The sequence below is a fragment of the Ruegeria discodermiae genome (genome assembly GCF_030758345.1).
GTDB lineage: Bacteria > Pseudomonadota > Alphaproteobacteria > Rhodobacterales > Rhodobacteraceae > Ruegeria_C.
The window spans coordinates 163,315-272,892 of the sequence record NZ_JAVAMO010000005.1 but is presented as its reverse complement, the minus strand read 5'-3'; the positions used below and the strand labels follow the sequence as shown (position 1 = coordinate 272,892).

Genomic DNA, 109,578 nt, shown 5'->3' with positions numbered 1-109,578 from the left:
TGCTAGACGGACGGCCGCAGCTGGTCTCTGTCGCACCAGAGGATTTGCTTGCCGAGAAAGGTGTCACCTCGGGGGACATGGTGGATGGAACCCAGTTTGCCCGCAACGGCTGCCCGTCGCGCGGCACAATAGATATCTTCATCGAGCCGTGCCTGCCGACGCCGCAACTTGTGGTCATTGGGGCCTCTCCCGTCGCGCAGGCTCTGAGCACACTTGCCCCTCAATTCCACTGGTCCGTTGCCGCCGCACCGCCAGCTTCGCAAGAAAACGCTGCGCACCAACAACGTTTCATCGTCGTCGCGACGCAAGGGCAAGGTGACCTTGATGCATTGAAGGCTGCGCTTGTTAGCCAACCCACCTATGTGGCTTTCGTAGGCAGTCGCCGGAAATACGCATCACTTGCCAAGAAACTCGCGACAGCGGGTATCGATCAAACCAGAATTGATGGCGTACAGGCGCCCGCAGGCCTCGATTTGGGCGCCGTCACACCCGAAGAGATCGCCCTGTCGATCCTGGCGCAATTGGTCCAGGTCCGGCGTTCAGCGGTGAGCCTGTCCAATAGATGACGTGATAACAAATATCTTGACCTTCAGGGTAAGTGCCCACTCGGCATCTTCTGTGAACGCAAGTGTCGCTCAGCGGCCAGGGATATCATCGCGCGGTGGGGCGGGTTCCCAGTTATCGATCAGCTCCATCGCCTCTTGTGCGGTATCCACGAAGCGGAACAGGTCCAGATCCTCGTCCGAGATCGTACCTGCATCGGCTAGCGCCTCCCAGTTGATAACCTTCTCCCAGAAGGCGCGCCCGAACAGCAGGAACGGCACCCGGTCCATGCGCCCGGTCTGGATCAGGGTCAGCGCCTCGAACAGTTCGTCCATAGTGCCGAACCCACCGGGAAAGATGGTGATGGCGCGGGCGCGCATCAGGAAATGCATCTTGCGGATGGCAAAATAGTGGAAGTTGAAGGCCAGTTCCGGCGTTACATGCAGGTTCGGTGCCTGTTCATGCGGCAGCACGATGTTCAACCCGATCGAACAGCCACCCGCATCCTCGGCCCCGCGATTTCCGGCCTCCATCACGCCTGGTCCGCCGCCGGTGACAATCACGTTTTCGCGGCAGCCGCTTCGCTTGGATTTCTCGGTCATCAGACGCGCAAATTCGCGGGCCTCGTCGTAAAACTCCGACAAATCCGCCAGCGTTTGCGTCCGCGCTTTGTGTTTTTGCGCAGGCTCCGGGATGCGCGCGCCGCCGAACATCACGATGGTCGATGTGATGCCATGCTCGTCCAGCATCAGCTGCGGTTTCAACAGCTCCAGTTGCAGGCGCACCGGGCGCAGCTCATCACGGCAGAGGAAATCGTCATCGGCAAAGGCCAGACGGTAGGACGGCGACCGCGTCTGTGGCGTATCCGGCACTTCGCTGGCGGTGCTGCGGTCAGTATGGGCGTCCCGGAAGGGGCTGAGGCGATGGTCTTCTTTCATGTCGGTTGTATCCCGGCTTGCGTGTTTGCCCAACAGCTATAGGGTTCGCGGCCAGAGCGCCAGTGACGGGATAGTGAGAATGGGGTGGACACAAGAGATCGAAGCGGCGGCGGATCGCATCGCAGGCCATGTGGTGGAAACGCCGGTGGTGACCTGCAGGGGGTTTGGTCTGGATTATCCGATCGAGATGAAGCTGGAACAGCTCCAGCATACCGGCAGTTTCAAAGCGCGCGGAGCGTTCAACACGTTGTTCAGCAGCGACGTGCCGCCAGCGGGGGTTGTCGCCGCGTCAGGCGGCAATCACGGCGCGGCGGCGGCTTATGCGGCGCGGGCGCTGGGGCATCCGGCGCATATCTTCGTGCCCGAAATGGCGGGCCCCTCAAAGATCACGCTGATCCAGCGGATCGGCGCTGATCTGACTGTTGTGCCGGGTCAATACGCCAATGCCTTGGCCATGGCGCAAGAGCATGAGGCGCGCTCGGGCGCGATGCAGATCCACGCCTATGACGCCCCGGCAACCGTTGCCGGGCAGGGCACGCTGATGCGCGAATGGGAGGGGCAGGGGCTGCAGGCCGACACGGTATTGATCGCGGTTGGTGGCGGCGGGCTGATCGCGGGCGCGATGGCCTGGCTGCAGGGCGCGCGCAAGGTCGTTGCGGTGGAGCCCGAAACCTCCTGCGCGCTGCATGCGGCGCTTGCGGCGGGTCAGCCGGTGGATGTCGAGGTCTCGGGCATCGCCGCCAACGCGCTTGGCGCGCGTCGGATCGGAGATATCTGTTTCGATATGGCGGGGCAGTACAAACCCATGTCGGTACTGGTCGCCGATGATGCGATCCGATCCGCTCAAGAGGCCCTCTGGCAGGAGCGGCGGCTGCTGGTGGAGCCTGCCGGGGCAGCCGCTCTGGCTGCGTTGATGTCGGGGGCCTATCAGCCTCAGCCCGGTGAACGGGTGGCGGTTCTGATCTGCGGCGCAAATATCGCACCTGATCCGCTCAACCCGGATAATTCCGCTTGAGGGGCGCGCGGCCGGGTTTTATCTATAATTCATGACTGCAACAATTGCCGACACGATATATCAGAGCCTCAGCCAACAGATCATCACCGGTGCTTTGCCAGCCGGTGAGAAACTGCGGCAGGACCACATCGCGCGCGCCCATGAGACAAGCCATGTTCCGGTGCGCGAAGCGCTGCTGCGGCTTGAGGCGCATGGCCTTGCAGTCAGCGAGCCACGCCGGGGCATGCGCGTCGCCGCCCTTGATCCGTCAGAGATGCGCGAAGTCATCGAAATGCGGGTGGTTCTGGAAACCCTGGCGCTGCAGCACGCTGTCCAAAACCTCACACCCCGGGACATAAAGCTGGCGTCAGAAGCGGTTACGCAATGTGACGCCGCTGAGGATATGCCCACATGGGAGGCGCGGAATCGCATCTTTCACCGCGTTATTCTAACACCCTGCGCTATGCCGCGCCTGCTTCACACGATTGACGATCTGCATATCGCAAGCGCGCGTCATTTCTTTGCCCATTGGCAACAGAAATGGGTGCAGCGGACCGACGCCGATCATGCAGCCATCCTCCAGGCGCTGAAGGGCCGGAACGCGACGGCGGCCAGCGCTATCCTCACACGTCACATCCGCCGTATGCTCTGATCCTTGCCGTGAGTCAGGGGTGAGGCGAGAAGTGGCTTGACTCGTTATCAATAAAACAATCAAAAATGTACCGAATGGCAAGATATTATCTATAAAAGGAAAGCCGATGAAATCGACCCACTCTTCCGCGCTTCCGGTGGCCGGCTCGATCAGCCTGCCCGGACAGGCCATACGTGTCGTTGCAGGTGTGCTTCTGCTGACCCTCAGTGCCAAGGTTCAGGTACCGTTCTGGCCGGTTCCCATGACCCTTCAGGTGGCGGCCGTTATGACGCTGGCCGCCGCCTATGGTCTGCGGCTGGGAGCGGCGACTCTGGTGGGTTACCTGATATTGGGTGCCCTAGGGGCTCCGGTCTTTGCGGGAACGCCTGAAAAGGGCATCGGGCTGGCCTATATGGTTGGTGGCACCGGGGGATATCTGCTGGGCTTTGTTGCAGCGGCCGTCGTCGTGGGCTGGGCCGCAGATCATCTGCGCAAACTTTTTCTGTGGCCCGCGATGTTGCTGGGCTTGGCGATGATCTATGTGCTGGGCCTTGGCTGGTTGGCGCAATTTGTGCCGGGTGACAAGATTCTCGCTTATGGGTTCACTCCGTTCATTGCCGGAGATCTGGTCAAGATCACGCTGGCAAGCGTTGCCGTGCTGGGCCTGCCCAGAGGGCTGCTTTCGCGCATTCGGGGAACCAAATCCGATGCTTGACGGCAACAAGGACCTGCGAAGTGACTGGACGGTCGACGAGGTGGAGGCGCTGCTGCGCCTCCCCTTGCTGGACCTGATCGGCTGGGCCAGCGCGATGCACCGGGCGCATCACGATCCCGAAGACATTCAAAAAGCGAGCCTGCTGTCGATCAAGACCGGTGGTTGCCCCGAGGATTGCGCCTATTGCCCGCAATCGGCACATCACCGTGAGGTGGAACTGACCAAAGAAAAGTTGATGAACCCGGCGCATGTGCTGTCGCTGGCAAAGCGGGCAAAGGCTGCAGGGGCCGAACGGTTCTGCATGGGCGCAGCTTGGCGGCAGGTGCGCGATGGCCAGGAATTTGACAAGGTGCTGAAGATGGTCTCGGGCGTGCGCGAGCTGGGGATGGAGGCCTGCGTCACGCTGGGCATGCTCAAGCCGCATCAGGCGCAACAACTGGCCGAGGCCGGGCTGACCGCCTATAATCACAACCTCGACACCTCGCCTGAGTTTTACGGCGAGATCATCGGAACGCGCACCTATCAGGACCGGCTGGAAACGCTGTCTTGTTGTCGGGATGCGGGTATTGATCTGTGCTGCGGCGGCATCATCGGGATGGGCGAAAGCATCCGCGACCGGGCGTCGATGCTGCAGGTACTTGCCGGGTTCGACCCGCACCCCGAAAGCGTCCCGATCAACGTGCTGATCCCGATTGAGGGCACGCCGCTGGCGCATCGCGAAAAGGTCGGTATCTTCGATCTGGTGCGGATGGTCGCCACGGCCCGGATCATCATGCCGAAGACCCGCGTCAGGCTGTCTGCTGGACGCTCGGATTTCTCGGCGGCGGAGCAGCTCCTGTGTTTTCTGGCAGGGGCAAACTCGGTCTTTTACGGCGACGTGTTGCTGACCGCCCCGAATGCCGGAACCGGGCAGGACCACGATATGTTCGAGTTGATTGGCGCCCTGAGCACTGACTGACGCAAAGCGCCGGAGTCAGGTCGCATTGCGCAATGGTTTCCATTTGCATATAGGCGACACCGACATGACCAGATATTGCAGGGAGTAAGCTGATGTCCAACACGCAACTGGAAACGGCCATCGAAGCCGCGTGGGACGCGCGCGATACTATCACGCCGGCTACCACCGGTGAACAACGCGAAGCGATCGAGGATACGCTGAACGCGCTGGACAGCGGCTCTCTGCGGGTGGCCGAGAAGCAGGGCGACGGGTCCTGGCATGTGAACCAGTGGGCCAAGAAGGCGGTTCTGCTGGGCTTCCGCATCAAGGATATGGAACAGCAGCAGGGCGGCCCGCAAAACGGCGGCTGGTGGGACAAGGTGGACAGCAAGTTTGCGGGCTGGGGCGACAACCAGTGGCGTGATGCGGGGTTCCGCGCGGTGCCCAACTGCGTGGTGCGCAAATCCGCCTTTATCGCGCCTGGCGTGGTGCTGATGCCGTCTTTCGTGAACCTCGGCGCCTATGTGGATGAGGGCACCATGGTCGACACCTGGGCCACCGTCGGGTCCTGCGCGCAGATCGGCAAGAACGTGCACCTATCCGGCGGCGTCGGCATCGGCGGCGTGCTGGAGCCGATGCAGGCTGGCCCAACCATCATCGAAGACAATTGCTTCATCGGGGCGCGCTCCGAAGTGGTCGAGGGCTGCATCGTGCGCGAAGGCTCGGTTCTGGGCATGGGCGTGTTCATCGGTAAGTCGACGAAAATCGTCGATCGCGAGACCGGCGAGGTCAGTTATGGCGAAGTGCCGCCCTATTCGGTGGTTGTGGCAGGTTCGATGCCATCCAAGAACAATATCAGCCTCTATTGCGCGGTGATCGTGAAGCGGGTGGATGAAAAGACCCGTTCGAAAACCGGCATCAACGAGTTGCTGCGGGACTGACCTGACAGGGTGCACTGACGGGCTGTGGAGTAATCTCTGCAGCCCTTGCTATGTGTCGTCCTCGGATCGGTTGTGCAGCATCCGTCCGATCGTGTTCATCAGGATCTGTGCCGCAAGGATAGCGGTGGTGCCTGAATGATCATAATCGGGGGCCACCTCGACCAGGTCCAACCCCACTATGGTACCCTGCTTGGTCAAGCCATCGAGCAATTCGAGCATCTCGTAGTAGAGAAACCCGCCATGGCTGGGTGTGCCTGTCCCCGGCGCGATGGACGGATCAAAGCCGTCGATGTCAATGGTCACATAGTACCGCGCGCCCGCCGGAATGCGGGCCAGCATACCCTCGACCCCCAGCTTGCGGAATTGCCGCACCGACAGAATGTCAGAACCCATCCTGCGGGCATCCTCATAACCTTCCTTGGCCGTGGACGAGACGTTGCGAATGCCAATCTGGCTGAGTCCAGTCACATAGCTCTTTTCCGCAGCGCGCCGCATCGGATTGCCATGGCCATAGCGGACCCCGTGGCGCTCATCGACAAAGTCCAGATGCGCGTCGATCTGGACAATATGGATTGGCCCCTGATCGTCAAAGGCGTTCACGCAGGGGATGTTGATCGAATGATCGCCGCCCAGCGTGATCGGGATCGCCCCAGCCTTGAGAATCTGCCGCACACCGTATTCGATATTGGCATGGCTTTTTAGCGTATCCGTGTGGATGATATCGGCATCGCCGATATCAACGATGCGCACGGCATCAGCGGGCAGGTAGGTGACATCATCCTCGTGGTCATAGGCACCGCCGTGACCAAAGGAAAACAGCGTCGATGCCTCGCGGATCGCCCGCGGCCCAAACCGCGCGCCTGCACGCCACTGGGTTCCGAAATCGAACGGTGCGCCAAGGATCGCCACATCGGCGTCGATGGCCTCCCAATCCTGCACATATGGCGATTTGCCGAAGGTCGATATGCCGACAAAAGGAAGATTCAGGCGACCTGCTTCATATCCGTGCTGCGTCATATGCGGTCCTTTCGGGTTCCGGGGTTCCGTCTGCCAGGCGTTAGGGCCAGACCGTGCCGTTATATGGCAGCAACCGCGCTCGCAAAGCTATAGTCAGTTGGCGCCTTGAGTTGTCGGGGTTTCTGACCCGCTGGGTACAGATGACAAAGGGCAAGAGATCAGTCGCCGGTATTGGCAGCTGTTTCTGGCACCATTTGCTTCTTTGTTCTGTCTTCTTGATTTGGGGTCAGTTGAACTGACGAGCACAGCAGGTGTGGACCGGTTTGGGCCGCAGGGTGTCTGATTGTCGGGGTTGTTAGCGTCAGGCGGCCTGAACGGGATGTGACTCAGTCAGGATTGCATGCAGCTTGGCGGGGTCCAGATTGGACCGGAGCTTGTTGCAGATTGCCTGGTCCCGCAGCGTGCGAGACACCAGCGCCAGCGCCTTGAGGTGTTCAACACCTGCGTCTTCGGGTGCAAAAAGCGCAAAGGCGATATCGACGGGTTGCCGGTCCACGGCACCGAAATCGATGGGTTTTTCCAGCAGGATGAAGACGCCCGAGACCTTGTCGAGTGTTGACAGCCGAGCATGCGGCAAGGCGACGCCATGCCCGACGCCGGTCGGCCCTAGGCTTTCGCGTTCCAACAAGGCCTCGACCGTTGTTTCCGGGTTCTGTCCATGCACGGCAAAGGCCAGATCGGCGATCTCCTGAAACAGACGCTTCTTGCTCGAAGCTGTCGAGAATACCCTCACAGCTTCGGGTTTGAGGATGCTTGAAAGCTCCATCTGTGCTTGCTCCGCATTTCGTGCCACCGCGAACGGTGACACCTTTGTCTGTTTCTTGCCTATTACGGGTCGATCCAACCGATATTGCCGTCTTCGCGGCGATACACGACGTTCAACCCGTCTTTGTTCTCGTTCCGAAAAACCAGCACCGGTGCACCAGCCAGTTCCATCTGCATCACGGCCTCGCCAACCGACAGGGACGGAATCTGCGTTTCCATTTCTGCCACGATGATGGGCTGCAGGGATGCCGGTTCTGCGGCTTCGGTCGATTCTTCAGAAGCGAGGATATAGGACGACGCGCCAAAAAGTTCAACTGGCTCTGAGCGATCCTTGTGGTGGTCCTTCAACCTGCGCTTGTACCTGCGCAACTGGGTTTCCATCTTGTCGCAGCATCCCTCAAAAGCCGCATAGATTTCAGTGGCATGGGCCTTGGCCTGGGCGGTCAACCCGGTCGAAAGATGCACGGTTGTTTCGCATACATATTCATGCGCCGAGCGCGAAAACACGACGTTGGCATCGGTGGGGCGCTGGGCATATTTCTGGATGACCTCGCCAAGTTCCGTCTGCACATGAGTCTGCAGAGATTCGCCAATATCAATCTGTTTTCCGCTGATCTGGTAACGCATGTGATCTCCTTCACAATTCACGCCCGGTGTCGCACCAAAAACCGATGCGTCTTTACTTGCGGGCGGTGGGGACAGGCATGGCGTGCGGTTCATGAGCGGGTTTCTCCCCGGAAAAGGGACACCTGGAACCCGTGATAAAGCACAGCTCTGCCATGTTCCAATTGAGGCAAGAGACAGGCGGAGAGTCAATGGCAACCGGGTCGAAAATCAGAGATTTCGCCGCATGAATCTGTCAGAACTTCGCGGATCAGGTGATGCGGAAGTTCTCGCCAAGGTAGACTCGGCGCACGTTTTCATTGTCGACAACTTCGGCAGGCGTGCCTGACATCAAGACCTGACCATCGTGCAGAATATAGGCACGGTCCACGATTTCGAGCGTTTCGCGCACATTGTGGTCGGTGATCAACACGCCGATCCCGCGTTTCTTGAGATCGGCCACCAAATGCCGGATATCTCCGACGCTGATCGGGTCGACCCCTGCAAAGGGTTCGTCCAGCAGCAGGTATTTGGGTTTGGCCGCCAGGCAACGGGCAATCTCGACCCGCCGCCGTTCCCCGCCCGACAGCGCCAGCGCGGGGGCGCGGCGCAGATGCTCGATCGAGAAATCCGACAACAACTCTTCCAGCCTTTCCTTGCGCTTGTGGCCGTGTTTCTCGGCTACGTCGAGCACGGCTGAGATATTGTCCTCGACGCTCAGCCCACGAAAGATCGACATCTCTTGCGGCAGATAGCCAATGCCAAGGCGTGCGCGGCGATACATCGGCAGGGTGGTGACATTCTGGCCATCAATGGTAACGGTCCCGGCCTCGGGAAAAACCAGGCCCGCAATGGCGTAGAATGTGGTGGTCTTACCTGATCCGTTGGGACCCAGCAGCGCGACCACCTCGGACCGGTCCAGCGACATCGACACGTCGCGGATCACCGTGCGCTTGCTATAGGACTTGCGCAGCTTGTCGATCCTGAGGCCTGACTTGCCCTCGGTCACTGTCAGATCGGCGCGGGCCATCAGTCGCCTTCCGGGTTCAGGATGGTTTTGACGCGCCCGGTCAGCTGCGCCGTGCCGGTTACCAGATTGACCACCATCTCGTTCGAGGTCACCGTGTTCTGGCCCTGGGTCAGCAGCACGTCACCGGTCATGACGATCACACCGGATTCGATCGTGTAGTCGGCCCTTTCGGCCTGCGCCGCGTCTGGTCCGCTGACCAGCACGACATCGCCGGTCGCCTCCATCCGCTGAATGCCGGATTTCTCTTTCTCGTAAATCACCAGCACCCGCTTGGCCGACAGGCGCATCTCGCCCTGTGAGATAAAGACATTGCCGGTGAACTCGGCCGAGCCGTCTTCCTGATTGACGTCGAGATTGTCGGCGGTGACCTCGACCGGCAGGCTCGGGTCGGCCTTGACCGCGCCAAAAGCGACATTGGCACCCTGCGCCGCAACGGCGGCCCCGAAGAGCGTAATCAACACACAAAGGCACAGGGTACGGAAATGGTTCACAGCTTATCTTTCGGATGTCTTAGGGTCGTATATCAGTTTAACGCCGTTTTTGAATAGAAGATGGACGGGGCCATCATTGTTTTTTGGTCCCAACTCCATGCTTCCGGCGGTAAATTCCCCGATCGGCCCGTTTCCCGCGATGTCTCCGGGGGCGCTTCCGGCCACCTCTCGCGTCGACGTATTAAGGAGGTCGGTGGTCACTTCCAGCCCGTCTGCCGTGGTGATAACGACATTCCCAACGAAGGTCGCAACCTCGTCTTCCATCGACAGATGGCCCGAATTGGCGGTCAGGTTGATATGGCCGCCATTGTTCAGTGTCAGCGACGCGCGCAGGTTGCTGGCCTCGGCGGGGCTGAAGGCGCCGCCAGGGCTCACAGCATCTGCGGTGAACTGGATCTCTTCGCCCTTTTCGGTGACGCCGCTGAAAAAGGGTTCGGTGATCTGCTGATCCCGGATGCGTTCGATCACATCCCCTTCCGCAAAGGGGATGGTGGATTCGGGGTCGACACTGTCTGACAGCAGGAAAAGAGAGGAGAGCAGACCCAACGCCGCAAGCGGCAGCAGCACCTTGAGGAACTGCACCAGTCGGGAATGGCTGTCCACCTTGCCGCCCCTTTCAGCCCAGACCGACGCGCAGGCAGTCGTGGATCTTGATCAGGCCGCGTGCGGTCTGGTCTTGCTCGGGGGCAACCACGAACAAGCAGGTGATCTTGCGCTTATCCATGATCGAGACCGCCTCTTCGGCAAGCGAGTCGGGCGAGATCGTGGTCGGGTCTTCGGTCATCACGTCACCTGCCGTGCGGGTCAGCAGGCCGTCCATATGACGCCGCAGGTCACCGTCGGTAATGATGCCCAGCAGCGCGTTATCCGTTCCCGTCACACCGGCCACGCCAAAGCCTTTCTGGCTCATTTCAAGCAGCACATCGCTCATGTCGGTATCCGCTGCGACCAGGGGCAGGTCCTCGCCGGTATGCATCAGGTCGCTGACCTTGCTCAGCCGCGCGCCCAGCTTGCCGCCGGGATGGAAGTCGCGGAAATTCTCGGGCCGGAAATCGCGGTATTTCATCAGCGCAATCGCCAGCGCATCCCCCATCGCCAGCGTCAATGTGGTCGAGATCGAGGGGACGATCCCATAGCCGCAGGCCTCGCCCAGAGACGGGATCAGCAGATGCACATCCGCTTCTTTCATCAGCGTGCTTTCCGGCTTGCTGGACAGCCCGATCAGCGGGATGCCGAAGCGGCGGGTGAAGGCCAGCAGATTGGCCAGCTCGGGCGCTTCGCCCGAGTTCGAGATTGCCAGAACCACATCGCCCTTGGACAGCATGCCCAGATCGCCATGGCTGGCCTCGGCAGGGTGCACGAAATAGGCCGGTGTGCCTGTGCTGGCCAGCGTGGCCGCGATCTTGTGCCCGATATGGCCCGATTTGCCGATGCCGCTGACGATCACCCGCCCGGTGGCGTCGAGGATCATCTGCACCGCCTGTTCAAATCGCGCGTCCAGCCCATCGCGAAGCACCTCAAGCGCTTTCGCTTCATCGGTGATGACTTGTCGGGCCGTGCTCAGAAGGGTGTTTGTTTCGGTCATGAATGTGCAAAAATGTCCGTTTCCGGCCAGCCGGCCAGATCCAGCCGGGCGCGGGTGGGAAGAAAGTCGAAGCAAGCCTGCGCGATGTCGCTCCGGCCCTCACGCTCAAGCCGTGCGTTCAGCCTGTCGCGCAGTTGATGCAGATAAAGGACATCCGAGGCCGCATAATCCAGCTGCGCATCGCTCAGCGTCTCGGCCCCCCAATCGCTCATCTGCTGCTGTTTCGAGATGTCGATGCTGAGCAGTTCCTGACACAGATTCTTGAGCCCATGCCGGTCGGTATAGGTGCGCACCAGACGGCTGGCGATCTTGGTGCAATAGACAGGCGCGGCCAGCGCCCCAAAGGCGTGATACATTGCAGCAACATCGAACCGTCCGAAATGAAACAGTTTCAGCACATTCGGGTCGGTGAGCATGGCGCAGAGATTGGGGGCCTCGGTCTGGCCTTTCTCGACCTGGACGATATGTGCGTCGCCGTCGCCGCCTGACATCTGGATCACGCAGAGCCTGTCGCGATGCGGGTTCAGCCCCATGGTTTCGCAGTCGATCGCCACCACTGGCCCAAGGTCCAGCCCGTCGGGCAGATCGTTTTTGTAGAGATGATTTGCCACCGGCAGGTCCTTCGTTACATACGCGGCCCGAGATAGGGTGTTTTGGCCCCGAACTCAACCGGGCCGATCCGGCGTGGGCGGGTCCAGCTCCGGCAGGTGGCGGCCATGATCCGAGATGATCACAAAGACATCCGACCGATCCAGCACCGGTGCCAGCGCGCGCGTGGCCTGATGAGTCAGGCGGTCGACCTCGGTCCCGGTCAAGGCGCGGGCTGGTGTCAGGTAGATCGCCACCTGATAAGAGCGGCCCAGCTTGCTGAGCGCCAGATCAACCACCTTGCCGGGCCAGTCCGCGAAAACCTCACGTAAGGCCCGGCGCGCCTTGATCAGTTCGGAGGGCGGGGCGGTGGCCCCAGCCAGTTCGGCCAGCCCGCTGGTGAAGCTGCTCCAGTAGGTGCTGATGGCAAAACCGCATAACAGAATGACGATCAGCGAGTCCCCGATCGGCGTGATGGGCGCGAGCACGCTGTCGCGCAAATAGTAGACACCGATCAGGCCGATCCCGGCCACCATGGTGACCGCCCCGTCAAAGGCGGCGGAACTGGCCTCGATCCGCAGCATGCCGCTGACCTTTCCGCCCTTGCGCCATGCCATGTAGTGAAACGCCCAGAGCGCCAGACATGTGGCACTAATCAGCAGGAAGTAGACAATAACCGGCCCCATCTGGACTTCGGGAATGGGCTTGCCGATCAGGTACGCATAGATCCGTGTTGCGGCGCCGAGGATGGCGAAGATCACCACGCCCAGCAGGGACAGGGCGCGGAAGGTGGTAAAGATCGCCTCATCCGCCGCATAGCCCCAGGGGCGGTGACGGTCGGGGATAGCATTGACGCGTTTGCGGATGCGCAGGGCAAAATAGCCCGCAACAAAACCCACCAGTGAGAAGAGCCCATCCACCAGAATGGCTTGCGAGTTTGACAGCACCGCCGCGACGACCCCGGCAGCACCCATCAACAGGTTCGCAACCATACTCAGGCGGAAGGCGCGGGCCTCGCTCTGCGCGGCGCTCTTGGCATGTGACATCGTTGCGTCTCCCTTGCTGATCTCGACTGTATCAATCCGCGAAACCAGCGCCCGGTCAATCTGATCGGAGTTGGGGTTTGTCCGGCGATCACGCAAGAATGAAGTTGAATTGCGCGGCTATCTGCCGATGATTGCGCCATTGCGCTTGAGCCGATATCGGTTCGGCGTGATATAACATGGCAGAAACATAGTCCCGCGCCGACAAGCGGCGCACCGAGCAGAAAGTGACCGTTCCCATGAAAAGCGTAAAGATTACCGCAGCTGTCGCCCTTGTCGCACTGAGTGCCTGTACCGATCCGGCAACGCTGGCCTCGCAGACCGATCCGAACAAGAACACCAAACAGGGCGCCCTGATCGGCGGGCTGGTTGGTGCGGGTGTTGGCGCGATCGCCAATGATTCCGATCCGGGTCTTGGCGCATTGGCCGGGGCAGCGATTGGCGCCGCAGCCGGTGGCATCGCCGGTAACCAACTGGACAAGCAGGCCGCCGAGCTGCGCCAGCAATTGGCCAATGACGGCATCACAATCGTCAACCAGGGCGACCGCCTGCTGGTCTCGCTGCCCAGCGACATCACCTTCGACACCGACAGCGCCACCGTGCGTCCTGCCTTGCGGAGCGAGGTGAGCAAAGTGGCGCAGAACCTGCTGCGCTACCCGAATTCCACCATTCAGGTCGTCGGCCATACCGACAGCGATGGCGATGCCGGGTATAACCTGAACCTGTCCGAGCGGCGCGCCAACTCGGTGGCCGACATCCTGCAGGCCGGTGGCGTGACCTATGACCGGATCACCATTATCGGCCGGGGCGAAGAGGTGCCCATCGCCTCCAACCTGACCGCAGCAGGGAAAGCGCAGAACCGGCGCGTCGAGATCTATATCATTCCACGCAATTCCTAATCGCGGCTCTGCAATTCTCAACACCTGATGCGCGCGGGCAGGGCTTTGGCCTTGCCCGTTCTCGCGCTAGATCAGGGCAAACGCATCTGATGGAGAAATTGCATGTCGGCCCCTGTTCTTGTTGGTATTTCCGGATCGCTGCGACGCGAGGCCACCAATCGCAAGCTCATGCGCGAGGCGGCGCGGTTGTTTGGCCCCTCCGAGTTCATCGAAGCTGACCTGAACCTGCCGCTTTATGATGGCGATGTGGAAGCCGAGGCCGGCATCCCCGAAGCGGTGCAGGTGCTGACCGATCAGATTGCGCGGGCCCATGCCATCGTCATCTCGTCCCCGGAATACAACAAGGGCCCCTCCGGCGTTCTGAAAAATGCGCTGGACTGGGTGAGCCGCACCAAGGGCAATCCCTGGGCCGACAAGCCCGTCGCCGTGATGTCCGCCGCCGCAGGCCGCGCAGGCGGCGAGCGGTCGCAGATGATCCTGCGGACCTTTCTGGTGCCCTTTCAGCCCCGCCTGATCACCGGTCCCGAGATCCACGTGGCCAGCAGCTCGGCCGAGTTTCATGATGATGGCCGGTTGAAGAATGAGCGCTATGAACAGTCATTGCAGGCACTGATGGAGAAGCTGCGTGCTCAGATCGCCTAAGTCGCCTTATTAGGCTCGGAAAGTGCAGCATACCGAGACCCACAGCGATCCACTGGACCCCGCCCGCGCCGCGGCGGGGCTTATTACGCTTGGCCGGGCTGAGACGGTTGCGCAGGGCGGTCCCTTGCCGCTGTTCTTTCACCATCTCTATTTCTGGTCTCCTCAGCCGCCGGAGGCTTTGGGCCGCGACGGGCACCCGCGCGTAGGGCAGGGCGGGTTGATCCCGGATATGGGGCTGCCACGCCGGATGTGGGCTGGTGGTCGGCTGACCTTCCACCAGCCGCTTCTGGCTGGACAAGATGCAGAGCGGCGCTCGGTTCTTGAAGTGTCGAACACGAAACAGGGCCGCTCCGGCCCGTTAGGGTTCGTCACCTTGCGGCACGATTATCATCAGGGCGGGCGAATCTGCGTGACGGAATGGCAGGATCTGGTCTATCGCGAAGACCCCGCGCCGGGCGTGCCGCCCCCGGTGCCGCTCGTCGCGCGCACCGACGAGACCGAAAGGCGCATTGTCCGGTTCGACAGTACGCTCTTGTTTCGATACTCAGCGCTGACCTTCAACGGTCACCGCATCCACTATGATCTGGACTACGCCCGCGAGGTCGAGGGTTATGCCGGGCTGGTGGTGCATGGGCCGCTGCTGGCGCAGTTGCTGATGCTGTTCGCGCAGGATCTTTGCGGGCCGGTGGTGCGTTTCAGCTTTCGCGCCACCGCACCGCTGACCCATACGGAAACCGCCGAATTGTGTCTCAAGGATCAGGCCCTATGGGTGCGCGGCCCGGATGGGCGCCAGTGTATGGAGGCCCAGTTCAGAGCGATTTCTCAGGCCTGAAATCCTCGGGGATGTCGTCTTTGCGGTCCAGCATCAGATCGGCCATCACCTGGGCGATCTTCGGGGCCATGCCAAAGCCGATCTTGAAGCCGCCATTGGCGATGAATTGACCGGGATGTAGCGGGTGGTCGCCCAGCATTGGTGCGCGGCTGCGCGCGCGGGGCCGCAAACCAGCCCAACGCTCGATCACCTCAGCGCCATGCAGTACCGGCAGAGCGCGCGTGGCCCGGTCTAAAACATCGTCCAGCGCAGAATCGATCTTGTTAGGGTCACTAAAGTCCCGTTCCGAAGTGGAGCCGATCGCGACCGTGCCATCCGCATGGGGCACGATATGCACCGCATCCGCAAAGATCTGCGGTACCTCGCCCGCGTTGAACCGCAGCAGAGCAGCCTGACCTTTGACGCCATTGCCCACAGTCTTGCCGAACGCCCGGCTGAGCTCTGCCAGATCATACACACCGGTGGCGTGCAGAACCTGTCCGGCATCCGCTGCCTCACTCACAATCTGCGCCCCCAATGCCGTCAGCGCCGCACTCAGCGCGGCGCAGGCACGACGTGGATGCATGCGAGCAGTGAGCGTGTCGTGGATCACATAGCCGGCGGGCGAAGCCGGGGCCCAGTTTCCAACCTCGGCGACCGGACGCACCGACCAGTCCGCCGCGCCTTGCCAAAGCGAGCGGACCGAAACCTCACGCGCGCGTGCCAATTGCAGTGCCTTGTCGTCGAGGATCGGCTGCAACCGCCCCAGCCGCGCATAGCCGGGAGAGACGCCGCCCGTGGCCTCGACATCGCGCCAGAACGGTTCGGCCAGCATCAGGCTATCGAATTGAAACGCCTTCTTGGCATTCCAGTTCTCGGGCACATGCGGGGCCAGGGCACCGACCAGCCCGCCGGACGATCCCGCACCGGGGCCGTTCGGGTCCACCACCTGCACCTTCGCGCCGCGCCGAGCGCAAACCCAGGCGATCGAGAGCCCGAAGATGCCCGCCCCGCGAATGGTGATATCGATGCTTGCCAAGATCGCCGCCTTTCTCCAGTGTCGCGCCGTTGCGGATATCTCTAGAGCGCAATCCGACAAGTGTGAAACGGTTTCGGATCAAGCGGCGCTTCGGAAAACGGGTGGATCAAGGCATGAGCGACCAACGCGCCGAACTCAGTTGGACCGAGGCCGGAGTTCCAGTGTCCGACCGGTTCGACGATCCCTATTTCTCGCTCCAGAACGGGCTGGAAGAGACACGCCACGTGTTTCTGGCGGGTAATGACCTGCCGGGACGGTTCGCTAAGGGCTTTCACATTGCCGAATTGGGTTTTGGGACCGGTCTGAACATGCTGACCGCCTGGGCCGAGTGGGAGCGTAGCGGGCAGACCGCTCCGCTAGGCTTCACCAGTTTTGAGGCATTTCCGATGGCGCAGGATGAAATGGCCCGCGCCTTGGCCGCCTTTCCCGAGCTTGCGCCCTGGGCGGATCGGTTCCTGAGCGGTTGGAACGGACAGTCCTGCGATCTAGAAAGTCTTCATCTGCGCGTCATTCACGGCGATGCTCGCGAGACGCTTGGCACTTGGGATGGGCGGGCGGATGCCTGGTTCCTCGACGGCTTCTCACCCGCGCGCAATCCCGAGCTTTGGCAGCCTGACTTGATGGCAGAGGTGGCTGCCCATACGCGGCAAGGCGGAACTGCAGCGACCTATACGGCGGCCGGTTTCGTGCGGCGGGGGCTGGAGGCGGCAGGCTTCTCCGTCACTCGCAGCCCCGGCTATGGCCGCAAGCGGCACATGACCCGCGCGGTGAAACTGTGAGCCAGCAGAACAACATCCCCGCAGGTGTCGCGCTGATGCTTGCGGCGACGGTGATCTTTGCCCTGCAGGACGGTATCTCGCGCCACCTGGCGGGGACCTATAACACCTACATGGTGGTGATGATCCGCTACTGGTTCTTCGCAGCCTTTGTGGTGGCACTTGCCGCGCGCCGGTCTGGTGGTATTCGGCAAGCGGCGCGCACCGATCAGCCCGGCTTGCAAATCCTGCGCGGGTTGCTTTTGGCCACCGAGGTTTGTGTCGCAGTTTATGGCTTCACCATTCTGGGCCTGATCGACAGCATGGCCGTCTTCATCTGCTATCCGCTGATTATTGCGGCTCTAAGTGGGCCTATTTTGGGTGAACAGGTCGGTTGGCGGCGCTGGATGGCGATTGTTGTCGGTTGCATCGGCGTGCTGATCATCCTGCAACCGGGTCGGGGTGTTTTTAACATCTGGGCGGTGATCCCATTGATCTCGGCCCTTTTGTTTGCGCTTTACGGGTTGCTGACCCGCTATGCCGCCCGCCGCGACACTGCCGAGACCAGCTTTTTCTGGACCGGCCTGGCCGGGGCTGTCGCGATGACCTGTATCGGGCTCTGGTTCTGGCAACCGATGAGTCCGCCGGACTGGGGTTGGATGGCCGCGCTGTGCGTCAGCGGCGCCCTGGGCCACTGGGTGCTAATCAAATGCTATGAAATGGCCGAGGCCAGCGCGGTGCAGCCCTTCGCCTATTTCCACCTGCTGTGGAGCGCGATCCTCGGCATCGTGGTGTTCAATGAGCACCTCAGAACATCCGTCGTGGTCGGTGCAGCGCTGATCGTTGCCGCGGGGTTGTTCACCTTATGGCGCGAACGCGCTCAGGGTCGATCCCGATAGCTCTGTCGAAAACGGCACCGGCAGCGGGTCTTTCCCCAACCGTGCCCGGTAAACTGGCAGGCTTTCGGTGACGCGCATGACGTAGTTTCGGGTTTCCTTGAACGGGATGTGCTCGATCCAATCGATCATATCCACCGAACTGCGGCGCGGATCGCCGAAGCGCTGCATCCACGAAATCGGGCGGCGCGGACCGGCATTATATCCGGCGGCCATCATGACCACATTGCCGTTGAAATCGCCCGCCAGACCCGCAAGGTAGTTTGCGCCCAGCTTGGCATTGTACTTCCAGTCCGAGGTCAGTCGGTCGGTCCTGTGCCCGCCCAGAACGCCCAAATCCTTGGCCACCAGTTTCGCCGTCGCAGGCATCACCTGCATCAGCCCGCGCGCGCCTGCGCCGCTGATCACCACCGGATCGAACTCGCTTTCGCGCCGGGCGATGGCCAGAGTCATCTCTTTTGCCATCGGCAGGTTCAGCTTGGCAACCGGGTGCACCGGGTAATACGCCGCATGCAGCACCTGACCGGTGCGCGCGGCGCGTTTCGAGATCATCACCGCCAGATGCGACTCGCCCTTGTCGATGGCCATCTCGCCCAACTGCGCGGCTTGCACAGAATCCAGGCTCTCAGCCAGATGAGTCAGAAATCGTTCCGACAGATCCCGTTCGCCGATCTGTTGCAGCAGCAGACCCGCCTCCAGCACGCTGGAATTGGTGAATGCAGCATCCTGCCAGGGCGGATGATCGGGTGGGCTGGCTAGGTTCGCATCGAAGGGCCGCCCGATCTGCTCGGCGGCCAGGAGCCCATAGAACGAAGTCTGGTATTCGGCACCCATCGCATAGGCCTCATGCGCCTTGTCGGCATCACCTGCCGCTGCATAGGCCCGTCCCTTCCAGTAGCCCGCGCGCCCTTTCGAGATCGGGGACTGGATCGCTGCATCGAAACGCTCGAAATGCTGCGCAGCGGTGTTGGGATCGTTCAAGCGACGCAGCGCGATATAGCCCGCAAGCCATTCAAGATCGGCATAGGCATAGCCCATATCCGGCGTCATGTGATGGCGCGCGGCCATGCGATAGGCCTTATCAGGGTCTCCATTGCGCATTTCCAGCCGGGTCAGTCGGCGGCGGCGCTCGGCCCATTGGTCGGGCTCTCCCAACGCCTCCGCGCTGGAAGAGCGTTCCAGCATCAGATCGATGGCGCTGTCGTCCAACTCCTTGCGGTCCCGCCACACGAAGCGTTCATAGGCGAGCCCAGGAGAATCCATCAGCGACGCGGGGATCGCCTTGATCTTGCTATCCACGCCCGGCGCCATACCACGCAAGGCGATCCGCGCCTCAGCCAGCTTCTGCTGGCCAGAACTGACCAGCGGCAACATCTGTTTGGCGCTGACCATATGCCCGTGCCACAACATCCTGTCGAGCCGGGCGGCATGATGCGGCTTCAGCAATCGGCTGAAATTCTCCAGATAATCCTTCTGCAACCCGCTGCCCATCGGCATGGTGCGCCAGGCTTTGACCAGTTCCGCCTCGGCATCGCCCTGATGTCCCGTCGATTTCAGCGCCACGGCATAGTTCAACGCGCCTTCCGCGGACTGGGGCGGTTTTCCCGCATAGAAATTCAGCACACGTTCGGGATCAGCATTGGTGAAGCTGGGCTCGCTCTTGCGGCGCAGCCAATCCAGCCCCGGCCAATCGGCGCGGCGGTCCAGAAACACCAGCACATCGCCCGAACTGCCGAACCCGTTGCGCAGCCAGTGCCAGACGATGACGTCGCGGGACACAGAGCCGCGCCGGCCCGAAACCCTAAGGGCTTCGTTCCAGTCGCCTTTGCGCATTTGCGCCAAACCGGCACGCAAATCCCCGGCCGGATCGGCCCCCGCGGGGGCGGATGCCCAAAAACCAACACCAATTAGGACGACAAGAGCGGATAGAACGCGTGAGATCACTTGCATTTCCCGGCAAACCAAGGCTAGAGCCTTTCACGATAAGCCGTGCGCCGCCGGGATCAACTCACATTTGTGCCGGTGCGCTTGATTGGCGCGCATTCCGTGCGTCGTGGCCGAATTCTAGGGAGCGTTCCATGTTCAAAGGCTCAATGCCTGCCCTCGTCACCCCGTTCCGCAACGGCGAGCTCGATCTGGAAACGCTCAAACGTCTGGTTGAGTGGCATATCAGCGAGGGATCGACCGGTTTGGTGCCGGTTGGAACCACCGGTGAAAGCCCCACCCTGAGCCACGACGAGCATGAATCCGTGATCGAAGAGGTTGTTAAAACCGCTGCAGGTCGGGTGCCGGTGATTGCGGGGGCGGGATCGAACAACACGATCGAAGCGATCCGCTTTGTCGAATTTGCCGCCCGCGTCGGCGCGGATGCGGCGCTTGTGGTCACGCCCTATTATAACAAGCCGACTCAGCGGGGCATGGTCGCGCATTTCACGGCGCTGCATGATTGCGCTGATGTGCCGATCATCATCTACAATATTCCCGGCCGCTCAATCGTTGACATGACGCCCGAAACCATGGGTGAGCTGGCGCAATTGCCCCGCATCGTCGGCGTCAAGGACGCGACCGGTGATCTGGCCCGCGTCAGCCAGCAGCGGGCAAGTTGCGGCAAGGATTTCATACAGCTCTCGGGCGAGGATGCGACCGCGCTGGGCTTCAATGCCCATGGCGGTGTCGGCTGCATCTCGGTCACTGCAAATGTCGCGCCACGCCTCTGCGCCGAATTCCAGCAGGCAACCTTGCGCGGCGATTACGCCGCCGCGCTCGACTATCAGGACAAGCTGATGCCGCTGCATGAGGCGATCTTTATGGAGCCCGGACTGGTCGGGGCGAAATACGCCATGAGCAAGCTGGATCTTTGTTCAGAAGAGGTGCGGCTGCCGCTCACCTGCCTCGAAGACAGCACCAAGGCCGCCATCGACGCTGCCATGCAACATGCGGGCCTGATCTAAGACCCGCAGGCCAAGAGGGGGCTGGCCCCCTCTTGGCAACCTTTATCAGCGCTTTCCGTAATACAGACCGACCACATGTTCGGCCTGGGCAAAGAACAGCCAGCGCGAGGTGGCGACGCCTGCCAGATGGGACAGGACTGCAATCAGCGCGAAGAGGTGGCCGAAGGGCAGCAGCAGCAGTATCCCAGGTACGACGAAGGCCAAGCCAAAGGCGATGATCCGCAGCTTGTCGCTATGCTTGCGCCCCACCACATGCACGAATTCACGCAGCAGATAGTTGGTACCTGTATGGGGCGGCTCGAACGCGCGCACGCTGCCGCGTGTGCCCAGGCCGGTCGCAGTGCCCAGATCCGTGCCCGAATGCGCAAGGGCCCGATCACCCATCTGCCAATAGCCCAACTGCACCAAGGCCGCGACCAGCAGCAAGGGCAGCGCGGCCCCGACCTGCCCGGCCAGCAAGGCGCCGCCCGCCAGGCTGAAGGACAGAAACATGGCCGGTGTCAGCTTCATATTCCAGCGCGGGATCGTCCTGAGCTGGGTATAGATCATCGAGGTGGTGAAGACGGTCAGAATGGAAAAAACAGAGCCTAACAGACCCAGAAGCCCCCATCTCTGGCCCAGAAACACCACTCCCAGCGCGTAGAGTCCCATCAGGACCAGCGCGATCACCGCGCACCAGCCTTCGCGGCTGAGCCAGCTGGACTTCCATTGCGTGAACGCTTTCAGCGCGCGCTCGGGATGACCAAGATGGAAGGTCGAGGCCATCAGCCCGCCAACCGCCAGCGCATAAGCGATGGCAAAGAAGGTAAAGGCGACCCAGCCGGTGACATCGGGCAGGCCAAGGCCCAGAAAGAATAGCAGGCCAAATCCGAGGCCGGACAGAGTGGTGAAGACGATGACGGATGGTGCGGGATGCATCAGCGAGATCCTCCGGGCATTTTGTCGAGCGCCTTGTCCAGCCAGCCAAGAAACCCGCCAGCTTCTTCGGCGACCGGTGCCAGCAGCGGTGCAAGAATGTCGATCTGTTCGTCGATCTGGTCCTTGGGGCGCGGGGGCAGGTATTTGTTCACCGGCTTGGTGTCCATTTCGGGCATCAGGTCCATGCCGCCGCGCTCTGCGGTCAATTTGCTGACATGGCTGTCGGGATCGGCGAAGTCGCCGAAATGGCGCGCGCCCGCCGGGCAGGTGCGCACGCAGGACGGCACGCGGTCTTCCTCGGGCAGGTTTTCGTTGTAGATCCGGTCTACGCAGAGCGTGCATTTCTTCATCACGCCCTCGGCCTGGTCCAGCTCGCGTGCGCCATATGGGCAGGACCAGGCGCAGAGACCGCAGCCGATGCAATCGCTTTCATTGACCAGAACGATCCCGTCCTCGACCCGCTTGTAGCTGGCCCCGGTGGGGCAGACGGTGACGCAGGGCGCATCCTCGCAATGCAGGCACGATTTCGGGAAGTGGATCAGCTGCGCGGGGCCTGTCTCGGGCTGCACCTCATAGGAATGCACCCTGTTCAGGAAAGTGCCCGAAGGATCTGCGCCATAGGGGTTCTGATCGCTGAGCGGCGCGCCGTAATTCTCGGTGTTCCAGCCTTTGCAGGAAATCACGCAGGCATGGCAGCCGACGCAGGTGTCCAGGTCGATGACCAGGCCCATCTTGCGCTCGGTCGTGGTGGGTAGCTCGGTCATGGGCCTGGCTCCATCTCAAAACAGTGTCGGGCGAAGTGTCGAATATCGGCGTTGAAGCGGTCGGGTTCTTCCCAGAACGGGCTGTGGCCGCACTCCTCATAGATCAGCACCCTGGCCGTGGGGATCGCCGCGGCTGCTTCTTCTCCGACCATCGGCGGCGCGGGGCGGTCATGCGCGCCCCACAGGATCAGCGCCGGGACGCGCATCTTGGCCAGATAGGGGCGGTAATCCTCGTCGCGTTGCCGCGCGGCCTTTCGGATATGCGGTGGGCAGAGCATGTTGAACCCGACCATGCGGGCCAGGTCATCCGGGTTGGGTTGTTGATGAAAACAGGCTCTGACAAAGGCCAAAGTGGCCGAAAGGTTTGCGGCTTGATCGGATGTCGTCATTCCGGCGGCGACAACGGCGTCATCCGCTGCGCGGGCATCGCGCGCCGCTGTCGCCATATGTGAGCCGGTTGTGGCAAAGGAATCCACCAGGCAGAACCCGGAAATGCCCTGATCGCCGAAATGTTTGACATAATCCCCGGCCACCGCGCCGCCCATCGACCAGCCAGCCAGCACGGGACGATCCAGCGACAGCGCATCGATGATGGCAGCCACATCCGAGGCCCAGGGCAGGGAATTGTCATAAGCCCCGGCGTCATCGGGTTTGTCCGAGGCGCCATGCCCACGCAAATCCGGCATGATAAGCCGAAACTCTTCTGCCAGCGGATATTGTCGTTCCCAGCTCAGATGGTGTTGCGACCAGCCATGAATCAACAGGATGGGTGGCGCCTCTTCGGGGCCGAGATCGAAGACCTCCAGTCTGACGCCATCATGCCCGGTGATCCGGTGCTGTCTCATTTCCCGACCTTCCAGGCCAGAGCGTCCGGCCCTTGACCAACCGGAGACTTGATCGGCGCAAATTCGGGCTGGCTCTGTGCTTCGCCTGGGGCGGCAGCCTTTTCGATTTTCACCTTCAGGTCGAACCAGGCCGCCTGACCGGTGACCGGGTCAGAATTGGCCCAGCGCAGCCCATCGCCCTTGGGCGGCAACAATTCGTGGATCAGATGGTTAAGCAAGAAGCCTTTGGTGGCTTCCGGCGCGTCATCGCTCAGCGCCCAGGCCCCCTTGCGCTTGCCAATGGCGTTCCAGGTCCAGACGGTGTTTTCGTTGAGCGAGGCCATCTCCATCACCGGTACGGTGATGGCGCCATGCGGGGACGAGACGCGCGCCCAGTCGCCATCACTCAGCCCGTGTTTGTGCATCAGCTTGGTCGGCACATAAAGCGGGTTGCGTCCGTGCAACTGGCGCAGCCAGGCGTTCTGCGTGCCCCAGGAGTGATACATCGCCATCGGGCGCTGGGTCAGCGCGTTGACGGTATAGCCTTCATTGCCGGTCTGATCGGTCTCATACCAGATTGGCAGCGGATCCAGCTGTTCCTTGATGCGGTCGCGCAGGTGATCGGGGGGTTGCCGGTCGCCATGCCCCTCGGCGGCCAGTTGGAACTTGCGCATGGGCTCTACATAAAGCTGGAACAGGTAAGGCTGCGGGCTGTCATAGATGCCCAATTCGACTGCCCAGTCCTGATAGGCGGTGTTCCACGGCTTGTAGTAATCCGCACCATCGGGGATATGCGCGATATAAAAGCTGCCATTTTCGATATAGCGATTCATCTGATCCGGATTGACCGCGCCGCGCCCTTCCTGATCGCCGTTCTCTCCCCGGAACCCGGCCAGCGGGCCAATGCCAGGGCGGCGCTCGTGGTTGACGATATAGTCGGCATAATCGGTGTATTTTGCCGACCCATCCTCATTGGTGAAACCGGGCAGCCCCATCTTGTTGGCCAACTGGACCAGAGCGGTCTGGAAGCCGCGCACATCACGATCAGGCTCAATCACCGGCCAACGGATCGCGTCTGCGGCTGCATCCGCTTCGCAAATCGGGCGGTCCAGCAACGAGATGCAGTCATGGCGCTCCAGATAGGTGGTGTCCGGCAGAATCAGGTCGGCATAGGCCACCATTTCCGATGAATAGGCATCAGAGTAGATGATCCGGGGGATCACATAGTCGCCATTCTCATCCTTGTCGGTCAGCATCTCCATGACACCTTTGGTGTTCATGGTCGAGTTCCACGACATGTTGGCCATATACATGAACAGCGTGTCGATCTTGTAGGGATCGCCCGCATGGGCGTTCGAGATCACCATATGCATCAGCCCGTGGCTGGACATCGGGTTTTCCCAGGTGAACGCCTTATCGATCCTTGCCGCGCTGCCATCCTCTTTCAGCGCCAGATGCTCGGGGCCGCGCACAAAACCCAGGTGAGGGCCATTGAGGGGGCCGCCGGGGGTGACGCCCACATGGGGCGCGGGGTGCGCCTCGACCGGCTTGGGATAGGGCGGCTTGAAGCGGAAGCCGCCGGGCACCTCGACCGTACCGAGCAAAATCTGCAGCACGTGCAAGGCGCGGCAGGTCTGGAACCCGTTGGCATGGGCCGAGATGCCGCGCATCGAATGCATCGAGACGGGTCGACCGATCATCTTGGAATGGGTTTCACCCCGGAAATCGGTCCATTCCTTGTCCAGCTCAAACGCCTCGTCAAAGGCGACACGTGCCAGTTCGGAGGCAATCGCGCGAATCTTGCCCACCGGAATGCCGCAGCGCTCTGCAACCGCCTCGGGCGCGTATTCGTCGCTGAGATAGCGTTCCGCCATCTGGTGGAAGACCGGGCGATGGGTCACGCCGTCTTTCTCATATGTCGCGGACAGATCGGGGCGTACGCCCTTCTGGTCGAATGGCGTGGGCTTTCCGGTGTTGCGGTCGATGACCAGTGGTTTGCCATCGTCGTCGCGCAAAAATAGACCCTGTTCCGGTCCTTCTGCGGCGTTTACCAGCACCGGCGCGTTGGTATAGCGGCTTAGATAGTCCAGATCGATCTTGCCCGCTTTCATCAGCACATGGATCATCGACAGGATGAACAACCCATCTGTACCAGGAGTGATTCCCACCCAGTCATCGGCAACCGCGTTATAGCCCGAGCGGATCGGGTTCACGCCGATCACCCGCGCGCCGCGCGCCTTGATCTTGCCCAGACCGATTTTGATCGGGTTGCTGTCATGGTCCTCGGCCACGCCGAATAGCATGAACAGCTTGGTGTGGTCCCAATCAGGCTGGCCAAACTCCCAGAATGCGCCGCCCATCGTGTAGATGCCGGCCGCCGCCATGTTGACCGAGCAAAACCCGCCATGCGCGGCATAGTTCGGGGTGCCGAAATTCTGCGCCCAGAAGCTGGTGAAGCTTTGCGATTGATCGCGGCCAGTGAAAAAGGCCAGCTTTGAGGGGTCGTCCTTGCGGATCGGCTCCAGCCAACCGGCGGCGATGTCCAGCGCCTCGTCCCAGCTGATCTCTTCGAACTCGCCAGACCCGCGCGGGCCGACCCGTTTAAGCGGCGCTTTCAGACGCGAAGGCGCATTGACCTGCATGATCCCCGCCGATCCCTTGGCGCACAAAACGCCCTTGTTCACCGGGTGATCCCGATTGCCTTCGATATAGGCAACCTTGCCATCCTTCATGTGGACATTGATGCCGCACCGGCAGGCGCACATATAACACGTCGTTTTGCGCACCTCGTCGGACACGGCGGGCGAGGTATCGATTATCGGCTGGTTCATATCGGCCCCTGTCGGTTTTCAGTTCGATCCTTCCCACATCCGTGCGAATTCAGGAACATTTTTTTCGTTTTGCCGTTCAGAATTTGCTTTTGTTCTAGGTCTAGGCGTTCTCCGCCTGAACCGCCGTAACGGCGATCATATGGAGGACATCCTCGGCTGAGCAGCCCCGCGAAAGGTCGTTCGCCGGTTTCGCAAGCCCCTGCAAAACAGGTCCGATGGCTTCTACGCCACCAATGCGCTGGGCGATCTTGTAGCCGAGGTTTCCGGCGTCCAGATTGGGGAACACAAAAACATTCGCCTGCCCCTCCAACGGAGAGTTTGCGGCTTTCTTGGCGGCAACTTCGGGTACGAAGGCGGCGTCGAATTGCAGCTCACCGTCAATCAGCAAATCCGGCTCGGCTGCTTTGACCAGGTTGGTTGCCTCGACCACTTTGGAAACGCGAGGATGATCCGCGCTGCCTGCTGTCGAGAAGGACAGCATCGCAACCCGCGGCACCTCACCGGTCAGGGCGTGGTAAGACGCGGCTGAACTACGCGCGATTTCAGCCATTTGAGCGGCATCCGGGTCGACGACCAAACCGCAATCAGAGAAGATATGCGCGCCTTTGACCTCGTGATGATCCTTGCAATAGAGCATCAGGAAGAAGCTGGAAACCATCGCGGCCTCTGGCGCCTTTCCGATGATCTGCAAAGCGGCCCGCACGGTGTTCGACGTGGTTTCGACTGCACCGCCAACCGTGCCGTCAGCCAGTCCCTGACGCACCAGCATCGCAGCGTAAACAAGCCTTTGCGTGACCTGCACCCGCGCCTGATCCAGTGTCATGCCCTTGTGCTGGCGCAGCTCAAAAAGCGCCTGCGCAAAATCTTCGCCATGAGAGGAGGTTGCGGGATCGTGGATCTCGATACCGTCCAGATCGGCCCCACCATGTGCAGCTAGCAGGTCCGAAACCTTGTCCCGCTCTCCCACCAGGATGATCTGGGCGATACCCTCGGCGCGGGCTTTTACCGCCCCTTCCACCACACGCGGATCATCGCCCTCAGCGAGGGCGATGATCTTGTCGGAGCTGGTCGCAGCCCCGAGTATTGTGCGTAAAGGTTTCACGCCCTTACGATCCGGCTTGCGGCTGCATGTCTGCGGCGTCGATCCCGGCCACACGTACCGGTTTCTTCATCGCGTCGCGGCGGAACGGATCGCCCAGTTCCTGGTTGATCATCGCTTCGATCAGGGTGGTGATACCGTTTTTCTGATCGATGATCGCCTGGTTCAGGGCGGCGGTCAGTTCGTCCATGGTCCGGGCCGCAACACCTTTCAGGCCACAAGCCTGCGCGATACCGGCATAAGACACTTCGGTGTCCAGCTCGGTGCCGACGAAGTTATCGTCGAACCACAGAGTCGAGTTACGCTTTTCCGCACCCCATTGGTAGTTGCGGAACACGATCTGAGTGATCGCAGGCCAGTCACCGCGGCCGATTGCGGTCAACTCGTTGACCGCAATCCCGAAGGCACCGTCGCCTGCGAAGCCCACAACCGGAACATCTGGCTGGCCGATTTTGGCACCAACGATGGCGGGCAGACCATAGCCGCAAGGACCGAACAGGCCGGGGGCGAGGTATTTGCGGCCTTCCTCAAACGCGGGGTATGCGTTGCCGATGGCGCAGTTGTTGCCGATGTCGGACGAGATGATCGCCTCTTTCGGCAGTGCGGCCTGAATGGCGCGCCATGCCATGCGGGGGCTCATCCAATCGGGCTTGGCTTCGCGTGCACGTACGTTCCAGTTGGTGCCCGGATCGTCCTGCTCATGTGTCAGCGAGGTCAGTTCCTGTGCCCATGCGGATTTCTTCTGGGCGATGTTGGCCTTGCGCTCTTCGCGGCCCGCGTCGCCTGCCGTGTCGGACAGTTGTGCCAGAATGCCGTTGGCCACTTTCGCGGCGTCGCCAACGATGCCTACAGACACTTTCTTGGTCAGGCCAATCCGGTCGGGGTTGATGTCGACCTGAATGATCTTCGCATCGGCGGGCCAGTATTCAATGCCATAGCCCGGCAGGGTCGAGAACGGGTTCAGGCGGGTGCCGAGGCACAAAACCACGTCTGCTTCCTTGATCAGCTCCATACCGGCTTTCGAACCGTTATAGCCCAGAGGACCAGCAAACAGCGGGTGGTTGCCAGGGAAGGCGTCGTTGTGCTGATAACCAACGCAGACCGGTGCGGTCAGACGCTCGGCTAGTGCTTTAGAGGCCTCGATACCGCCCTGAGCCAGAACAACACCGGCACCGTTCAGGATGACCGGCTTCTTGGCTTCGCTGAGAAGCGCGGCCGCCTGAGCGACCGAGTTTTCGCCACCCGGCGAACGCTCGAATTCGATCGGCTGCGGGATTTCGACGTCGATGACCTGGGTCCAGAAGTCGCGCGGGATATTCAGCTGCGCAGGTGCGGACAGGCGCTTGGCCTGCGCGATCACGCGAGCAAGAACCTCAGCGACGCGGGTGGGGTCGCGGACTTCTTCCTGATAGGCGACCATGTCTTCGAACAGTTTCATCTGTTCGACTTCCTGGAAGCCGCCCTGACCGATGGTCTTGTTGGCGGCCTGCGGGGTCACCAGCAGCAGTGGCGTGTGGTTCCAATAGGCAGTTTTGACGGCGGTTACGAAGTTGGTGATGCCGGGGCCGTTCTGGGCGATCATCATCGACACCTTGCCGGTGGCGCGGGTATAGCCATCGGCCATCATGCCGCCTGAACCTTCATGCGCGCAATCCCAGAACTTGATGCCAGCGGCAGGAAAGATGTCAGAGATTGGCATCATGGCAGAGCCGATGATCCCGAAAGCGTGCTCAATCCCGTGGGACTGCAGTGTTTTCACGAAGGCTTCTTCGGTAGTCATTTTCATGGGATGCGCTCCTGATGGCATAGAAATTAAACGGCATTGCGCCGCGAATTGACGTTGGGTCTAAGCCCTCTCGAACAACCTCAATAGGGCCAGAATTTGTCGCCGGTTAGGTCCAGGGACGTAATCTTTTGCAAATTAATGATATAAATGGTCTCAAAAATCAACATTTTTTGTGGCTTCGGCAATATATCTGATGCCAGTGGCCACTTTGGTGCTCGCGATTGAGGAATATCCTAGCCGGTAATACCCGGTTGGCTCATCAGGGCCGCTGAAAAACACCTTGCCGGGTTCGATCAGCACGCTGCGTGCGATCAGGCGGCGCGACAGTTCATAACTGTCCACGCCCTCCGGTGCCTTCATCCACAAGGACGACCCGCCATAAACACCGCGCCCCGCAATGGTCAGACCATGTTCGGCAATGGCCTTCTCCATCGCCTCGCGCCGCTGCTTGAGCGCGGCAGAGACCCGGCGAATCTGGGTGTCATAATGTCCGAGCGACAGGAAATAGGCCGCAGTGCGTTGAATATGCCCCGGTGGGTGGCGCAGGGTCAGCATCCGCAAAGCGCGAACCTCGCGGATGAAGGGCTCGGACCCAACGATGTAACCGATCCGCAGTCCCGGTGACAGAGATTTGGAGAAGCTGCCGACATAGATCACGCGCCCATCGGTATCCAGCGATTTGAGCGAGGGGGATGGCGCGCCGGCAAAGGCCATCTCGAAATCATAATCATCCTCGACGATCATCGCGTCGATCTCATGTGCTCGCGCCAGCAATGCCCGCCGACGCTCCAGCGGCATGGTGGCTGTGGTGGGGCTTTGATGGCTGGGTGTAGTGAAGATCACATCGGCGTCGTCGGGCACCGCATCGGGCGGCAACCCGTCCGCATCGACATCCAGTGGAGTGATTTGACAGGGCAGACGCCGGAGCATTTCAGTCAGCGCATAATAGCCGGGGTTTTCGATAGCGGCCCGGCGGCGGTGGTTCAGCAACACCTGCGCTGCCAGCCACAGCGCATTCTGAGCGCCCAGCGTGATCATTATTTCTTCGGGTCGTGCGGTGATGCCGCGCCGAGGCAGCGTGTGACGCGCAATGAACTCGATCAGCAGCGGATCGTCCTGATCCGCATAATCGGCGGTGAGCGAGGCGAAATCCTTCTGCCCCAAGGCCCGTACCGCGCAGAGCCGCCAGTTGGCATGGTCAAACAGGGTTGGGTCAGTCTGCCCGTAGATGAAGGGGTAGGAATAGCTGCGCCAGTCATGCGGTTTCAACAGCATGTCGCCGCCCGAATAGCTTCGCGCGATGGCGCGTCCCCAATCCACATTCTCCTCGGTCCGCTCGGGTGGAGCATAAGAGGGCGGGATCGGCGCATTCTCTGACACGAAATACCCCGACCGTCCTCGCGAGGTCAGGTAATCGTTCGAAAGCAGTTCGGTATAAGCCAGGGTCACCGTGATCCGGCTGACGCCCAAATGCCCGGCCAGCTTGCGCGAGGATGGCAGCTTTTCCCCCACGCGGAAACGACCCAGCAGAATGCCCTCGGCGATCATCTGCTGAATCTGGGCCTGCAAGGTGCCCTGCGCATCCGGTTTCAGGAAAAATGTATCGACGGCGATCCCCATGGCGCGACCCTAAACTGGACCGAGCGCGGGTGCAATCTGGACCTAATCGATGGCCGGCTTTCTTTTCTTCCAGATCGCAAGCGGCCCGTTCAGGCAGTCCATGTCGGGATAACAGGCCAGATCCTCGGCCAGCGGGGCGATGACATAGGCACCGGGTCTGAGCGTTTCGACCATCCGTTCCTCAAGCTGTCGCTGGATTTCGGGCACGCGGATGGGCCGGTAGGAAAAGATCACATCATAAGGGGCGTAGTCGAAGGTGAGGGCGTCCGCAACAAAGAGTTCGTCCTGCAGCCCCAGCGCCTGTTGGCCACGCCGGACCAGATTGACGTCCAGATCGAACCCCGCATGAGCCTTCGCATGCAATAGCCCCGACAGTTTTGTGATCAGCAGATTACGCCCTGTTGCACATCCGATCTCAAGGAAGGAGACCGGGCGATATGGTTCGCTAGGGGCAAAGAAATCGGGATCGTGGGTCAGCATTTGATCGACGGTGATCAATTGCCGGACAAAGCCGTCAAGTGGGTGCGGGATATAGCCGTGGGATTCCTCGGGCAGCACAAAGCTGCTTTCGTGATCCTCGTCGGGCAGGGCGCGAACGCGTTCGTCGATCAGGCTTTGCAAAGTCTTTTGCAAGGCAGCCGCCATTTGACACTGTGTACTGCGCTCGACCTCCAGCGCGGCCTCACTGCTATTGTGCGATCTCAGCAGATCCTCGAAGCCGTCCAGCCGGACCCGCAGGGTCTTGAGTCGGTCCTCAAACGAGCGCTGAAACCCGTTCAGTGTCTGCTGCAGCGAGCGAAATTTATGCCGGGTCGAGACCAGAAGGCTGTTGGAGGCAACCGCTTTCTCGCCCAGCGCTTTGGTAACCAATTCGGTGATCTGTTTTTCTTGCTTCTGTAGCTTAGTACGGGTCTTCTCCAGATCCTCTTGCGCCTCTTGCAGCTTTTCCAGCGCTTCATCCATGCGTAATGCGGAATGCAAGAGTTTGAATGGTCTTTCGCTCGGCATCTGATCCTCCGCCCCTCATCTGTCAGCGACGTTACAGGAAAACGCGCCCTTTCAAAGCCTCTCTCTGGTGAAGGGGGTTGACGACAGCCGAGGTCAAATATAACTATAAAACTAGTTTAATGGAGATTCGGAAATGTGGGAAACAGCAGCAACCGGTTTTGCGGCCATGGGGTCCGAGGCCCGGCTGAAGGTGCTTAGGACCCTCGTGCGGGCGGGTGAGGCTGGTTTGACCGTGGGCGAAATACGCAACCGTACCGGCATCGCCCCCTCGACCTTGGCCCATCACCTAAAGTTTCTGGCTGCGGGTGGTGTGGTGGAACAGAAAAAAATGGGCCGAAAGACCATAAACAGAGCCTGCTATGACCAGTTGCGAAACCTCTCCGACTTCATTCTTGCGGAATGTTGTGCGGACGATCTGAAGAAGGCAGCAAATGATGGCTGATCTGACACAAAGCCCACGCTCAGCGCGCCGGGTTCGGCTGCGACACCTGAAAACGCCCTGGGCACTGATCGCGCTGATCCTGCTGGCAGTTCTGGCTCTGGACCCCGGCAACTTCGAAACCGTAATCCGGTTTGCCACCGGTGCGCTGGCGCATACGGCGCCCTATATCCTGTTTGCGGTGCTGCTGCTGGCCTATCTCAAGGCGACCGGAGCCGAGGTGCTGGTGGCGAAGGCCTTTGAGGGGCGCGAAACCCGCATGATCCTGCTGGCGGCTCTGTTCGGTGGTCTTGCGCCCTTCTGTTCTTGCGAGGTTATTCCCTTCATCGCCGGTCTGCTGGCGCTGGGCGCGCCATTGTCCGCCGTGATGGCCTTCTGGCTCAGTTCGCCCCTGATCGACCCGCCGACCCTGTTGATCACGGCGGGGGCGCTGGGCTGGCCATTTGCAATTGGCAAGGCCGTCGCAGCGGTGGCGTTGGGCCTGTTCGGCGGGTTTGCCATCAAGACGCTGATGCGGACCGGAGCCTTTGCCCAGCCGCTGCGGGCATACACGCCACCCTGCTGCGGATGTGGCTCTAGCAAAGCTGAAACTCCTGTCTGGCAGTTCTGGCAGACTCCAGAGCGCCGGGCGCGGTTCCGTTCGGAATTCGCCACCAACGGGCTGTTCCTTCTGAAATGGTTGTCGCTGGCCTATGTGCTTGAGGCGCTTCTGGTCAGCTATGTGCCCGCCGATCTGATCGCACAGGTTGTCGGCGGCGAAGGTGTGATCCCGATTGCCACCGCAGCGCTTGTGGGCATGCCCGCCTATCTCAACTCCTACGTTGCGCCACCGCTGCTGGCGGGCCTGATGGAGCAGGGGATGAGCGCCGGGGCCGCGATGGCCTTCATGATCGCAGGCGCAGTCAGTTCCATCCCGGCTATGGCGGCGGTCTGGTCCCTGGTCAAACCAAGGGTCTTTGCGGCTTACCTGGGCCTTGGTGTCCTTGGCGCAATCATCGCGGGGATCCTGTTCCAGATGGTCTGAAACAGCAAATGGAAACAAACAGAAAGGGCGCCGCAGGGCGCCCTTTTGCATTTGATATCAGGAGGTTTCGGGTCCACAATTGGCGGGCACCTGCATCTGCCAATCCGAAAAAGGGATGATCTTCATGAGACGTTTGAGTTCACTCGCCGCAATTCTGTCTCTATGCCTCTGGTCCGGGTCGGCACAGGCACAGGCGCTGATTGACAAAGGTTTCGTGCATGGCTGGAACGTGATGGTTGACCCGGCTTTCGGCGACGGCTGTCTGATCCAGACCGTCTATCAGGACCTCTCGGTCGTGCGGCTGGGCTATGATGCGACCCAAAACCGGGGCTATTTCACCGTGATCAGCAAGGACTGGGGGCAGATCAAGAAGGGCGAGACCTATCCGATCGAATTCGATCTGGATGGCGAGAAGTTCGACGCCAATGCTATCGGCATGAAGGCCGCTGGCATTCCCGGCGCGGTGGTGTTTTTCACTGACCGCAGCTTTGTGGACGCGATCGCCAAGCGCAAGGTCATGACGGTCTATGGCGCATCCGGGCAAGAGGTGATGGCGATTGATTTGGCCGGCACGGGCAAGGCGCTGGAATATGCGCGCAAATGCCAGGATCAGCAGGGCTGAGGTCAGCGAATCGGATCGAACCGCGCATCCTTGGCACGGCAATCGCGGATCACGTCGCGACCGCAGGGCACCGGTTCCAGCGATTTCGACAGGCACAGGCGAGCCTCCTCGATAAAATCGTCGCGGCAGGTGATGGTGATCATGTCACGTTCCAATGCCGGGTTGGCTTGGAGGAAGGCCTCTTCCACCACGGCGGCGGGCAGGGTGACCGATTGGTCCAGCTTGCGAAAGACTGGCGGGCGGGTGACGGACATATAGGCTTGCCGGGACAACTCAAAATACTGCGCCGCAGTCAGGCCCGAACAGGTGCCGTGTTTCTTCCACTGATGCCAGGCCAGACCGGAACTGCCTTGAATATCTGACATTTCCCGCGTCATCCCGCGCGAGGGCGGCGCATGAGGTGTGCGGCAGTAGGAGGGCCAGCCCTGATGGAATTGCGGCCAGAGCCCGTGCAGAATCCAGCCATGATCCTGCGCGGCGTCGCATTGATCGGCCCCGCGCGCATCGCCCTCGCGCGCGCACCAGTTCGGTGACCAGCTGAGCGACAGGACGTAATAGTCGAACTCTCCCGCCTTCTCGCCCTCGGCAAACAGCGGAGCGGCGCTCAGGCACCAGACGAGAAACCAGCGCATTCGGCTCTTCCCTTATTGCAACACCGCGACTATATACGGGCCAAGTTCCCCGACAACGGAAACCTGCCCAAGGGCAACCTGGGCCGCCGAATTCCGGCGACGGGACAGATGTATTCTAAGGAGACAGGCTCATGTCGAAACCCCTGATGGCCAAGGCGACCGCCGTATGGCTGGTGGACAACACCACGATCAGCTTCAAGCAGATCGCGGATTTCGTGGGCATGCACGAGCTGGAAATTCAGGGCATCGCTGATGGCGATGTGGCTGCGGGTGTCAAAGGCTTTGACCCGATCGCCAATAATCAGCTGACCCAGGAAGAGATCGACAAGGCGCAGAACAACCCGCTGCACAAGTTGAAGCTCAAGTTCAACCCGGCAGCATCGGGTGAAGAAAAGCGCCGCGGTCCGCGTTATACCCCCCTCAGCAAACGTCAGGACCGCCCTGCTTCGATCCTGTGGCTGGTGAAGTTCCACCCCGAACTGAGCGACGGACAGATCTCCAAACTGGTCGGCACCACCAAGCCGACCATTCAGGCGATCCGCGAGCGGACCCATTGGAACATCTCCAACATTCAGCCCATCGACCCGGTTGCGCTGGGGCTTTGCAAGCAATCCGAACTGGATGCGATTGTTCAGAAAGCCGCCGCCAAGAAAGCCGCCGAAGGTGGCGTGATGAGCGATGATGAACGCCGCAAGCTGGTTTCGACCGAACAATCGCTTGAGATGGAGGCCGAGCCTCGCATCCCGACCGCGATTGAGGGGCTGGAGACCTTCACGCTGGGCAGCGCCCCGGAAGAGAAAAAAGAAGAGCCGATCGTCGATGCCGACAGCTTCTTCAACCTTCCCAATAGCGATGAGGACGAAGAGGAAGATAACGGCGACGATCCGCGCTACTGATCCCTCATTCATAAATGAACAGAAAGCCACCGGCATCCCCGGTGGCTTTTTTGTTGCCTCAAGGGCGGTTTCGACGTCTGCGGACTGACAACCAGAGCGGGTTCTGCGGGCTTGACCCATTCGGGTCTTTGCAGTTGGACTGTTGGGGCGATGTCCTGCGCGACCGGGCATCGCGGCAAACCGTTTTGAGGAGGCAGAGAATGACAAGGTCCAGAATCTATCAGGGTCTGATAACCGGATTGGCGGCGATGGTGCTGGCCACTATGCCGATCTCCGAGGCGCAGGCTGATCACAAGAAAAAGACCGACGATGCCATCAAGGGCGCGCTGATTGGGGCGGGTGTCGGCGCGTTGATCGGCAAAGGTCGAGGCGCTGCGGCAGGCGCCATCCTGGGTGCCGTGATTGGCGCGAACAAAGGATGACGGGGCCGAATATGGCTCTAACAAGGGCAAAAGAGCGAGGGAGGTTCTCTGCAATGTTCAGGAACAGCTTTTCCGGTGCGGCGCTTGTCGCGTTGCTGATGGCTCCAATCGGGGCCAGCGCCGATGAGGCGGCTGACGCGATGGTGCAGGACGCGCTGCCGGTTATGTATCACAGCTGCGCCAGTGTCGTGGAAGAAGGTCATGGCGATGAAGCCTTCGTATACGAGGTGGTCGAGAAAATGACCGCCGTGTCACTCTACAACCGACAGATCGATATCACCGCGTTTTCCGACAATGACGAGGACGCAGCGCGCCTGCACGCCGCCTTTGTCGAGGCGCTGGATGCCGGGTGCTCGGCAGATCAAAACGCCTTGCTGGCCGGGGTGGTCGACAACGCGGTGAAGGCGGCGTTGGGATTGTAAGCCCGATGCCATTGAAACAAAGAGCCCGCCAAATTGGCGGGCTTTATTCGTTTGATTGTTGGCTTCAGTGAACCACGGCATCATCCGGGCGCGGGCGGTCTGAGGTGCCCAGCCGGTCGCCGATGATCAACCCGTCCGGGCCTGCGGTCACAGGGACGGTTTCGCCATCCTTGATCTCACCGGCCAGCAGCGCTTCGGCCAGCGGGTTCTGCAATGCGCGTTGGATGACCCGTTTCAACGGCCGCGCGCCAAAGACTGGATCATAGCCTTCGCTCGCCAGCCATTCACGGGCACCGTCATCCAGCGCCAGGTCGATCTTGCGCCCTGCCAGACGTTTCCTGAGCCGCGCCATCTGGATATCGACGATCCCATCCATATCGCCGCGCTTGAGACGGTCGAAGATGATGGTTTCATCCAGACGGTTGAGGAATTCCGGCCGGAAATGCGCCCGGACCGCATCCATCACATCCCGCCGTGCCTGCGCGCTGTCCGCGCCTTCGGGTAACTGGCTGAGCGCCTGAGAGCCAAGGTTCGACGTCAGGATGATCAGCGTCTGCTTGAAGTCCACGGTGCGGCCCTGACCATCGGTCAGAACACCATCATCCAGAACCTGCAACAGCACGTTGAACACATCCGGATGCGCCTTTTCGACCTCGTCGAACAGCACGACCTGATAGGGCCTGCGCCGAACCGCTTCGGTCAGCGCACCGCCTTCGTCATAACCGACATAGCCCGGAGGAGCACCGATCAGACGGGCGACCGCGTGTTTCTCCATGAACTCGGACATGTCGATGCGCACCATCGCGTTGTCGTCATCGAACAGGAAGTTTGCCACCGCCTTGGTCAGCTCGGTCTTACCCACGCCCGTGGGTCCGAGGAACAGGAACGAGCCCAGCGGGCGGCCTTCATCATTCAGACCGGCCCGCGCGCGGCGCACGGCGTTGGCCACGGCGGTGACCGCCGCATCCTGACCGATGACACGCGCATGCAGTTCGTCTTCCATCCGCAGCAGCTTCTCACGCTCTCCTTCCAGCATTTTCGAGGTCGGAATGCCCGTCCAGCGCTCCACAACGGAGGCGATCTGTTCCGGGCGCACCGTTTCCTCGGCCATCATCTGGCTGCTTTCGGCGTTCTCGGCCTCGGTCAGCTTTTTCTCAAGCTCGGGGATGACGCCGTAGGACAGCTCACCCGCCTTGGCCAGATTGCCTTCACGCTTGGCGATCTCCAAATCGGCCCGCGCCTTGTCGAGCTGTTCCTTCAGATCGCGCGCGCTGGCCAGCTTGTCGCGTTCAGCCTGCCACTGAGCGGTCATCTCGGCGGATTGTTCCTGCAGGTCGGCCAAATCCTTTTGCAAGGTTTCCAGGCGATCCTTCGAGGCCGCGTCGTCTTCGAGCTTCAGCGCCTCTTCCTCGATCTGCATCTGCAGGATCTGGCGGTCGAGCTGGTCCAACTCCTCTGGTTTAGAGTCTACTTCCATCCGCAGACGTGACGCCGCCTCATCGACCAAATCGATGGCTTTGTCGGGCAGGAAGCGGTCGGTGATATAGCGATGCGACAGCGTCGCCGCCGACACCAGCGCCGAGTCCGAGATGCGCACGCCATGGTGCAGTTCGTATTTTTCCTTGATGCCGCGCAGGATGCTGATCGTGTCTTCGACCGTGGGTTCGGCGACAACAACAGGCTGGAAACGACGCGCAAGGGCCGCGTCTTTTTCGACGTATTTGCGGTACTCATCCAGCGTGGTCGCGCCGATACAATGCAACTCACCCCGCGCCAAGGCGGGCTTGATAAGGTTAGCGGCATCCATCGCGCCGTCAGATTTTCCGGCGCCGACCAGCGTGTGCATCTCATCAATGAACAGGATGATCTCACCCGCGGCCTCGGTCACCTCGGTCAGTACGGCCTTGAGGCGTTCTTCGAACTCGCCACGGTATTTCGCACCAGCGATCAGTGCACCCATGTCGAGCGCGAGCAGTTTCTTGTCTTTCAGCGATTCCGGCACGTCCCCATTGATGATACGCAGGGCCATGCCCTCGGCAATCGCGGTTTTACCAACGCCGGGTTCCCCGATCAGAACCGGGTTGTTCTTGGTACGACGAGACAGCACCTGCATTGAGCGACGGATTTCCTCATCCCGCCCAATAATAGGGTCGATTTTGCCCTCAGCAGCGGCCTCGGTTAGGTCGCGCGCGTATTTCTTTAGCGCGTCATAACCTTCTTCCGCTGATGCGGTATCAGCGGTGCGGCCTTTTCGGATGTCATTGATCGCCTCGTTCAGAGCCTGTGCCGACACATGACCCGCCTCCAGCGCCTCCTTGGCTTTGGATTTGACCATGCAAAGCGCCATCAGAATCCGCTCGACGGGAACAAAGCTGTCGCCCGCTTTCTGGGCAATTTTCTCGGCCTCGGCCAGCACCTTGCCGGTCTGGCCGTCCAGGTAGACCTGCGCGGCGTCTCCGCTGACTTTGGGCTGTTTCGACAGGCTAAGCTCCAGCGCCTCGGCCACGCGGCCAGGATTGCCGCCGGAGCGGGTGATCAGGTTGCTGGCAAGCCCCTGGTCATCATCCATCAGAGCCTTGAGAATATGCTCGGGTGTCAGCCTCTGGTGACCTTCGCGAATAGCAATGGTCTGAGCGGCCTGTACGAAACCTCGTGCCCGCTCGGTGAACTTGTTCAAGTCCATATTGTTCTCCTTTCAAAGCGCCCGGTTCGATCAGCGCCCGCTGGGCGGCACGCTACGGTTTGGGCCTCGGGAAATATTTGGGAAATATCGCTGCCGCTTCAAGAGGCTAGATAGCGAAATCGGCGCATGCTACGACTTTTGACCAATGCAGATGCCGGTGGCTGGCAATAGGGCGCATTTGAACCGGTTTTCACACCAGGAGTCCAAGGTCATTCAAATGGCCTTGCCGGGATGTGATGGGGTCTCTAATAGGGCCGCAGCAAGGAGTTTCCCATGTCCGATGACCGCCTGATTGTCGCCCTTGATGTCCCTGATGCGCTGGCCGGACTTAAGCTGGCCGAGCAGATCGGCGATGCGGTGTCGTTTTACAAGATCGGGCTGGGCATGTTGACCGGTGGCGGGTTGGCCTTGGCCAATGAGTTGAAGCAGGAACATGGCAAGCGCATCTTTCTGGACATGAAGCTGTTCGATATCGGTGCGACCGTTGAAAACGCCGTTCGAGGGCTGGCGCAGTTCGATCTGGATTTCCTGACGGTGCATGGCGACCCTTACGTGGTGCGCGCCGCCAAGGAAGGCGCGGCGGGCAAGGACCTGAAGATTCTCGCCGTCACGATCCTGACCTCACTGGACCGAAACGATCTGGACGCGGCACTTCTGAAACCGGGTGAGGTCAGCAACATGGTCGTCGAACGCGCCGCAAACGCGTTCGAGGCAGGAGCGGATGGCGTCATTGCCTCACCGCAGGAGGCCGCGCTGATCCGCGCGCTGCCCGAGGCCGAGGGACGGTTGATCGTGACCCCTGGTGTACGTCCCGCCGGGGCTGATCTGGGTGATCAGAAACGGGTGGCGACACCGGCCAATGCGGTGGCGGGTGGTGCCGATCATATCGTGGTCGGGCGCCCGGTCTGGCAGTCGGCAAATCCTCAACAGGCGGCGCTGGATATCCTGTCCGAACTCAACAGTCCGCAGGCCCAGACGCCTAACCGGTGAGCCATAAGCCCACTAAAGTATGATGTGCCCGGAAAGGCACATTCCTGACGCTCATTTACATCACACGCAAATTTCTGCTTGGGAATCTCGCCGGTCTGGGCGACTCTCAGCTTGAGACACTCCCCAACGGACCTTCATCTTCCTGTGGTTCGTTACCTCCCCCCGCCAATCTTCGCGGGGGGTCTTTCTTGTTAGGAAGGTCATTCGGGTGAGGCGACATACCCGCCGGAAGTCTCTGTCAGGTAATCGGACAACCGGGCCTTGAACAGCGATATGCCCTTGGGATGTGCAAGATAGGCCTCCGGGGCCATCATGCGCCAGCTTTGCCCCTCATCCCCAAGTCGTATCTTATCGATCAGGCCCTCGCCCAGCCGAGCGACAAAGAACCAGTTGCCGCCGTAACGCCGTGACCAGATCAGATCGCTTGCCGACAGGCTTAGGCCCACTTCCTCTCGCGTTTCGCGCAGCGCGCAGGCCTTGGGTGTCTCGTTGCCCTCGCGGCCTCCGCCCGGGAAATCCCAGCAGCCCGGATAGGGGATATGGGCATAATCGTCGCGCTGGATGACAACCAGGTCCCGGCCCAGAAACAGGGCCAGTTTTGCGCCGCGAAAGTTGGACATGCTGTAACACCGTGTTTTGCCGCGCCAACCTGACACGGGAAATGCCGCGCGCCAACATCTTCCACTGCTCTGCCGACAGGAGTAGGTTGCGCCCATGCCTGCCCTGTGTCGTGATTGCCTGTCCATGCTGGAAAACGCCCGGCGCTGCCCGAACTGCGGCAGCCCTAGGGTGAAGACGCATGCGGAGCTTTTCGATCTGACGATCGCGCATATGGATTGCGACGCGTTCTACGCCTCGGTCGAAAAGCGTGACAACCCCGAACTGGCCGACAAACCGGTGATCATCGGCGGTGGCAGGCGGGGCGTTGTTTCCACCGCCTGTTATGTGGCGCGCATCCGGGGTGTGCGCTCGGCGATGCCGATGTTCAAGGCGCTGGCGCTTTGTCCTGATGCGGTGGTGATCAGGCCCCGAATGTCGGTCTATGCAGAGGTTTCGAAACAGATCCGCGCAATGATGGACGAACTGACCCCGGTGGTCGAACCGCTATCGCTGGACGAGGCGTTCATGGATCTGAGCGGCACCGAACGGCTGCATGGTGCGCCACCGGCAGTGATGCTGGCGGGGCTGGTCAAACGCATTAAGGATGAGTTGGGTTTGACCGGTTCGATCGGGCTGAGCCACAACAAGTTTCTGGCCAAAGTGGCCTCCGACCTCGACAAGCCACGCGGGTTTTCAGTGATCGGCGCGGCGGAAACAGTGGCGTTTCTGCATGACAAGCCGGTGCGGCTGATCTGGGGCATCGGCCCGGCGGGGCAGGAATCGTTGGAAAAGGCCGGGATTCGCACCTTTGCCGACCTGCTGCGCTGGGAGCAGGAGGCGCTGACCGCGCGGTTCGGATCGATGGGCTACCGGCTATGGCATCTGGCGCGGGGACAGGACAAGCGGCGAGTCTCGGCTCATGATCCGATCAAATCGATCAGCAACGAGACCACGTTTTTCGAAGACACCGCCAACACGGATGTGCTGGACGGGCATTTGTGGCGCATGGCCGAAAAGGTTTCGGGCCGGGCCAAGGCGCGGGGGCTGGCCGGGCGGGTGGTGACGCTAAAGCTCAAGCAATCCAACCATAAAATCCTGACCCGCCGGGTGTCGCTGCGAGATGCCACGCAGATGGCCGACACCATCTATCGACAGGCACGGGCGCTGTTTGATCAGCTGGGTGATCGCGGCCCCTACCGTCTGCTGGGCTGTGGCTTGTCGGATTTGTGTTCCGAGGCGGAGGCGGATAAATCCGGCGACCTGCTTGATCCGGGTGCCGCGCAAAGATCGGTGGCAGAGCGCGCGACGGATGACATCCGCAAGCGTTTCGGAAGTGACGCCATCGTCAAGGGGCGCGCGCTGCGATAGCTCAATTTGCGACGGGATCATTCGTGCTGAGAACGCGATAGGCCTCGACCGGATTTGCAAACCCTTTCAGCTTCAGCCCGCCTACCGGGTCAGCCGACAGGTGATCTTCGACATCCATAAAGGCCCGCTGGCTGATCAGGATCTCATCCTGCGCTGCGGCATCGCACAATCGCGAGGCGACATTCACCACGCCACCGACGGCAGTGTAGTCCGCGCGCCCTTCACGGCCGACCAATCCCATCGTTGCATGGCCGCTGGAAATGCCCAGCCCGATCCCCAGCACATGACCCATCCGACGCCACGGCGCGCAGATTTCGGCAAACTCCCTTCTGATGTCCAACGCCAGTTTCACGGCATCCAACACCGGTGCTTCGCAGGGAATGGGATCATTAAAATAGATCATCAAGCCGTCGCCCGAGCGAAACCCGATCGTGCCACCGCTGGCCGCGGCCAGCGCGCCGCAGCGATCATGATAGCGTTGCAGGATATCGATGACGTCTTCGGGGTCCAGAGCCTCTGACAAGGCAGTGAAGTTCCGAATGTCGCAGAACAAGCAGGCGATATAGCGTCGATGCGTGCTGAGCAGGTTTTCGCGCCCGCCATCGACCACCGCTTGCGCGATCTGCGGGGCCAGAAACTCCTTGAGCCGTTCAAGCCGACCGATCTGGCCCGCCTGCCGCTCGACCTTGTTTGCCAGCTGCGCATTCAGTTCGGAAATTTCGACAGTCTGAGAGCGGACCTTGCGATTGAGAACCTGCAGCAGAAGGTTCTGATTCATCAGTGTGGCAATGATCAAAAGAACATATGCCAGGGCCTCGAACCTGTGATCATAGTGGAAATAGAGCGTCGCCAAGAGGACAATATTGGCAAGGCCAGCGATGAGAAGGGGCAAGGCGCTGCCATGCCGCTCGCGATCCCTGAACACAAAGGCAGTGGCGACAAAAGCCAGCATCCACATAAGCACGGCCTGCAAATGCGGGTTCAAGGCCATGCCCTTGATACCGAAGAACGCCTCAAGCGCCACCCCGACATAGCAAGTCAGAAGTGAGGCAAAAGCAGCGATCGTTGCGGCGGCACCCGGTGACATGCCCGTACGCGCGCGCGCTGCAGAACCCTTGCCTCGGGATTGTGTTGATCTGTCGGTCATGACCTGGCGGGATTCCAAGATTGCCCCCTGAATTCAGATCAGATTAGGCCGGAACCACGCATCGGTCAAAACAGCGCCCTGCGGATCATTCCGCCGCCAAGCGCGTTCTATCGGTTCCAATGGCCGCGATGTCGGCAATCACGTCGCGCAAGACGCGGCGAAACGTGGCGAACTGCCGATTGGGGCGGATCTGTACCTCATCCATATAGAGCGAGCGGTCGATCTCGATCTGTATGGCATGTTGGCCGCGTGACGGGCGGCCATAGGTCTGGGTGACATAGGCACCGGCAAAAGGCGTGTTACGTGACACCGTGAGCCCGACCGAGGTGAAGGCCGCTTCGATCTGATCGACCAGATCGCTTCTGGCCGAGGCACCGAACCGGTCGCCTAGAACGATTTCGGGTCTCGGCTGCCCGCGACGCGCGATCCCTTCCAGGGCTTCATGCGGCATTGAATGGCAATCGACCAGGATAGCCTGCCCGAACCGATCATGTGACTCTTCCAGCAGCGCGTGCAGTCGCGCGTGATAGGGATGCCAATGCCGGTCGATCCGATCCTGCGCCTCTTGCGCGGTCAGCTTTCCTCGATAGATCGCCCGCCCATTGGCCACGACACGGGGAATAACACCCAGGCCCGAGGTGACACGCGGGTTGTGGCCCTGCCGTCTCGCCCCGTAGATCACCGCCGGGTCCAGTTCATCCACCCCGCGATTGAGGTCGATATAGGCTCGCGGTGCCGCCGCCTTGAGGAACGGTGCGCCATGATCCGGCGCCGCGTCGAAAAGAAGATCGACAAAGGCGTCCTCGGACGACCGAATCGCATGCCGGTCCAGCACCGATTGCCGCAGAAAGTCGGGCGAGTAGTCGCTGCCGCTATGCGGTGAAGCAAAAACAACGCAGGATGAGCGGTATTCCGGCTCTGAAAGATAGTATGCTGTGTCGTGCATCGGCGCTCCTCGTTACGGAATACATAAACCGTAAAAGAGTTCTTTCAAAAGCCCTTGATCCCCCCGACGACTCCTTTTATAGACCCCGCTACCGGCGCGGGGTTCCGCGCCCCATTTCGTTTTGGGGCAGGGCACGCAAAGGTTCGTGGGCGGTTAGCTCAGCGGTAGAGCACTTCGTTGACATCGAAGGGGTCACAAGTTCGATCCTTGTACCGCCCACCATCGTTTCACTGTTTCGGGTCTGACCCGGGGCACCCGCTAACCCAGGCGCTGGCCACTCCTTGAAGAAGGCGCCGCAGATTGGAGACAGACCATGAAGGTCAAGAACTCGCTCCGCTCGCTCAAGAACCGGCACCGCGATTGCCGGGTTGTGCGTCGCAAAGGCCGCGTCTACGTGATCAACAAGACGCAGCGCAAGTTCAAAGCCCGCCAAGGCTGAGAACTGCACGTTATTTTATGAAAAAACCGCGCCTTCGAGCGCGGTTTTTTTTTGTTTGGGGACCGCTGTGTCGGGTATGCGGGACCTGGCGGTCGTTTGCAGATACACATGCCAACGCGGTTCTCTTGCATTTCTACTTGCAAATAGGCAACTTTAGGTCCGGCTGTTTCGGAAGGGATTGCCGCCACTCATTAATGATTGGTTGAAGAGTTTGCTTTGGCCAAAATTTTGGAGTTCCGATTGACCTCAGGCAAGCTGCGTTCCAGTAGAGCCCGGCTTTGGCGGGTGACTGTCCGCGCTTAACGGAGTTCGCAACCGCGTTGATGTCGCGCGATTCCGGATAAATATAGAGTGTCGTTGGTTTCTTCTCGACTAATGCAAGAATCTCTTTGGAGGCAGATCGCGACCAGGTCGTGCAGCCGTTGCTGCGACCTGAGGTATAGTCAACGAGTCTTCCGTAAGGCACATATCCTTCGTCATCGGCATAGCGGCTCTTGGGGTCCTTAAGGCGGCATTGCCATTTCAAGAACATGGCCCGATGCCCGCCGATTGCCCTTTCTCGCGCGTTGCTTGTCTCACCTTCCCCGTCAAAGAGGAGGAAAGTGCGGTGAAACGGCTTCGCCACCCCTGAAGCACTATAGTAACCCTTGAACGATGTGCGTGTTTCGGCGGTGATGTAGGAGCCGCCAGCCGTCAGTTTTGATCCCTCGGCGTTGCTGAAGTTTCGCGCGCATCGCCGACCGTTGGCAAAGTTGGCGCGTCGCAATTTGCGCCCGTTGCCGTATCCCGAAGACATGGCTTTGAAAGATTTTGTTGCCTCACAAACTACATAAAAGCGCTTGTTGGCACTTCCATCTGACAAAGTACTCGGGCGCGTTGCATCCATTGCAAGATAGCAAGGATTTCTGACAGCACCTGTTCGAACCTTGTCTTGGTGCAAGGCGCGTGCCCGCTCAAGCACGATGGGAGCGATCTGGCCGTGCCCTGTACCGACGTGTTTTTGTAGCCAGGCGGGGATGGCGGACGAGAGCGCAGATGCCTGACTTGGAGCCGTTATCACCAAAACTCCCAGTGTCGCAGCGACGGCTGCGTGACGAAGTGAATTCAAGATCAATGGAATTGTCTCCTGCCTGCCTACCTTAGCAACAGCTTAACAGAAATCGCGCCGAACGGCTCAATCATCCGACGATTTTGGTCGGATGGCGGTTTGTGGCTCTTGGGTGTGACATTGTTGAGACGCCAGCGCCACTACTACTGCGCCAGCTTAGGGCGCGAACCGGACGTGCTTAACCTCGGTAACAATGATACAAAGTCCTGCAAGTGGTCAGCCTGCAGCTTCGAGTATTTGCACGCGCGTGCCTATCCGCCGAATTTGCCGCTGGGTGACAGCGGAGGCATGACTGACTGATTTTGTCAGAATTCCTTGCATCTCACTCAGAATCGTTTAATTGACCAAATCAGTCGGGTTATAGCCCGCCACCATTTTCAATGTTGGGACACATCATGCTGAAATCTTCATCCGCCATTGCCGCCGCACTGGTTGCGGCGCTGACCTCTGCCGCTGCAGCCGAGGGCGAACTGAACCTCTACTCATCGCGCCACTACGACACCGATGAGCGCCTCTATACCGATTTCGAAGAGGCCACCGGCATCAAGATCAACCGGATCGAAGGCAAGGCTGATGAACTGATCGAGCGGATGAAGGCCGAGGGCGCCAACTCTCCCGCCGACATTCTGCTTACCGTCGACACCTCGCGTCTGGAGCGCGCCAAGGATGCGGGCGTTCTGCAATCCATCGACAGCGCGGTTCTGGAAGAGCGTATTCCGGCGAATCTGCAGGACAGCGACAATCAGTGGTACGGGTTTTCGCAACGTGCGCGCATCATCTTCTTTGACAAGAACGACGTCGCAAACCCGCCAATGACCTATGTCGATCTGGCGAAACCCGAGTACAAGGGCATGGTCTGCCATCGCTCGTCTTCGAACGTGTACAGCCAGACGCTGCTGTCGGCGGTGATCGAAAACCACGGCGCCGAGGCTGCCAAGGGCTGGGCACAGGGTATGGTCGACAACTTCGCACGTGACCCGCAGGGCGGCGATACCGACCAGCTGCGCGGCCTCGTTTCGGGTGAATGCGACATCTCTGTCGCCAACACCTATTACTTCGCGCGCGCGCTGCGCAAAGACGTGAAAGGCCTGACGCCGGAGATCGAGATGATCGGCTGGGTCTTCCCGGCACAAGAGGCCGAAGGTGCGCATATGAACCTGTCGGGCGGTGGTGTTGCGGCCCATGCGCCGAACAAGGACAACGCGGTGAAGTTCCTGGAATACCTCGCCAGCGATCAGGCGCAGCAGTATTTCTCGGCCGGCAATGACGAATTCCCCGCCGTCGAGGGCGTCGCGCTGGCCGAATCGGTGCAGAAGCTGGGTGAGTTCAAAGCCGACGACGTGGACCTGTCCGCTGTTGCCAAGAACGTTCCCGAAGCGCAGAAGATCTTTAACGAGGTTGGCTGGAACTAAGCCCCTTCTCTGCCAAGTAAACGGCGCGGGTCATTGGCCCGCGCCATTCTTTTTTGGAAAGGCCCGCTACGACGTTGCTCGCCAATGCGAAAGCCTGATAGTGTCATCGCAATACCAGCAAATTGGAGCGTCGGGTCGTCCGATATTGAACTGTCATGGCGAAGGCGTGTGTTCTGATTTCCGACATCACCGGCAGCACCAAGCTGTATGAAAGCGTCACCCAGCGCGAGGCGCTGGATCAGATCAGCCTGGTTCTGGCGCGAATGCGGTCCATCATCGAGGCCCATCAGGGCAATTGTGTGAAATCGCAGGGCGACGACACGCTCAGCTTTTTTGATCACCCCGACCACGCCTTTCTGGCCGCCAAGCAAATGGTCGAGGAAGAATGGTCGCACGGCATGTCGGTCCATGCAGGCCTGTTCTTTGGCGAGATTCTGAGCATGGACAACGACATCTATGGCGATGCGGTGAACACCTCGGCCCGGCTGGCCTCGCTTGCAAAGCCGGGTGAATTGCTGATCGGGGATGAAGGCTATGATCAGCTGTCCCCGGGGCATCAGTCGTATTTCGTGTCGATGGGCGGGCTCAAGCTGAAGGGAAAGAAGGCGGCGACGCGGGTTTATTCTTATATGGCCAGCCAGCTCGCCACGCAGACGGTCGTGTTCGGTGCCAGTGGGCCACAGATGGGGCGGCGTACCGAAAGCGCCGAGATCGCCGCAAATGGTCAAAGCTGGTCGATCAGTGAGGGGGAAAGCCTGACGATCGGTCGCTCAGAGGAGTGCGACATCACCCTCTCTCATGGCTGGATTTCGCGTCAACATGGCAAGCTGGAACTGAGGGGCGCGCAGTTGGAATATACCGATCACAGCTCCTCGGGCAGTTCGGTGCTGACGTCGGACGGGCAGGAATTTGACGTTCACCGCCGCGCCACCTTGCTGAACGGCGAGGGCAGGCTGTTGTTTGGAACACGCGACCGCGCGATCACGGATTCCGCACTGACCTATGCGACCAACGACCTGATCCCCGACTAGGCGCAATCCGAAAACTGGGCACAGCTTTTCGGGTCAAGTTGAGCGCCTTGATGCGCTACCTGCGCCCGACCTGTCGACAGATCAGGATCACGGGCAAGAGCCCCACCGCCACGATAACCAGTGACGGCACCGCCGCGCCCTCTAGCCGTTCGTCCGAGGCCAGCCGATAGGCCTGCACCGCCAGCGTGTCGAAGTTGAACGGACGCATAATCAACGTTGCGGGCAGTTCTTTCATCACGTCGACAAAGACGATCAGCAGGGCCGTCAAAAGCGAGGGTGTCAGGATCGGCAGATGCACACGGCGCAGCGTTCCCAGTGGCGATTGCCCCAGCGACCGCGCGGCGGCATCCATGTTCGAATGCACCATGCTCTGACCGCCCTCATAGGCACTGAGTGCAGCCGCCAGGAACCGCACCATATAGGCCGCGACCAGTAACCAGATCGACCCGGTGACCAGCAGCCCGGTCGAGATATCGAAGGTCGCGCGCATCCAGGCATCCAGCGCATTGTCAAAGGCGGCGAACGGCACCATCAGCCCGACCGCAATCACCCCTCCGGGCACCGCATAGCCAAGCCGCGCAAGATAGGCGGCGCTGGCGCTTTGCCGTCCCGGCTTGACCCGCATGTAGAACCCGATGCAGGTGGCGGCGGTCACGGTCACCAGCGCGGCGGCCCCGGCCAGGGTCAGCGAGTTCTGGATGAAACCGACATAGCGCTGCGATAGCAGGTTCTGTTCTGAGTCCAACCCCATCTCGACCAGCACCAGAACCGGCAGCAGGAACCCGAAAGTCACCGGAACGGCACAGAGCAGGAAGGCGAGTACCGCCTTACCGCCCCTCAGTTGCGCCGCCGGGCGGGCTGTCTGGCGTTGACCGGTCTGGTAGAATTTCGACTTGCCGCGCTGCATCCGCTCACTCATCGCCAGCAGTAGCGCGAAGCTCAGCAGACACAGGGCAAGCTGCGCTGCCGCAGCCCGGTCGCCCATCGAGAACCAACTGGTGTAGATGCCGGTGGCAAAGGTCTGCACCCCGAAATAAGACACCGTGCCGAAATCGGCGATAGTTTCCATTACCGCCAGCAGCACACCACCGGCGATGGCGGGGCGGGCCATGGGCAGCGATACGCGGTAAAAGGCACGCCACGGGCTGGACCCCAGCGCGCGCGCAGCCAGAAACGCAGCCGCGCTTTGTTGCAGAAAGGCAGCGCGCGCTAGCAGGTAGACATAAGGGTACAGCACCAGGATCAGCATGATCGCCGCGCCCTCGGTCGAGCGGATCTCGGGAAACCAATAGTCGCGCGGCCCCCAGCCGGTTACGTCGCGCAAGGTTGTCTGCACAATGCCTGGGTGATCCAGAACAAAGGTATAGGCATAAGCCAGCACATAGGCCGGAAAGGCCAGCGGCAGCACCAGCGCAATCTCAAGCAGGCGCACGCCGGGAAACCGGGTCATGGTGACCAGCCAGGCGGCCCCGACGCCAAGGCAGAAGGTGCCGACTGCCACCAGAACAACCAGCAACACCGTTGTGCCCAGATATCTGGGCATCACCGTTCCGGCCAGATGTGTGACTGTTTCGGTGCCACCGGTTATGGCAGCCAGCACAACCGCCAACATCGGCAGCAGGCAGGCCGCCGCGATTGCGAAGGACACCAGACCGAGAATCCGCGTGCCCCGCGCATTGCGGTGCCGAGAGCCATTTTCCGAATATTCGATGTCTGCCATGCGATCCGGTCAACAAAGAGGGGGCGCCCTGAAAGACGCCCCGCTTCTATTGGTCAAAACGGCGCAAAACGCCAGAGCGAATGCTCAGTCGTAGCTGCGCTGATCCTCAATCACCAGGCCGTCACGGGGCAGGGAACCGGGGGCGACCACCTCGATCGCGCCCTTGAGTTTGAGAACCTCGGCCACCGATCTCGCATAGGCGTTGCCATCGCCGCCCGCGCTTTCGATCTGCACCGTCATCGTGTCCATCTCACCCTGCCGCGCGGCAATGACCCGCGCCTTGACGATCTCGTCATGCTTTTCAACCAGTGCCGCCACCTGTTCGGGGCGCACGAACATGCCCTTGATCTTGGTGGTCTGGTCGGCACGGCCCATCCACCCTTTGATGCGCAGATTGGTGCGCCCGCAGGGGCTGATGCCGGGCATAACGGCGCTCAGGTCACCTGTCGCGAAACGGATCAGCGGATAATCCGGGTTTAGCGTTGTCACGACAACCTCGCCCACTTCGCCGGGGGCGACGGGTTTGCCGGTGCCGGGGGTCACGATCTCGACGATCACATGCTCGTCAATGATCATCCCTTCCATCGCGGCGCTTTCATAGGCGATGTTGCCCAGATCGGCGGTTGCGTAACATTGCAGGCAGGTGATGCCGCGATCCTTGTAGTCCTGCCGCAGACTCGGGAACAGCGCGCCACCCCCGACAGCCGCCTTGGTGAAGTTGAGCGTGACGCCCATCTCATCCGCCTTGTCGAGGATTATCTTCAGGTAATCCGGCGTGCCCGCATAAGCGGTACAGCCTATATCGCGCGCGGCTGTCACCTGCAGCTCGGTCTGGCCGGTGCCCGCGGGCAGCACGGCGGCCCCAACCGCCCGCGCACCGCTTTCAAAGATCATGCCTGCAGGCGTGAGGTGATAGCCAAAGCAGTTTTGGATGATATCGCCCTGTCCGATGCCCAGCGCATGCAGGAACCGTCCCATCCGCCACCAGTCATGGTCAGTGCCGCCGGGTTCATAGACCGGCCCGGGAGATTGGAAGATATGTGGGAAGCCGCTGGCGGGTTTCACGGTGAACCCGCCAAAGGGGCGCTGCGCCGCCTGCGCCTGAGTCAGATCGGATTTGCGCAGGACCGGCAGGGCTGCCAGCGCCTCGACCGATGTGATGGCCCGCGCGTCAACATCCGCAAGCAGCGCCGCATAGCCCGGTGCGCTCTGCGCATGGGCGATCTGCTGTGGCAGCGCTTGCGCCAGGTCGGCGGCGCGTTGATCGGCTGAGCGGGTTTCCAGGTCGTCGAAATGAGTCATGGTCTGATCCCTCATCAGCTCAGCCACCGCTTGCGGCGGCGATAGGAACGCACATCGCGGAAGCTCTTGCGCCCTTCCTCGGACATGCCGAGATAGAATTCCTTGACGTCAGGGTTCTCGCGCAGCTCTGCCGCAGGGCCGTCCATCACCACCCGGCCGGATTCCAGAATATAGCCGTAATGGGCAAAGCGTAGAGCCACATTTGTGTTCTGTTCGGCGAGCAGGAACGAGACGCCTTCTTTCTCGTTGAGGTCCTTCACGATGCCGAAAATCTCTTCGACCAGCTGCGGCGCAAGCCCCATCGAGGGTTCGTCCAGCAGGATGGTTTCTGGCTTGGACATCAGTGCGCGGCCAATGGCCACCATCTGCTGCTCGCCGCCCGAGGTATAGCCCGCCTGGCTTTTGCGGCGCTCTTTCAGGCGCGGGAAATAGGTATATACCAGCTCAAGGTCCTGCATCATCTGGACCTTGCCGGCTTTGCGGGTGTAATAGCCAGTCAGCAGGTTCTCCTCGACCGTCAGATGTTCGAAACAATGGCGGCCTTCCATCACCTGAATGACGCCGCGCCGCACCAGATCGGCTGGGTCCGAGCCGTGCACCTCATTGCCGCGATACTTGACCGAACCTTTGGTGACCTCGCCGCGTTCCGAATGCAGCAGGTTGGAAATCGCCTTCAGCGTGGTTGTCTTGCCTGCGCCGTTGCCGCCCAGCAACGCGGTGATCCCACCCTTGGGAACATTCAGGCTGACGCCTTTCAGGACGAGGATCACGTGATTGTAGATCACTTCGATATTGTTGACCTCAAGCAGGGTTTCGGTCTGCACCTCGGTCTGTGTCGCAGCATCCAGCATCAGAGTGTCCTTACACGGTTTGTCGGGTCTTGCGGGTGGTGGGCAAGGTGCGGCGGCGGACCGCCGCACCCGTTGGCTTAGCAGTTCGGCGAAATGTTGTTTTCGCCTGCATAGGCACTGGAATCTGCGTCGATCAGCGGACCGATCACATCGCCATCTGTCGGTTTGAAGTCAGAAATCATCGACCACGTCTTGCTCGCCGCATCCCACTGGGTCACGCCGACCAGCGCATCGCCGCCATGGTTTTGACAGTTCACAGAGAAGGTCGGGCCGAAATTGGGCAGACCCAGTTCAGCCATCTTGGCCTCGGTGATTTCCAACGCTTCCATGCCATCACGCATCTGCGCCGGGGTGATCTCGGCCGTGCCATGGATTTCCTGCGCTTTCTTGGCGGCCTCGGCGGCCAGCATCGCGGCATAGAGCCCCCGGTTATAGAGAACCGTGCCAACCTGATCGCCCGCGCCTGCGGCCTTACCAGTATCGACAACGTATTTCTGGATATCGTCGAAGACCGGGAAATCGGTGCCGACATTGTGGAAGGTCAGCGCCTTGTAGCCGTTGGCCGCATCGCCCGCCGGGGTGACGTCATGTTCCGCACCGGACCACCAAATCCCGATGAAATTCTCCATCGGAAAGCGAATATTGGCCGCTTCCTGAACCGCAACCTGGTTCATCACGCCCCAACCCCACATCAGCACATAATCGGGCTTATCGCGACGAATTTGCAGCCATTGCGACTTCTGTTCCTGACCGGGGTGATCTACCGGCAGCGCCACCAGCTCAAACCCGTGCTTTTCAGACAGCTCTTCCAGCGTGCGGATCGGTTCCTTGCCATAGGCAGAATTGTGATAGACCAGTGCAATCTTCTTGCCGTTCAGGTCGCCGCCGTTTTCATCCAGCAGATAGTTCACCGCGCCCGAGGCACCATCCCAGTAGTTCGCCGGGTAGTTGAAGACATGGCTGAACACATCGCCATTCTTGGCCGAGGTTCGGCCATACCCCATCGAGTGGATCGGAATATCGTCGGCAGTGGCCTTGGGGATGAGCTGATAGGTGATCCCGGTCGACAGAGGCTGATAGACCAGCGCGCCCTCGCCCTTGGTCGCCTCGTAGCATTCGACGCCTTTCTCGGTGTTATAGCCGGTTTCACATTCCGGCACGCTTGTCATGACACCGCCGATACCGCCATCGCGCTCATTCAGCAGGGTGAAGTAATCGGCATAGCCATCGGCGAAAGGAATGCCGCCCGCCGCATAGGGGCCGGTGCGATAGCTGAGCGACGGAAAGACAAGGTCCGCCATGGCTGGCCCGGCCGCCATCACAGCGCCAAGTGCCAATGTGGTGAGTTTGGTTTTCATCGGTTGGTTTCCTCCCTGGTGTTTTCCGATGTTTCTGCGCCCCGGTTCCGGTCGAGGCCATCCGTAGGACGGAGTCGATGCCCCGTCATCGTCTCAGTGCGGGAACGGCCAGAGCCGCAGCTTTTCTTTCGCCACGCGCCAGAGTTGGGCCAGCCCATGTGGTTCGAGGATCAGGAACAAAATGATGAGCGCGCCGACGATGACCAATTGCAGATGCGCAACGATATCAGTGGGCCAGCCCAGCATGTCCGCGCCCAAAACCTTTAGCACCACCGGCAACAGCACAAGGAAAGCTGCCCCCGCGAAAGAGCCAAAAATAGAGCCTAATCCGCCAATAATCACCATAAAGAGCACCAGGAACGATTTCTGGATGCCAAAAACCTCGCCAACTTCGACCGCGCCCAGATAGATCGCGAAGAACAGCGCGCCCGAGATGCCGACAAAGAACGAACTGACGGCAAAGGCGGTCAGCTTGGCCTTGAGCGGGTTCACCCCGATGATTTCCGCCGCAATGTCCATATCGCGGATTGCCATCCACGAGCGCCCGATCGTGCCGCGTGTCAGATTGCGGGCGATCAGCGCACAGACGCTCAGGAAGATCAGGCAGAACAAATAGGTGGCCCAGGCCGGCGCATTGGGGCCGGTGATGATGATGCCGAACACATCACGCTCAGGAGAGTTGATCTGTCCCGAGGCCGAGTAGTTGTAAAACCACGGCACCCGATTGAAGAGCCAGACAAGAAAGAACTGCGCGGCCAACGTGGCCACCGCCAGATAGAACCCCTTGATCCTGAGGGACGGCAGGCCAAACAGAACGCCCACTATGGCGGTGATGCCGCCCGCCAGGATCACATGAATGAACATGCTGACATCGGGAAAGGCGGTCATCAGCTTGTAACAGGCATAGGCCCCCACCGCCATGAACCCGCCGGTACCCAGGCTGACCTGCCCGCAATAGCCGGTCAGAATGTTCAGCCCGATGGCGGCAATCGCATAGATCAGGAAGGGCAGCAGGATCGCGTTTGCCCAATAATCGTTGATCAGAAACGGCACCACACCAAAAGCAACGGCCAGCACCACGTAATACCGGTAACGGTCAAAGCGGATGGGAAAGGTCTGGCTGTCCTGTTGGTAGGAGATTTTGAAATCGCCAGCTTCACGATAGAACATGTCTTACTTTCCCCATTCCTGCTGTGCCCGGTCGCGGGCGACAGCGTCCAATTGGTTGGATCTTTTGGCATACCCGTTCGCCTCGGTGACGCGCGCGAGTTTCACATAGGCGGCGATACCGGTCACCAGACCAGCAAAGGCGAGCAAGGCGGCGATCACCAATTGGCTATTGGTCAGATCGTCCGAGGTGATTGCGATATAGCCGAAGGCCCAGAACCCAGCCCAAGCGATCACGTTGATGATGGCGATCAGCTTTTTCATGCGCTGTCTCCATTGAACGAGGGCGCTTCTCCGGGCCAGTCCGCGCCTTGTGGGTTCACCAGGCAGAATCTGTGGCCGGTGGGCGCTTCCATCACGATCCATGTGCGCACCCGCGCAACCTCGGTTGCGCCAAGCCCCTTGAGTCGCTCACACTCGGCCTCCAGATCATCGGTTTCGATATCCAGATGCACGCGCGGTTCATGATCCACGGCCTGAAGCAGCACCTTCGGATAGCCCTGATGCCCATCAAACGAGGCGTATTTGCCCCGCTCATCCAGCTTGGCTTCTTTGCCAAGCATGGCGGACCAGAAACCGGTGGCGTCAGACAGGTCATCGGTCTTGCAGTCTATACAGATCACGCCGATACGGGATTTGTGCGCCATGCTCACACCCTCTCAATGATCTTTTCGCCAAACAAACCCTGGGGCCGGAAGACGAGGAAAACCAGCGCCAGCACATAGGCGAACCAGTTTTCAGTTGCGCCGCCAACCAGCGGCCCGATGGCAAATTCGAACAGCTTCTCGCCCACGCCGATGATCAGCCCGCCAACGATGGCTCCGGGGATCGAGGTGAAGCCGCCCAGCATCAGCACGGGAAGCGCTTTCAAAGCGATCAGCGACAGCGAGAACTGCACGCCCGACTTGGTGCCCCACATGATGCCCGCCACCAGCGCGACAAAGCCCGCGACCGACCAGACCATGACCCAGATGAAGTTCAGCGAGATACCCACCGATAGAGCCGCCTGATGGTCATCAGCCACCGCGCGCATGGCGCGGCCTTCCTTGGTGTATTGGCTGAAAGCGACCAACGCGACCACCAGCAGAGCAGCCACAGCCGTCGCGACGATGTCGAGATTATCGATGAAGAAGCCGTAGCCAAAGATGTTGAACGTGGTCTCGTCGATCCACAGGTTGATGCCCTGGGGCAGGCCAACATCTAGCGATTTGATCTCGGACCCCCACATCAGGTCGGCTACGCCTTCCAGGAAATAGGCAAGCCCGATGGTGGCCATGAACAGGATGATCGGCTCCTGATTGACCAGATGGCGCATCACAAATTGCTGGACGCACCAGGCCAGCAAAACCATTACCGCCATGGTCAGCAGAATCGCGATGATTGCGGGCACCTGCCAGCCAAAATGAGTGATATGGGCACCGAAAATCGCGTTGATCAAATGGCTGAACGGCACCTGGCCATTCATGATCCCCACAAGCGTCATCGCTGCAAAGAGCGCCATGACACCTTGGGCATAGTTGAAAATACCCGAGGCTTTGAAGATCAGCACAAAGCCGAGTGCAACCAGCGCATAAAGAACCCCGGCCATCAACCCGTTCAGGATGACCTCCATCGCAAAGACAAGTTGTTCAAGCATTGGCGGTCCTCCCCGCAAATTTCTTGGAAGAAATTTGCCAAGAATTTTCGAAAATTCTTGGTTCTCTCGATTGATCAGTCATGCGACACCCCCAGGTAAGCGTCGATAACCTCCTGATTGCTGCGCACCTCATCGGGCGTGCCATCGCCGATCTTCTTGCCGTAATCCATCACCACCACCCGGTCGCTCAGATCCATGACAACGCCCATATCGTGTTCGATCAGCGCGATTGTGGTGCCGAATTCGTCATTCACATCCAGGATGAACCGCGACATGTCTTCTTTTTCTTCGACATTCATCCCGGCCATTGGCTCATCCAGAAGCAAGAGCTTCGGCTCAGCCGCCAGTGCGCGCGCCAGTTCGACGCGCTTTTTCAACCCGTAGGGCAGGCGCGCGACCGGCGTTTTGCGGATATGCTGGATTTCCAGAAAGTCGATGATCCGCTCGACCGCGGCCCGGTTTTCGGTTTCTTCCGCCTCGGCGCGTCCCTTCCAGAGCGCCTGCTGCAAGATATTGGTTTTCATGAAGTTGAGCCGCCCGGTCATCACATTGTCGAGCACGCTCATGCCTTCGAACAGGGCGATGTTCTGAAAGGTGCGTGCAATACCCTGACGGGCAACCTCATAGGGTTTCATGGGCGGACGCTTCGCTCCGCGGAACCAGACCTCGCCCTCCTGCGGCACATAGAATCCTGAGATCACGTTCAGCATCGAGGATTTGCCAGCGCCGTTAGGGCCAATAATGGCGCGAATCTCACCCTCGCGAATGTCAAAGGAGATATCCTTGATCGCGACCACACCGCCAAAGCGCAGGGTGATGTTGCGCATCTCCATCACTACGCCGCCGATCTTGCGGCCATCTTCAGTGACATATCCGTCCGAGGCATCAAGCATGAGCCGATCCTTCGCTTCTCAAATCAATACGGGATGGCGGGCGGGGCGATGGCCGAAGGCCGAGCGGCGAACGACATCCCATCATTCGGCTGCCATCTTCTGGGCAATCGGCATGACTGCGGCGTCGCGGATATTCAGCGTCGCGCTGATCGAGCCCTTGCGACCATCTTCATAGGTCACTTCCGTCACCGTCGAGACACTGCCAGACCCGTCATAGAGTGCGCCGATGATATCGGCGAATTTCTCTTCCACGATCCGGCGGCGGACCTTGCGGGTGCGGGTCATTTCGCCGTCATCGGCATCCAACTCCTTATGCAGCACCACAAAGCGATGCACCTGGCAGCCCGACAGCATCGGATCTTCCGCTACCGAGCGGTTTACGGTCTCTACATGTTCCTGAATCGTCTCTAACACGCGCGGATGACCCGCAAGTTCCTGATAAGAGGCATAGGCGATGTTGTTGCGTTCGGCCCAATTCCCGACCGCGGTCAGATCGATATTGATAAAAGCGACACAACGGTCGCGTCCGTTGCCGAACAGCACCGCCTCAAGAATGTCGGGATAGAACTTGAGCTTGTTCTCGACATATTTTGGCGCAAACATCGCGCCATTGGCCATTTTGCCCACATCCTTGGCCCGGTCGATGATCCGCAGATGGCCGGAATCCTCTTCGATGAACCCCGCGTCTCCGGTGGCAACCCAGCCCTCGGCATCCTTGGTCGATGCGGTGGAGTCGGGGTTGTTGTAATATTCGACGAAAACACCCGGCGAGCGATAAAAGATTTCGCCGCTGTCATCGATACGGATTTCCACATCCGGTGCGGGCACGCCGACAGTATCGGCCCGGACCTCGCCATCGGGCTGTACGGTGATGAACACGGTAGCCTCGGTCTGGCCATAAAGCTGTTTCAGATTGATGCCGAGCGAGCGGTAGAACTCGAAAATTTCCGGCCCGATTGCTTCGCCTGCCGTATAGCCCACGCGCACCCGGCCCAGCCCAAGCGTGTCCTTGAGCGGCCCATAGACCAAGGCGTCGCCAATGGCATATTTCAGGCGATCCGCCAGCCCGACCGGCTTGCCATCCAGAATCAGCCCACCAACCTTTTTGGCGTGGGACATGAAGTGGTGGAACATCCGCTTTTTCAGGGCGCCCGCATCCTCCATCCGGATCATCACGCTGGTCAGCTGTGTCTCGAACACGCGGGGAGGGGCGAAGAAATAGGTCGGGCCGATCTCGCGTAGATCGGTGATCATCGTATCGGCGCTTTCAGGGCAATTCACACAGAAACCGCACCAATATGCCTGCCCAATTGAGAAGATGAAATCGCCGACCCAGGCCATCGGCAGGTAAGACAGGATGTCCTCACTGTGGGTCAGCCCATCAAATTCCGAGGCGTTTTTGGCGCTTTCGATCACGTTGCGGTTCGACAGTACCACGCCCTTGGGCTTGCCGGTGGTGCCCGAGGTATAGAGCATCACGCAGGTGCTGTCATAGGTCAGCTTGTTCCGGCGGTCGTTCAGGTCGGTGATCCATTCGTCATAGGCGGCACGGCCCTGATCCTGCACATGGCTGAACTGGTGCAATTGGTGATGGTCGTATTTCCGCATCCCGCGCGCGTCGAGATAGATCAGATGTTCGAACTGATGCAGCTGATCCTGGATCTCTATGACCTTGTCGGCCTGCTCCTGATCGCTGGCGATTACAAAACGTGCGCCGCAATGGCCCAGCACATAGGCCATCTCTTCGGCCACGGCGTCCTGGTAAAGCGGCACCGGAACCGCGCCCACGGATTGCGCAGCCACCATCGACCAGTAAAGGTAAGGGCGGTTGCGCCCGATTATGGCGATGAAGTCGCCCTCTCGCACACCCAGGTTGATCAGACCCAGCGCCAAAGCCTCGATTTCCTTTTGGGTTTCGGACCAGCTCCAGCATTGCCAGATGCCGAGTTCCTTTTCGCGATAGGCCGGCGCATCCGCGAAAGCCGTTGCATTGCGTTGAAGCAGCGCCGGAAGGGATTGCAACCCTTCGGCACCCGACTGCGTGGTAGCCAAAATTCTTCTCCTCCCAATCCGGTCATTTGCTTCGACCGGAAAGATCGCTTTGTGCGATTCTGCCCTATTAGGAACGTCGCAAAATCTTACGGTCAACTTTTTCCTGATGTTTTCTCAAATCTTACGAATTGTAACAGCGCGTCTCAGCCTTCAAATGCCCCTGTGCCGACGGGCGATCCGGTGCTAGGTCTTTGGCCGGGAGGTGACCTTTGGACCAGAGCGACCAGCGTACGAAACGCATGACAACAGCCGGGTTGAACCTGATCGCACAGGCGCTGTCGATCTATGACAGCGAGTTGCGTCTGGTGCTGTCGAACCGGCGCTTTCAGGAAATGTTCGACTTGCCCGATCATCTGGTCGCGCCCGGCGCGGGTTTTTCCGATACCATCCGGTTCATTGCCGCCAAGGGCGAATATGGCGAGGCCGATGATATCGAGGATCTGGTCAAGGATCGCGTCGATCAGGCGCTCGCCTTCGAACCGCATTATCTGGAACGCGAACGGCCCAATGGACAGGTGATTTCGATCGAGGGCTCGCCCCTGCCGCAGGGCGGTTGGGTGGCGGTCTATACCGATATCACCCGAACCAAGCGGGTCGAGGAACTGCTGCAATCGCGGTCCGAGGAATTGTCGGATCAATTGATAGCCCATGCCGAAGAGCTGTCCGCGACCAACAGGCAATTGGCAGCCAGCAACAAGGCGCTAGAGGAAACCAAACGGCAATTGACCGAGATCGAGGCGCGGACTCGTCTGACAACCGAGATGATGCCCGCACATATCGCCCATGTGGATGCAGACGGCCACTACACCTATTCAAACCGGAGACTGAGCGCGGTGATGCCGGGGCGTCCGTCCGACATCCTCGGTCTGCACATCTCTGAGGCTCTTGGGCGCGCTGCCTATGCGCGGATCGAACCCTATCTGAGTGCTGCCTATGGTGGTGAGAATACTGTTTTTGAATTCACCGAAGATCACGATTCCCGCCGTATTAGGGTCGCTTTTACTTCGGATCAGAGCGGCGGCGTCTTTATCTTGTCGATGGATATCACCGAAGAAACCCAGGCCCGCGTCGCGCTGCAACAGTCGCGGCGGCGCGCGCTGGCCGCGCAGATGACCAGCGGGCTGGCGCATGATTTCTCGAACCTGCTCACCATCATCCTCGGGATGCAGGGCAAGCTGGAAAAGATGAACCTGCCGCCTGAGGCCGCCGAGCTGGTGGCGGCCACCCAGACCGCTGCTCGCCGGGGCGGGCGGCTGCTGAACAGGCTTGCCGACATGACCGGCATCCGCACGCCGCGACCCAAAGCGGTGGAAATGGGGGGCATTCTGCAGGATCTCAAAGTGCTGGCGACGCCGTCACTGCCGCGTGGCGTAGGACTGTCGGTGCTGGACCACACCAGAGGCCAGCACTTGATGCTCGATCCCGGCATGGTGCAGGACGCGCTGCTCAATTTGGTTCTGAACGCCCGCGATGCCTGTGGGGCCACCGGCCAGATCACTGTCAGCGCCCATTGCATCGGGCAGACCTGGCTGGAATTGGCGGTCACGGATACCGGGCCCGGCTTCTCGGAGCAGGCTCTAAAAAAGGCTCTGAACCCGTTTTTTACCACTAAGGGCAGCGAGGGGTCCGGTCTTGGTCTGCCAATGGTTTACGATACGGTCAAGCTGGCCGGTGGCGATCTGCAGCTGTCGAACACGCCGGTGGGGGCCAGCGTGGTGGTGCGCCTGCCTTATCGCCTTGCCCCCGATAGGAAAGGCGGGTTGGCCCTGCTGGTCGAGGATAACGAAGATTTGCGTGCCGGGTTCCGTGACATGCTGGTTGAGCTGGGCCATTCGGTGATCGAGGCGACCTCGGCGGACGAGGCCTGCGCGCTGGCGGCGGATGTCGGCGACATTTCCGTGGTTCTGTCCGATATCCGGCTTGAGGGGGACGCGACGGGGCTGGATTTGATGGCGCGGCTGCCCGCCGATCTGCCCTGCATTCTGATGACCTCGCTGCCCACCTCCGACCCGCTTTACCGTGACGCGATCGCCCGCGCGCCGGTCTTGCGCAAACCGTTCGGAACCGATCAATTGTCGGCACTGATCGACAAAGGGGCCCGGACGTGACCGACGCATTGGTGACCATCCTCGATGATGAACCCGCGATACGTCAGATTCTGACCGAGGCGCTGGAAGAGGCGGGGTTTCGCACCCAGTGCTTTGCCCGCGCCCGCGAATTCGAAGCCTCACTGAAACGGGTGACGCCGGATCTGTGTCTGGTTGATCTTTCGCTGCCGGACACGGATGGGCTGGCCCTGGTCCATCGGCTGGCGCTGGAACAGGGCGCGGCGGTCATCATCATCTCGGGCCGCGCACAGGTGCAGGACCGGGTCACCGGGCTGGAACTGGGGGCTGACGACTATATCACCAAACCCTTCGATCCGGCCGAGGTCGTGGCACGGGTGCGGGCGCGTCTGCGTGGCCCGAAAACACCCGCGCCCGCAGGCGAGACGGCCCATTTCAACGGCTGGACCGCGCATTTCGACCGTTATCTGCTGGAGGACAGCGAAGGCCGCGAAACGCCGTTTTCCCATGCCGAGGGTGAGGTGCTACGGCTGTTTCTGGAAAGCCCCAAACGACTGATCAGCCGCGCCCAGATGCAGGAGACTTTGGGCGGAGCAGCGGGCGAGAGCTTTGATCGCGCCATGGATGTGCGCATATCGCGGTTGCGCACCAAGCTGTGTGAAGACCCAAAGAATCCCCGGCTGATCAAGACGATCTATGGCGCGGGATATATCTTTTTGGGCGACGTTGAGTGGCTCTAATAAGACCAAATCGAGCAACAAAGTCGTTCTTAAGGCTGCGTCCGTGCTGGTGCAAAGGTTCGGGCTCAGAAGTTACGCGGCGCGGCTATGGCCGCAGGAAGCACGTGGCTGCGAGAGTCGCTTGACAGACTCAGGTACCAAGGGTTAGCGGTTGGGTGATGGTTCTCACACCACATCTGTGGTTGGGATGAAAAGGGAACACGGTGCGGCCCCGCAAAGGCCAAATCCGCGACTGCCCCCGCAACTGTAAGCGGAGAGCGATGCCGAAAAGCCACTGGCCGAATGGCCGGGAAGGACGGCAAAGCGATGACCCGCAAGTCAGGAGACCTGCCATCGGAACTGAAACTCGAACGCGGGCGGGGTGTCCGGTGCGGGTCTGATGGCTGCATAAGGTCTCGGACGTCCACGGCCCCCTTCCGCCAGCGCGGAGGGCGCAATTTGATCTGGACGAAGAACAAGCAAACTTTTGCGGCGACGCAGTGTCTCAAAACCGGCAAACCCTGTCCGGCGCTGGCGCGGATGGTCGACAGGCTGGCCACTGCCATGTCATCAGCCCGTTCTGTGACAGCGGCGGATTTCGAGATTGAGGGCAGCGCGCAGCTTTTCCATTGCGGCCAAGATTGCACCGCCCTCTACCGGGCCAATCATGCCCGCATTCGGATGTATGCTGGTGTCGCGGAAACGACCGATCTGGACGTCATGGGCCGCTATGCGGACGCAATGATGGACCCCGAGGGGCGGGGTTTTCCCGCTCCGGGCATCGCGCCGCCCTGCGCCATGGTCGAGGCACGCCTGCCCCGCGCTGAGCAGGAGAACACTGCGCAAGCCGCCGTCTGAGCCGCTAGGGCACCGTGACTGTGACCTGATCGGGATGTGACGCGGCCCAGTCCTCTATGATCTGGGCCAAGCCGGGATCGCTGCTGGCCTCGATCTGGTTGCGTCCCAGCGGTGCACCCGCTTCCAGTGCCGCCCTCACACAGGCGGCGTGATCCCGGCGCGCGCGCTCGGGGTTGTTCTCCGCCCCGTGCAGGATGGTCGAGATCAGCCCGCCGCCATATCCGTTCACATGGGTCAGATCAGGGGATAGCGCCAGAAGATAGCGCATCATCTCGGGCAGCCCCTCCCACCCGGCGACCTGAAGGGCCGTTAAACCCTCGCGATCCGGTGTTTCGGGATCCAGTCCAAGGGCGACGAGGCGTTTCACGTGGTCCAGTTTGCCAGGCAGATGCAAGATCGTTCGGATCAGGGTGCGGTATTCCTCTGGCAGTTTCGCCGGGTCCAGATGCGCGCCTTGCTGCAACCGCCCCTCTGCCGCCTGCGCAAGCAACTCCTCTTCCGGTGTGAGGCGCGGAGGGGTGCCCGCCGCCTCGATTGCTTGGGCAAGCGGCGCATTCCCGTAAACCCGCGCAAATCCATAGGCAGAATAGCCTTTATAGAGCCTGTTTGGATTGGCGCCGTGGGACAGCAGCAAGTCGATCATCAGGCCGTCGCACATCCGTCGCGCCGCCTGATGCAGGGCGGGTATGACCCAGGGTTCCTCTCCGCTGACCGGCGCGTCGTTGAACTCTTCGACCTGCGCGCCATAGTCCAGCAGAAGGCCCACCGCCTCATGATCGTTGAAATCCAGCGCGCGCAGCAACGCGTTCGTGCCGCGCGGGTCGGCACCGGCGGCCAGCAGCATTTTCAGGCCTTTGTGGTGACCCAGTTCGGTTGCGTGATAGAGCGATTCCCCGTCATTGGGATCAGCCCCACGGTCCAGCAGCCACTGGGCGAGCACCATGTTATCCGCATGACCAATCGCCCCGTATAAAGCCGAAAGCTGATGCGGACTGCCCGGTTCCGAAGGGTAGCCGTCATTCACATCCGCGCCCGCCGCAAGCAGGGCGTCGGCCACGGCGATCATATCACCTTCTAGCTCGGGGTGGGATTGGAGATGTCGGGAAAAGGCCAGATGCAGGATCGGCCTGCGGGGACCTTGAAGCGTCTGGTTGACGATGCTCGGATCTCGGTTCAGCCAATCCCTGACCGCATCAATCCGATAAAGCGCGCACAGCAGGCCGAAAGCGTCATCCGCCAGATCCGGCGTTTGTGTGAGCAATTGAGTGACCCGCCAGTCGGCCCCCTGAAACAGCGCCAGTTTGAGCTGTTCCGCACGCGCCTCTCGCTGCATGTCTGCCGTCTCGATGCTGAACTTCATCTTGGGCCAGCTCTCATACCCCGCCTCGTGGGCGATCACGTGCAAGGCCGCGCTATGGAGGAGTGTTCGTGTCTGTCCCAGAACAGTCTGGACACGCTCTATTGCGCGCGCATCCCCTGCTGCGAAAGCTTTTCTGAGCGTCTTTGCCTGACGGCGAAGTTGGTCAAGAGAATGGGTCATGGGTTTTCCTCAAACAGCCCCGGTGGTCCGCTGATCGGGGAGAGAAAAAACCGCATATCGCGTTGGTCGGTGAAAGGGGCTGATACAGCTTTCCGCGGACCCGGTTGCCGCCCAGTCGGCACCACTATCATATGGCGGGACGCGGATCGGGACAAGTTCGGGGACGTGCGGCCAGGGCCCACTGCATCTGCTCTTCGGTTTCCACGGCACATGGGCGCAGGGCGCGCAGGCGACTCAGCGCGGCCTCGGGTGCTTCGCCGCATTCGATCATCAGCCGCAAGGCCACCATGCCGGACCGGCCACAGCCGCCTCGGCAATGCACCATAACCCGTCCGCCGCCGCTCAGCGCGTGACGGGCATCGGCGCTTACGTCGGGCCAAGCCTGTTGAATGGCAAAGGGCGGCGCGGTGAAATCCCTTACCGGCAGATGCGCCCACCGGCTGGCGCGGCTTTGAATATCGGGGCCAAATTGCAATGCTCCAGTCTCGAACATCTCCAACTCGGTGGTCATTGAGATCACGAGGCCCGGTTTCCACTCAGCAATCTGGGCCAGATCGCTTTCATAGTCCCCCGACCGACCAGGCAAAGGCGACAACGCCAGCGTCCCGCCGCCAACCTGCAGCCCGTGAATAATCATATGCGACATAGGCGGTCCCCCTAAAGGCCGCGTTTCAAAACCACTATTCCAATATGTCCTTTGTAAAGGCGGCCCCCAATTTTCCCAAGGGTTTAAAACACGCGCGAGGTGGACGCCGGGGGGGCGGCGCTCTAGGCTCCGGCGTCAGGAACGAATCCGCCAGAGCACACATGACCGACACGCCCAGCCCCGCCTATCAGGTTCTCGCCCGCAAATACCGCCCGGAAACCTTTGCCGACCTGGTCGGGCAGGATGCGATGGTGCGCACGCTGAAAAACGCGTTTCAAGCGGACCGGATCGCGCAGGCCTTTGTGATGACCGGCATTCGCGGCACCGGCAAAACCACCACCGCGCGGATCATCGCCAAGGGCATGAACTGCATCGGAACGGATGGCGAGGGCGGCCCGACGACCGAGCCGTGCGGCCAGTGCGAGCATTGCGTCGCGATCATGGAGGGCCGCCATGTCGACGTGATGGAGATGGACGCCGCCAGCCGCACCGGCGTGAACGACATTCGCGAGATCATCGATTCCGTGCGCTACCGCGCGGCCTCGGCTCGCTACAAGATCTACATCATCGACGAGGTTCACATGCTCTCGACCAGCGCCTTCAACGCGCTGCTCAAGACGCTCGAGGAACCGCCCGAGCATGTGAAGTTCATCTTTGCCACCACCGAGATCCGCAAAGTACCGGTGACGGTTCTGTCTCGGTGCCAGCGGTTTGACCTGCGCCGGATCGAGCCGGAAGAGATGATTGCACTGATGCGCAAGATCGCCACCGCCGAAGGTGCCGAGATTGCCGATGACGCGCTGGCGCTGATCACGCGGGCGGCGGAGGGTTCGGCGCGGGATGCGACCTCGCTCTTGGATCAATCGATCTCGCACGGGGCAGGCGAAACCACCGCAGAGCAGGTGCGCGCGATGTTGGGGCTTGCCGACCGCGGTCGGGTGCTGGACCTGATGGATATGATCCTGCGCGGCGATGCGGCGGGGGCGCTGACGGAACTGAGCGCGCAATATGCCGAAGGGGCCGACCCGCTCGCGGTGCTGCGTGATTTGGCCGAGATCACCCATTGGGTCTCGGTGGTCAAGATTACACCGGACGCTGCCGAAGACCCGACCGTGTCGCCGGACGAACGCAGCCGTGGCGCGCAGATGGCCGAGGCCCTGCCGATGCGGGTGCTGACCCGGATGTGGCAGATGTTATTGAAAGCGCTGGAGGAGGTGACTGCCGCCCCCAATGCGATGATGGCCGCCGAAATGGCCATCATCCGTCTGACCCACGTGGCCGACCTGCCCACGCCAGAGGAGCTGGTGCGCAAGCTGCAGGACACACCTCCGCCACCGCTGTCGGGCGGTCCGGGGGGCGGGCGCGCGGTGCAGCCTGCCAGCGCACCAATGGCACAGGCCGCCCCGGTCTCTGCAGCGCCTCTTGCTGGCACGGGCAATGCGCCCATGGCGATGTTGGCGCAGGATATGGAACAGGCGCTGGCGCGCTACCCGAGTTTCGAGCATGTTGTCGAACTGATCCGCGCCCATCGCGACGTGAAACTGCTGGTCGAGGTGGAAACCGGCGTGCGGCTGGTATCCTACCAGCCCGGTCGCATTGAATTCACGCCAACGGAGCAGGCCCCCACCGATCTGGCGCAGCGGCTGGGCTCGCGGCTGCAAAGCTGGACCGGCAACCGCTGGGCCGTTTCGGTGGTCTCGGATGGCATAGAGCCGACCATCGCCGAAATTCGTGACGCCGCAGACCTGGCCCTGAAGCAGGAGGCCGAAGCGCATCCGATGGTGCAGGCGGTGCTGGCGCAGTTCCCCAAGGCCCGGATCACCAATATCGAAACCCCCGAACAACGCGCGGCCAAGGTCGAGACCGAAGCGCTGCCCGAGGTCGAGGATGAATGGGACCCGTTTGAAGACGGGTAAGCGACGCCCTTGTGATGCGCCGGTGTGGTGCGTATCTAGGCGACAAATACAGTTAACGGAGGCACTCGATGCTCAAAGGACTCGGCGGGCTTGGCGATATGGCCAAGATGATGAAATCGGCGCAGGAATTGCAGACCAAGATGACCCAGATGCAGGAAGACCTGCATGACATCATGGTGGTCGGCGAATCCGGGGCCGGGCTGGTCAAGGCCACAGCCTCGGCCAAAGGTGAGCTGAAGGCCCTCGATATTGATCCGTCGATCTTCAATGGCGACGACAAGGAAGTGGTCGAGGATCTGATCCTGGCCGCCATCAAGGACGCGCAATCCAAGGCCTCTGACCGGGCTCAGGCCGAGATGGGCAAGCTGACCGAGGGTATGGGCCTGCCTGCGGATATGAAATTCCCGTTCTGACCCGCTCGTGAGCTCAACCCGCGACATCGACAACCTGATCGAGCTGATGGCCAAGCTGCCCGGGCTTGGCCCCCGTTCGGCCCGGCGCGCGGTGTTGCATTTGATTCGCAAACGGGCATTGTTGCTGACCCCACTTGCGGACCAGATCAGCGTGGTGGCAGAAACTGCGCGCGAATGTCTGAATTGCGGCAATGTCGGCACGGCCGATATCTGCGACATCTGCGAGAGCGAGAAGCGTGCGACCGGCGAGCTGTGCGTGGTCGAGGATGTGGCCGACCTCTGGGCGATGGAACGCGCGGGCGTGTTCAAGGGCCGCTACCACGTACTGGGCGGGACATTGTCGGCATTGGACGGGATCGGCCCGGACGATCTGCGCATTCCGCGGCTCAGAGACCGGGTGGCAAGCGAAGGGATCGCCGAGGTGATCCTGGCGCTGAACGCCACGGTCGACGGTCAGACCACGGCGCACTATATCGCCGAACAGCTAGAGGGGCAGGTGCGCCTGACCTCGCTGGCGCAAGGCGTGCCTATCGGGGGCGAGCTGGATTATCTCGACGACGGGACGATCACCGCAGCCTTGCGGGCGCGGAAGGAATTGTAAGACCCGCCCCACGAGTGCAGCGCATTAACACCGCTTAATGCAATCGAGACATCTTTCGAAGATTTGACCCCCACATCCCTTTCAACTGCAAAACGCCGCTCCGGTGGCCTAAGCAAGAAAGGGGAATGTCATGACCCAGCCCAAAGGGATCGAAGGGGACAAACTCAAGGCGCTGTATGAGCGCGCCTGGAGTGATGAGGAATTTGCTGCGCGTCTGAACAGCGACGCGAAATCTGCGGTCGCGGAGTATCTCGGCGACCTGCCCGAAGATCTCTCGCTCAAAGTCGTGCGGGATAGTGATCGTGTGAAATACCTGCATATTCCGGCGGCACCGACCGATGGGGAAATCTCTGAGATGGATTTGCTGCAGGTTCAAGGCGGAACCACCCCGGCTTGCGTAAGCGCGTCCGTGGTGTTCAGCGTCGTCACTGTCGCCGGGTCCATCACCACGCTGAGTTTTCTGAGTTGAACTGGCCTATTGATTTCAAAGACTGCGCCGACGGCTTTGTCAGGAAAGGGAATGTCATGACCCGATCAGAGGGGAACGAAAAGGACAAACTCAGGGCGCTTTGCGAGCGCGCATGGAACGACGACGAATTCGCCGCGCGCCTGAACAGCGATCCAAATTCGGCGGTTAGGGAGTATCTGGTCGACCTGCCTGAAGATATCTCGCTCAAAGTCGTGCGGGATAGTGATCGGGTGAAATACTTCCATATTCCAGCCGCGCCGACCGAAGGTGAGGTATCGGATATGGATTTGCTGCACGTGCAGGGCGGAACCACCCCGGTTTGTGTGGGCGCGTCGGTCGTAATCACCGCCGTCACGGTCACCGCGTCCTTTACGATGCCAGACTATCCCTGAGTGCGATCCGCGACTTCGAGGGCGGGCATTGCGGTCAACTGACCTCGCGTTCTTGCCACTGGTTGCGCTCCTGCCAGATGAGGCGCAGCGCCTCGGCCTGGCCGGTAAAGTAAGTGTCCAGCGCCTCGCATCCCCAGATGCGGTCACAGCGGAAGTGGCGAAACCCGTCGCGCAACTCGCACCACGCGGCGAGCATGGTGCAATCGAGGTGATAGATCAGGGCGACGGGGCGGATGACGCGCTCTGTCTCGCGGTCTTCGGCGTCGCGATAGGTCAGACGCAGCTTGCGTTCGTCCCGGATGGCGGCCCGCAGGTCGGCCTTTGACACGCAGCCAAGTGCCGGATCATCGGGCGGTGCGCCCCAGGGTGCGACCTGCAGCCACTCGGCAGGGTCATGTAATGCGTCAATCTTCTGGCAGATGCGCTGGGCGGCTTGTTGCAATGCGCTGTCGCCGGTGCGGGCCAGCATCGACAGGCCCACGCGCAGCGCCTCGACCTCTTCCTCGTCGAAATTCAGCGGCGGCAGATCATAGCCGCGTCGCATCACATACCCCAGACCGGGCGCGCCCTCGATCGGGGTACGCATCGCCTGCAAGGCGGCGATATCGCGGTAGATCGTGCGCTCGGACACTTCCAGACGCGCACCAAGGCTCTCTGCCGTCATGGGCTTTTCCGAGGCCCGCAGGATTTGGATCAGTTCGAACAACCGTGTCGAGCGGCGCATATCGACTCCTCATGCTCCTGACAGGTTAGCACATGATCCTGACAACGGGGTGGCAGGAGCGATGTGGTGTTCTGGGTTCAGTGTTCAAGAATGGAGCAGAGCCATGAGTAGTTATGACCATCAGATCATGATGCAGTTGAAACTGGGGCGTTGGAGCGACCAGAGACCCCTGCGCAGCTATGAGCTGGAGCGCGAGTGGCTGGAGCGCAAGAAGGGCAGCGACTACAAGATCGCCAAGCCGCCGCGCAAGCGGTTGCCCTTCTGGCGGCGGTTCGGGCGTCAAAGGCCCGATCTGGCCGCCTCGTAAGCCAGCAGCGCGCGCTTGACCGGCAGGCCCCAGTGATAGCCGCCCAGACCGCCGGACTTGCGCAAAGCGCGGTGGCAGGGGATCAGCCAACTGATCGGGTTGCGGCCCACCGCCGTGCCCACCGCCCGCACCGCGCGCGGCTGGCCGATGGCCTCGGCGATCTCGGAATAGGTCGTGACATGGCCCGAGGGGATGCGCAGCAGCGCCTCCCACACCTTGATTTGCAAAGGTGAGCCGATCAGGTAGAGCGGTGTGGGGTCGAGTTTCTCGCTTTCGGCCCCAAAGGCGCTGAGCACCCAGGGGCGCAGCCGCATCGGGTCTTCGATGAACTCTGCCTGCGGCCAGCGCGAGATCAGGTCTTCCATCGCCGCCTCTTCGCCGGTTTCGGCGGCGAAACCGATGCCGCAGATTCCCTTGTCGGTGCCCATCACCAGAGCGGGGCCAAACGGGCTTTCGAACCAACCCCAATAGATCACCAGCCCGTCGCCTTTGCGGGCATATTCGCCCGGACTCATGGATTCCCAACGCATGAAGAGGTCGTGTAATCGGCCCCCGCCGGACAACCCGACGCTATGGGCGGCATCCAGTGTGGTGAACCGGTCATGCAGCAATGCCTTGGCATGGCCCAGCGCCAGATATTGCTGGTATTTCTTGGGGGAAACACCGACCCAGCGCGAAAACAGGCGCTGGAAATGCGCCGGGCTCATGTCCATCTCGCGGGCCAGTTCCTCCAGCGACAAGGCCTGTCCGCTCTGATCGATCACATCGATCGCGCGCCGCATGACGCCGTAATGATAGCCCTCTTCTCCGGTTCGAATATTCATGACACACCTCACGTCTTGCTGGTCCCAGACTACCCGCTAGCCGGTGCGTTACGCGACCCGGAACTTGCGCTTTTCGATCTATTGTCGCGTGGCAAAGAACCGGTAGAGCGCCGCACGATGCGCCGAGCGGGTCGTGACCTCGGACACCAGGAAATCGCGGACCTCGGACAGAACGGAATGGACGTTTTCGGTGATGATATCGCCATGGGCCATCAAAATCCTGTCAAACTCCCAGGTATTGATGTGGTCAAGGCTGCGTTTTGCGGCCTCGGCATCTGTCGTATACATCCGAAACTCGGGCGAGGGCAGGGGGTGGCCAAAGATATGAAACGTCTTGGCCAACTGCCGCGCGGCACCTGATTTTACCGTTTCGTCGGCAAGGTTTTCGACAAGATCGGCGACGATAAGGGTGCGGCTTGCGATGTGCAGGAACACCGCCTCTGAAAAGAAGATATTGCCCCGCGTCAGAGCCTGTTTCAGCACCGGCGCCCAATCGGGGTGCGGATCATCATCCAATACACCGGCAAAGGTGAGTTCCGGGCAGCGTTCGGGCAGACCGGGCGCAGCCCAGATCTGCGACTCGGGATAGGCTTCGGCAAAGCTTGCCAGACCCTGATTGTGGATCTTGTTGGGTGCGGCGACATGGCGAACGGGCCCCAGCGCATCAAGCTCGTGGCGCAAATCGTCCGTCAGGATCAGCGGAGAGATCACCAGCAACCCGCCATTGGGCAGTTCCACCACGCTCATCCGTGTCTGGATACCGCAGCCATAAAATGTCACATCCGCCTCGCCATAATGCAGGCCATCCCCCATCGACACCAGCATGCGCGCGCCCTCCCTATCGCGAAATTGCCACTCCCATGGTCGCGGCTTTACGCCAAATCGCAAGTCCGGCTTGCCCGACCCGGGGACAACGGGCATATGCACCCCTATGACGCGCCAACTCGATTATCATACGATCCGTGAGATTTTCACCCGGTTTCAGGACGCGGACCCGGAACCCAAGGGTGAGCTTGAGCATGTGAATGTCTATACGCTGGTTGTCGCCGTGGCGCTGTCGGCGCAGGCGACCGATGCCGGGGTGAACAAAGCCACGCGCGCTTTGTTTCAGATCGCCGATACCCCGCAGAAGATGCTGGATCTGGGCGAAGAGGGGCTGATTGAACATATCAAGACCATCGGGCTCTATCGCAACAAAGCCAAGAACGTCATCAAGATGAGCCGGATACTTGTCGAAGAGTATGGCGGAGAGGTCCCGAATTCGCGCGCGGCGCTGCAATCCCTGCCGGGCGTAGGGCGCAAGACCGCCAATGTGGTGCTGAACATGTGGTGGCGCCAGCCCGCGCAAGCGGTCGACACCCATATCTTTCGCGTCGGCAACCGCACCGGCATCTGCCCCGGCAAGGATGTGGACGCGGTCGAACGCGCCATCGAAGACAATATTCCGGCCGATTTCCAGCTTCATGCCCATCACTGGCTGATCCTGCATGGCCGCTATCACTGCAAGGCGCGCAAGCCGCTTTGCGGGACCTGTATCATTCGTGACCTGTGTGAATTCGAGGACAAAAACCTATGAAAACCTATCAGATCGTCGGGATCGGCAATGCCGTGGTGGACGTGATCAGCCAATCCGACGACAGCTTTCTCGACCTGATGGGGATCGAAAAGGGCATCATGCAATTGGTCGAGCGCGAGCGCGGCGAGGTGCTCTATGCCGGGATGGAGAGCCGGGTGCAAACGCCGGGTGGCTCGGTTGCCAATACGATTGCAGGTGCTGGCGCGCTGGGACTTGAAGCGGCGTTCATAGGGCGCGTGCACGATGATGCGTTGGGCCGGTTTTATGCCGAGGCGATGCAGAATGATGGCGTCGACTTCGTGAACCCGCCAGTGCCGGGGGGCGAGCTGCCCACCTCCCGCTCGATGATCTTTGTCTCACCCGATGGTGAACGGTCGATGAACACCTATCTGGGGATTTCCTCGGAACTGAGTTCGCAGGATGTGTCCAAGGATATCGCGGGCAAAGCCAGTATCATGTTCCTCGAAGGGTATCTTTTCGACAAGGACAAGGGCAAAACCGCGTTTCTTGAGGCCGCGCGGGACTGCCACGAGGGCGGCGGCAAGACCGGTATCGCAATTTCAGACCCGTTCTGTGTTGAACGCCACCGCGCCGATTTCCTGTCGCTGATTGAGAACGAACTGGACTTCGTGATTGGTAACGAGGCCGAGATCTGTTCGCTCTTTGAAACCGACGATACCGAAGAGGCGCTGAAACGCACCGCCGCGATCTGCCCGCTTGTGGTCTGCACCCGCTCCGGCGACGGCGTGACAGTGGTAAACGGGTCAGAGCGGGTCGATGTTCCGGTCGAGAAAATCGTGCCGGTGGATGCCACCGGGGCCGGTGACCAGTTTGCCGCTGGCTTCCTTTACGGTCTGGCCACGTCGCGCGATCTTGAGACCTGCGCCAGAATGGGCAATGTTTGCGCCCGCGAAGTCATCAGCCATATCGGCCCGCGCCCCGAGGTCAGCGTTCTCGACTTGCTGCGCGCCGAAGGGCTGGTCTAGGAGTCCGGCACGTTCCGGCGTTCATTCAGCGCCCAATCGTATTTGTAGGCTCGAACACGGGGGTTTTCGCGCAGTCGGGCCTGCAACTCCGGCGCAGCGGCTTGTGATATCTGGGCGATTACCGCGCGTTCATTGGGGCCGAAATCCTCGCGGAACCAGATATAAATCTTGGACAGGATAAGGCGCCCGTTGTCGTCGAACCGCACGCCGCGCGGATCGTTCACATAGGCCCGTTCGGCAGCGGCCAGATCACGCTCCAGCGTGTCGGCCTGCCAAGCGCGGTCCATCAGATTCGGACAGCCAACCGCCGCGCAGTTCAAGGCGTGGTGGATGCGCGGTTCCTTATAGGTGGGCCGGATGATGCGATGCTCGATATCGTTCAGGGTCAGGGTTCGACCAGAGACAACAACCAGCGGCCGGTCCCACGGCCCGAAAGACAGGGCACCATCGGTGATATCGCGGATCGAGTCGACCGGGTAGTTTTCCAGAATCACATCGACCGTCAGCGCGTTATAGAGGTTGATCCAGTAGGCCAATTGCTGATCGCGGGTCAGGCGGGAGGGCTCGACGCCCTGCAATTGGGCGATATAGCCATCAAGACGGGCGCGGTCGCGATCCGTCACCTGCGCATAGGCCACCCGGTTCACACCGCGCTCATCTGCGGCGACATAGGTTTGCAGGAAGCTGTTCCAAGCGCCGTGATTGACACGCTGACCCGGTGGCGCCGCAGCAGGGGTCCAAGTCTGAGCCGCCAGAGGTTCGGGCGCGGGCAGCGCCACCCGTTCGATACTTGCACACGCCGCCAGCAGCGGCAGCAGCAACAGGATCAGCAGTTTTCTCATCTCGGCTTGGCCTCGTCTCTCTTGCGTCTGGCCCGGAGTTGACCTTTGAGCCGTTTCATCGGGGCACTGGCGGGGTCTTGCAGCTTTGGCAGGTCGGCCGCACCAGACAGATCGCGCACGGCGGAGTTCCACCATCTTGTGCCTTTTGGGGTGTCGATCTGATCAGGTGTGGCCAGATGCATGTCGCGCTGGGCATTGTGGACACACATCGACAGCGGGCCGTTTGCCGTCGCCACCATAAAAACGCACGAGGCGCAGCGGTCCTGCTCCAGTGCATCTGCACCCATGAAGTTGTGAACAAAGACGGCCTGCCGCCTTACCCGACCACGGGCGCGCCATAGCCCGGCTCCCAGCCGCGCGAGCCGACCGGCCAGATAGATCGCGGCCCGCAGCGCCAGCATCGGCTTGGTTCGGATCGTGCGGAATATGCTGACACGCGTATCCAAATGCCCGTCATCCGAGCGATCCGCCCGCTCCAGCTGCGCGATCACGTCTCGCACAAGGTCGTCATTGGACAGCAGCGAGATGGCTCGCCCCCCTGCACGCAGAACACTGGCATAGCGATTGCACTTGGAGTGACCGACCGCCGCTGCATCAAAGTGCAGCTCAGTTTCATAGCCCTCTTCGACGGCGCGCATGACGCTTTCTTGGGTGATGGCGTTGGGGCGGGACCGCAGCACGCCGCGTCCCGTTTCCGCCTGCAACTGAAACGAAACAAACGCCACCTCGGGCTGGTCGCGCAGAAATCGGGCGAGGTCAGGGATCTGCGCGATGTTATCGCCGAACACGGTGGTGTTGAACAGGATACGCAGCCCCAGCCCGCGCGCGGCCTCGATATAGCTTAGCCGCACGACGTTCAGTGCGACCTCATCCGCATAACCCGCCCTCTCTTGCGTCATATCGACATGAAAGGCCACGTCATCTAGCCCTGCTGCCGCCAGCCGCGCCAGAAAACCCCGCCGCGCCCGGATGCCGTTGGTCATCAGGCAGGACCGCATGCCCAGTCGCCGGACCTCGCGGCAGAGTGCCTCAAGATCCTCGAGTTTGCGAAGAGTCGGGTCGCCGCCGGAGAGCTGCACCGACACGCCGGGGCCATAATGGCTGTGGATCGTGGCGAGGCGCGCGAACAGGACCGAGAGCGGTGGATCATAGGTCATCTCGGCCCGGTCCGAGAGGTAGCAGAGCGTGCAATCCAGATTGCAGCGCTGCGTGACCTCAAGCGCGACGCAGGCAATCGGATAGAAACGCCCGGCCGTCTGCGATGCGCCGTATTCGCCGCAATTCTGCAACCCTTCTCGCAGGGGCGCACGGCGATCCTGGCCTGCAAACCTGCGCCCGGCAGGAGTAATCCGGGTCCAATCGACAATCTCGGGTGCGACAACATCTTTCATTCCGCCAGAGCTAGGCGGATGGATGCACGACCGCTACGGGACTCACGGCAAGTTGTCGAATGCTCAGTTTCTGGTGAGGTTCAGGTGATCGGCAAAGGCGGCAAGCACACGCTCATAGACGTCCCGTTTGAAAGGCACGATTTCTTCGATCAATCGCGATGGGTCCTGCCATTTCCAGTGGTTGAATTCGGGGTGCTCGGTCTGGATGTTGATCTGTTCGTCGCGCCCCTGAAACCGGATCAGGAACCATTTCTGTTCCTGCCCGCGATAGCGCCCTTTCCAGATCTTGGGGACGATGTCATGGGGCAAATCATAAGGCAGCCAGCCCTCGCTCTCGGCGATGATCTCGACCAGATCGGCAGTCACGCCGGTTTCTTCCCAGAGCTCGCGCAGGGCCGCATCACGCGGATCCTCGCCCTTGTCCACGCCACCCTGTGGCATCTGCCAGGCCTCGGTGTAACGGTCGTTGCGCTGACCGACAAAGACTTTGCCCTCGCCATTGATCAGCATCAGCCCGACGCAGGGGCGATAGGGCAGCTTTCCAATCTCGTCTGGTGTCATGGGGACCTCTGGGTGATCTTGCAGGGTCTTTAGCAATGTGGGGCGGGATCGGAAAGCAACTTACGCCCGGTTTGCAAGGGTGGCGGCAGAACCGGATGCAAAGCGCGCTTTGGTTGCGCCTAACCCCGGTCACCATCATGCAGGTCCCGACTGTCTGTCGGGGCCTGATCCCTGTCTTCCATGCCATAATCGCGCATCACATGCGCCACGCGCAGCCGGTAGCCTGCAAATATCCCGGCGCGCCCCTTGCTCTGTGCCGCGCGATGCTGCGTCAAGGCGCGCCAGTTCGCCACCGCCTCCTCGTCTTCCCAGAACGACAGCGACAGCAGCTTGTCGGGGCTGGTCAGACTGCGAAACCGTTCGACCGAGATGAAGCCCGGTACCTGATCCAGCAACGGGCGCAGGTCGGTGGCCACATCCATATAAGTGTCGAATTGCCCCTCGGCGGGTTCCACTTCGAAAATGACGGCGATCATCTGCTGGCTCCATGCGGGGTCGAGGCCAGTTTCAGCCAGGTGCGGTCCTCTCGCAACAGGAAGTTTTCGCGCTGTGCGAAGGCATAGTTTTCCTGCCCCAGCGGGTCCGCTGCCAGCCGTTCGCGATAGTCTTCATAGGCGGCAAGGCTGGGGATGTTGTAGATGCCATAGGCCAGCGAGGTTGATCCCTCATGCGGGGCGAAATAGCCGATCAGGTCGGCCCCGCAGCGCGGAATGGCCTGACCCCAGTTGCGGGCGTATTCTTCGAATTGTGCTTTCTTGGTGGGGTCTATTCTGTAGCGGATGATGCAGGTCAGCATGGCGGCCTCCGTGGATTGCGATGGGCCTGGTTTAGCAGCTTTCTTTTCATCCATGCTTCGGTTATCATCGAAATATGAAAGACGGACCTGATATCGCCCGCATTGCTGCGCTGATCGGAGATCCGGCGCGCGCCAACATGCTGGGTGCGCTGATGTCCGGCAAGGCGCTGACCGCAACCGAACTGGCGCATGAGGCCGGGATCACCCCGCAAACCGCCAGCAGCCACTTGCGAAAACTGCTGGAGGGCGGGCTGGTGCGCCTGCGAGGGCAGGGACGGCATCGCTATTATGCACTGTCGGGTCATGATGTGGCCGAGACGCTGGAAAGCCTGATGGGGCTGGCCGCGGGACGGGGGCACCTGCGCACTCGAACCGGACCGCGCGATGCGGCGCTGCGCAAGGCGCGGGTCTGCTACAACCATCTGGCCGGAGAACGCGGGGTTGCCCTCTACCGGTCGATGATTGGGGGAAAGCTGCTGGTTGAAACGGATGAGGATGTGAGCCTCACGCCAAAGGGCGAGCGGTTCGCCGCGGAGTTCGGCATCGATCTGACGGCGCTGCGCTCAAAACGCGCGCCGCTTTGCCGTCCTTGCCTGGATTGGAGCGCGCGCGAGCATCACCTTGCCGGGTCTTTCGGTCGCGCGATGCTGACCCGGATGGAGGCGTTGGGCTGGCTCACCCGCCAACCCGACAGCCGGGTCATCCGCTTCACCGAGCAGGGCGAAGCGGCGTTTGGGGCCCGGTTTCCAACCTGAGCCGCTTTATTCCACGGTGATGGTAATCACCTCGGACATGACCGGCGTTGCGTGTGGAACATGCCCGTGATCGCCCATCACCAATTGCAGCGTATGCGCTCCCGGCGCGAGATCCAGCGTCACCTCGGTCTGTCCGCTGCCGAAATGCATGTGGTTGTCATCTGCTGGCAACCCATAGGCCAGCTCGTCAGCGCCATCCTCGCCTTCACCCAGTGGCGGGCGGTCAATCAGCAGGTGGTGATGGCCGGTATTCTCGGCTTCGGTTCCTGCCGGCGCCACGCCCATGCCGCTGAGGCCAAAGACCACGGTGACCGGCGAACTGACGGTGTCACCATCGGCAATATTGACGAAATAGACCTTGGCATCCGCAGGTGCAGGTGTCTCACCACCCGCCAGTGCAGGCAGGGCGAAGAGGCTGGCGGCCAGCGCGATCGCGGTTACTCTCATGTTATCCTCCCGTGTTTCAGTCTTAATTCGGATAGTTAGATCATGGCAGCACAGGGTCGAGCGGAACAGGTTTCTTTCGCTCTGCGAGGCAATTCTGGAGGCCGGAAACCACTGTTTCCCTGTTTCCTTGTCGCAAACGATCCCTGACAAAACCGCGATATTATCCCATCCGTGCCCCGATCTCGCCCAGATTCAGCGTCATTGCTGATCGAGAGAAGGAATAAGCCGAGGGAACGGGAATGGATCGACTGACCGAAATGGAGGCCTTTGCCAACGTCGTGGATCAAGGCGGGTTCACGGATGCGGCCAAAAAGATGGGCATCTCGAAATCGGCCGTGTCCAAGCACGTCTCAAGCCTTGAGGCTCGTCTTGGCGCAAGGCTGCTGAACCGCACCACGCGCCGGGTGTCTCCGACCGAGATCGGGCTGGCCTATTATGACCGCGCGCGCCGGGTTCTGAACGATGCGGGTGAAGCGGATGCGTTGGTGACCTCGATGCAATCGGCGCCCTCGGGGCTGCTGCGGGTCAGTGTGGCAACCGATTTCGGGGTCAATCACCTGTCGCCGGTCCTGTCCGAATTCCTGTCAGATTTCCCCGATATCTCGGTCAACATGGTGCTCAACAATCGCTATGTGGAGCTGATCTCGGAAGGGTTCGACATGGCGCTGCGCATTGGCGAGCTGGATGACAGCACGCTGCGCGCCCGCAAGTTGACCGAAACCACCAAACGCATGGTCGCCTCGCCCTCCTATTTCCAGGAATATGGCCGCCCGCAAAAGATCGACGATCTGAACGAGCACAAGCTGTTGCATTATTCCAGCCAGTCCAGCGGCAATGTCTGGCGTCTGACCGCGCCGTCCGGCGAAAAACGCCAGGTGCGCACAAGCGGCTGGTTGAGTGTCAATGACGGCCAGTCCCTGCTGAACGCGGCGATCACCGGTCTGGGGATCGCGCATCTGCCTAGCTATCTTTATGCCGATGCCATGAAACAGGGCCTTGTCGAGGATGCGATGCCATCGCTGCCGGACGAGGTGCAAGGCATCTATGCGGTCTATCCGCCGGGCCGGTTCACCCAGCCCAAAGTGCGTGCTTTCATTGATTTTCTGGTCCATGCCTTTGCCGATAAAGGCCCCATGGACTGGTGAGTTTCACCGCCTCCCTCGGTGACTTTTCCTGCCCGCGCCCCGGCGCGGGCCTTTTTCGCGCGATCACCTCAGACGCACGGATCAGGGCTGTAGCAGGATCACTTCCACCCGTCGATTGGCCTCACGCCCTTCTGGTGTAAGGTTCGTAGTCCGGGGCGAAAGATAGCCCATTCCCTCGGCATCAATACGGTCCGACGCGATCCCGTAGCGGGTCAGCAACCGGTCGCGCACCGCCTCGGCCCGACGTTTGCTGAGGGAAATATTGGTATCTAGCTGGCCAACCGTATCGGTATGTCCCACAATGGCGACCCGCATGCTCGGCGCACGCTCCATCGCACCGGCCAATGCCTCCAGTGAGGCATAAGTGCCATCGCTCAGACTGTTGGCCCCGGTGGCAAATTCCAGATCCGGCAAAACCGCATGACCGGTCTGGTCGAGTTCGGATAGCAGATCGACGGGCGGGGGTGCTTCCGTTTCCGGGGTGGCTGGTTTGGTATCGGGCGCAATGTCGGGTGTCCCGGCAGGCGTCACCTCAATGACCTGCACAAAGGCGTCGGATTGGGTGCGGCTGACCAGAACGCTGATCGCGTCGCCCTCGCGCATGGCGGACAGAAATCTGAAATCGTCCAGCGTCACATACATGTCGGGCGCAGGAATCACCTCGGTCGCGAAGCGGAAGTCGAACCCGCCACAGGCCCGGGCTACGCAGTCGAGCGCGATCTCATAGCCCGCCTCGGTCAATTGCGCGCGGATCGGGTCCAGCACTTGCAGCGTAGAGCCGGTATAACCGTTCAGCCGCCAGGCGCGCCGGTCGACCCGACCCTCGAACGCCTTGACCGGCAGCACTCCATCCGAGACAACGCCCACCGGAAGGTCGTAGCTGTCCAGCAGATCGATGCGTTCGGTCACCTGGCGGGCCTGATCCGGCAGAACCGGCTCCAGTGCCTGCGCAGCGCTTGCGGCGAACAGGGCAATTAGGGTCGTGCGAACGATCATCTGTGCTGCGCGTGATAGTCTTCGTTCGGGCGCATGCCGGTGGCGCTGGCCACCCGGTTCGACATGTTGAAGAAACCGGTCACATTGATGATGTCCCAGATATCGCGGTCGGAAAAGCCAACGTCGCGCAGCGCCTGCCGGTCGGCCTCGCGGGTCTCGGAGCTGGACTTGGTGACCTTTTCGGCAAAATCCAGCATCGCGCGCTGGCGCGGCTCCAACGGGGCCACGCGGTGGTTCATCACCAGCATTTCACCCAATTGCGGGTCGCCCGACATTTGCCGCACCGCTGCGCCATGGGCCACAAGGCAATAGAAGCACTTATTGATCGAGGACACGACCACCGCGATCATCTCGCGCTCCAGCTTGCTGAGCCCGCTTTCTGCCAGCATCAAATCGTTATACAGCGCGGTAAAGGCGTTGAGCTTGTCGATATCAAAGGCGTGCGCCTTCAGGACATTCGGGACCATCCCCAGTTTTTCCTGACAGATGTCGAAGTATTTCTGCGTCTCTTCGGGCAGCGGGTCCATCATGGGCAGGTTCAGCGCGGTGGGGGATCTGGCATCGGTCAAGCGGACTCTCCTGTTTGGTCCAGAACGCGGTAGTGATAGCTGCCTGCGATCTGCATCCCAAGCGCGTGGTAGAGCGCATTGGCCCCGGTATTTGCCTTGGTGCAGATCACGCTAAGGGTTTCGGCACCATTGTCCAACGCCCAGAATGCTGCCGCGCGCATGGCCCATTTGCCCAGCCCGTTGCGCTGATGTTCGGGCAGGATTTCCAACGCATGTACCATCGCTGTTTTGTCATGAATTGCGGCGAATCCGGTACCGGCAGGCTTGTCATTGCGGCGGATCAGAAGCCCGGTCTTGGGGCCGGATGCGCGCTGCATGACCGCCCAGCGTGCTGGGCCGATCCCGGCGCGGGCCCAGATTTCGTTCATTACCGCCAGCGGTTCCCACACGGCAAAGACGGTGACCCGAGGCACCGGCGTGTCAGTTAGCATGGCTACGGGGCAGATGTAGATGTTGACCGGATCAAGGATGCGATAGCCGCGCGCGTCCAACTGGGCGTCGAGCGCTGTGTCACCCGACCGGATCATGAAGAGGCATTTCTGCCCCATCCTGCGCATGCGCTCCTCAGCCGAGGCGATCTCTCCGGTGGTGGCCTCAGCTTGCGCCGTGGTCGCCGAGACCCGGCTGCCACCGCCCTGTCCCTCGCGCAGCAGAAACGCGCCATCCTGGATGTAGCGGGCCGCAGGCCAGGTGCCGTCAACGATCGCGGGCCAGTCCGTGCTCACAGGGCAAGCTCTTCGGCAAGGCGGGTGACGGCGGCGTCGATGCGCACGCCGTTGGTGCCGCGCACCACGACGTTTGCGCCGAACACGCCATTCAGCTGGAACGGATAACAGCCGACCGTTAGATCGTCGAAATCCGAGGCCAGTTGCGACAGGGTATCGGCGATCTCACCTTCGCCCCGGTTCACCCGCAGGCTTTGCGACAAGAGCGGTTCACCACCGGTCAGGGTGGGCAGCACCGAGGCGACCATGGCCTGAAAGATGGTCGGAATGCCCGCCATCACATGAACATTGCCCAAGGTGAAGCCCGGCGCGGTCGAGACCGGGTTTTCGATCAGGCTTGCCCCGTCGGGAATGCGCGCCATCCGCAAGCGGGCGGCATTCAACTCCAGCCCGGTTCGCTCGTAATGCGCCTCAAGCAGGGCGCGGGCGTCGTCGCGGATATCGATTTGGGCACCAAAGGCGCGGGCGATGCATTCGGCGGTGATATCGTCATGGGTTGGCCCGATGCCGCCGCTGGTGAAGACATGATCATGAGTCTCGGACAGGGTCCTGGCCGCGGATTCGATGGCGTCAGCCTCGTCGCTGACAACCCGCACCTCTTTCAGATCGATACCGTGCTTGGTCAGTTCACCGGCCAGATGGTGCATGTTGGCGTCGCGCGTGCGACCTGACAGGATCTCGTCTCCTATCACGAGCATGGCGGCGGTAGGATTGGTCATGGCATCCCTCACTTGAATGGCGCCCACCGCATCTATAGGCCTGCAATCATGCGCTTTCAAACCCCTCTTGTGCCCGCAACCCTGATCAGACGCTACAAACGGTTTCTTGCCGACTGCCAATTGCAGGACGGGCAGGAGGTGACAGCCCATTGTGCCAATCCCGGTTCGATGATGGGGCTGGCCGATCCAGGCACAAAGATCTGGTTGGAACCGAACGACGATCCGAAGAAAAAGCTCAAATATGGCTGGCGGCTGGTCGATCATGGGGGCGGACATTTCACCGGTGTCGATACCTCCGTTCCCAACAAGGCGCTGAGGGCTGCTTTGCAAGCCGGAGAGATTGCGGAATTGGCCGCTTACAAAACCGTCCGCCCCGAGGTCAAATACGGGCAAAACAGCCGCATCGACTTTCTGCTGACCCAGCCCGGCCTGTCCGATGCGTATGTCGAGGTCAAAAGTGTCACGCTCTCGCGCCAACCCGGTCTCGCCGAGTTTCCCGATAGCGTAACGGCGCGGGGCACCAAGCACCTGCAGGAACTGGCCGCCATGGCCAAGATCGGGCATCGCGCGATCATGCTCTATCTGGTTCAGCGCACCGATTGCGAGCGATTTGCACTCGCGGCGGATATCGATCCGGCCTATGCGGCGGCGTTTGAGCAGGCGCAAAAAGCGGGTGTCGAGATTCTGATACGTAAAACCCGTATAACGCCTGCGGAAATCACCGTTGGGCGCGCGCTCTGAGCTCAAAACGCGCGCCCTCTGGTTCTTTCTGCGCAAGACGATTAAATAGGGGCCAAAGATGGAACTTAGGAGTGGTCTTTTGAAAAAGGACCTTCGCGGCCGCCTGACCAAGGATGGCATACGCATATACGAACAGGGCGATTTCGCCGGAATGCACGCCGCGGGCGCATTGGCCGCGCGTATCCTTGACGATGTTGCTGCCCATGTCTTTCCTGGCCAGACCACTGGCGAGATCGACCGCCTGATCACCGCCATGGTAGACGAGGCTGGCGCAACCTCGGCCACGATCGGCTATAAGGGCTATCAGCATGCCAGCTGTATTAGCGTCAACCATGTGGTCTGCCATGGCATTCCCGGAGACAAGAAGCTCAAGGATGGCGACATCCTGAATGTTGACGTGACCGTCATCGTCGATGGCTGGTACGGGGATACTTCGCGCATGTATGTGGCGGGCAAGCTACCCCGCAAGGCCGAGCGGCTGATCCAGGTGACCCATGACGCGCTGTTCAAAGGCATCGAGATGGTGAAGCCCGGCAACACCTTCGGTGATATCGGCCATGCCATTCAGGCCTATGTCGAATCCCACCGGATGAGCGTTGTGCGCGATTTCTGCGGGCATGGGCTGGGCCGGGTGTTTCATGCGCCGCCCAATGTTCTGCATTACGGGCGTCCGGGCACCGGCGCGGTTCTGGAAGAGGGCATGTTCTTTACCATCGAGCCGATGGTCAATCTGGGGCGGCCCGAGACCAAGACGCTTTCTGATGACTGGACGGCGGTGACTCGCGACAAATCCCTGTCGGCGCAGTTTGAGCACTCGGTGGGCGTGACGGCGGATGGGGTCGATATCTTTACCCTATCGCCCGGTGACAGGTTTCACCCGACTTATTCGTCCTGATCCTTCTCTGCTTGTGCGCGCAGAAGGCTCAGCAGCATGGTTTCCCCGCCCCATGGGGTGACCGCGTCATGTATGAAGATCGACCCGTGGCGCGGTTCAGGTTTTTTGCCAGCCGCGTCTTTCGCTTTTGATGCTATCGGCGCGATGCGCCCGGTCCAGACGGTATCCATGGGCAGCACAGTAGCACAGAGATGTCAGAGCGCCAAAAGCTCTGGCACGTCGTTCATGTGGTGGAACACTTCGGCACCCAGATCCCGCAGTTCTGTACCGTCGCTATGAGCGGCATAGGCGAGGCAGCGCATCCCGGCGCGGATTGCGGCGGTGACGCCGCTGGGGCTGTCTTCGATCACAACCGGGGTCTCGGCCCCAAAATGCCGCGCAGCCAGTTGGAACAGTCCGGGATCGGGCTTTGCGATGCCGTGCACATGGGCAGAGAACATTCGGTCGTTGAACCGGGGCCAAAGGCCGTTCTGGCCCAGGGTGATTTCCATCTTCGCTTCGTGACCATTGGAGGCAACGCAGAACGGCGTCCCATGTGCATCCAACTTGTCCAGAAGGCCGGGAACGCCTTCGATGACAGGACAACCCGCCCGCAGGCGCGCGTAGATTTCGCCATAAATCTCATCGATCCAATCATCGGACAGGCCCGCGCCCAGCTCGCGCGCTTTTTGCATCACGCCGGTCATTGTGCCGCCCACGAAAAAGCCGATTGCATCCTCCAGACCCAGTTCCAGCCCGTAGCGCGCCAGATTATCGATTATGCATTGGTTGGACATGGTTTCACTGTCCACGAGCACGCCATCGCAGTCGAAAATCACCAGATCATGCATGTTGAGCGCCTGCTTTCGAGATGTGATCCCGCCAAATCAGCGAGATATGGGTGTCGCCGTATTTGCGCTGATCGTGCAGCGAAAACCCGTCCGGGGCGGCCATCGGCTGGTTTTCTTCCCAGACAATCAGCGCGTCATCCGCCAGCCAGCCACCCTCAAGCGCTGCTTTCAGCGCCTTTTGCCCAAGGTTCTTGCCATAAGGCGGGTCGAGAAAGATCAGGGTATAGGCGGCATCGGGATTTTGCGGCATGCGCGTCGCATCCCGGCGCAAAAGGCTGGTCTGGGCTGCGCTGCGGGTGAGCTCGATATTCTTGCGGATCAGGCCCTGCGCCGCGCGCCCGTCATCGACAAAGGTGACATGTGCGCCACCGCGCGACAGGGCCTCAAGCCCCAGTGCGCCGGTGCCCGCGAACAGGTCCAGCACCCGCGCCTCGGGCAGGACGCCGGTATGGGTCAACACGTTGAACAAGCTCTCGCGGACCCGGTCAGTGGTCGGGCGCAGATGCGCGCCGGCATCGCCCTTGCCGACCGAGGCCAGCGCCCGTCCCCGGAACTGTCCGGCGACAATTCTCACGCCTTCAACAGCGGTTTCAGATCGGCATCGGGGTCAGCGACGATGGCCGGATCAGCGGTCTTGCCCATGTCGATCAACCGCTTGCCGACCATATAGGCGCGCGGATCATTCATCGCGTCCACCGCCACAAGCTGATCGCCGCGATAATACCAGAACGACTTGCTCTGCCCGCTGCCGCCACGGGTGATCACCCTGTCATATCCGCTGTTCAGGCCCGCGATCTGCAGCTTCACGTCATACTGATCGGACCAGAACCAGGGCTGCGCCACGTAAGGTTTCTCGGCACCCAGCATATTGGCGGCGACGATCTCGGCCTGGTCGATGGCGTTGGGGACGCTTTCCAGCCGAATCCGAGCGCCTTGATGTGGGAACGAGGCGCAATCCCCTGCTGCCCAGATCTGCGGGTCCGAGGTGCGGCCAAAATCATCGGTGTGAATCCCGTTATCGAGCGTCAAACCCGCCGCCTCCGCAAGTTCCGTCGCCGGGACGATCCCAACGCCAACGACCACGAAATCAACCGCGATCTGCGATCCATCCGTCAGCATAGCGCCGGTCACCTTGCCCGCCTCGCCAATCAGACGATCCAGCCCGACGCCCTCGCGGATATCGACGCCGTGACCCTCATGCAGTGCGCGGAAATAATCGCTGGTCTCAGGCGCGGCGACCCGTTGCAGGATGCGGTCGGCCATCTCGACCAATGTGACTTTCACACCCTTCTTGGCGCAGACCGCCGCAGCCTCAAGTCCGATATATCCGCCGCCCACGATCAGCACTTGCGCGTGTTCGCGCAGCGCCGGGGCCATGGTGTCGATCCCGGCATGATCGCGCACCACATGGACGCCCTCCAGATCGCCACCGATGGCGGCGGGCAGGCGGCGCGGATGTGAGCCGGTGGTCAGGGCAAGCTGGTCATAGCTGAGCGTTTCGCCCTCCAGCGTCACGGTTTTTGCGACCGGATCGATCGCGTTGACCTGCTGGCCCAGTTTGAGGGTGATGTTGTTCTCGGCATAAAAGCTCTCGGGGCGCAGAAACAGGCGCTCCTTTTCCATCTCGCCCAGCAGGTAGGCCTTGGACAGCGGCGGGCGCTGATAAGGCAGGATGGGCTCGGCCCCGATCAGCGTTATCTCGCCGTCGAATCCGTCCTTGCGCAGCTTGGCGACCAGGGACGATCCTGCCTGTCCCGCGCCGATCACGACAATATGGCTCATTTTCCCTCGCCCGATCCGATAAAGATGGTATCACGTCTGCGCCCAGCTATATGCAAGCAAGCGACGTTCCGCAAATCCAACCAAAAGGAAAAAGACGATGATTTCAGTTGGTGACACTCTGCCCGATGCGACGATGACCCGGATAGGGGCCGAGGGGCCAGAACCGGTGACACTTTCCGACAAGATCAACGGGCGCAAGGTGGTGGTTTTTGCGGTGCCCGGCGCCTATACGCCGACCTGCAGCTCAGCCCATGTACCCAGCTTCATCCGCACCAAGGCTGCCTTTGATGACAAGGGCGTCGACGAGATCATCTGTGTGTCGGTGAACGATCCCTTCGTGATGCATGCCTGGGGTGAGGCCACCGGCGCGACCGAGGCCGGGCTGACCATGCTGGCGGATGCCGAAAGCAGCTTCACCGATGCAATCGGTATGCGTTTCGATGCGCCACCCGCCGGGCTGATCGCACGTTCCAAGCGCTATGCGATGCTGGTCGATGACGGCAAGGTTGTGGCGCTGCATGTCGAGGACAATCCGGGCGTCTGCGAAACCTCCGCAGGTGAGTCGCTTCTGGATGAAATGTAAGCGTTAGATTAAATTTTTGGGAACAGGGGCGAAAAACCTCCTGTTCCCGTTCTATTGGCTTGCCTGCCGGTCAAAAGCGCTGTTCTCTGGGCATCAGCACGGGAGGTCACATGACATGAATCGAACGCTGGCTATAATCTCAATGCTCGCTATGGGCGTATTGCAGGCGTGCGGACCTGCAGCCACACCAGAGCAGCAGCGCCAACGGGAACACGAAATTGCCTGCCTCAGCGGCTCGCTTGGCGGCGCGCTGATCGGCGGGGCCATTGGCAGCCAATTCGGCGGTGGGACGGGTCGAACCATCCTGACCGCAGCGGGCGCCGGAACCGGCGCTGTGGCGGGCAACCGCTATGCTTGCGGATAAGGAGGGCAAGACAATGACAATGAGCAAAGTCTTTCTGACCGGTACTCTGCTGGGCCTGGCCTTGGCCGTATCGGCCCAAGCCGATGAGATCGGCGAGGCCAATCTCGCGGCCCTCGACAAGAACAGCGACGGGGTCGTGTCCGGACCCGAGTATCAGGATTTCTCCAACTTCGCGTTTGATCAGATGGACACCAACAAGAACGGGAGCCTGAGCGCGGCGGAAATGGATGCGGCCGGAGCGGGCGATCACATGTCCAGCACCGATGCCAATGGCGACGGCAAAGTCTCGAAAACCGAGTTGTCAGAACAGATGGCCGAGGATTTCAACGCCGCCGACAAGGACGGTGACGGGCGGTTGAACTGAATTTGAGGTCTGGTGTGAATTGGGCCGGGCGCTGACCAGCGCCCGGTTTCTTTTTGCCCCGCGATTGCCTCAGACCAGCGAATCCATCTTGCGTGCCAGCTTGGCATCCAGCGATGACAGGCCGTCGACGTCATGGGTGGTCAGCACCACCTCAACCGTTTTGTAGACATTGCTCCACTCGGGGTGGTGGTTCCATTTCTCGGCCCAGATCGCCGCCCGAGTCATCCAGCCGAACGCATCGACAAAATTGTCGAAGATATAGGTCTTGGTGATGGCGTCGCGATCCTCAATCATTGTCCAGCCATTGTCGAACAGGGGCTGCAGCAGAGGGCCACGGGTTTCGTCGCTAAGGCGTTCGGTCATTGCTGTTCCTCCACATCTGGTTTTCTGAACGGGCCATACTCGGTCAGAAGCTCGATCTCTTCCCCGATTGCTTTGCGCTCGGCGTCGAGATAGCGCGCGATGGCATCGGCGAAATTCGGGTCGCCCACCCAATGCAGCGAGTGGGTCTGCGTAGGAAGATAGCCGCGCGCCAGTTTGTGTTCACCCTGCGCACCCGCTTCGACCCGCTTCAGACCATGAGCAATTGCCAGGTCGATGGCTCTATAATAGCACAGCTCGAAATGCAGGCAGGGGTGATGTTCGATGCAGCCCCAATAGCGCCCATAAAGCGTCTCGCGACCGATGAAATTCAGGGCACCGGCAATGGGCACGCCGTCACGTTCGGCAAAAACCAGTGCGATATCATCGGCCATCGTTTCATGCGCCAGATCAAAGAACTCTCGCGTCAGATAAGGCGAGCCCCATTTTCGGGCACCGGTATCCTGATAGAATGTCCAGAAGGCGTCCCAATGCTCGGGCCGCAGCGCAGCGCCTGTATAGGTACAGATCTCTCCGCCAAATCCCTGGGCCTGCCTGCGTTCCTTGCGCAAAGTCTTGCGTTTGCGCGAAGACAGCGCGGCCAGAAACCCGTCGAAATCGGTGTATCCGTCATTGAGCCAATGGAATTGCTGGGTCGTGCGCCGCATCAGGCCCATTTGCGTGCCCGCTTCAGCCTCAGCCTCGGTGCAGAATGTGACATGCAGCGACGAGATATCGTTTTCCGACGCAAGCTGCACCGCACCCTGGGTCAGGGCAGAGATTCCGATCGTTTCATATCCCGGTCGGGTCAGAAACCTGCGACCTGTGGCAGGTGTGAATGGGGCCGCGATCTGCAATTTCGGATAATAGCGCCCGCCTGCGTGTTCATAGGCATGGGCCCAGTTATGGTCGAAGATATACTCGCCCTGGCTGTGCGACTTGGCGTACATCGGTGCCGCCGCGATCAATTGCCCATCCAGTTGGACCGTCAGATATTGCGGTTGCCAACCGGTGCCTGGCCCCACTGATCCGCTCTCTTCTAACGCTGACAGGAACCTGTGGGTCGTGAACGGATCATAGGGACGACTGCCATCCGCAGCGTCGGGGCAGGCGCACGCATCCCACTCCACCGCCGCGACCTGCGACAGCGATCCCAGTACCCGAACTTCAACCTGCGCCTGATCCATCAGCCCTCCGCGTCTGCGTGTTTATCTGGGTCCCTGTTGCGGCGTATCAACCGGGATGGGCGGCCAAATACCCCTCGAATGTGACATTGTCGGCAATGTCGCGCGCCTTTGCCTCTTGCTCCGGGCTGCGAACCGTCCAGCACAAAATCGGCACGCCTTGTGCTTTCAGCTCGGCGACACGAGGTCGCTCCAGATCATCGACCTCATGACTGATAAAGCTTGCCTGAGCCGCTTCGAAATCGGGAATCTCGCGCAGGTAGTCGCGAGTTGCAGCAGAGAGCGGCCATTTCTCGGGGCGATAAGAACTGGTGACCAGCCCGCGCGCGATGCCGGGAGCCAGCCGCGCCATCTCGGCCACGCTGTTGGGGTTGAAGGACATCACCGCGACCGGGCCGGAATAGCCTGTCAGCGCTTGCGCCGTGGCCCGTTCCAACGGGCCGATATTTGGCCCCATGCCACCGTCCTGATCCTTCAACTCGATCAGCAGCGGCACCTGACCCGCCACAAGTTCCAATATCTCGGGCAGGCCGGGGATACCCTCTCCATCGCCATGCAGTAGCGGTGTGGCGCTGGCTTCGGCCGCAACCAATGACCGGATCACGCCGGGCTGGCCCGCGAGGCGTGCCAGTTCGTAGTCGTGAAACACCATGGCCTGCCCGTCGCGGGTCAGTTGCAGGTCGATCTCGATCCCGTAGCCTGCAGTGACCGCGGCCCGGATTGCGGCCCGGCTGTTTTCCGGGCGACCCTGGCTGACATCGTGCAGGGCCCGGTGCGTGATCGGCGCGCCCAGAAAGGCGGCAGGCAATTCAGGGCGCATCAGCTCACCTCGAAGATGCCTTCGATTTCGACGGCGACACCAAAGGGCAGCGAGGCAGCGCTGACCGCAGACCGCGAATGCCGCCCGGCATCGCCCAAAGCCTCGACCATGAAATCCGACGCGCCGTTGATGACCTTGGGTTGATCGCCGAAATCCGCGGTCGAGTTCACGAAACCGGTCAATTTGATCACCCGCACCAACCGCTCGATATCGCCGTCACAGGCGGCCTTGACCTGTGCCAGCAAATTGATGGCGCAGACACGAGCGGCCTCAGCCCCTGCTTCGACCTCCATATCCTCGCCCAGCTTGCCCTTGATCATGCCACTTTCGTTCATCGGGATCTGTCCCGATACATAGACAATGTTCCCGGTTTTGACGAAAGGCACATAGTTGGCCGCTGGCGCAGGCGCGTCCGGCAGCGTGACCCCGAGGCTCTGTAGCTTTTCAGCGAAACTCATGATCCGTGTTCCTTTTGGTTGCTGGTTTGGCCGGACGCTAGCGGCGAACCGGCATAGGGGAAAGCCCGAAAAGTGCAGGCCTTACGCGGGAACTCGCGCGACAGGTTTTGCGAAACGGCGCGAAACCCCGCCTAAGCGGCGCGCGTGAACACGATTTTACCAACTCTGTTTTAAATTCTTCTCAGATCAACTATGTGTGCCTGATACACCCGTTTGCGGGTTTGCGTTTCTATCGCAAATAAAATTACGGAACCATTCGAGCGGACCAAGATCTAAATGCGTTATCTGACTTCTTCCTGGCGGCTGCTTTGTGCGCTGACGTTGGCTGCTCTGGTGGCAGGCTGCGCAACCAAAACCCCCGAGCAACGCGCCCGCGGCGAAATCTTTGATCCTTACGAGAATACCAACCGCTCGATCCATGCGTTCAACCGGGGCGTGGACAAAGCCATTTTCCGGCCTGCCTCGAAAGGCTATGTTACGGTTGTTCCGGCACCCGTCGTGACCGGCTTCAGCAATTTTGCGGAAAACCTGTCCTATCCCGGTCAGGCGCTGGATTTTCTGCTGCAGGGCAATCCGCGCGAGGCCTGTATCGCCGTCGGTCGGTTCCTGCTGAACACGACCTATGGGCTGGCGGGCTTCTTTGATCCCGCCTCCGAGATGAATATCCCGCGCGTCGATACCAATTTCGGCGAGACGCTGCATGTCTGGGGCTTTGGTGAGGGCGCCTATGTGGAACTGCCGCTTTATGGTCCCAGTACCACCCGTGATGCTGTGGGCGTGGTGACCAACGCCATCACCAATCCGCTGGGGTTCGGCATTGTGCGCCCGGTCGAGAATATCGGTGTCTATGCCGAGGTACTGCGCCGCATGGGTGATCGCGGCAATTTCTCGGACACGGTTGACTCGATCCTCTATGGCAGCGCCGATAGCTATGCGCAGGCTCGCTTAATCTATCTTCAGAATCGCCGGTTCGAACTTGCGAATAGCGGCAGCGGTTCTACGTTAGACCTTTACGCCGATCCCTATGCCGAGTTCGACACGGGGACGGATGTGTATGATGACCCGTATGAGGACCCCTATGCGCAGTAATACGATTTCCCGCCGTTCTTTTGTGATGACCGCTATGGCCGGTCTGGGGGCCGGTCTGGTGCCGATGCCCGCTTTGGCCTTGACCGAACAAAGCGCCCGCGCGCTGGTTGATGAGGTTGTCGCCAACATCAACCAGGTCATCGCCTCGGGCAAATCCCAGAATGCGATGATCAAGGATTTCGAACGCATCTTCGTACGCTATGCCGATGTGCCGATCATGGCGCGTTATGCGCTGGGCCCGGATGCCCGAACCGCGTCCAGATCGCAGCTGCGGTCGTTCACCAAGGCGTTCCAGAGCTATATCTCGCGCAAATACGGACGCCGGTTCCGCGAGTTCGTTGGTGGCCGGGTCGAGGTGAAATCGACCCGCAAGATCAAGGCCGGGTACGAAATCAGAAGCACCGCCTATCTGCAGGGGCAGGCGCCATTCGAGGTCACCTTCCTCGTCTCGGACAAGTCCGGCAGCGAGAAGTTCTTCAACATGTTCATCGAAGGCGTGAACCTGCTGCTGACCGAGCGGACCGAAATCGGCGCGATGCTGGATCAGCGCAAGGGCAATCTGGATCAACTGATCAAAGACCTGCCCAACGCCGGATAAGACGGTCTGTGCCGCTAAAGGCCCCGCAGGCGCGGGGCCTTATCTGTTTCCGCCAAAGATATCCTTGAGCAGTTTATCCACCGCTTTGCCGAGGCCGCCGCCGCTGCGCTTTTTCTGGCGTTTGGGTTCGGCCACGCGGGTGGGTTGCGCCGGTTGGGCCATGGGCAGCGGCTTGGGCTCGATCCCTTCGTTGACGCGGATCATGGTCTCGCGCCAGATCTCGGCAGGCAACCCGCCACCGGTGACCCCCGATAGGGGCGTGTTGTCATCATAGCCCATCCACACGCCGGTGACGTAATCGGCGGTGAAGCCGATAAACCAGGCATCGCGCGCAGCCTGGGTGGTGCCGGTCTTGCCGGCAGCCTGCCGGTCGGGCAGTTGCGCCCGTTTGCCGGATCCTTCCGAGACCACCTTTTCCATCATCCAGATCAGCTGCTGCGCCGCTTCGGTCCGGATCACGCGTTCGCCGATCCCGCCGGTATTGTCGATCAGCGACTCGGTGTCGCCCAGCAGGGTCAGCTTCTCCATGCCATAAGGCGTCACTGAAGAGCCGCCATTGAGAATACCGGCATAGGCCCCGGTCATCTCCAGCAGCGTGCTTTCAGACGCGCCAAGCGCCAGCGCGGGGCCGTCGGCCAGCTCGTTGTCGATCCCGAACTCGCTTGCCACCAGCCGCACCTTGTCGCGGCCGGAAATCTCGGACACTTTCACGGCGGGCACATTCAGCGAGTCCTTCAGGGCCCGCGTCAGCGATACCCGACCGTAATGTTTGTTGGTATAGTTCTTCGGGCACCATTGGCCCGAGCCGGGAATGCTCATGCAATACGGCTCGTCCACTACGGTATCGAGCGGGGAATAGCCAAGCTCAAGTGCGGTGGCGTAGACAAAGGGCTTGAACGACGATCCGGTCTGCCGCTTGGCTTGCGTCGCGCGGTTGAAGGCTCCGTTCACCCTGGTCTCCCGACCGCCCACCATGGCGCGTACCGCACCATCGGCGGACATGACAACAATGGCCGCCTGCGCCTTGGACCCTTCGCGCACCTTTTCCTGGAACACGAACTGCATCGCCTCTTCGGCAGAGCGCTGGATGCGCGGGTCAAGGGTTGAGCGAATGATCACGTCTTCGGTGGTGTTGCCGCCGAAAAAGCTTGGCAGCTCGCTCATGATCCAGTCGGCGAAATAGCCACCGGCACGAGCGGCGGCGGCCTCGGACAGGCGTGCGGGGTTTTTGCGGGCGTCATTGGCCTGCGCGGTCGTTAGATAGCCCTGATTTTCCATCAAACCAACGATCAGACGCGCGCGTTCCTGTGAGCGTTTGAGGTTGTTGGTGGGCGCATAGCGGGTGGGGGCGACCAGCAGCCCGGCCAGCATCGCGGCTTCGGCGGGGCCGACCTCGGCGGCGGATTTGCCGAAATAGCGCTGACTGGCTGCCTCGAACCCACGGGCGCCGGCGCCCAGAAAGGCGCGGTTGAGATAGATCGTCAGCACCTCGTCCTTGGTATATTTGGCCTCCATCGCCAGCGCATAGATCGCTTCCTTGGCCTTGCGCCAGAGCGAGCCCTGACGGCAATCGCTTTCATAGGCTGCCTCGGACTCCCACTCTTTCGGGTCATAAGGCACGCCCAGGCACAGCAGCTTGGCGGTCTGCTGGGTGATGGTCGAACCGCCATGGCCCGATAGCGGGCCGCGCCCTTCGCGCAGGTTGATGCTCACTGCGCTGGCGACGCCGCGGGGGCTGACGCCGAAATGGCGATAGAACCGCTTGTCCTCGGTCGCGACAACGGCGTTCTTGAGATAGGGCGAGACCGTGTCGGCGGTGATCGCCCCGCCGAACTGATCGCCACGCCAGGCAAAGACGCGCCCGTCCCGGTCCAAAACTGTGACCGACCCGCGCGCGCGCCCGTCCAGCAGTGCACTGGGCTCGGGCAGGGTGGTAAAGACATAGCCCACCGCCAGCGCGATCAGCAGCCCGGCAACCAGCCCGACCCGCCAGGTAAAACCCCAGATCAGCCGGAATACCCAGCGAAACAGCCGCTGAAACAGCCCGACGATACCGCCGCGGGTCTTGCGCGCCGTGCGCCGCGCCGGTTTGCGCCGTGTCTTGGCGGCGGTCTTTTTCTTCGGCGCCGCCCGCTTTTTCGGCTTCGGCTTGGTTCCTGACGAATACCGCCGGTCCGCAACCAATGGCGGCTTTCGTCGTTTGGAATCGCTCATGTCTGACTCTGCCCGGTTCTTGTCTTTTGGCCACAATACCCTGCCCGCAACGGCGTGTTGAGGGGATATTCTGTAGAAAATCGACCTTTCACAACCGATTAAAAATTAATCAAACTGGCGAACTTGTGCAAAAAATGTGCACCGCGGGCGTTTGATAGGCCTTTTGAATATGCCCTTTCGTTCCCTGTCCCAACAATTCCGTGAAGTTTCTGCACGTGCATAGAGCCGGGCTGCCCGGCGGAGTGAAGGGGAATAACGTGAAACTCATCATAGCGACAATCAAACCGTTCAAGCTGGAGGAGGTCCGCGAAGCGCTGACCGATGCTGGTGTGCGCGGGATGATGGTAACGGAAATCAAGGGCTTCGGGTCGCAATCGGGACATACCGAAATTTACCGAGGCGCGGAATATGCAGTGAATTTCGTGCCCAAGATCAAGCTCGAAATCGTGGTGGCGGCAAGCATGGTCGATCAGGTGATCGACACCATCGCAACCACCGCGAAGACCGGAAAAATCGGCGACGGCAAGATCTTCGTGCTCGACGTGCAGCAGGCGGTTCGCGTCCGTACCGGCGAGACCAACGAAGATGCCATCTAAGCGCAGCCATACCAATACCAGGGACAAGAAAATGAACCTTATGAAATCACTCATTCCTGCCGCCGCGATCTGCGCGGTGCCGCAGCTGGGTCTTGCGCAAGAGGCCGCCGCTACGGGCGAGCCCGCAGCGCATACCCAGTATATCTTCACCACGCTGCTGTTCTTGATGGCAGGCTTCCTTGTTTTCTTCATGGCGGCTGGGTTTGCCATGCTGGAAGGCGGTCTGGTGCGGTCCAAGAACGTCGCCATGCAGATGATCAAGAACGTGGCGCTGTTTTCCTTCGCCGCGATCATGTACTGGCTGATCGGTTTCAACCTGATGTATCCCGGCGATGGCTGGACCATCGCAGGCTGGGTCGGCCCGTTCTTCTCGACCACCGTTCTTGATCCTGTGGGTGTGGGTGCCGATGCAGCGGCACTGGATTACGCCTCGATCGGGTCGGATTTCTTCTTCCAGCTGGTGTTCGTGGCCGCTACCGCGTCGATCGTATCGGGTGCCGTGGCCGAACGGATCAAACTGTGGCCCTTCCTGATCTTCGTGATCGTGCTGACCGGTGTCATGTATCCGATCTCGGGCTCGTGGCAGTGGGGCGGCGGCTGGCTGTCCGAGGCCGGCTTCTCTGACTTCGCCGGCTCGACCATCGTGCACTCGGTTGGCGGCTGGGCTGCTCTGGCAGGGGCGCTCATCCTTGGTCCTCGGATCGGCAAGTACAAAGACGGCAGGGTCCACCCGATGCCCGGTTCAAACCTGGCGCTGGCAACCCTGGGTACGTTCATCCTGTGGCTGGGCTGGTTCGGCTTCAACGGCGGCTCGCAGCTTGCCATGGGCACCGTGGGTGACGTATCTGATGTGTCCCGCATCTTTGCCAACACCAACATGGCCGCAGCCTCGGGCGCTGTCGCAGCTCTGATCCTGACGCAGGTGCTCTACAAGAAGCCTGACCTGACCATGGTGCTGAACGGCGCGCTGGCTGGTCTGGTGTCGATCACCGCAGAGCCGCTGGCCCCGACCCTGTTCGGTGCGCTTTGGATCGGTGCTGTGGGTGGCGTCATCGTGGTCTTCGCGGTCCCGATGCTGGACAAGTTCAAGATCGACGATGTTGTTGGTGCGATCCCGGTTCACCTGTTTGCCGGTATCTGGGGCACCATCGCCGTGATCTTCTACGGTGAGGCCAGCCTGGGAACGCAATTGCTGGGGATCGTTGCCTACGGTGTGTTCACCTTTGTTGGCGCCCTGATCCTGTGGAGCATCCTGAAGGCCACCGTCGGCATCCGCGTTAGCGAAGAGGACGAGATCAACGGCCTTGATATGGCGGAGCTGGGCATGGAAGCCTATCCGGAGTTTTCGAAAGGCTGATCAAATCAATCCGAACTGGCTCGGGCTTGCCCTGAGCCAGTTCCATTTAGAAGTGCTTTTCCCAGAAATCATATTTCCCAAATGCACTGAGCGTTCCATTGTTGCCGACCTCTATCAGGCTCCTTGGCGACGCTCGCGCCACTGACCTGTCCGGCAGTCACGAACAAGCTCAGAGGCCATCTCTCGCCACCATGGTGGCCCATGATCCAGCCCCAAAAGACCACACACGTCCTGGCCAATAAATTCTTGACACTGTTCGGCAGCGAACCGCAGTCTGGTTGCGAGGGGTTTGCATTGTCGCGGACACTGTCTTGCGCAACGCGTGTTGAAAAGTTTCTGTTTTTCCTAACCTTTTTCTGACACGCTGGGGAGATTGATGGACGATCCTAAACTTGTTGAAGACATTGTTCATGCACTCGATATCGAAGGCGGCAGTGCCAAACGACGACCGGTTCACACTATCGGCATCGGTGCCACGGGTGTTTTCGAGCCGTCCCCGGTGGCCAAGGATTTCTGCACCGCTGAACATTTTCAACCCACCGAAAAGCCCCTGGAGGTCGCTGTCCGGTTCTCCAATGGAATGGGGTTGGTCAAAGAGCATGATGGCTGGTCTGATGTGCGCGGCATGGCGGTGCGCTTCAAGCTGAGCAATGACCGGGCCACCGATCTCATTTCAATGACGCTGCCCGTGTTTTTTGCACCAACACCTGAGACTTTCTTGCAATTCGCAACGGCGGCACGTCCAAAGGAATGCAATCGCGAAACACCTTGGCAAAAGATCCGCGATTTCCTCAAGCTGCAAATACCGATGCCTGACCCCTATCCGGGTCAGGAAACGCGCCCCAACGAAGGCGCCACGGAATTTGCCGACAAACATGCCTATGCACAGCCAGCGGTTCTTCAGGCTTCGGTGATCGGAGCGCCGGTGAGCTATGTTCGGGCGTCTTATCATGCCGTTCATACCTTCATCGTGACCGATCCTGATGGCACCGATCGCTGGGTCCGGTTCAACTGGCAGCCTATCGCCGGAGTTCTCAACACAAACCCGCTGGACCCACCCGTGGGTGTCTATTTGAAGGAAGATCTTGAGAAGCGGCTCGCACATGGCATCGAGCGGTTTTCGCTCATGATGACCATTGGTGAAACAGGCGATGATTTCAACGATTCCACCAAGCAATGGCCACCGCATCGCAAGCGTGTGATGATGGGCTTGCTGACGCTCAACGACGTGCCCAAGGATCAGGAAGCGCATGCCGAAAAGTTGAGCTTCAACCCGTGGCTTCTGACCGATGGCATAAGGCCGTCCGAAGATCCCGTGCTGAAGATCCGCAAGGATGTCTACGAATTTTCAAGCAACCGGCGGGGTGGCATTCCCTGCCCGTTCAGCGGAACGGAGGGCTAGAGCATGAGCGATGATGGCGGATGGCTCAACAATTATGTCAACAGCCTGCCAGAGCGGGGCTGGTTCAAGTTCCTGTCAAAATACGTGGTGGTGCCCTATTGGGTCTGGCGCGAGCCCAAACCGAAATTACCGGGGGGGCCACGCCCATCCTCGCAGCCCAGTGACAACGTGCAACGCATGATGAACCTGCTGATGCCCCTGAAAGACACGTCGCCCATAGGTCGTGCCAAGGCAGTCATGGCGCTGGCGCAAAACGTGGATGAGATTTTTGCGGGTCTCGACAATGTGGGCACGGTCCATTCAGCGCGGTTTCTGCTGGTCGAGGACTATATCTGCATGATCTCGGTCTATGATGGGGATTTCAGCAACTACATCCGCGATTTCATCGCCACGATCGGTAGCGTTTTTGACGATCTCATGCATCTGGTCGAAGGAGGCGAAGCGCTTTACCCCTGTGAAGATCACGTTGAGGAGTTCATCGACTGGGTCAAGGCACATGACCTGTTTCAAGCCCCCGATTACGCGATCAACCTGCTGCATGTGCAGGATGAAGCGGCGGGGCGATCACCGGACGCGCCCCCTCATGAGCTTTTGTCGCTGCCTCGCGAATTGATCCTGCAGCTTCATTCCAATCGCAATATTTCACTGGGCGGCGGCTATCGTGGCTATCCCGGATATTCGGCCGCGCAAGTGCGCGACAAGTTGGGGGTGGGCTGGTGAACGCTGCTTTTAATCCCGAAGAACTGCAGGGCAACATCCTGCGCGGTTATCGCAGCAACATGGTTCGCCATCTTATGCTCGAAGTCTCTGATCGGGCAAAGGCGCGGCAGTTTCTGGCAGCCTCCGCAGATGGCACCAGCAGCGAAATACCCGCAATCACCCGTTCGGCGAATTGGAAAGAAAAGCCCAAGCTCTGCTTCAATATCGGCGTGACCTTTGAAGGATTGCGCGCGCTGGGGACGGCCAGCCGCGACCTTGACAGCTTTCCGTTGGAATACGCCGAAGGGATGGCCAAGCGGGCTGTCAAACTGGGCGATTTCGGGGAAAGCGCGCCTGAGCATTGGCCCGCCCCCTTCGATCAGCCAGACCGGATACATATCATAGCCTCGCTTTATTCGGACGAAGAGCAATATCTCGATCAGACCGAAGCGCAGGTGGCAAAGGCGTTCACCGTTCTGGGTGTGCGCAACGGGCGTAACCTACCGGATAACAAGGTGTTTTTCGGCTATGTCGACAGCATCTCGCAGCCCAGGTTCCGTCATGTCTTCGATCCTGCGCAAATCAAGGTCGATGAACCCAAAGATCCCCTGGGAACCGTTCTTTTGGGACATCCGACGCATTTTGAGGGGATGCTCTTCAGTATTCCCCAACCGGATGTGCTGGGCCGGAACGGGGCATTCAATGCCTTTCGTGTGCTGCAGCAGGACGCCAAGGGGTTCGAGGATTACCTTGATAAGGCCGCCACGCAACTGCTCGATCATCCCAAGGGCGACCTTTTGCTGGCGCCCGAAGATGAAAAGCGGGTGGGAAAGGATCTAGACCGCCATGGCGCCTTGCGCGAGGTCGTGGCAGCGCAGATGTGTGGCCGCTGGCGCAATGGTGTCCCCTACGAACTCTCCCCCGATGCGCAATATCCCGAGAAAGAGGTCTCGCCAACCAATTACAGCTATACCCGCACGTCGCGCTGCCCGGCTGGCGCGCATATGCGTCGTGTCAACCCGCGTGGTGGACCCATCGTTCAGCGTGTTGCCAATTATTCAAGACGGCTGGTGCGTCGGGGCATGTCTTATGGCCCCGATTTCGATCCCGAAAACCGGGACGGTGCAGAGCGCGGCTTGCTGGGGAATTTCATCGGCGCGAATTACGGGGCGCAGTTCGAGGCGGTTGTGTGCGATTGGCTGAATTTCGGGCTGCAAGACCCCGAAATCACCGGCACGAACGATCCTCTGCTCGGAGCCAATGTGCCTGAAACCAGCGCGTTTGAACTGACACTGAAAGACGGCGGTCGTATCCGGCTGAACGGCTTCCCGCGTTTCGTCAAAACACGTGGCGGGGCCTATACCTTTCTTCCAAGCCTTCCGGCGATCCGGTATCTTGCGCAGATTTCGGATTAGGTTGATGGGTTCGGTCGCGTCCAGGCATCCAACTCTTCCAGAGCGTCCTCGATCCGCGTGAGCATGGGCGAGTCACCGGTCGGTTCAATCAGACGATGGGCGGTCATCAGATGCCCAGCCGCCTGTTCGTTTTTCTTCTTGAGCTTGTAAAGAAGGCCAAGGATCATCTCGCCCCGTGCGAAATAGTGCCCGTCCGGGTCGAATTGCGTATTGGTGCGCACCTTTTCAATCAGCGAAATGATATGCTTTTTGCCAAACAGGATGACGCCTGCGAGTGTCCGGAAATTGCGCATCAAAACACCGAACGAAGCACCGCCTTCACCCGTCAGGATTTGCAGATACACCTCGCTGAGAAACAGACGGTTCCAATCCGCCGCCATCTGCGCCCCGTCGGATTCGTGACGTTCAATGGTCGCGTTGATCAGTTGCAGCCCCTCGCTCACACGGCCTTCCATCGCCAGAGCAACACCAAGCATCGTCTTGGGAATGCCAGCGAACATAAGCCAGCCATTGGCCTCGCACATATCAGCAAAGGTTTGCGCGGCTTCGCGGGCACCGGGTCGCTCAAGCGACACAAGAGCGGCGACTCTGGAGCACTCCGCAATGGCTCCCTCGAACTCTGCGCGCGAAAGCTCCAGCGCTTCTTCCGACAATTCAAGCGCGCTCTGGTAGTCGTCGGTTACGACCGCGATCAGTGCTTTCATGGCGGTTCCATATCCGAGCGCGCGAGGATCGTTGTTCTTTTCGCCATCCGCCACCAAGCGCGCCGCGGTTTCCCGTGCCGTGATGACCCGACCACGCGTCAACTCGTTCCATCCGAGGGTGGCGAAATAGAAATTCTGCAGATAAGCGTCGTCGAACTTGGTCAGTGCAGCGTCGATCTCGGCTTTTTTGGCTGCGAAATCGGCATTGGGCAGCGGGGCGCAATAAATCCCGACGGACAGTTCGTTGACCATGGCGTAGGCGACGGATTTCGGATCCCCGACACGCTTTGCCATCTCGGTAAGGTCCCGTTGAACGCCGAGCGCCTCAAGAAAGCGGTTGTTGCAGACAAGACAAGACACATAGTGGTGCAGGAACAGCACGTGGTCGCCATTCTCTCCCATCTCATTCAGGATCGGCCTGACCCTTGGGGCCAGTTCGATCATGGTCAAGACATCCAGAGAGATATTCGAGCACAGCGCATAATTGGCCATGAAACTGGCAAAGGCCTTGTCGCTGGCGCAAGTCGGGTCCTGTTCATAAAGCGCCAGAGCATCCGCAAAATACTGGTTCGCCTGATCATGCGAAAACACCCCAAGGCTCTTTGCCCCGGCAAGCGCGCTGTATTCAAAAGCCAGATCCGTGCGCGGGGTTTGCATATAGTGATGGGCAAGCGTCTCGGCAGCTTCGGGAAGCCGGTTGGAGTTGCGCTTTTCCAAAGCCTCGGCAATCGCGAGATGCAACTCGGACCGACGGTTCGCAACAAGGCTGTTGTAAACTGTTTCACGCAACAAGACGTGCTTGAACATGTAATCCGACGACTCGTCCTTGCGAAACACGATATCGAGCGCCTGCAGCCTCTGCAGCGCTGCGCCGGTTTCGTCGGGCTGCGCGACAACCATCGACAACAATCCGGGATCGAAGCCGCGCCCGATCGTGGCGGCGGCCTGCAATAGCGCGCGATCCTTCGGCTGAAGCTGCTCGATACGCGCTGAGAGCAGGCTTTGCATGCTTGCCGGCAATTCGTCGCCGCCGGGCTGGTTTTCGAACACCACCTGACCCTCGTCGACCCGCAGGGCGCCTTTTTCGGTCAGAAAACTCAGGATCTCTTCACCAAAAAGCGGATTGCCCCCGGAACGGTCGACCACCTCTTTGACCAATGCATCGGGCAGGGTGTCAACCTTGAGCCGGGATTGAACAAGATGGTGAATATCCGCTTCGGTCAGTGGTTGGAGTCTCAGGGTCGAAACCGATGGGTTGTCGTTCCATTCCGGTGTGTATTCCGGCCGACGGGTGTTCAGAATAAGCAAATTATCCAGCTCGCCGCCATCGACCAGTTTGGACATCATGGTTTCGGACGCGCCGTCGATCCAATGGATATCTTCGACCAAGAGCACGACCCGGCCCAATTGGCATTGCGCCTTCAAGAGCGCGGGCAGCAGATCGCGTGTGCGCAAGCCGATCAAAACCCCATCAAGGCCGTCCAATGTCCCCTCGGGCGGCTTCAGACCCAGCAGGTTCATCAAAAGCCCGAGGTTTTCCGGCGTATCCTGTCCGGCATGCTTCAATCCGGCCTGTAGCTTCGGCGCGATCTCTTCGGGGTCGTCATCTTGGTTGATACCAAAAGACCCGCGCACAACTTCGAGAAATGGCAGGAAAGGCACCTGTTGGCCATCCGTGGTGCACTGCCCTGTCAGGATGACGGTTTCCTTGGCTTTCGCGCGATCCAGAAACTCGACAACAAGGCGGGTTTTGCCCAGCCCCGGTTCGGCAACAAGGTCGATCACACGCAATCCGTCGCGTGTCTGATCCAGCGCTTCGGAAAGGGCGGAAAGCTCGGCGTCGCGTCCCACATACCGGCTCAGACCCCGCGCACGAGACGCATCGAAACGCGTGGCCCCTTCGCGGATCGACTGCAATTGCCAGAGCTTCTGCTGCTTGGCCACGCCCTTGATCGTGTGTTCGCCTTCAAAGCTGAGGTCGACCAGCCATTCGACAAGCGCGCGCGTGGTGTCGCAGATCAGACAGCCGCCCTCGGGTGCCAGAGACTGAATGCGCGCCGCGAGATTGACGCTGTTGCCCACTGCGGTCATCTGCCCGTCGGCGCCTTCGACCGCGGCCATGACCACGGAACCGGAGCTGACCCCAACCCGCATGATCGGGCGCACGCCGAACCGTTTCTCGATGTCGTCCCCAGAGGCGGTGAACAGAGCCTGGATCGCCAAGGCTGCTTTGCAGGCTCTTAATCCGACATCCTCCAATGCGTCGGGAATGCCGAAAACCGCCATGATGCTGTCGCCTGCAAATCCCCGGATGACACCGCCATGTTCCTTGATGACACCGGACAGCATGCCATAGACCATACTGGTGAAATGAGCAGTGGTTTCCGCACCCAGCTTTTCAACAATGGGCGTATAGCCCACCATGTCGGTAAACAGCACCGAAACCAGACGACGCTCGCCGAGCCTTGGTGACGATGTGTCCGTGATTTGGGTGTTGGTCGTCATTGCGATTGGTTCATAACACGACAAATACGGCGCGTGCTACTGTTTGCGGCACCCGAAATTCGCCTGGCAAATCACGACGGGTTTGCCCGCGCGAAACGCAAGTTCGCACAGGCAATTAAAACACCTTCTGCCTGCTGCTCAGGCCGTGAAATTCAGCTTGAGTCCGGGCCGCGGCCAGCGGGTTTTGTAGATTTTGCCGGTGCTTGACGCGGTGATCCACGCATCACGCAAATCCGCACCGCCAAAGCAGAGATTGGTGGTGAAAAGATCGGGTACCGCCAGATGCTCCGTCGTGCCATCCGCACTAAAGATGGTGATGCCACCATTAAAGATCGTGCCAACGCACACACGCCCATCCGCCTCGACTTTCAAACTGTCGAGCCACTGATACCCCGGAAGGGTCTGAACCACATTGCCCGGCGTTTGCGGGATTTGACCGGGATGCAATTCACCGGGCCCGGCAATGTCCATCACCCATAACCGCCCGAACACGGTGTCAGAGACAAAGAGCTTCTTGCCGTCCGGCGACAATCCGACCCCATTGGCCGTGGGCACGGTTGCCGCATGTTTCAGGGTCTTGCCGTCAATCGTCGCATAGTAGACGCCACCGAATTCGCTGGTTGTTTCATGCTGCATACCCGTATCGGTAAACCAGAACCCGCCCGCCGAATCAAAAACGATGTCGTCTGGCGAGATAAGATGATCGCCGCGGGATTTGCCATAAAGCTCGGTGACTTCCCTGGTTTTCAGATCAACGCGCTGGATCGACCCTCCGATGTAATCCGGGCGTTCGGAATCCGGGATCGTGATCTGATCCGGCCCATATTTGATGAAGGTATAGACGCCACCATTGTTGCAGATATAGGCCGCACCATCGGGTCCGATCGCCACGCCATTTGGCCCACCTTCAAATGTCGCGATCGTCTCAAGCGATTTGTCCGGCATCAGCTGCATGAGTTTCTTGTGCTCGATATCGACAAACAAAACAGAGCCGTCATCCATTGCAACCGGACCTTCAGGAAAGCCCAGATCGCTCGCAACTTCTTCCAAGTTCAGTGACATCCGGTCGCTCCTTAAGCACATAGATTCAAAAAATGGGTTTCCCCTGAAAAGCCGCGCAAAGTCCCGCCGGAGGGGCAGGTCCTCAAATGCCGTCTCATGCGTTCAGCCTAGCCGCAGCCCGACAGGCTCGCAACGGCGCGAAGCGCGCATGCAGGCGATCCGCTTTGTCAGCCAAGCAGCCTCACCAACGGTTGAGAGACTGGATAGCCGCCACCCCAAGGTTCATAAACTGACCTTTTTTGGGATTTCCCTCAATTCCCCTGAGGTTGACCATCTTTGGATGCGTGGTTATGGCGACGCCTATGGAAAAGACCAAGAAACCCTCTCGCCAGCAGGTCTATACCCTTGTCGTCCAGATCGGGCGCAAGGAGGGTGATGGCCTGCCCGAGGGGGCCTCGGGCGCGGCGCTGATGTGTTTTGCCAGCGGTGTGGACGAGGCCGAGGCCGTGCGCGAGACGGTGGCGATCCTGAAACAGGCCGATACTGCGCCGCTGGATGTGACCGGTTATGGCACGCTGGCCGAGCGCGAGGCCGAAGGGCATGAGATCAGCGAAGAAGAGCGCGCCCTGATGCAGCGCGCGCTTGAGGAAAACGCTGTTGTTGTGGCCCAGATGACGCCGTTCTTCGACGACGACAACCAAAAGGCCTGACGCGCGAGATCGTCAATTCCGCGTTCCGAACCACTTGCGGTAGATCGTGTCATAGGTGCCGTTTTCGCGCAGGGTCAACAGCGCTTGATTGACCTCCTCGACCAGCGGCGAGCCGGTGGGGAAGGCAATGCCATAGTTTTCCCGCAGGAATACCGCGCCGGTCATGACCCCGACGCCCGTGCCCTCGTGGCTGGTGTAGTAGGACAGGATCGGGGCATCAAAGACAACGGCGTCGAGCGAACCGGCCTCAAAATCGGCAAGCATCGGGCCCAGGCCATCATAGGCGGTATAGTTCAGGTCGCGCCTATCGAGAAAGGTGGCGGCAGTTGAGCCCTGGATCGTCGCAACCCGCCTGCCATAAAGATCGTTCACCGAACTGACCGAATTGGTGATTGCCTCGACCGTCATGACCGAGGTGATGCGGGCGGTAAAGACCGAGACGACAAATAGCGATGAGACCACCAAAACCACGCCAAAGATCTTGCCGAAGCTGGTCCGAGGGACCCGTTCCTCGAACCCGCCATTGACCACCAGGTTCAGCGCCCACCAGAACGAGGGGAACCAGGCGTCATTCAGATTGCGATCGAAATAGGGTTGCGATCGGCGTTCGAAATACCACATCAGCATGCCGCCGGTCAGCAGCAGCCCAAAGGCGATGCCGATCGCCACAAACAACTCGCGCGACATCAGCGCCCGCATCAGCGAGGGTGCGCCCTGCTTGTCGGCCGGGATCATGATCTGCAATCCGGATTCAAAGATTGGCTGGCTGAAATCCATCAGCGTTTCGCGCTGGGCGGTGATCGAGATATTGGCGATGGCCAGATCGGCTGTGCCATCGGTGACGGCGTTGAGCATGTCGGTGAATTGGTCGTAGCGTTGGACGCCATAGGTCCAGCCGAGGTCTTCGGCCAGCGCTGCCATCAGGTCCATCGAAAAACCGGTCTGATCGTCGTCTTTAAGCATCGAAAAAGGCGGCCGTGTGACCGTGGACACGCCAAGCTCTTGGGCAGAGCCTGCGGTCGCGACGAGGCACGCGATCAGAGACAGAATGATGTAAAGACGCCGCAACATTGATTCCAGACCCTTATGCTGCTGCGCTCCCTAACTCAGGTGACCGGTTTGGCACAAGATGCGTCCGTCTGGTCAGGCGGCGCGGCGTTCGGCCAAGACGCGGGCATCAAACGATCCCAGCACCGGAATGCGAGCGGTTCCATGATCTGGAAGTCGGCTACGCTCCAACCCGCAGAGCAGGCTGGCCGCCAACAGGCGCGGCTTGCTGTGCAAGCGGCCGAGGAATTGGCTTTCCAGCGCACAGCCTGCCGCCAGCACCGCGTCATGGCCAGGCAACAGCAGCTGTGAATAGGTCACCAGCGGACCCCAGGGCGCGGGTGTCACCGCGCGGCCCTGGGTCATATGATGGGCCAGCGCCAGAACGGATTGCTTGCCGAAAAGGTACTCCACCTCACTTCCCGACAGCAGCAGCCGTTGCGAGGGGGCGACCACGATATCCTGATCCAGACCAAAATAAGGACTGCGGATCGAAAGTGGGCTGAAACTGCCGCGCGCGGGTACGGTTCGGGTCAGGCGGTGCAGGACCGGCACGACCTCTCCACGTGAGTTGATCACCGTATCGCCGCGGCGCAGGGAACGCAGCGGGCGATAGCCCAGCGGAGTGGCGATCGGTGTTTCGGGATGCATGGAGGGCAGCGGACCTACGGGCTCGATCCTGTCCGACAGCGCGGCAAAGACGGTTTCAGGCGCGGCAAAACGGTGGGGTCCGTATTGAAACAGCGCGCGCAGGTCGCCGATCCGCAGCGGGCAGGGTCCGGCGATGTCTTGTATCAGCACCTGTTCCCGATCATGCTGCTCCAGCGCCAGTTGCGCCCGGCGCGCTGGGGCGTCCCAGCTATAGGACAGGCGCAACAGGTCGATGCGGCCTGTATCGGGCAATGTCATGCTCTGGTGGATCACCGAGCCGCCCTGATTGAGCACGAAGATCAGCCCGCGGCCAGGGATTGCCTGAAGGGACAGATGAAAGGGCCAGTCGCCTTCGCGATTGTAGTGAAACAGTGTATAGGCCCGCGCAGTCTCGGGCATCGCGGTTTCAAACACCAGCGTGCCGCGGGCCAGCAGATCGTCATCCTCGCTTCCGATCAGGTCGGGCGCTACAGGATCGGCCCCCAGGCCGGCGGCTGAGAAAAGCTGCGTTTCGGTGTCGGTTAGGGCAATCCAGGTCATGTCACGCGGCTCTCTCTGCGGAAATCAGCAATTGTGCCTCATAGGCTTTCAACGTCCGGCGTGCGGCGGCGCTGTAGCCGAGGCCGGTTTGCGGGTCGAGTTCCGGAAAGATGGTACAGATCTCATCGATCAGGTGCTGCTCGAACAGGTTGGTGGTCTGCGGGCCGGGCAGGAAGCTCTCGGTTGGCAGGCCTTCGGAATAGATGACCTGGTGGCGGTCAAACATCAGATGGACATAGGTGACCGCCCCGCCGGGCTGCCATGTTACCGTGCGGCCATTGACCAGATCCTTTGCAGCAACCAGCACCTCGGCCTCACCGAACAGAAGCTCTGCCAGGCTGTCGCGCACGAGAACGCGATGCTGCGGTGACACCATCAGGTCGCCATGGCTGCCAAAGGTGTTGGCCCGGATATGGATCGGGGTCAGATCACCCGACGCCTCGATCGCGCGGCTGCCCGCCCATCTGAGCGGTTGCGGGCCGTCATCGCGGGTCATCACCAGATCACCGGGCGTCAGCGTTTCAACGGGAGCTTCGCCCTCGGGAGTGGTGATCAGCGTACCCGCGACAAAACAGGGAATTGAGCTGGCATTGACGAAGCCGACATCCTCGTTGGTGCCGTTCGTCACCGTGTAGGTGAAGTTGAAATCCTCGACATCGCCATCGCCAAAAACGGTGATGGTGCCGTTGTCATTCAGCCGCAGCGTCTGCCCGGTGCTGAGCGTCACCGTACTGCCCGCAGTAACCGCCTGCCCGTTGATATGTGTGATGGTCAGGGTCGATCCGGAGGGGTTATGGTCATTCGCCAGAACGTCGACCGTGTTGCGCCCGTTCGGGTTCACGTTGACCGTATCGGCAAGCGCCACAAGCTCGGTCTGAACGCTGTCGGCCGCGATCAGCAAGTTGGAATCGTACCGGTTATCCGACACATCCGCGACACCTATGCGGATCGTGTTCACCTGATCGGGGATGACGTTCATCGTCAGCGTCAGGGTGACGGTCAGCCCGTCCATCTCGGTGTTAAAGTCGTCGTTGCTATTGTCCAGAAACAGGTTCTGGTTGGAATTGCTATTGATGTTTCCGGGGTCGGCGTCTCCGCCTCCTGAAACGCTCAGATCGACCTGCGCGCCGTTGACCCAGACACCGACGAAATCCTGATAGATCGAGTTCTGGAATTCGGGGTACTCCTCGGAGGAGAAGACGAATTGCATCGACATGTATTCCGAGGTCGGGATGAAAGAGACGTCCAGGAACGAGGCGTCGAAGGTGCGCGCACCGGCAGCTGCGTTGAAGTCGGGGTTGTCGTTTGGGCCGCTGGTATTGGTGCTGGTCCGGGTCGATACGTTTGGATCGCCTGAGGATCGGGTGAAACTGGTGGCGCGCCCTGTCGACAGGATCACGCCGCCGTCGCCCGGCGTGGCCCCCGGTGCCAGCGCGTCCCCGTTTCCGTAGATCGCCGATGATCGGTTATCGCCTGTATAGCTGGCGCTGACCACGGTCGTGCCATCGCCAAATATTGCCTGCGCCATCGCCAATGCGCTGGCATTTGTCTGATAGTCGAGCTCCGCCCCGGTCGCCATCTACTGCCCAAACCCGTCGTTTTGGAAGCAGTGCGCCGTCACAGGCTATGCCTGCGCATAAAACAATCGCGCCGCGTCTATTGCGCGGTTACGCCTGTCTGCAGCCTTTTGCGGCTTTTGTGCTCGGTGCCCTGCCTCGGGTCATTTATTAACCCTTCGTTAACACAGGTGTTGGGTTTTTGATAAGCGGATTTCCGCCTTTTGGGGTTGGCAGCGCGACTTTTTCGTCACAATTGTGTCGCGAGCAAAGCGACTGCAGACACCGCGAGGGCCCATGACCACCACCGATGCCGTAAAGCTTACCGCTGATCTGATCCGGTGTCCTTCGGTCACACCTGTTGAGGGTGGTGCGTTGAAACTGCTGGATGATCTGCTGTCTTCTGCCGGGTTCGACTGCGTGCGTGTGGATCGGGGTGGCGTAAGCAACCTGTTTGCGCGCTGGGGGCGGAAGGGCCATGAAAAAACCTTTGGTTTCAATGGCCATACCGATGTGGTGCCGGTGGGGGACGAGGCCGCCTGGACCATGCCGCCCTTTGGGGCCGAGGTGAAAGACGGAGTGCTTTATGGCCGGGGCGCAACGGACATGAAATCGGGTGTCGCCGCCTTTGTCGCCGCCGCGATTGACCTAGTGCAAGATGCGCCGCCGGATGGTGCGGTCATCCTGACAATCACCGGCGATGAAGAGGGCGATGCTATCGACGGCACCACCGCGTTGCTGGACCATATGGCGGCAGAAGGCGAGCGCATGTCGGTCTGCCTTGTGGGTGAACCGACCTGTCCCGACCGGATGGGCGAGATGATGAAGATCGGCCGCCGCGGCTCCATGACGGCGTGGTTCACGGTGACCGGCGTGCAGGGGCACGCTGCTTACCCGCACCGGGCCAGGAACCCTTTGCCGGCGTTGGCGCGACTGATCGACCGGCTTGCTAGTCATGAGCTGGATCAGGGCAGCGACCATTTTGATGCCTCGACCCTTGCTGTTGTCACCATCGACACCGGCAACCCGGCAACAAATGTGATCCCGGCGCAAGGTGCTGCTGCGGTGAATATCCGTTTCAACGATCTGCATTCCGGGGCCAGCGTGACCGAGTGGCTGCAATCCGAAGCCGATCGCGTGGCCGAGGACTTCGACGTTACTATCGACATAAAGGTGAAAATCTCGGGCGAGAGCTTTCTGACCCCACCCGGCGCGCTGTCCGATCTGGTGGCCCGCGCGGTCGAGGCGGAAACCGGAGTTGCGCCAGTGCTGTCCACCACTGGCGGCACCTCGGATGCGCGCTTC

The 109,578-nt window shown here is 60.5% G+C and carries 115 protein-coding genes, 1 tRNA gene and 1 riboswitch (2 of these 117 cut by a window edge); of the genes, 51 read left to right on the top strand and 65 right to left on the bottom strand.

Going from position 1 to position 109,578, the window contains the following annotated elements:
- On the top strand, positions 1–566 hold the 3' portion of the coding sequence (locus Q5Y75_RS14430) for an XdhC family protein (protein WP_306198611.1). It extends 223 nt beyond the left edge of the window; the window shows 566 of its 789 coding nt (coding positions 224–789); its start codon lies off the left edge, out of view; its stop codon occupies positions 564–566.
- Positions 567–635: 69 nt separating this feature from the next.
- Here the strand turns inward: Q5Y75_RS14430 and Q5Y75_RS14425 are convergent, their stop codons facing one another.
- Positions 636–1,481 (bottom strand): LOG family protein, encoded by an 846-nt coding sequence (locus Q5Y75_RS14425; protein ID WP_306198608.1) that lies wholly within the window; start codon positions 1,479–1,481, stop codon positions 636–638.
- Between the two features lie 79 nt (positions 1,482–1,560).
- Here Q5Y75_RS14425 and Q5Y75_RS14420 point away from each other — a divergent pair, with 79 nt between their 5' ends.
- From Q5Y75_RS14420 to dapD, 5 genes are all read left to right on the top strand, one after another.
- A complete protein-coding gene (locus tag Q5Y75_RS14420; RefSeq protein ID WP_306198607.1) occupies positions 1,561–2,496 on the top strand; it encodes a threonine/serine dehydratase in 936 nt (311 codons plus the stop codon).
- A 31-nt stretch (positions 2,497–2,527) separates the two neighbouring features.
- The gene (locus Q5Y75_RS14415) at positions 2,528–3,127 is read left to right on the top strand and encodes a GntR family transcriptional regulator (protein ID WP_306198605.1); all 600 of its coding nucleotides are present in this window, start codon (positions 2,528–2,530) and stop codon (positions 3,125–3,127) included.
- A gap of 106 nt (positions 3,128–3,233) precedes the next feature.
- The gene (locus Q5Y75_RS14410) at positions 3,234–3,821 is read left to right on the top strand and encodes a biotin transporter BioY (RefSeq protein WP_306198603.1); all 588 of its coding nucleotides are present in this window, start codon (positions 3,234–3,236) and stop codon (positions 3,819–3,821) included.
- On the top strand, positions 3,814–4,779 hold the full coding sequence (bioB, locus tag Q5Y75_RS14405) for a biotin synthase BioB (protein ID WP_306198600.1): 966 nt from the start codon (positions 3,814–3,816) through the stop codon (positions 4,777–4,779). Before Q5Y75_RS14410 ends, bioB begins: the two co-directional genes overlap by 8 nt.
- A 92-nt stretch (positions 4,780–4,871) precedes the next feature.
- The gene (gene dapD, locus Q5Y75_RS14400; RefSeq protein ID WP_306198598.1) at positions 4,872–5,699 is read left to right on the top strand and encodes a 2,3,4,5-tetrahydropyridine-2,6-dicarboxylate N-succinyltransferase; all 828 of its coding nucleotides are present in this window, start codon (positions 4,872–4,874) and stop codon (positions 5,697–5,699) included.
- Between the two features lie 48 nt (positions 5,700–5,747).
- Here dapD and speB read toward each other — a convergent pair whose 3' ends face one another.
- From speB to Q5Y75_RS14355, 9 genes are all read right to left on the bottom strand, one after another.
- Positions 5,748–6,716: an agmatinase gene (gene speB, locus Q5Y75_RS14395; protein WP_306198596.1), complete on the bottom strand. Its 969-nt coding sequence runs from the start codon at positions 6,714–6,716 to the stop codon at positions 5,748–5,750.
- A gap of 301 nt (positions 6,717–7,017) precedes the next feature.
- Positions 7,018–7,482 carry a PTS sugar transporter subunit IIA gene (locus Q5Y75_RS14390; protein ID WP_306198594.1) on the bottom strand — a complete coding sequence of 155 codons (465 nt, stop codon included), beginning with the start codon at positions 7,480–7,482 and terminating at the stop codon, positions 7,018–7,020.
- 62 nt (positions 7,483–7,544) lie between these two features.
- Complete coding sequence (gene hpf / locus Q5Y75_RS14385) at positions 7,545–8,108, bottom strand: ribosome hibernation-promoting factor, HPF/YfiA family (RefSeq protein WP_306198591.1); 564 nt, start codon at positions 8,106–8,108, stop codon at positions 7,545–7,547.
- A 247-nt stretch (positions 8,109–8,355) separates the two neighbouring features.
- A complete protein-coding gene (lptB, locus tag Q5Y75_RS14380; RefSeq protein ID WP_306198589.1) occupies positions 8,356–9,114 on the bottom strand; it encodes an LPS export ABC transporter ATP-binding protein in 759 nt (252 codons plus the stop codon).
- Positions 9,114–9,605 (bottom strand): lipopolysaccharide transport periplasmic protein LptA, encoded by a 492-nt coding sequence (lptA, locus tag Q5Y75_RS14375; protein ID WP_306198587.1) that lies wholly within the window; start codon positions 9,603–9,605, stop codon positions 9,114–9,116. Before lptA ends, lptB begins: the two co-directional genes overlap by 1 nt.
- A 3-nt stretch (positions 9,606–9,608) precedes the next feature.
- Positions 9,609–10,208: a hypothetical protein gene (locus tag Q5Y75_RS14370; protein ID WP_306198584.1), complete on the bottom strand. Its 600-nt coding sequence runs from the start codon at positions 10,206–10,208 to the stop codon at positions 9,609–9,611.
- A gap of 13 nt (positions 10,209–10,221) precedes the next feature.
- Entirely contained in the window at positions 10,222–11,190 is a 969-nt protein-coding gene (locus Q5Y75_RS14365; protein WP_306198581.1) for a KpsF/GutQ family sugar-phosphate isomerase, read from the bottom strand.
- Positions 11,187–11,801, bottom strand: a complete 615-nt coding sequence (locus tag Q5Y75_RS14360; protein WP_306198579.1) for a ribonuclease D — start codon at positions 11,799–11,801, stop codon at positions 11,187–11,189. Before Q5Y75_RS14360 ends, Q5Y75_RS14365 begins: the two co-directional genes overlap by 4 nt.
- 54 nt (positions 11,802–11,855) lie before the next feature.
- Entirely contained in the window at positions 11,856–12,824 is a 969-nt protein-coding gene (locus tag Q5Y75_RS14355; RefSeq protein ID WP_306198577.1) for a cation efflux transmembrane domain-containing protein, read from the bottom strand.
- A 236-nt stretch (positions 12,825–13,060) separates the two neighbouring features.
- Here Q5Y75_RS14355 and Q5Y75_RS14350 point away from each other — a divergent pair, with 236 nt between their 5' ends.
- The 3 genes from Q5Y75_RS14350 (at position 13,061) to Q5Y75_RS14340 (ending at position 15,194) form a co-directional block, all read left to right on the top strand.
- The gene (locus tag Q5Y75_RS14350) at positions 13,061–13,720 is read left to right on the top strand and encodes a YiaD family glycine zipper/OmpA-like lipoprotein (RefSeq protein ID WP_306198575.1); all 660 of its coding nucleotides are present in this window, start codon (positions 13,061–13,063) and stop codon (positions 13,718–13,720) included.
- A gap of 102 nt (positions 13,721–13,822) precedes the next feature.
- Entirely contained in the window at positions 13,823–14,362 is a 540-nt protein-coding gene (locus tag Q5Y75_RS14345) for an NADPH-dependent FMN reductase (protein WP_306198574.1), read from the top strand.
- A 22-nt stretch (positions 14,363–14,384) separates the two neighbouring features.
- Entirely contained in the window at positions 14,385–15,194 is an 810-nt protein-coding gene (locus Q5Y75_RS14340; RefSeq protein ID WP_306198572.1) for an HTD2 family dehydratase, read from the top strand.
- On the opposite strand, the gene Q5Y75_RS14335 is transcribed toward Q5Y75_RS14340, so the two are convergent.
- Positions 15,172–16,212: an NAD(P)/FAD-dependent oxidoreductase gene (locus tag Q5Y75_RS14335; protein ID WP_306198570.1), complete on the bottom strand. Its 1,041-nt coding sequence runs from the start codon at positions 16,210–16,212 to the stop codon at positions 15,172–15,174. The two genes, Q5Y75_RS14340 and Q5Y75_RS14335, sit on opposite strands and share 23 nt — an antisense overlap.
- 113 nt (positions 16,213–16,325) lie before the next feature.
- Here Q5Y75_RS14335 and mnmC2 point away from each other — a divergent pair, with 113 nt between their 5' ends.
- Both mnmC2 and Q5Y75_RS14325 read left to right on the top strand, forming a co-directional pair.
- Positions 16,326–16,991 (top strand): tRNA (5-methylaminomethyl-2-thiouridine)(34)-methyltransferase MnmC2, encoded by a 666-nt coding sequence (gene mnmC2, locus Q5Y75_RS14330; protein WP_306198568.1) that lies wholly within the window; start codon positions 16,326–16,328, stop codon positions 16,989–16,991.
- Between the two features lie 35 nt (positions 16,992–17,026).
- Positions 17,027–17,866: a DMT family transporter gene (locus Q5Y75_RS14325; RefSeq protein ID WP_306198764.1), complete on the top strand. Its 840-nt coding sequence runs from the start codon at positions 17,027–17,029 to the stop codon at positions 17,864–17,866.
- On the opposite strand, the gene Q5Y75_RS14320 is transcribed toward Q5Y75_RS14325, so the two are convergent.
- The gene (locus Q5Y75_RS14320; RefSeq protein WP_371933265.1) at positions 17,831–19,813 is read right to left on the bottom strand and encodes a lytic transglycosylase domain-containing protein; all 1,983 of its coding nucleotides are present in this window, start codon (positions 19,811–19,813) and stop codon (positions 17,831–17,833) included. The genes Q5Y75_RS14325 and Q5Y75_RS14320 overlap by 36 nt on opposite strands.
- Positions 19,814–19,941: 128 nt before the next feature.
- On the opposite strand from Q5Y75_RS14320, the gene dapA reads away from it, so the two are divergent.
- A complete protein-coding gene (dapA, locus tag Q5Y75_RS14315) occupies positions 19,942–20,814 on the top strand; it encodes a 4-hydroxy-tetrahydrodipicolinate synthase (RefSeq protein ID WP_306198566.1) in 873 nt (290 codons plus the stop codon).
- Positions 20,815–20,859: 45 nt separating this feature from the next.
- On the opposite strand, the gene Q5Y75_RS14310 is transcribed toward dapA, so the two are convergent.
- The 8 genes from Q5Y75_RS14310 to Q5Y75_RS14275 all read right to left on the bottom strand — a co-directional run bounded on the left by Q5Y75_RS14310 (position 20,860) and on the right by Q5Y75_RS14275 (position 31,664).
- Complete coding sequence (locus Q5Y75_RS14310; protein WP_306198564.1) at positions 20,860–21,732, bottom strand: dimethyl sulfoxide reductase anchor subunit family protein; 873 nt, start codon at positions 21,730–21,732, stop codon at positions 20,860–20,862.
- Positions 21,732–22,496, bottom strand: a complete 765-nt coding sequence (locus tag Q5Y75_RS14305) for a 4Fe-4S dicluster domain-containing protein (RefSeq protein WP_306198562.1) — start codon at positions 22,494–22,496, stop codon at positions 21,732–21,734. Before Q5Y75_RS14305 ends, Q5Y75_RS14310 begins: the two co-directional genes overlap by 1 nt.
- On the bottom strand, positions 22,493–23,341 hold the full coding sequence (locus Q5Y75_RS14300; RefSeq protein WP_306198559.1) for an alpha/beta fold hydrolase: 849 nt from the start codon (positions 23,339–23,341) through the stop codon (positions 22,493–22,495). Before Q5Y75_RS14300 ends, Q5Y75_RS14305 begins: the two co-directional genes overlap by 4 nt.
- Positions 23,338–26,151 carry a molybdopterin oxidoreductase family protein gene (locus Q5Y75_RS14295; protein WP_306198556.1) on the bottom strand — a complete coding sequence of 938 codons (2,814 nt, stop codon included), beginning with the start codon at positions 26,149–26,151 and terminating at the stop codon, positions 23,338–23,340. The genes Q5Y75_RS14300 and Q5Y75_RS14295 overlap by 4 nt, the downstream gene beginning before the upstream one ends.
- 100 nt (positions 26,152–26,251) lie before the next feature.
- Positions 26,252–27,253 (bottom strand): phosphate acetyltransferase, encoded by a 1,002-nt coding sequence (gene pta, locus Q5Y75_RS14290; protein ID WP_306198553.1) that lies wholly within the window; start codon positions 27,251–27,253, stop codon positions 26,252–26,254.
- 4 nt (positions 27,254–27,257) lie between these two features.
- Complete coding sequence (gene xsc, locus Q5Y75_RS14285) at positions 27,258–29,036, bottom strand: sulfoacetaldehyde acetyltransferase (protein WP_306198550.1); 1,779 nt, start codon at positions 29,034–29,036, stop codon at positions 27,258–27,260.
- A gap of 153 nt (positions 29,037–29,189) precedes the next feature.
- The gene (gene pdxR, locus Q5Y75_RS14280) at positions 29,190–30,656 is read right to left on the bottom strand and encodes a MocR-like pyridoxine biosynthesis transcription factor PdxR (protein WP_306198548.1); all 1,467 of its coding nucleotides are present in this window, start codon (positions 30,654–30,656) and stop codon (positions 29,190–29,192) included.
- A 42-nt stretch (positions 30,657–30,698) separates the two neighbouring features.
- Positions 30,699–31,664 (bottom strand): class I SAM-dependent methyltransferase, encoded by a 966-nt coding sequence (locus Q5Y75_RS14275; protein WP_306198547.1) that lies wholly within the window; start codon positions 31,662–31,664, stop codon positions 30,699–30,701.
- A gap of 133 nt (positions 31,665–31,797) precedes the next feature.
- On the opposite strand from Q5Y75_RS14275, the gene Q5Y75_RS14270 reads away from it, so the two are divergent.
- The 3 genes from Q5Y75_RS14270 to Q5Y75_RS14260 all read left to right on the top strand — a co-directional run bounded on the left by Q5Y75_RS14270 (position 31,798) and on the right by Q5Y75_RS14260 (position 33,749).
- Entirely contained in the window at positions 31,798–32,106 is a 309-nt protein-coding gene (locus tag Q5Y75_RS14270) for an ArsR/SmtB family transcription factor (RefSeq protein ID WP_306198545.1), read from the top strand.
- Positions 32,099–33,127: a permease gene (locus Q5Y75_RS14265; protein WP_306198543.1), complete on the top strand. Its 1,029-nt coding sequence runs from the start codon at positions 32,099–32,101 to the stop codon at positions 33,125–33,127. The genes Q5Y75_RS14270 and Q5Y75_RS14265 overlap by 8 nt, the downstream gene beginning before the upstream one ends.
- 124 nt (positions 33,128–33,251) lie before the next feature.
- Positions 33,252–33,749 (top strand): hypothetical protein, encoded by a 498-nt coding sequence (locus Q5Y75_RS14260; RefSeq protein ID WP_306198541.1) that lies wholly within the window; start codon positions 33,252–33,254, stop codon positions 33,747–33,749.
- Positions 33,750–33,751: 2 nt separating this feature from the next.
- Here Q5Y75_RS14260 and Q5Y75_RS14255 read toward each other — a convergent pair whose 3' ends face one another.
- Positions 33,752–34,381, bottom strand: coding sequence for a ribonuclease T2 family protein (locus Q5Y75_RS14255; protein WP_306198538.1), 630 nt, complete (start codon positions 34,379–34,381; stop codon positions 33,752–33,754).
- A 131-nt stretch (positions 34,382–34,512) separates the two neighbouring features.
- On the opposite strand from Q5Y75_RS14255, the gene Q5Y75_RS14250 reads away from it, so the two are divergent.
- The 3 genes from Q5Y75_RS14250 to Q5Y75_RS14240 all read left to right on the top strand — a co-directional run bounded on the left by Q5Y75_RS14250 (position 34,513) and on the right by Q5Y75_RS14240 (position 36,121).
- Positions 34,513–35,277 carry a DUF1013 domain-containing protein gene (locus Q5Y75_RS14250; protein ID WP_306198535.1) on the top strand — a complete coding sequence of 255 codons (765 nt, stop codon included), beginning with the start codon at positions 34,513–34,515 and terminating at the stop codon, positions 35,275–35,277.
- 200 nt (positions 35,278–35,477) lie between these two features.
- Positions 35,478–35,699, top strand: a complete 222-nt coding sequence (locus Q5Y75_RS14245) for a YMGG-like glycine zipper-containing protein (protein WP_306198532.1) — start codon at positions 35,478–35,480, stop codon at positions 35,697–35,699.
- A gap of 53 nt (positions 35,700–35,752) precedes the next feature.
- Positions 35,753–36,121 (top strand): hypothetical protein, encoded by a 369-nt coding sequence (locus Q5Y75_RS14240; RefSeq protein ID WP_306198529.1) that lies wholly within the window; start codon positions 35,753–35,755, stop codon positions 36,119–36,121.
- 64 nt (positions 36,122–36,185) lie between these two features.
- On the opposite strand, the gene clpB is transcribed toward Q5Y75_RS14240, so the two are convergent.
- Positions 36,186–38,804 carry an ATP-dependent chaperone ClpB gene (gene clpB, locus Q5Y75_RS14235; RefSeq protein WP_306198527.1) on the bottom strand — a complete coding sequence of 873 codons (2,619 nt, stop codon included), beginning with the start codon at positions 38,802–38,804 and terminating at the stop codon, positions 36,186–36,188.
- Between the two features lie 273 nt (positions 38,805–39,077).
- Here clpB and pyrF point away from each other — a divergent pair, with 273 nt between their 5' ends.
- Complete coding sequence (gene pyrF / locus Q5Y75_RS14230) at positions 39,078–39,794, top strand: orotidine-5'-phosphate decarboxylase (RefSeq protein WP_306198525.1); 717 nt, start codon at positions 39,078–39,080, stop codon at positions 39,792–39,794.
- A 200-nt stretch (positions 39,795–39,994) separates the two neighbouring features.
- Here the strand turns inward: pyrF and Q5Y75_RS14225 are convergent, their stop codons facing one another.
- Entirely contained in the window at positions 39,995–40,414 is a 420-nt protein-coding gene (locus tag Q5Y75_RS14225) for an NUDIX hydrolase (RefSeq protein WP_306198522.1), read from the bottom strand.
- A gap of 94 nt (positions 40,415–40,508) precedes the next feature.
- Between Q5Y75_RS14225 and Q5Y75_RS14220 the strand changes: the two genes are divergently transcribed.
- Positions 40,509–41,762 carry a DNA polymerase IV gene (locus Q5Y75_RS14220; RefSeq protein ID WP_306198519.1) on the top strand — a complete coding sequence of 418 codons (1,254 nt, stop codon included), beginning with the start codon at positions 40,509–40,511 and terminating at the stop codon, positions 41,760–41,762.
- A 1-nt stretch (position 41,763) separates the two neighbouring features.
- Here Q5Y75_RS14220 and Q5Y75_RS14215 read toward each other — a convergent pair whose 3' ends face one another.
- Both Q5Y75_RS14215 and Q5Y75_RS14210 read right to left on the bottom strand, forming a co-directional pair.
- A complete protein-coding gene (locus Q5Y75_RS14215) occupies positions 41,764–42,909 on the bottom strand; it encodes an adenylate/guanylate cyclase domain-containing protein (RefSeq protein ID WP_306198516.1) in 1,146 nt (381 codons plus the stop codon).
- A gap of 85 nt (positions 42,910–42,994) precedes the next feature.
- Positions 42,995–43,855 carry an N-formylglutamate amidohydrolase gene (locus Q5Y75_RS14210; protein WP_306198514.1) on the bottom strand — a complete coding sequence of 287 codons (861 nt, stop codon included), beginning with the start codon at positions 43,853–43,855 and terminating at the stop codon, positions 42,995–42,997.
- A 147-nt stretch (positions 43,856–44,002) separates the two neighbouring features.
- On the opposite strand from Q5Y75_RS14210, the gene Q5Y75_RS14205 reads away from it, so the two are divergent.
- Positions 44,003–44,077 (top strand) — tRNA-Val (locus Q5Y75_RS14205).
- Positions 44,078–44,168: 91 nt separating this feature from the next.
- Positions 44,169–44,294: a type B 50S ribosomal protein L36 gene (gene ykgO / locus Q5Y75_RS14200; protein WP_005648635.1), complete on the top strand. Its 126-nt coding sequence runs from the start codon at positions 44,169–44,171 to the stop codon at positions 44,292–44,294.
- Positions 44,295–44,427: 133 nt separating this feature from the next.
- On the opposite strand, the gene Q5Y75_RS14195 is transcribed toward ykgO, so the two are convergent.
- Positions 44,428–45,408, bottom strand: a complete 981-nt coding sequence (locus tag Q5Y75_RS14195) for a hypothetical protein (protein ID WP_306198477.1) — start codon at positions 45,406–45,408, stop codon at positions 44,428–44,430.
- A 389-nt stretch (positions 45,409–45,797) separates the two neighbouring features.
- Here Q5Y75_RS14195 and Q5Y75_RS14190 point away from each other — a divergent pair, with 389 nt between their 5' ends.
- Positions 45,798–46,814, top strand: coding sequence for a Fe(3+) ABC transporter substrate-binding protein (locus Q5Y75_RS14190; RefSeq protein WP_306198475.1), 1,017 nt, complete (start codon positions 45,798–45,800; stop codon positions 46,812–46,814).
- A gap of 155 nt (positions 46,815–46,969) precedes the next feature.
- Positions 46,970–47,845, top strand: coding sequence for an adenylate/guanylate cyclase domain-containing protein (locus Q5Y75_RS14185; protein ID WP_306198473.1), 876 nt, complete (start codon positions 46,970–46,972; stop codon positions 47,843–47,845).
- A 55-nt stretch (positions 47,846–47,900) separates the two neighbouring features.
- Here the strand turns inward: Q5Y75_RS14185 and Q5Y75_RS14180 are convergent, their stop codons facing one another.
- The 10 genes from Q5Y75_RS14180 to Q5Y75_RS14135 form a co-directional block, all read right to left on the bottom strand.
- Positions 47,901–49,565: an ABC transporter permease gene (locus tag Q5Y75_RS14180; protein WP_306198471.1), complete on the bottom strand. Its 1,665-nt coding sequence runs from the start codon at positions 49,563–49,565 to the stop codon at positions 47,901–47,903.
- Between the two features lie 84 nt (positions 49,566–49,649).
- On the bottom strand, positions 49,650–50,867 hold the full coding sequence (locus tag Q5Y75_RS14175; RefSeq protein ID WP_306198469.1) for a phenylacetate--CoA ligase family protein: 1,218 nt from the start codon (positions 50,865–50,867) through the stop codon (positions 49,650–49,652).
- A gap of 14 nt (positions 50,868–50,881) precedes the next feature.
- Entirely contained in the window at positions 50,882–51,718 is an 837-nt protein-coding gene (locus Q5Y75_RS14170) for an ABC transporter ATP-binding protein (protein ID WP_306198467.1), read from the bottom strand.
- Positions 51,719–51,795: 77 nt separating this feature from the next.
- On the bottom strand, positions 51,796–53,076 hold the full coding sequence (locus tag Q5Y75_RS14165) for an ABC transporter substrate-binding protein (protein ID WP_306198466.1): 1,281 nt from the start codon (positions 53,074–53,076) through the stop codon (positions 51,796–51,798).
- A 93-nt stretch (positions 53,077–53,169) separates the two neighbouring features.
- On the bottom strand, positions 53,170–54,246 hold the full coding sequence (locus Q5Y75_RS14160; RefSeq protein WP_306198464.1) for a branched-chain amino acid ABC transporter permease: 1,077 nt from the start codon (positions 54,244–54,246) through the stop codon (positions 53,170–53,172).
- Positions 54,247–54,249: 3 nt separating this feature from the next.
- Positions 54,250–54,507, bottom strand: a complete 258-nt coding sequence (locus Q5Y75_RS14155; protein ID WP_306198462.1) for a hypothetical protein — start codon at positions 54,505–54,507, stop codon at positions 54,250–54,252.
- Positions 54,504–54,890, bottom strand: a complete 387-nt coding sequence (locus Q5Y75_RS14150; RefSeq protein ID WP_306198460.1) for a VOC family protein — start codon at positions 54,888–54,890, stop codon at positions 54,504–54,506. The genes Q5Y75_RS14155 and Q5Y75_RS14150 overlap by 4 nt, the downstream gene beginning before the upstream one ends.
- Before the next feature lie 2 nt (positions 54,891–54,892).
- Entirely contained in the window at positions 54,893–55,879 is a 987-nt protein-coding gene (locus tag Q5Y75_RS14145) for a branched-chain amino acid ABC transporter permease (protein ID WP_306198458.1), read from the bottom strand.
- 74 nt (positions 55,880–55,953) lie between these two features.
- Positions 55,954–56,772, bottom strand: a complete 819-nt coding sequence (locus Q5Y75_RS14140) for an ABC transporter ATP-binding protein (protein ID WP_306198456.1) — start codon at positions 56,770–56,772, stop codon at positions 55,954–55,956.
- A gap of 81 nt (positions 56,773–56,853) precedes the next feature.
- A complete protein-coding gene (locus Q5Y75_RS14135) occupies positions 56,854–58,824 on the bottom strand; it encodes an AMP-binding protein (protein WP_306198454.1) in 1,971 nt (656 codons plus the stop codon).
- Between the two features lie 239 nt (positions 58,825–59,063).
- Between Q5Y75_RS14135 and Q5Y75_RS14130 the strand changes: the two genes are divergently transcribed.
- From Q5Y75_RS14130 to Q5Y75_RS14120, 3 genes are all read left to right on the top strand, one after another.
- Positions 59,064–60,932 (top strand): PAS-domain containing protein, encoded by a 1,869-nt coding sequence (locus tag Q5Y75_RS14130; RefSeq protein ID WP_371933269.1) that lies wholly within the window; start codon positions 59,064–59,066, stop codon positions 60,930–60,932.
- Entirely contained in the window at positions 60,929–61,630 is a 702-nt protein-coding gene (locus Q5Y75_RS14125; RefSeq protein ID WP_306198448.1) for a response regulator transcription factor, read from the top strand. The genes Q5Y75_RS14130 and Q5Y75_RS14125 overlap by 4 nt, the downstream gene beginning before the upstream one ends.
- A 142-nt stretch (positions 61,631–61,772) precedes the next feature.
- A riboswitch (cobalamin riboswitch) is annotated at positions 61,773–61,979 on the top strand.
- Between the two features lie 89 nt (positions 61,980–62,068).
- Entirely contained in the window at positions 62,069–62,467 is a 399-nt protein-coding gene (locus Q5Y75_RS14120; protein ID WP_306198446.1) for a hypothetical protein, read from the top strand.
- Positions 62,468–62,471: 4 nt separating this feature from the next.
- Here Q5Y75_RS14120 and Q5Y75_RS14115 read toward each other — a convergent pair whose 3' ends face one another.
- Complete coding sequence (locus Q5Y75_RS14115; protein ID WP_306198443.1) at positions 62,472–64,007, bottom strand: ankyrin repeat domain-containing protein; 1,536 nt, start codon at positions 64,005–64,007, stop codon at positions 62,472–62,474.
- A gap of 127 nt (positions 64,008–64,134) precedes the next feature.
- Positions 64,135–64,653 carry a protein-tyrosine phosphatase family protein gene (locus Q5Y75_RS14110; protein WP_306198440.1) on the bottom strand — a complete coding sequence of 173 codons (519 nt, stop codon included), beginning with the start codon at positions 64,651–64,653 and terminating at the stop codon, positions 64,135–64,137.
- Positions 64,654–64,814: 161 nt separating this feature from the next.
- Here Q5Y75_RS14110 and Q5Y75_RS14105 point away from each other — a divergent pair, with 161 nt between their 5' ends.
- The 5 genes from Q5Y75_RS14105 to Q5Y75_RS14085 all read left to right on the top strand — a co-directional run bounded on the left by Q5Y75_RS14105 (position 64,815) and on the right by Q5Y75_RS14085 (position 68,444).
- Entirely contained in the window at positions 64,815–66,569 is a 1,755-nt protein-coding gene (locus tag Q5Y75_RS14105) for a DNA polymerase III subunit gamma/tau (RefSeq protein ID WP_371933264.1), read from the top strand.
- Positions 66,570–66,637: 68 nt separating this feature from the next.
- The gene (locus Q5Y75_RS14100) at positions 66,638–66,982 is read left to right on the top strand and encodes a YbaB/EbfC family nucleoid-associated protein (protein ID WP_306198436.1); all 345 of its coding nucleotides are present in this window, start codon (positions 66,638–66,640) and stop codon (positions 66,980–66,982) included.
- 7 nt (positions 66,983–66,989) lie between these two features.
- Positions 66,990–67,583: a recombination mediator RecR gene (gene recR, locus Q5Y75_RS14095; protein ID WP_306198434.1), complete on the top strand. Its 594-nt coding sequence runs from the start codon at positions 66,990–66,992 to the stop codon at positions 67,581–67,583.
- Positions 67,584–67,713: 130 nt separating this feature from the next.
- Positions 67,714–68,052, top strand: a complete 339-nt coding sequence (locus tag Q5Y75_RS14090; RefSeq protein ID WP_306198432.1) for a hypothetical protein — start codon at positions 67,714–67,716, stop codon at positions 68,050–68,052.
- Between the two features lie 56 nt (positions 68,053–68,108).
- Complete coding sequence (locus Q5Y75_RS14085; protein WP_306198430.1) at positions 68,109–68,444, top strand: hypothetical protein; 336 nt, start codon at positions 68,109–68,111, stop codon at positions 68,442–68,444.
- A 34-nt stretch (positions 68,445–68,478) separates the two neighbouring features.
- Here the strand turns inward: Q5Y75_RS14085 and Q5Y75_RS14080 are convergent, their stop codons facing one another.
- The gene (locus Q5Y75_RS14080; RefSeq protein WP_306198428.1) at positions 68,479–69,168 is read right to left on the bottom strand and encodes a helix-turn-helix transcriptional regulator; all 690 of its coding nucleotides are present in this window, start codon (positions 69,166–69,168) and stop codon (positions 68,479–68,481) included.
- A gap of 103 nt (positions 69,169–69,271) precedes the next feature.
- On the opposite strand from Q5Y75_RS14080, the gene Q5Y75_RS14075 reads away from it, so the two are divergent.
- Positions 69,272–69,475, top strand: coding sequence for a hypothetical protein (locus Q5Y75_RS14075; RefSeq protein ID WP_306198426.1), 204 nt, complete (start codon positions 69,272–69,274; stop codon positions 69,473–69,475).
- Here the strand turns inward: Q5Y75_RS14075 and Q5Y75_RS14070 are convergent.
- Both Q5Y75_RS14070 and Q5Y75_RS14065 read right to left on the bottom strand, forming a co-directional pair.
- Complete coding sequence (locus tag Q5Y75_RS14070; RefSeq protein WP_306198424.1) at positions 69,448–70,299, bottom strand: methylated-DNA--[protein]-cysteine S-methyltransferase; 852 nt, start codon at positions 70,297–70,299, stop codon at positions 69,448–69,450. The two genes, Q5Y75_RS14075 and Q5Y75_RS14070, sit on opposite strands and share 28 nt — an antisense overlap.
- A gap of 78 nt (positions 70,300–70,377) precedes the next feature.
- Positions 70,378–71,124 (bottom strand): DUF4336 domain-containing protein, encoded by a 747-nt coding sequence (locus tag Q5Y75_RS14065; protein WP_306198422.1) that lies wholly within the window; start codon positions 71,122–71,124, stop codon positions 70,378–70,380.
- A gap of 106 nt (positions 71,125–71,230) precedes the next feature.
- Here Q5Y75_RS14065 and nth point away from each other — a divergent pair, with 106 nt between their 5' ends.
- Positions 71,231–71,875 carry an endonuclease III gene (gene nth, locus Q5Y75_RS14060; protein ID WP_306198419.1) on the top strand — a complete coding sequence of 215 codons (645 nt, stop codon included), beginning with the start codon at positions 71,231–71,233 and terminating at the stop codon, positions 71,873–71,875.
- The gene (locus Q5Y75_RS14055; protein ID WP_306198416.1) at positions 71,872–72,861 is read left to right on the top strand and encodes an adenosine kinase; all 990 of its coding nucleotides are present in this window, start codon (positions 71,872–71,874) and stop codon (positions 72,859–72,861) included. Before nth ends, Q5Y75_RS14055 begins: the two co-directional genes overlap by 4 nt.
- Here Q5Y75_RS14055 and Q5Y75_RS14050 read toward each other — a convergent pair.
- From Q5Y75_RS14050 to Q5Y75_RS14030, 5 genes are all read right to left on the bottom strand, one after another.
- Positions 72,858–73,703 carry a DUF547 domain-containing protein gene (locus Q5Y75_RS14050; protein WP_306198414.1) on the bottom strand — a complete coding sequence of 282 codons (846 nt, stop codon included), beginning with the start codon at positions 73,701–73,703 and terminating at the stop codon, positions 72,858–72,860. The two genes, Q5Y75_RS14055 and Q5Y75_RS14050, sit on opposite strands and share 4 nt — an antisense overlap.
- Positions 73,700–75,094 carry a radical SAM protein gene (locus tag Q5Y75_RS14045; protein ID WP_306198412.1) on the bottom strand — a complete coding sequence of 465 codons (1,395 nt, stop codon included), beginning with the start codon at positions 75,092–75,094 and terminating at the stop codon, positions 73,700–73,702. Before Q5Y75_RS14045 ends, Q5Y75_RS14050 begins: the two co-directional genes overlap by 4 nt.
- Before the next feature lie 63 nt (positions 75,095–75,157).
- The gene (locus tag Q5Y75_RS14040; protein ID WP_306198410.1) at positions 75,158–75,655 is read right to left on the bottom strand and encodes an RNA pyrophosphohydrolase; all 498 of its coding nucleotides are present in this window, start codon (positions 75,653–75,655) and stop codon (positions 75,158–75,160) included.
- Between the two features lie 119 nt (positions 75,656–75,774).
- A complete protein-coding gene (locus Q5Y75_RS14035; RefSeq protein ID WP_306198408.1) occupies positions 75,775–76,131 on the bottom strand; it encodes an antibiotic biosynthesis monooxygenase family protein in 357 nt (118 codons plus the stop codon).
- Positions 76,128–76,451, bottom strand: a complete 324-nt coding sequence (locus Q5Y75_RS14030) for an NIPSNAP family protein (protein ID WP_306198405.1) — start codon at positions 76,449–76,451, stop codon at positions 76,128–76,130. Before Q5Y75_RS14030 ends, Q5Y75_RS14035 begins: the two co-directional genes overlap by 4 nt.
- Positions 76,452–76,525: 74 nt before the next feature.
- Between Q5Y75_RS14030 and Q5Y75_RS14025 the strand changes: the two genes are divergently transcribed.
- A complete protein-coding gene (locus Q5Y75_RS14025; RefSeq protein WP_306198403.1) occupies positions 76,526–77,206 on the top strand; it encodes an ArsR/SmtB family transcription factor in 681 nt (226 codons plus the stop codon).
- A gap of 6 nt (positions 77,207–77,212) precedes the next feature.
- Here Q5Y75_RS14025 and Q5Y75_RS14020 read toward each other — a convergent pair whose 3' ends face one another.
- Positions 77,213–77,653, bottom strand: a complete 441-nt coding sequence (locus tag Q5Y75_RS14020; protein ID WP_306198400.1) for a DUF4399 domain-containing protein — start codon at positions 77,651–77,653, stop codon at positions 77,213–77,215.
- 239 nt (positions 77,654–77,892) lie between these two features.
- Between Q5Y75_RS14020 and Q5Y75_RS14015 the strand changes: the two genes are divergently transcribed.
- On the top strand, positions 77,893–78,798 hold the full coding sequence (locus Q5Y75_RS14015; RefSeq protein ID WP_306198398.1) for a LysR family transcriptional regulator: 906 nt from the start codon (positions 77,893–77,895) through the stop codon (positions 78,796–78,798).
- Between the two features lie 81 nt (positions 78,799–78,879).
- Here Q5Y75_RS14015 and Q5Y75_RS14010 read toward each other — a convergent pair whose 3' ends face one another.
- From Q5Y75_RS14010 to Q5Y75_RS13995, 4 genes are read right to left on the bottom strand one after another with little or no spacing between them, the layout of a single operon-like run.
- Positions 78,880–79,794, bottom strand: coding sequence for an OmpA family protein (locus tag Q5Y75_RS14010; RefSeq protein ID WP_306198396.1), 915 nt, complete (start codon positions 79,792–79,794; stop codon positions 78,880–78,882).
- Positions 79,791–80,363: a peroxidase-related enzyme gene (locus Q5Y75_RS14005; RefSeq protein WP_306198394.1), complete on the bottom strand. Its 573-nt coding sequence runs from the start codon at positions 80,361–80,363 to the stop codon at positions 79,791–79,793. The genes Q5Y75_RS14010 and Q5Y75_RS14005 overlap by 4 nt, the downstream gene beginning before the upstream one ends.
- The gene (locus tag Q5Y75_RS14000; RefSeq protein ID WP_306198391.1) at positions 80,360–81,088 is read right to left on the bottom strand and encodes a GNAT family N-acetyltransferase; all 729 of its coding nucleotides are present in this window, start codon (positions 81,086–81,088) and stop codon (positions 80,360–80,362) included. The genes Q5Y75_RS14005 and Q5Y75_RS14000 overlap by 4 nt, the downstream gene beginning before the upstream one ends.
- Positions 81,085–81,807 carry a competence/damage-inducible protein A gene (locus Q5Y75_RS13995; protein WP_306198389.1) on the bottom strand — a complete coding sequence of 241 codons (723 nt, stop codon included), beginning with the start codon at positions 81,805–81,807 and terminating at the stop codon, positions 81,085–81,087. The genes Q5Y75_RS14000 and Q5Y75_RS13995 overlap by 4 nt, the downstream gene beginning before the upstream one ends.
- Positions 81,808–81,855: 48 nt before the next feature.
- Here Q5Y75_RS13995 and sfsA point away from each other — a divergent pair, with 48 nt between their 5' ends.
- Positions 81,856–82,548: a DNA/RNA nuclease SfsA gene (sfsA, locus tag Q5Y75_RS13990; protein ID WP_306198386.1), complete on the top strand. Its 693-nt coding sequence runs from the start codon at positions 81,856–81,858 to the stop codon at positions 82,546–82,548.
- Between the two features lie 79 nt (positions 82,549–82,627).
- Positions 82,628–83,443 (top strand): type I methionyl aminopeptidase, encoded by an 816-nt coding sequence (map, locus tag Q5Y75_RS13985; RefSeq protein WP_371933263.1) that lies wholly within the window; start codon positions 82,628–82,630, stop codon positions 83,441–83,443.
- Here the strand turns inward: map and Q5Y75_RS13980 are convergent.
- Genes Q5Y75_RS13980 through Q5Y75_RS13965 form a run of 4 tightly spaced genes read right to left on the bottom strand, consistent with a single transcriptional unit; the run spans position 83,431 to position 86,055 of the window.
- Positions 83,431–83,613, bottom strand: coding sequence for a hypothetical protein (locus Q5Y75_RS13980; RefSeq protein ID WP_306198380.1), 183 nt, complete (start codon positions 83,611–83,613; stop codon positions 83,431–83,433). The genes map and Q5Y75_RS13980 overlap by 13 nt on opposite strands.
- Positions 83,614–83,637: 24 nt before the next feature.
- Entirely contained in the window at positions 83,638–84,273 is a 636-nt protein-coding gene (locus tag Q5Y75_RS13975; RefSeq protein WP_306198377.1) for an HAD family hydrolase, read from the bottom strand.
- Positions 84,266–84,847, bottom strand: coding sequence for a 16S rRNA (guanine(966)-N(2))-methyltransferase RsmD (gene rsmD, locus Q5Y75_RS13970; protein ID WP_306198375.1), 582 nt, complete (start codon positions 84,845–84,847; stop codon positions 84,266–84,268). The genes Q5Y75_RS13975 and rsmD overlap by 8 nt, the downstream gene beginning before the upstream one ends.
- A complete protein-coding gene (locus Q5Y75_RS13965; RefSeq protein ID WP_306198372.1) occupies positions 84,844–86,055 on the bottom strand; it encodes an NAD(P)/FAD-dependent oxidoreductase in 1,212 nt (403 codons plus the stop codon). Before Q5Y75_RS13965 ends, rsmD begins: the two co-directional genes overlap by 4 nt.
- Positions 86,056–86,152: 97 nt before the next feature.
- Here Q5Y75_RS13965 and Q5Y75_RS13960 point away from each other — a divergent pair, with 97 nt between their 5' ends.
- The 3 genes from Q5Y75_RS13960 to Q5Y75_RS13950 all read left to right on the top strand — a co-directional run bounded on the left by Q5Y75_RS13960 (position 86,153) and on the right by Q5Y75_RS13950 (position 87,366).
- The gene (locus Q5Y75_RS13960; protein WP_306198370.1) at positions 86,153–86,638 is read left to right on the top strand and encodes a peroxiredoxin; all 486 of its coding nucleotides are present in this window, start codon (positions 86,153–86,155) and stop codon (positions 86,636–86,638) included.
- Positions 86,639–86,753: 115 nt separating this feature from the next.
- Positions 86,754–87,002 carry a YMGG-like glycine zipper-containing protein gene (locus Q5Y75_RS13955; RefSeq protein ID WP_306198368.1) on the top strand — a complete coding sequence of 83 codons (249 nt, stop codon included), beginning with the start codon at positions 86,754–86,756 and terminating at the stop codon, positions 87,000–87,002.
- Between the two features lie 13 nt (positions 87,003–87,015).
- The gene (locus Q5Y75_RS13950) at positions 87,016–87,366 is read left to right on the top strand and encodes an EF-hand domain-containing protein (protein ID WP_306198366.1); all 351 of its coding nucleotides are present in this window, start codon (positions 87,016–87,018) and stop codon (positions 87,364–87,366) included.
- Between the two features lie 69 nt (positions 87,367–87,435).
- On the opposite strand, the gene Q5Y75_RS13945 is transcribed toward Q5Y75_RS13950, so the two are convergent.
- From Q5Y75_RS13945 to Q5Y75_RS13930, 4 genes are read right to left on the bottom strand one after another with little or no spacing between them, the layout of a single operon-like run.
- Positions 87,436–87,729 (bottom strand): 4a-hydroxytetrahydrobiopterin dehydratase, encoded by a 294-nt coding sequence (locus Q5Y75_RS13945; protein WP_306198364.1) that lies wholly within the window; start codon positions 87,727–87,729, stop codon positions 87,436–87,438.
- Complete coding sequence (locus Q5Y75_RS13940; RefSeq protein WP_306198362.1) at positions 87,726–88,913, bottom strand: GNAT family N-acetyltransferase; 1,188 nt, start codon at positions 88,911–88,913, stop codon at positions 87,726–87,728. Before Q5Y75_RS13940 ends, Q5Y75_RS13945 begins: the two co-directional genes overlap by 4 nt.
- A 46-nt stretch (positions 88,914–88,959) precedes the next feature.
- On the bottom strand, positions 88,960–89,730 hold the full coding sequence (locus tag Q5Y75_RS13935; protein ID WP_306198360.1) for a glycerophosphodiester phosphodiesterase family protein: 771 nt from the start codon (positions 89,728–89,730) through the stop codon (positions 88,960–88,962).
- Positions 89,730–90,188, bottom strand: a complete 459-nt coding sequence (locus Q5Y75_RS13930) for a RidA family protein (protein WP_306198357.1) — start codon at positions 90,186–90,188, stop codon at positions 89,730–89,732. The genes Q5Y75_RS13935 and Q5Y75_RS13930 overlap by 1 nt, the downstream gene beginning before the upstream one ends.
- 276 nt (positions 90,189–90,464) lie before the next feature.
- Between Q5Y75_RS13930 and Q5Y75_RS13925 the strand changes: the two genes are divergently transcribed.
- Both Q5Y75_RS13925 and Q5Y75_RS13920 read left to right on the top strand, forming a co-directional pair.
- Complete coding sequence (locus Q5Y75_RS13925) at positions 90,465–91,277, top strand: MlaA family lipoprotein (protein WP_306198355.1); 813 nt, start codon at positions 90,465–90,467, stop codon at positions 91,275–91,277.
- A complete protein-coding gene (locus Q5Y75_RS13920; protein WP_306198352.1) occupies positions 91,267–91,875 on the top strand; it encodes an MlaC/ttg2D family ABC transporter substrate-binding protein in 609 nt (202 codons plus the stop codon). The genes Q5Y75_RS13925 and Q5Y75_RS13920 overlap by 11 nt, the downstream gene beginning before the upstream one ends.
- Before the next feature lie 39 nt (positions 91,876–91,914).
- Here the strand turns inward: Q5Y75_RS13920 and Q5Y75_RS13915 are convergent, their stop codons facing one another.
- Positions 91,915–94,089 carry a transglycosylase domain-containing protein gene (locus tag Q5Y75_RS13915; RefSeq protein WP_306198350.1) on the bottom strand — a complete coding sequence of 725 codons (2,175 nt, stop codon included), beginning with the start codon at positions 94,087–94,089 and terminating at the stop codon, positions 91,915–91,917.
- A 257-nt stretch (positions 94,090–94,346) separates the two neighbouring features.
- On the opposite strand from Q5Y75_RS13915, the gene Q5Y75_RS13910 reads away from it, so the two are divergent.
- The 5 genes from Q5Y75_RS13910 to Q5Y75_RS13890 all read left to right on the top strand — a co-directional run bounded on the left by Q5Y75_RS13910 (position 94,347) and on the right by Q5Y75_RS13890 (position 99,558).
- Positions 94,347–94,685: a P-II family nitrogen regulator gene (locus Q5Y75_RS13910; RefSeq protein WP_306198348.1), complete on the top strand. Its 339-nt coding sequence runs from the start codon at positions 94,347–94,349 to the stop codon at positions 94,683–94,685.
- A gap of 31 nt (positions 94,686–94,716) precedes the next feature.
- Positions 94,717–96,042 carry an ammonium transporter AmtB gene (amtB, locus tag Q5Y75_RS13905; protein ID WP_306198347.1) on the top strand — a complete coding sequence of 442 codons (1,326 nt, stop codon included), beginning with the start codon at positions 94,717–94,719 and terminating at the stop codon, positions 96,040–96,042.
- A gap of 376 nt (positions 96,043–96,418) precedes the next feature.
- Entirely contained in the window at positions 96,419–97,444 is a 1,026-nt protein-coding gene (locus Q5Y75_RS13900; protein WP_306198346.1) for a catalase, read from the top strand.
- 3 nt (positions 97,445–97,447) lie between these two features.
- On the top strand, positions 97,448–98,164 hold the full coding sequence (locus Q5Y75_RS13895; RefSeq protein WP_306198344.1) for a hypothetical protein: 717 nt from the start codon (positions 97,448–97,450) through the stop codon (positions 98,162–98,164).
- A complete protein-coding gene (locus tag Q5Y75_RS13890) occupies positions 98,161–99,558 on the top strand; it encodes a hypothetical protein (RefSeq protein WP_306198342.1) in 1,398 nt (465 codons plus the stop codon). Before Q5Y75_RS13895 ends, Q5Y75_RS13890 begins: the two co-directional genes overlap by 4 nt.
- On the opposite strand, the gene Q5Y75_RS13885 is transcribed toward Q5Y75_RS13890, so the two are convergent.
- The gene (locus Q5Y75_RS13885) at positions 99,555–102,767 is read right to left on the bottom strand and encodes an ATP-binding protein (protein ID WP_306198339.1); all 3,213 of its coding nucleotides are present in this window, start codon (positions 102,765–102,767) and stop codon (positions 99,555–99,557) included. The two genes, Q5Y75_RS13890 and Q5Y75_RS13885, sit on opposite strands and share 4 nt — an antisense overlap.
- Before the next feature lie 138 nt (positions 102,768–102,905).
- A complete protein-coding gene (locus Q5Y75_RS13880; RefSeq protein ID WP_306198337.1) occupies positions 102,906–103,829 on the bottom strand; it encodes an SMP-30/gluconolactonase/LRE family protein in 924 nt (307 codons plus the stop codon).
- Between the two features lie 302 nt (positions 103,830–104,131).
- On the opposite strand from Q5Y75_RS13880, the gene Q5Y75_RS13875 reads away from it, so the two are divergent.
- A complete protein-coding gene (locus Q5Y75_RS13875) occupies positions 104,132–104,479 on the top strand; it encodes a DUF8846 family protein (protein WP_306198759.1) in 348 nt (115 codons plus the stop codon).
- A 12-nt stretch (positions 104,480–104,491) separates the two neighbouring features.
- On the opposite strand, the gene Q5Y75_RS13870 is transcribed toward Q5Y75_RS13875, so the two are convergent.
- The 3 genes from Q5Y75_RS13870 to Q5Y75_RS13860 all read right to left on the bottom strand — a co-directional run bounded on the left by Q5Y75_RS13870 (position 104,492) and on the right by Q5Y75_RS13860 (position 108,296).
- The gene (locus tag Q5Y75_RS13870; protein ID WP_306198335.1) at positions 104,492–105,550 is read right to left on the bottom strand and encodes a transporter substrate-binding domain-containing protein; all 1,059 of its coding nucleotides are present in this window, start codon (positions 105,548–105,550) and stop codon (positions 104,492–104,494) included.
- 72 nt (positions 105,551–105,622) lie between these two features.
- A complete protein-coding gene (locus Q5Y75_RS13865; protein WP_306198333.1) occupies positions 105,623–106,717 on the bottom strand; it encodes a Hint domain-containing protein in 1,095 nt (364 codons plus the stop codon).
- A gap of 1 nt (position 106,718) precedes the next feature.
- Positions 106,719–108,296, bottom strand: coding sequence for a Hint domain-containing protein (locus Q5Y75_RS13860; RefSeq protein WP_306198330.1), 1,578 nt, complete (start codon positions 108,294–108,296; stop codon positions 106,719–106,721).
- Positions 108,297–108,570: 274 nt separating this feature from the next.
- Between Q5Y75_RS13860 and dapE the strand changes: the two genes are divergently transcribed.
- Positions 108,571–109,578, top strand: the 5' portion of a protein-coding gene (gene dapE / locus Q5Y75_RS13855) for a succinyl-diaminopimelate desuccinylase (protein ID WP_306198329.1). It continues 138 nt past the right edge of the window; the window shows 1,008 of its 1,146 coding nt (coding positions 1–1,008); its start codon is at positions 108,571–108,573; its stop codon lies off the right edge, out of view.

What these genes read in the sequence shown, in the direction of transcription:
- Q5Y75_RS13935 (WP_306198360.1), bottom strand. Translation starts at nt 89,730, where the DNA reads ATGCGCCCTGAATTGCCTGCCGCCTTTCTGGGCGCGCCGATCACGCAC.
- Q5Y75_RS13965 (WP_306198372.1), bottom strand. Translation starts at nt 86,055, where the DNA reads ATGAGCCATATTGTCGTGATCGGCGCGGGACAGGCAGGATCGTCCCTG.
- Q5Y75_RS14115 (WP_306198443.1), bottom strand. Translation starts at nt 64,007, where the DNA reads ATGACCCATTCTCTTGACCAACTTCGCCGTCAGGCAAAGACGCTCAGA.
- Q5Y75_RS14220 (WP_306198519.1), top strand. Translation starts at nt 40,509, where the DNA reads ATGCCTGCCCTGTGTCGTGATTGCCTGTCCATGCTGGAAAACGCCCGG.
- Q5Y75_RS14305 (WP_306198562.1), bottom strand. Translation starts at nt 22,496, where the DNA reads ATGACCGAGCTACCCACCACGACCGAGCGCAAGATGGGCCTGGTCATC.
- Q5Y75_RS13960 (WP_306198370.1), top strand. Translation starts at nt 86,153, where the DNA reads ATGATTTCAGTTGGTGACACTCTGCCCGATGCGACGATGACCCGGATA.
- Q5Y75_RS13860 (WP_306198330.1), bottom strand. Translation starts at nt 108,296, where the DNA reads ATGGCGACCGGGGCGGAGCTCGACTATCAGACAAATGCCAGCGCATTG.
- Q5Y75_RS14320 (WP_371933265.1), bottom strand. Translation starts at nt 19,813, where the DNA reads ATGCAAGTGATCTCACGCGTTCTATCCGCTCTTGTCGTCCTAATTGGT.
- Q5Y75_RS14245 (WP_306198532.1), top strand. Translation starts at nt 35,478, where the DNA reads ATGACAAGGTCCAGAATCTATCAGGGTCTGATAACCGGATTGGCGGCG.
- lptB (WP_306198589.1), bottom strand. Translation starts at nt 9,114, where the DNA reads ATGGCCCGCGCCGATCTGACAGTGACCGAGGGCAAGTCAGGCCTCAGG.
- Q5Y75_RS14035 (WP_306198408.1), bottom strand. Translation starts at nt 76,131, where the DNA reads ATGATCGCCGTCATTTTCGAAGTGGAACCCGCCGAGGGGCAATTCGAC.
- Q5Y75_RS13925 (WP_306198355.1), top strand. Translation starts at nt 90,465, where the DNA reads ATGCGTTATCTGACTTCTTCCTGGCGGCTGCTTTGTGCGCTGACGTTG.
- Q5Y75_RS13865 (WP_306198333.1), bottom strand. Translation starts at nt 106,717, where the DNA reads ATGACCTGGATTGCCCTAACCGACACCGAAACGCAGCTTTTCTCAGCC.
- Q5Y75_RS13980 (WP_306198380.1), bottom strand. Translation starts at nt 83,613, where the DNA reads ATGGATACCGTCTGGACCGGGCGCATCGCGCCGATAGCATCAAAAGCG.
- Q5Y75_RS14365 (WP_306198581.1), bottom strand. Translation starts at nt 11,190, where the DNA reads ATGACCGAAACAAACACCCTTCTGAGCACGGCCCGACAAGTCATCACC.
- Q5Y75_RS13975 (WP_306198377.1), bottom strand. Translation starts at nt 84,273, where the DNA reads ATGCATGATCTGGTGATTTTCGACTGCGATGGCGTGCTCGTGGACAGT.
- Q5Y75_RS14215 (WP_306198516.1), bottom strand. Translation starts at nt 42,909, where the DNA reads ATGACCGACAGATCAACACAATCCCGAGGCAAGGGTTCTGCAGCGCGC.
- Q5Y75_RS14075 (WP_306198426.1), top strand. Translation starts at nt 69,272, where the DNA reads ATGAGTAGTTATGACCATCAGATCATGATGCAGTTGAAACTGGGGCGT.
- Q5Y75_RS14345 (WP_306198574.1), top strand. Translation starts at nt 13,823, where the DNA reads ATGTCGGCCCCTGTTCTTGTTGGTATTTCCGGATCGCTGCGACGCGAG.
- Q5Y75_RS13930 (WP_306198357.1), bottom strand. Translation starts at nt 90,188, where the DNA reads ATGAGTTTCGCTGAAAAGCTACAGAGCCTCGGGGTCACGCTGCCGGAC.
- Q5Y75_RS14420 (WP_306198607.1), top strand. Translation starts at nt 1,561, where the DNA reads ATGGGGTGGACACAAGAGATCGAAGCGGCGGCGGATCGCATCGCAGGC.
- pdxR (WP_306198548.1), bottom strand. Translation starts at nt 30,656, where the DNA reads ATGGGGATCGCCGTCGATACATTTTTCCTGAAACCGGATGCGCAGGGC.
- Q5Y75_RS14160 (WP_306198464.1), bottom strand. Translation starts at nt 54,246, where the DNA reads ATGTTCTATCGTGAAGCTGGCGATTTCAAAATCTCCTACCAACAGGAC.
- Q5Y75_RS13885 (WP_306198339.1), bottom strand. Translation starts at nt 102,767, where the DNA reads ATGACGACCAACACCCAAATCACGGACACATCGTCACCAAGGCTCGGC.
- Q5Y75_RS14390 (WP_306198594.1), bottom strand. Translation starts at nt 7,482, where the DNA reads ATGGAGCTTTCAAGCATCCTCAAACCCGAAGCTGTGAGGGTATTCTCG.
- Q5Y75_RS14105 (WP_371933264.1), top strand. Translation starts at nt 64,815, where the DNA reads ATGACCGACACGCCCAGCCCCGCCTATCAGGTTCTCGCCCGCAAATAC.
- Q5Y75_RS13870 (WP_306198335.1), bottom strand. Translation starts at nt 105,550, where the DNA reads ATGTTGCGGCGTCTTTACATCATTCTGTCTCTGATCGCGTGCCTCGTC.
- Q5Y75_RS14185 (WP_306198473.1), top strand. Translation starts at nt 46,970, where the DNA reads ATGGCGAAGGCGTGTGTTCTGATTTCCGACATCACCGGCAGCACCAAG.
- Q5Y75_RS13900 (WP_306198346.1), top strand. Translation starts at nt 96,419, where the DNA reads ATGGACGATCCTAAACTTGTTGAAGACATTGTTCATGCACTCGATATC.
- bioB (WP_306198600.1), top strand. Translation starts at nt 3,814, where the DNA reads ATGCTTGACGGCAACAAGGACCTGCGAAGTGACTGGACGGTCGACGAG.
- Q5Y75_RS14145 (WP_306198458.1), bottom strand. Translation starts at nt 55,879, where the DNA reads ATGCTTGAACAACTTGTCTTTGCGATGGAGGTCATCCTGAACGGGTTG.
- Q5Y75_RS14240 (WP_306198529.1), top strand. Translation starts at nt 35,753, where the DNA reads ATGTTCAGGAACAGCTTTTCCGGTGCGGCGCTTGTCGCGTTGCTGATG.
- Q5Y75_RS14260 (WP_306198541.1), top strand. Translation starts at nt 33,252, where the DNA reads ATGAGACGTTTGAGTTCACTCGCCGCAATTCTGTCTCTATGCCTCTGG.
- Q5Y75_RS14155 (WP_306198462.1), bottom strand. Translation starts at nt 54,507, where the DNA reads ATGAAAAAGCTGATCGCCATCATCAACGTGATCGCTTGGGCTGGGTTC.
- Q5Y75_RS14050 (WP_306198414.1), bottom strand. Translation starts at nt 73,703, where the DNA reads ATGAGAAAACTGCTGATCCTGTTGCTGCTGCCGCTGCTGGCGGCGTGT.
- dapD (WP_306198598.1), top strand. Translation starts at nt 4,872, where the DNA reads ATGTCCAACACGCAACTGGAAACGGCCATCGAAGCCGCGTGGGACGCG.
- Q5Y75_RS14270 (WP_306198545.1), top strand. Translation starts at nt 31,798, where the DNA reads ATGTGGGAAACAGCAGCAACCGGTTTTGCGGCCATGGGGTCCGAGGCC.
- Q5Y75_RS14175 (WP_306198469.1), bottom strand. Translation starts at nt 50,867, where the DNA reads ATGACTCATTTCGACGACCTGGAAACCCGCTCAGCCGATCAACGCGCC.
- Q5Y75_RS14025 (WP_306198403.1), top strand. Translation starts at nt 76,526, where the DNA reads ATGAAAGACGGACCTGATATCGCCCGCATTGCTGCGCTGATCGGAGAT.
- Q5Y75_RS14310 (WP_306198564.1), bottom strand. Translation starts at nt 21,732, where the DNA reads ATGCATCCCGCACCATCCGTCATCGTCTTCACCACTCTGTCCGGCCTC.
- Q5Y75_RS13915 (WP_306198350.1), bottom strand. Translation starts at nt 94,089, where the DNA reads ATGAGCGATTCCAAACGACGAAAGCCGCCATTGGTTGCGGACCGGCGG.
- Q5Y75_RS14275 (WP_306198547.1), bottom strand. Translation starts at nt 31,664, where the DNA reads ATGCCGAGCGAAAGACCATTCAAACTCTTGCATTCCGCATTACGCATG.
- Q5Y75_RS14010 (WP_306198396.1), bottom strand. Translation starts at nt 79,794, where the DNA reads ATGATCGTTCGCACGACCCTAATTGCCCTGTTCGCCGCAAGCGCTGCG.
- Q5Y75_RS14255 (WP_306198538.1), bottom strand. Translation starts at nt 34,381, where the DNA reads ATGCGCTGGTTTCTCGTCTGGTGCCTGAGCGCCGCTCCGCTGTTTGCC.
- Q5Y75_RS14040 (WP_306198410.1), bottom strand. Translation starts at nt 75,655, where the DNA reads ATGACACCAGACGAGATTGGAAAGCTGCCCTATCGCCCCTGCGTCGGG.
- Q5Y75_RS14070 (WP_306198424.1), bottom strand. Translation starts at nt 70,299, where the DNA reads ATGAATATTCGAACCGGAGAAGAGGGCTATCATTACGGCGTCATGCGG.
- Q5Y75_RS13940 (WP_306198362.1), bottom strand. Translation starts at nt 88,913, where the DNA reads ATGGATCAGGCGCAGGTTGAAGTTCGGGTACTGGGATCGCTGTCGCAG.
- Q5Y75_RS13895 (WP_306198344.1), top strand. Translation starts at nt 97,448, where the DNA reads ATGAGCGATGATGGCGGATGGCTCAACAATTATGTCAACAGCCTGCCA.
- Q5Y75_RS14250 (WP_306198535.1), top strand. Translation starts at nt 34,513, where the DNA reads ATGTCGAAACCCCTGATGGCCAAGGCGACCGCCGTATGGCTGGTGGAC.
- Q5Y75_RS14325 (WP_306198764.1), top strand. Translation starts at nt 17,027, where the DNA reads ATGCTTGCGGCGACGGTGATCTTTGCCCTGCAGGACGGTATCTCGCGC.
- Q5Y75_RS14410 (WP_306198603.1), top strand. Translation starts at nt 3,234, where the DNA reads ATGAAATCGACCCACTCTTCCGCGCTTCCGGTGGCCGGCTCGATCAGC.
- dapA (WP_306198566.1), top strand. Translation starts at nt 19,942, where the DNA reads ATGTTCAAAGGCTCAATGCCTGCCCTCGTCACCCCGTTCCGCAACGGC.
- Q5Y75_RS13955 (WP_306198368.1), top strand. Translation starts at nt 86,754, where the DNA reads ATGAATCGAACGCTGGCTATAATCTCAATGCTCGCTATGGGCGTATTG.
- Q5Y75_RS13945 (WP_306198364.1), bottom strand. Translation starts at nt 87,729, where the DNA reads ATGACCGAACGCCTTAGCGACGAAACCCGTGGCCCTCTGCTGCAGCCC.
- Q5Y75_RS14130 (WP_371933269.1), top strand. Translation starts at nt 59,064, where the DNA reads ATGACAACAGCCGGGTTGAACCTGATCGCACAGGCGCTGTCGATCTAT.
- Q5Y75_RS14180 (WP_306198471.1), bottom strand. Translation starts at nt 49,565, where the DNA reads ATGGCAGACATCGAATATTCGGAAAATGGCTCTCGGCACCGCAATGCG.
- sfsA (WP_306198386.1), top strand. Translation starts at nt 81,856, where the DNA reads ATGCGCTTTCAAACCCCTCTTGTGCCCGCAACCCTGATCAGACGCTAC.
- Q5Y75_RS14355 (WP_306198577.1), bottom strand. Translation starts at nt 12,824, where the DNA reads ATGTCACATGCCAAGAGCGCCGCGCAGAGCGAGGCCCGCGCCTTCCGC.
- speB (WP_306198596.1), bottom strand. Translation starts at nt 6,716, where the DNA reads ATGACGCAGCACGGATATGAAGCAGGTCGCCTGAATCTTCCTTTTGTC.
- Q5Y75_RS13880 (WP_306198337.1), bottom strand. Translation starts at nt 103,829, where the DNA reads ATGTCACTGAACTTGGAAGAAGTTGCGAGCGATCTGGGCTTTCCTGAA.
- nth (WP_306198419.1), top strand. Translation starts at nt 71,231, where the DNA reads ATGACGCGCCAACTCGATTATCATACGATCCGTGAGATTTTCACCCGG.
- Q5Y75_RS14210 (WP_306198514.1), bottom strand. Translation starts at nt 43,855, where the DNA reads ATGCACGACACAGCATACTATCTTTCAGAGCCGGAATACCGCTCATCC.
- Q5Y75_RS14300 (WP_306198559.1), bottom strand. Translation starts at nt 23,341, where the DNA reads ATGAGACAGCACCGGATCACCGGGCATGATGGCGTCAGACTGGAGGTC.
- Q5Y75_RS14140 (WP_306198456.1), bottom strand. Translation starts at nt 56,772, where the DNA reads ATGCTTGATGCCTCGGACGGATATGTCACTGAAGATGGCCGCAAGATC.
- pyrF (WP_306198525.1), top strand. Translation starts at nt 39,078, where the DNA reads ATGTCCGATGACCGCCTGATTGTCGCCCTTGATGTCCCTGATGCGCTG.
- Q5Y75_RS14055 (WP_306198416.1), top strand. Translation starts at nt 71,872, where the DNA reads ATGAAAACCTATCAGATCGTCGGGATCGGCAATGCCGTGGTGGACGTG.
- Q5Y75_RS14110 (WP_306198440.1), bottom strand. Translation starts at nt 64,653, where the DNA reads ATGTCGCATATGATTATTCACGGGCTGCAGGTTGGCGGCGGGACGCTG.
- Q5Y75_RS14090 (WP_306198432.1), top strand. Translation starts at nt 67,714, where the DNA reads ATGACCCAGCCCAAAGGGATCGAAGGGGACAAACTCAAGGCGCTGTAT.
- Q5Y75_RS14265 (WP_306198543.1), top strand. Translation starts at nt 32,099, where the DNA reads ATGGCTGATCTGACACAAAGCCCACGCTCAGCGCGCCGGGTTCGGCTG.
- Q5Y75_RS14015 (WP_306198398.1), top strand. Translation starts at nt 77,893, where the DNA reads ATGGATCGACTGACCGAAATGGAGGCCTTTGCCAACGTCGTGGATCAA.
- Q5Y75_RS14085 (WP_306198430.1), top strand. Translation starts at nt 68,109, where the DNA reads ATGACCCGATCAGAGGGGAACGAAAAGGACAAACTCAGGGCGCTTTGC.
- Q5Y75_RS14225 (WP_306198522.1), bottom strand. Translation starts at nt 40,414, where the DNA reads ATGTCCAACTTTCGCGGCGCAAAACTGGCCCTGTTTCTGGGCCGGGAC.
- Q5Y75_RS14415 (WP_306198605.1), top strand. Translation starts at nt 2,528, where the DNA reads ATGACTGCAACAATTGCCGACACGATATATCAGAGCCTCAGCCAACAG.
- Q5Y75_RS14190 (WP_306198475.1), top strand. Translation starts at nt 45,798, where the DNA reads ATGCTGAAATCTTCATCCGCCATTGCCGCCGCACTGGTTGCGGCGCTG.
- Q5Y75_RS13920 (WP_306198352.1), top strand. Translation starts at nt 91,267, where the DNA reads ATGCGCAGTAATACGATTTCCCGCCGTTCTTTTGTGATGACCGCTATG.
- ykgO (WP_005648635.1), top strand. Translation starts at nt 44,169, where the DNA reads ATGAAGGTCAAGAACTCGCTCCGCTCGCTCAAGAACCGGCACCGCGAT.
- Q5Y75_RS14030 (WP_306198405.1), bottom strand. Translation starts at nt 76,451, where the DNA reads ATGCTGACCTGCATCATCCGCTACAGAATAGACCCCACCAAGAAAGCA.
- Q5Y75_RS14065 (WP_306198422.1), bottom strand. Translation starts at nt 71,124, where the DNA reads ATGCTGGTGTCGATGGGGGATGGCCTGCATTATGGCGAGGCGGATGTG.
- clpB (WP_306198527.1), bottom strand. Translation starts at nt 38,804, where the DNA reads ATGGACTTGAACAAGTTCACCGAGCGGGCACGAGGTTTCGTACAGGCC.
- Q5Y75_RS14045 (WP_306198412.1), bottom strand. Translation starts at nt 75,094, where the DNA reads ATGAAAGATGTTGTCGCACCCGAGATTGTCGATTGGACCCGGATTACT.
- Q5Y75_RS14170 (WP_306198467.1), bottom strand. Translation starts at nt 51,718, where the DNA reads ATGCTGGATGCTGCGACACAGACCGAGGTGCAGACCGAAACCCTGCTT.
- mnmC2 (WP_306198568.1), top strand. Translation starts at nt 16,326, where the DNA reads ATGAGCGACCAACGCGCCGAACTCAGTTGGACCGAGGCCGGAGTTCCA.
- Q5Y75_RS14350 (WP_306198575.1), top strand. Translation starts at nt 13,061, where the DNA reads ATGAAAAGCGTAAAGATTACCGCAGCTGTCGCCCTTGTCGCACTGAGT.
- amtB (WP_306198347.1), top strand. Translation starts at nt 94,717, where the DNA reads ATGAACCTTATGAAATCACTCATTCCTGCCGCCGCGATCTGCGCGGTG.
- hpf (WP_306198591.1), bottom strand. Translation starts at nt 8,108, where the DNA reads ATGCGTTACCAGATCAGCGGAAAACAGATTGATATTGGCGAATCTCTG.
- Q5Y75_RS14080 (WP_306198428.1), bottom strand. Translation starts at nt 69,168, where the DNA reads ATGCGCCGCTCGACACGGTTGTTCGAACTGATCCAAATCCTGCGGGCC.
- Q5Y75_RS14150 (WP_306198460.1), bottom strand. Translation starts at nt 54,890, where the DNA reads ATGGCGCACAAATCCCGTATCGGCGTGATCTGTATAGACTGCAAGACC.
- Q5Y75_RS13950 (WP_306198366.1), top strand. Translation starts at nt 87,016, where the DNA reads ATGACAATGAGCAAAGTCTTTCTGACCGGTACTCTGCTGGGCCTGGCC.
- Q5Y75_RS14425 (WP_306198608.1), bottom strand. Translation starts at nt 1,481, where the DNA reads ATGAAAGAAGACCATCGCCTCAGCCCCTTCCGGGACGCCCATACTGAC.
- xsc (WP_306198550.1), bottom strand. Translation starts at nt 29,036, where the DNA reads ATGAAAATGACTACCGAAGAAGCCTTCGTGAAAACACTGCAGTCCCAC.
- Q5Y75_RS13995 (WP_306198389.1), bottom strand. Translation starts at nt 81,807, where the DNA reads ATGACCAATCCTACCGCCGCCATGCTCGTGATAGGAGACGAGATCCTG.
- Q5Y75_RS14020 (WP_306198400.1), bottom strand. Translation starts at nt 77,653, where the DNA reads ATGAGAGTAACCGCGATCGCGCTGGCCGCCAGCCTCTTCGCCCTGCCT.
- Q5Y75_RS14100 (WP_306198436.1), top strand. Translation starts at nt 66,638, where the DNA reads ATGCTCAAAGGACTCGGCGGGCTTGGCGATATGGCCAAGATGATGAAA.
- Q5Y75_RS14165 (WP_306198466.1), bottom strand. Translation starts at nt 53,076, where the DNA reads ATGAAAACCAAACTCACCACATTGGCACTTGGCGCTGTGATGGCGGCC.
- Q5Y75_RS14295 (WP_306198556.1), bottom strand. Translation starts at nt 26,151, where the DNA reads ATGAACCAGCCGATAATCGATACCTCGCCCGCCGTGTCCGACGAGGTG.
- Q5Y75_RS13875 (WP_306198759.1), top strand. Translation starts at nt 104,132, where the DNA reads ATGGAAAAGACCAAGAAACCCTCTCGCCAGCAGGTCTATACCCTTGTC.